General features: G+C 71.4%; 107 protein-coding genes and 1 tRNA gene (2 of these 108 running past the window's edge). 55 read left to right on the forward strand and 53 right to left on the reverse strand.

Annotation, left to right across the window (positions count from 1 at the left end; translation table 11 throughout):
* From OG381_RS11955 to OG381_RS11965, 3 genes are all read left to right on the forward strand, one after another.
* On the forward strand, nucleotides 1-349 hold the 3' portion of the coding sequence (locus OG381_RS11955; protein WP_327716084.1) for an amidohydrolase. 947 nt of this gene lie to the left of the window's left edge; 349 of the gene's 1,296 nt are visible here — the last part of the coding sequence; the start codon falls outside the window, past its left edge; the stop codon is at nucleotides 347-349.
* A 98-nt stretch (nucleotides 350-447) separates the two neighbouring features.
* Complete coding sequence (locus OG381_RS11960) at nucleotides 448-1,119, forward strand: FadR/GntR family transcriptional regulator (protein ID WP_307032937.1); 672 nt, start codon at nucleotides 448-450, stop codon at nucleotides 1,117-1,119.
* A gap of 230 nt (nucleotides 1,120-1,349) precedes the next feature.
* Nucleotides 1,350-2,333, forward strand: a complete 984-nt coding sequence (locus OG381_RS11965; RefSeq protein WP_327716085.1) for a PAC2 family protein — start codon at nucleotides 1,350-1,352, stop codon at nucleotides 2,331-2,333.
* 36 nt (nucleotides 2,334-2,369) lie between these two features.
* Here OG381_RS11965 and OG381_RS11970 read toward each other — a convergent pair whose 3' ends face one another.
* Nucleotides 2,370-3,326, reverse strand: a complete 957-nt coding sequence (locus OG381_RS11970) for a superoxide dismutase (RefSeq protein WP_327716086.1) — start codon at nucleotides 3,324-3,326, stop codon at nucleotides 2,370-2,372.
* Between the two features lie 274 nt (nucleotides 3,327-3,600).
* Here OG381_RS11970 and OG381_RS11975 point away from each other — a divergent pair, with 274 nt between their 5' ends.
* Nucleotides 3,601-5,331, forward strand: a complete 1,731-nt coding sequence (locus OG381_RS11975) for a S8 family peptidase (RefSeq protein WP_327716087.1) — start codon at nucleotides 3,601-3,603, stop codon at nucleotides 5,329-5,331.
* Here OG381_RS11975 and OG381_RS11980 read toward each other — a convergent pair.
* The gene (locus tag OG381_RS11980; protein WP_327716088.1) at nucleotides 5,321-5,797 is read right to left on the reverse strand and encodes a hypothetical protein; all 477 of its coding nucleotides are present in this window, start codon (nucleotides 5,795-5,797) and stop codon (nucleotides 5,321-5,323) included. The genes OG381_RS11975 and OG381_RS11980 overlap by 11 nt on opposite strands.
* Between OG381_RS11980 and OG381_RS11985 the strand changes: the two genes are divergently transcribed.
* Nucleotides 5,798-6,064, forward strand: coding sequence for a hypothetical protein (locus OG381_RS11985; protein WP_234441497.1), 267 nt, complete (start codon nucleotides 5,798-5,800; stop codon nucleotides 6,062-6,064). It abuts the gene before it with no gap.
* 82 nt (nucleotides 6,065-6,146) lie between these two features.
* Here OG381_RS11985 and mshC read toward each other — a convergent pair whose 3' ends face one another.
* From mshC to OG381_RS12005, 4 genes are all read right to left on the reverse strand, one after another.
* Nucleotides 6,147-7,376, reverse strand: coding sequence for a cysteine--1-D-myo-inosityl 2-amino-2-deoxy-alpha-D-glucopyranoside ligase (gene mshC, locus OG381_RS11990; RefSeq protein WP_327716089.1), 1,230 nt, complete (start codon nucleotides 7,374-7,376; stop codon nucleotides 6,147-6,149).
* Between the two features lie 145 nt (nucleotides 7,377-7,521).
* Nucleotides 7,522-8,331, reverse strand: coding sequence for an SCO1664 family protein (locus OG381_RS11995; RefSeq protein WP_327716090.1), 810 nt, complete (start codon nucleotides 8,329-8,331; stop codon nucleotides 7,522-7,524).
* Nucleotides 8,295-8,885, reverse strand: a complete 591-nt coding sequence (locus OG381_RS12000; RefSeq protein ID WP_327716091.1) for a DUF3090 domain-containing protein — start codon at nucleotides 8,883-8,885, stop codon at nucleotides 8,295-8,297. The genes OG381_RS11995 and OG381_RS12000 overlap by 37 nt, the downstream gene beginning before the upstream one ends.
* A gap of 67 nt (nucleotides 8,886-8,952) precedes the next feature.
* Nucleotides 8,953-9,639 (reverse strand): histidine phosphatase family protein, encoded by a 687-nt coding sequence (locus OG381_RS12005; protein WP_327716092.1) that lies wholly within the window; start codon nucleotides 9,637-9,639, stop codon nucleotides 8,953-8,955.
* A gap of 149 nt (nucleotides 9,640-9,788) precedes the next feature.
* Between OG381_RS12005 and corA the strand changes: the two genes are divergently transcribed.
* On the forward strand, nucleotides 9,789-10,784 hold the full coding sequence (gene corA, locus OG381_RS12010; RefSeq protein ID WP_327716093.1) for a magnesium/cobalt transporter CorA: 996 nt from the start codon (nucleotides 9,789-9,791) through the stop codon (nucleotides 10,782-10,784).
* Nucleotides 10,785-10,793: 9 nt separating this feature from the next.
* Here the strand turns inward: corA and OG381_RS12015 are convergent, their stop codons facing one another.
* Nucleotides 10,794-11,582 carry a ferritin-like domain-containing protein gene (locus tag OG381_RS12015; protein WP_327716094.1) on the reverse strand — a complete coding sequence of 263 codons (789 nt, stop codon included), beginning with the start codon at nucleotides 11,580-11,582 and terminating at the stop codon, nucleotides 10,794-10,796.
* A gap of 226 nt (nucleotides 11,583-11,808) precedes the next feature.
* On the reverse strand, nucleotides 11,809-12,864 hold the full coding sequence (locus tag OG381_RS12020) for an LLM class F420-dependent oxidoreductase (RefSeq protein WP_327716095.1): 1,056 nt from the start codon (nucleotides 12,862-12,864) through the stop codon (nucleotides 11,809-11,811).
* 178 nt (nucleotides 12,865-13,042) lie between these two features.
* Between OG381_RS12020 and OG381_RS12025 the strand changes: the two genes are divergently transcribed.
* Both OG381_RS12025 and OG381_RS12030 read left to right on the forward strand, forming a co-directional pair.
* Entirely contained in the window at nucleotides 13,043-14,026 is a 984-nt protein-coding gene (locus OG381_RS12025; RefSeq protein ID WP_327716096.1) for an aldo/keto reductase, read from the forward strand.
* Nucleotides 14,023-16,194, forward strand: coding sequence for a helix-hairpin-helix domain-containing protein (locus OG381_RS12030; RefSeq protein WP_327716097.1), 2,172 nt, complete (start codon nucleotides 14,023-14,025; stop codon nucleotides 16,192-16,194). Before OG381_RS12025 ends, OG381_RS12030 begins: the two co-directional genes overlap by 4 nt.
* A 204-nt stretch (nucleotides 16,195-16,398) precedes the next feature.
* Here OG381_RS12030 and OG381_RS12035 read toward each other — a convergent pair whose 3' ends face one another.
* Nucleotides 16,399-17,103, reverse strand: a complete 705-nt coding sequence (locus tag OG381_RS12035; protein WP_327716098.1) for a hypothetical protein — start codon at nucleotides 17,101-17,103, stop codon at nucleotides 16,399-16,401.
* A 47-nt stretch (nucleotides 17,104-17,150) separates the two neighbouring features.
* Here OG381_RS12035 and OG381_RS12040 point away from each other — a divergent pair, with 47 nt between their 5' ends.
* The gene (locus tag OG381_RS12040) at nucleotides 17,151-17,339 is read left to right on the forward strand and encodes a DUF5703 family protein (protein ID WP_005485166.1); all 189 of its coding nucleotides are present in this window, start codon (nucleotides 17,151-17,153) and stop codon (nucleotides 17,337-17,339) included.
* 66 nt (nucleotides 17,340-17,405) lie between these two features.
* Here the strand turns inward: OG381_RS12040 and OG381_RS12045 are convergent, their stop codons facing one another.
* The 3 genes from OG381_RS12045 to OG381_RS12055 all read right to left on the reverse strand — a co-directional run bounded on the left by OG381_RS12045 (nucleotide 17,406) and on the right by OG381_RS12055 (nucleotide 20,042).
* Nucleotides 17,406-18,200, reverse strand: a complete 795-nt coding sequence (locus OG381_RS12045; RefSeq protein WP_327716099.1) for a chaplin — start codon at nucleotides 18,198-18,200, stop codon at nucleotides 17,406-17,408.
* 124 nt (nucleotides 18,201-18,324) lie between these two features.
* On the reverse strand, nucleotides 18,325-18,558 hold the full coding sequence (gene chpH / locus OG381_RS12050; protein WP_093774589.1) for a chaplin ChpH: 234 nt from the start codon (nucleotides 18,556-18,558) through the stop codon (nucleotides 18,325-18,327).
* 158 nt (nucleotides 18,559-18,716) lie between these two features.
* Nucleotides 18,717-20,042: a M20/M25/M40 family metallo-hydrolase gene (locus OG381_RS12055; RefSeq protein ID WP_327716100.1), complete on the reverse strand. Its 1,326-nt coding sequence runs from the start codon at nucleotides 20,040-20,042 to the stop codon at nucleotides 18,717-18,719.
* A 187-nt stretch (nucleotides 20,043-20,229) separates the two neighbouring features.
* On the opposite strand from OG381_RS12055, the gene OG381_RS12060 reads away from it, so the two are divergent.
* The 4 genes from OG381_RS12060 to OG381_RS12075 all read left to right on the forward strand — a co-directional run bounded on the left by OG381_RS12060 (nucleotide 20,230) and on the right by OG381_RS12075 (nucleotide 26,388).
* Nucleotides 20,230-20,317 (forward strand) — tRNA-Leu (locus OG381_RS12060).
* Between the two features lie 407 nt (nucleotides 20,318-20,724).
* The gene (locus OG381_RS12065; protein ID WP_327716101.1) at nucleotides 20,725-24,576 is read left to right on the forward strand and encodes a Pls/PosA family non-ribosomal peptide synthetase; all 3,852 of its coding nucleotides are present in this window, start codon (nucleotides 20,725-20,727) and stop codon (nucleotides 24,574-24,576) included.
* A gap of 74 nt (nucleotides 24,577-24,650) precedes the next feature.
* Nucleotides 24,651-25,994, forward strand: coding sequence for a M1 family metallopeptidase (locus OG381_RS12070; protein ID WP_327722444.1), 1,344 nt, complete (start codon nucleotides 24,651-24,653; stop codon nucleotides 25,992-25,994).
* A 19-nt stretch (nucleotides 25,995-26,013) separates the two neighbouring features.
* Complete coding sequence (locus OG381_RS12075) at nucleotides 26,014-26,388, forward strand: YchJ family protein (protein ID WP_327716102.1); 375 nt, start codon at nucleotides 26,014-26,016, stop codon at nucleotides 26,386-26,388.
* 12 nt (nucleotides 26,389-26,400) lie between these two features.
* Here the strand turns inward: OG381_RS12075 and OG381_RS12080 are convergent, their stop codons facing one another.
* Nucleotides 26,401-27,102: a FadR/GntR family transcriptional regulator gene (locus tag OG381_RS12080; RefSeq protein WP_307032898.1), complete on the reverse strand. Its 702-nt coding sequence runs from the start codon at nucleotides 27,100-27,102 to the stop codon at nucleotides 26,401-26,403.
* A gap of 148 nt (nucleotides 27,103-27,250) precedes the next feature.
* Between OG381_RS12080 and OG381_RS12085 the strand changes: the two genes are divergently transcribed.
* The 4 genes from OG381_RS12085 to OG381_RS12100 are packed head-to-tail and all read left to right on the forward strand — an operon-like array spanning nucleotide 27,251 to nucleotide 31,015.
* Entirely contained in the window at nucleotides 27,251-27,757 is a 507-nt protein-coding gene (locus tag OG381_RS12085) for a gluconokinase (protein WP_327716103.1), read from the forward strand.
* Between the two features lie 51 nt (nucleotides 27,758-27,808).
* A complete protein-coding gene (locus tag OG381_RS12090; protein WP_327716104.1) occupies nucleotides 27,809-29,206 on the forward strand; it encodes a GntP family permease in 1,398 nt (465 codons plus the stop codon).
* Between the two features lie 19 nt (nucleotides 29,207-29,225).
* Nucleotides 29,226-29,987 carry a glucose 1-dehydrogenase gene (locus tag OG381_RS12095; protein WP_327716105.1) on the forward strand — a complete coding sequence of 254 codons (762 nt, stop codon included), beginning with the start codon at nucleotides 29,226-29,228 and terminating at the stop codon, nucleotides 29,985-29,987.
* On the forward strand, nucleotides 29,987-31,015 hold the full coding sequence (locus OG381_RS12100; RefSeq protein ID WP_327716106.1) for an L-idonate 5-dehydrogenase: 1,029 nt from the start codon (nucleotides 29,987-29,989) through the stop codon (nucleotides 31,013-31,015). Before OG381_RS12095 ends, OG381_RS12100 begins: the two co-directional genes overlap by 1 nt.
* Nucleotides 31,016-31,873: 858 nt before the next feature.
* Here the strand turns inward: OG381_RS12100 and OG381_RS12105 are convergent.
* The 5 genes from OG381_RS12105 to OG381_RS12125 form a co-directional block, all read right to left on the reverse strand.
* A complete protein-coding gene (locus OG381_RS12105; protein ID WP_327716107.1) occupies nucleotides 31,874-32,170 on the reverse strand; it encodes a hypothetical protein in 297 nt (98 codons plus the stop codon).
* 1 nt (nucleotide 32,171) lies between these two features.
* On the reverse strand, nucleotides 32,172-32,792 hold the full coding sequence (locus OG381_RS12110) for a cytochrome b/b6 domain-containing protein (protein WP_327716108.1): 621 nt from the start codon (nucleotides 32,790-32,792) through the stop codon (nucleotides 32,172-32,174).
* Nucleotides 32,776-33,501 (reverse strand): molybdopterin-dependent oxidoreductase, encoded by a 726-nt coding sequence (locus tag OG381_RS12115; protein ID WP_327716109.1) that lies wholly within the window; start codon nucleotides 33,499-33,501, stop codon nucleotides 32,776-32,778. The genes OG381_RS12110 and OG381_RS12115 overlap by 17 nt, the downstream gene beginning before the upstream one ends.
* 73 nt (nucleotides 33,502-33,574) lie before the next feature.
* Nucleotides 33,575-35,104, reverse strand: a complete 1,530-nt coding sequence (locus tag OG381_RS12120) for an APC family permease (RefSeq protein WP_327716110.1) — start codon at nucleotides 35,102-35,104, stop codon at nucleotides 33,575-33,577.
* A gap of 33 nt (nucleotides 35,105-35,137) precedes the next feature.
* Nucleotides 35,138-36,088 (reverse strand): hypothetical protein, encoded by a 951-nt coding sequence (locus tag OG381_RS12125; RefSeq protein ID WP_327716111.1) that lies wholly within the window; start codon nucleotides 36,086-36,088, stop codon nucleotides 35,138-35,140.
* A 357-nt stretch (nucleotides 36,089-36,445) separates the two neighbouring features.
* Between OG381_RS12125 and OG381_RS12130 the strand changes: the two genes are divergently transcribed.
* From OG381_RS12130 to OG381_RS12145, 4 genes are all read left to right on the forward strand, one after another.
* On the forward strand, nucleotides 36,446-37,342 hold the full coding sequence (locus OG381_RS12130; protein WP_327716112.1) for a DMT family transporter: 897 nt from the start codon (nucleotides 36,446-36,448) through the stop codon (nucleotides 37,340-37,342).
* 84 nt (nucleotides 37,343-37,426) lie between these two features.
* Nucleotides 37,427-37,942, forward strand: a complete 516-nt coding sequence (locus OG381_RS12135) for an NUDIX hydrolase (protein ID WP_327716114.1) — start codon at nucleotides 37,427-37,429, stop codon at nucleotides 37,940-37,942.
* A 32-nt stretch (nucleotides 37,943-37,974) separates the two neighbouring features.
* Nucleotides 37,975-38,367 (forward strand): YidH family protein, encoded by a 393-nt coding sequence (locus tag OG381_RS12140; protein WP_046256647.1) that lies wholly within the window; start codon nucleotides 37,975-37,977, stop codon nucleotides 38,365-38,367.
* On the forward strand, nucleotides 38,364-38,687 hold the full coding sequence (locus OG381_RS12145) for a DUF202 domain-containing protein (protein WP_327716115.1): 324 nt from the start codon (nucleotides 38,364-38,366) through the stop codon (nucleotides 38,685-38,687). The genes OG381_RS12140 and OG381_RS12145 overlap by 4 nt, the downstream gene beginning before the upstream one ends.
* Nucleotides 38,688-38,709: 22 nt before the next feature.
* Here OG381_RS12145 and OG381_RS12150 read toward each other — a convergent pair whose 3' ends face one another.
* A complete protein-coding gene (locus OG381_RS12150; RefSeq protein WP_327716116.1) occupies nucleotides 38,710-39,657 on the reverse strand; it encodes an NADP-dependent oxidoreductase in 948 nt (315 codons plus the stop codon).
* Nucleotides 39,658-39,769: 112 nt separating this feature from the next.
* Between OG381_RS12150 and OG381_RS12155 the strand changes: the two genes are divergently transcribed.
* The 4 genes from OG381_RS12155 to OG381_RS12170 all read left to right on the forward strand — a co-directional run bounded on the left by OG381_RS12155 (nucleotide 39,770) and on the right by OG381_RS12170 (nucleotide 43,108).
* Nucleotides 39,770-40,066 (forward strand): hypothetical protein, encoded by a 297-nt coding sequence (locus tag OG381_RS12155; RefSeq protein WP_327716117.1) that lies wholly within the window; start codon nucleotides 39,770-39,772, stop codon nucleotides 40,064-40,066.
* Between the two features lie 188 nt (nucleotides 40,067-40,254).
* Entirely contained in the window at nucleotides 40,255-41,286 is a 1,032-nt protein-coding gene (locus OG381_RS12160; protein ID WP_327716118.1) for a phosphotransferase family protein, read from the forward strand.
* 6 nt (nucleotides 41,287-41,292) lie between these two features.
* Nucleotides 41,293-42,507 carry an acyl-CoA dehydrogenase family protein gene (locus tag OG381_RS12165; protein ID WP_327716119.1) on the forward strand — a complete coding sequence of 405 codons (1,215 nt, stop codon included), beginning with the start codon at nucleotides 41,293-41,295 and terminating at the stop codon, nucleotides 42,505-42,507.
* Nucleotides 42,508-42,865: 358 nt separating this feature from the next.
* A complete protein-coding gene (locus tag OG381_RS12170; RefSeq protein ID WP_327722445.1) occupies nucleotides 42,866-43,108 on the forward strand; it encodes a hypothetical protein in 243 nt (80 codons plus the stop codon).
* Here OG381_RS12170 and OG381_RS12175 read toward each other — a convergent pair.
* Genes OG381_RS12175 through OG381_RS12185 form a run of 3 tightly spaced genes read right to left on the reverse strand, consistent with a single transcriptional unit; the run spans nucleotide 42,994 to nucleotide 46,051 of the window.
* Nucleotides 42,994-43,587 (reverse strand): TetR/AcrR family transcriptional regulator, encoded by a 594-nt coding sequence (locus OG381_RS12175; RefSeq protein WP_327716120.1) that lies wholly within the window; start codon nucleotides 43,585-43,587, stop codon nucleotides 42,994-42,996. The two genes, OG381_RS12170 and OG381_RS12175, sit on opposite strands and share 115 nt — an antisense overlap.
* Nucleotides 43,588-43,613: 26 nt before the next feature.
* The gene (locus tag OG381_RS12180) at nucleotides 43,614-45,281 is read right to left on the reverse strand and encodes a class I adenylate-forming enzyme family protein (protein ID WP_327716121.1); all 1,668 of its coding nucleotides are present in this window, start codon (nucleotides 45,279-45,281) and stop codon (nucleotides 43,614-43,616) included.
* Nucleotides 45,278-46,051 carry an SDR family oxidoreductase gene (locus tag OG381_RS12185; protein WP_327716122.1) on the reverse strand — a complete coding sequence of 258 codons (774 nt, stop codon included), beginning with the start codon at nucleotides 46,049-46,051 and terminating at the stop codon, nucleotides 45,278-45,280. Before OG381_RS12185 ends, OG381_RS12180 begins: the two co-directional genes overlap by 4 nt.
* 161 nt (nucleotides 46,052-46,212) lie before the next feature.
* Between OG381_RS12185 and OG381_RS12190 the strand changes: the two genes are divergently transcribed.
* On the forward strand, nucleotides 46,213-47,451 hold the full coding sequence (locus OG381_RS12190) for an exo-beta-N-acetylmuramidase NamZ family protein (RefSeq protein WP_327716123.1): 1,239 nt from the start codon (nucleotides 46,213-46,215) through the stop codon (nucleotides 47,449-47,451).
* A gap of 96 nt (nucleotides 47,452-47,547) precedes the next feature.
* A complete protein-coding gene (locus tag OG381_RS12195; RefSeq protein ID WP_327716124.1) occupies nucleotides 47,548-48,864 on the forward strand; it encodes a serine-threonine protein kinase in 1,317 nt (438 codons plus the stop codon).
* A gap of 18 nt (nucleotides 48,865-48,882) precedes the next feature.
* On the opposite strand, the gene OG381_RS12200 is transcribed toward OG381_RS12195, so the two are convergent.
* Entirely contained in the window at nucleotides 48,883-51,666 is a 2,784-nt protein-coding gene (locus tag OG381_RS12200) for a penicillin acylase family protein (RefSeq protein ID WP_327716125.1), read from the reverse strand.
* 223 nt (nucleotides 51,667-51,889) lie between these two features.
* On the opposite strand from OG381_RS12200, the gene OG381_RS12205 reads away from it, so the two are divergent.
* Nucleotides 51,890-52,492, forward strand: coding sequence for a hypothetical protein (locus OG381_RS12205; RefSeq protein ID WP_327716126.1), 603 nt, complete (start codon nucleotides 51,890-51,892; stop codon nucleotides 52,490-52,492).
* 131 nt (nucleotides 52,493-52,623) lie between these two features.
* The gene (locus OG381_RS12210; RefSeq protein ID WP_327716127.1) at nucleotides 52,624-53,352 is read left to right on the forward strand and encodes a 3-keto-5-aminohexanoate cleavage protein; all 729 of its coding nucleotides are present in this window, start codon (nucleotides 52,624-52,626) and stop codon (nucleotides 53,350-53,352) included.
* Here OG381_RS12210 and OG381_RS12215 read toward each other — a convergent pair.
* Complete coding sequence (locus OG381_RS12215; protein WP_327716128.1) at nucleotides 53,298-54,032, reverse strand: hypothetical protein; 735 nt, start codon at nucleotides 54,030-54,032, stop codon at nucleotides 53,298-53,300. The two genes, OG381_RS12210 and OG381_RS12215, sit on opposite strands and share 55 nt — an antisense overlap.
* 129 nt (nucleotides 54,033-54,161) lie before the next feature.
* Nucleotides 54,162-54,653: a redox-sensitive transcriptional activator SoxR gene (gene soxR / locus OG381_RS12220; RefSeq protein WP_327716129.1), complete on the reverse strand. Its 492-nt coding sequence runs from the start codon at nucleotides 54,651-54,653 to the stop codon at nucleotides 54,162-54,164.
* Between the two features lie 91 nt (nucleotides 54,654-54,744).
* Between soxR and OG381_RS12225 the strand changes: the two genes are divergently transcribed.
* The gene (locus OG381_RS12225; protein ID WP_327716130.1) at nucleotides 54,745-55,206 is read left to right on the forward strand and encodes a MaoC family dehydratase; all 462 of its coding nucleotides are present in this window, start codon (nucleotides 54,745-54,747) and stop codon (nucleotides 55,204-55,206) included.
* A gap of 4 nt (nucleotides 55,207-55,210) precedes the next feature.
* Here the strand turns inward: OG381_RS12225 and OG381_RS12230 are convergent, their stop codons facing one another.
* The 3 genes from OG381_RS12230 to OG381_RS12240 all read right to left on the reverse strand — a co-directional run bounded on the left by OG381_RS12230 (nucleotide 55,211) and on the right by OG381_RS12240 (nucleotide 57,365).
* Nucleotides 55,211-55,837, reverse strand: a complete 627-nt coding sequence (locus tag OG381_RS12230) for a TetR/AcrR family transcriptional regulator (RefSeq protein ID WP_327716131.1) — start codon at nucleotides 55,835-55,837, stop codon at nucleotides 55,211-55,213.
* 70 nt (nucleotides 55,838-55,907) lie between these two features.
* Nucleotides 55,908-56,153 (reverse strand): YiaA/YiaB family inner membrane protein, encoded by a 246-nt coding sequence (locus OG381_RS12235; RefSeq protein ID WP_327716132.1) that lies wholly within the window; start codon nucleotides 56,151-56,153, stop codon nucleotides 55,908-55,910.
* Nucleotides 56,154-56,213: 60 nt separating this feature from the next.
* Complete coding sequence (locus OG381_RS12240) at nucleotides 56,214-57,365, reverse strand: acyl-CoA dehydrogenase family protein (RefSeq protein WP_327722446.1); 1,152 nt, start codon at nucleotides 57,363-57,365, stop codon at nucleotides 56,214-56,216.
* Nucleotides 57,366-57,443: 78 nt separating this feature from the next.
* Between OG381_RS12240 and OG381_RS12245 the strand changes: the two genes are divergently transcribed.
* From OG381_RS12245 to OG381_RS12255, 3 genes are all read left to right on the forward strand, one after another.
* Nucleotides 57,444-58,085: a TetR/AcrR family transcriptional regulator gene (locus tag OG381_RS12245; protein WP_327716133.1), complete on the forward strand. Its 642-nt coding sequence runs from the start codon at nucleotides 57,444-57,446 to the stop codon at nucleotides 58,083-58,085.
* A 34-nt stretch (nucleotides 58,086-58,119) separates the two neighbouring features.
* A complete protein-coding gene (locus OG381_RS12250; RefSeq protein WP_327716134.1) occupies nucleotides 58,120-58,842 on the forward strand; it encodes an ArsR/SmtB family transcription factor in 723 nt (240 codons plus the stop codon).
* A 115-nt stretch (nucleotides 58,843-58,957) separates the two neighbouring features.
* Entirely contained in the window at nucleotides 58,958-59,878 is a 921-nt protein-coding gene (locus OG381_RS12255; RefSeq protein WP_327722447.1) for a DMT family transporter, read from the forward strand.
* Here the strand turns inward: OG381_RS12255 and OG381_RS12260 are convergent.
* From OG381_RS12260 to OG381_RS12315, 12 genes are all read right to left on the reverse strand, one after another.
* Nucleotides 59,870-61,192 carry an MFS transporter gene (locus OG381_RS12260; protein ID WP_327716135.1) on the reverse strand — a complete coding sequence of 441 codons (1,323 nt, stop codon included), beginning with the start codon at nucleotides 61,190-61,192 and terminating at the stop codon, nucleotides 59,870-59,872. The genes OG381_RS12255 and OG381_RS12260 overlap by 9 nt on opposite strands.
* A 166-nt stretch (nucleotides 61,193-61,358) precedes the next feature.
* Nucleotides 61,359-62,438, reverse strand: a complete 1,080-nt coding sequence (locus OG381_RS12265) for a Zn-dependent alcohol dehydrogenase (RefSeq protein WP_327716136.1) — start codon at nucleotides 62,436-62,438, stop codon at nucleotides 61,359-61,361.
* An 11-nt stretch (nucleotides 62,439-62,449) separates the two neighbouring features.
* Nucleotides 62,450-63,838: an aldehyde dehydrogenase family protein gene (locus OG381_RS12270; RefSeq protein WP_327716137.1), complete on the reverse strand. Its 1,389-nt coding sequence runs from the start codon at nucleotides 63,836-63,838 to the stop codon at nucleotides 62,450-62,452.
* Between the two features lie 107 nt (nucleotides 63,839-63,945).
* Entirely contained in the window at nucleotides 63,946-64,389 is a 444-nt protein-coding gene (locus tag OG381_RS12275) for a DUF3574 domain-containing protein (RefSeq protein WP_327716138.1), read from the reverse strand.
* 110 nt (nucleotides 64,390-64,499) lie between these two features.
* Entirely contained in the window at nucleotides 64,500-65,840 is a 1,341-nt protein-coding gene (locus OG381_RS12280) for an ABC transporter ATP-binding protein (protein ID WP_327716139.1), read from the reverse strand.
* A gap of 172 nt (nucleotides 65,841-66,012) precedes the next feature.
* Nucleotides 66,013-66,894, reverse strand: a complete 882-nt coding sequence (locus OG381_RS12285) for a class F sortase (RefSeq protein WP_327716140.1) — start codon at nucleotides 66,892-66,894, stop codon at nucleotides 66,013-66,015.
* Complete coding sequence (locus OG381_RS12290; protein ID WP_327716141.1) at nucleotides 66,884-67,495, reverse strand: hypothetical protein; 612 nt, start codon at nucleotides 67,493-67,495, stop codon at nucleotides 66,884-66,886. The genes OG381_RS12285 and OG381_RS12290 overlap by 11 nt, the downstream gene beginning before the upstream one ends.
* A gap of 101 nt (nucleotides 67,496-67,596) precedes the next feature.
* Nucleotides 67,597-68,829, reverse strand: a complete 1,233-nt coding sequence (locus OG381_RS12295; RefSeq protein WP_327716142.1) for an MFS transporter — start codon at nucleotides 68,827-68,829, stop codon at nucleotides 67,597-67,599.
* A gap of 79 nt (nucleotides 68,830-68,908) precedes the next feature.
* A complete protein-coding gene (locus OG381_RS12300) occupies nucleotides 68,909-70,327 on the reverse strand; it encodes a CitMHS family transporter (RefSeq protein WP_327716143.1) in 1,419 nt (472 codons plus the stop codon).
* Between the two features lie 138 nt (nucleotides 70,328-70,465).
* The gene (locus tag OG381_RS12305) at nucleotides 70,466-72,703 is read right to left on the reverse strand and encodes a molybdopterin oxidoreductase family protein (protein ID WP_327716144.1); all 2,238 of its coding nucleotides are present in this window, start codon (nucleotides 72,701-72,703) and stop codon (nucleotides 70,466-70,468) included.
* 148 nt (nucleotides 72,704-72,851) lie between these two features.
* Nucleotides 72,852-73,469, reverse strand: coding sequence for a TetR/AcrR family transcriptional regulator (locus OG381_RS12310; protein WP_307032811.1), 618 nt, complete (start codon nucleotides 73,467-73,469; stop codon nucleotides 72,852-72,854).
* On the reverse strand, nucleotides 73,466-74,062 hold the full coding sequence (locus tag OG381_RS12315; protein WP_327716145.1) for a hypothetical protein: 597 nt from the start codon (nucleotides 74,060-74,062) through the stop codon (nucleotides 73,466-73,468). Before OG381_RS12315 ends, OG381_RS12310 begins: the two co-directional genes overlap by 4 nt.
* Nucleotides 74,063-74,231: 169 nt before the next feature.
* Here OG381_RS12315 and hmgA point away from each other — a divergent pair, with 169 nt between their 5' ends.
* The 3 genes from hmgA (at nucleotide 74,232) to OG381_RS12330 (ending at nucleotide 77,543) form a co-directional block, all read left to right on the forward strand.
* On the forward strand, nucleotides 74,232-75,548 hold the full coding sequence (gene hmgA / locus OG381_RS12320) for a homogentisate 1,2-dioxygenase (RefSeq protein WP_327716146.1): 1,317 nt from the start codon (nucleotides 74,232-74,234) through the stop codon (nucleotides 75,546-75,548).
* Nucleotides 75,549-75,609: 61 nt separating this feature from the next.
* The gene (locus OG381_RS12325) at nucleotides 75,610-76,359 is read left to right on the forward strand and encodes a GntR family transcriptional regulator (protein WP_327716147.1); all 750 of its coding nucleotides are present in this window, start codon (nucleotides 75,610-75,612) and stop codon (nucleotides 76,357-76,359) included.
* A gap of 26 nt (nucleotides 76,360-76,385) precedes the next feature.
* Nucleotides 76,386-77,543, forward strand: coding sequence for a type ISP restriction/modification enzyme (locus OG381_RS12330; protein WP_327716148.1), 1,158 nt, complete (start codon nucleotides 76,386-76,388; stop codon nucleotides 77,541-77,543).
* Nucleotides 77,544-77,755: 212 nt separating this feature from the next.
* Here the strand turns inward: OG381_RS12330 and OG381_RS12335 are convergent, their stop codons facing one another.
* From OG381_RS12335 to OG381_RS12345, 3 genes are all read right to left on the reverse strand, one after another.
* Nucleotides 77,756-78,025, reverse strand: coding sequence for a hypothetical protein (locus OG381_RS12335; RefSeq protein ID WP_307032799.1), 270 nt, complete (start codon nucleotides 78,023-78,025; stop codon nucleotides 77,756-77,758).
* A 126-nt stretch (nucleotides 78,026-78,151) separates the two neighbouring features.
* A complete protein-coding gene (locus OG381_RS12340) occupies nucleotides 78,152-78,976 on the reverse strand; it encodes an anti-sigma factor (protein WP_327716149.1) in 825 nt (274 codons plus the stop codon).
* Nucleotides 78,973-79,515 carry a sigma-70 family RNA polymerase sigma factor gene (locus OG381_RS12345; protein WP_307032795.1) on the reverse strand — a complete coding sequence of 181 codons (543 nt, stop codon included), beginning with the start codon at nucleotides 79,513-79,515 and terminating at the stop codon, nucleotides 78,973-78,975. Before OG381_RS12345 ends, OG381_RS12340 begins: the two co-directional genes overlap by 4 nt.
* Before the next feature lie 231 nt (nucleotides 79,516-79,746).
* On the opposite strand from OG381_RS12345, the gene OG381_RS12350 reads away from it, so the two are divergent.
* The 4 genes from OG381_RS12350 to OG381_RS12365 all read left to right on the forward strand — a co-directional run bounded on the left by OG381_RS12350 (nucleotide 79,747) and on the right by OG381_RS12365 (nucleotide 86,163).
* Complete coding sequence (locus tag OG381_RS12350; RefSeq protein WP_327716150.1) at nucleotides 79,747-81,282, forward strand: DUF4331 domain-containing protein; 1,536 nt, start codon at nucleotides 79,747-79,749, stop codon at nucleotides 81,280-81,282.
* A gap of 172 nt (nucleotides 81,283-81,454) precedes the next feature.
* Nucleotides 81,455-82,822 carry a tetratricopeptide repeat protein gene (locus OG381_RS12355; protein WP_327716151.1) on the forward strand — a complete coding sequence of 456 codons (1,368 nt, stop codon included), beginning with the start codon at nucleotides 81,455-81,457 and terminating at the stop codon, nucleotides 82,820-82,822.
* Nucleotides 82,819-84,510 (forward strand): nickel/cobalt transporter, encoded by a 1,692-nt coding sequence (locus tag OG381_RS12360; protein ID WP_327716152.1) that lies wholly within the window; start codon nucleotides 82,819-82,821, stop codon nucleotides 84,508-84,510. Before OG381_RS12355 ends, OG381_RS12360 begins: the two co-directional genes overlap by 4 nt.
* Before the next feature lie 57 nt (nucleotides 84,511-84,567).
* A complete protein-coding gene (locus OG381_RS12365; RefSeq protein WP_327716153.1) occupies nucleotides 84,568-86,163 on the forward strand; it encodes a serine/threonine-protein kinase in 1,596 nt (531 codons plus the stop codon).
* Nucleotides 86,164-86,167: 4 nt separating this feature from the next.
* Here the strand turns inward: OG381_RS12365 and OG381_RS12370 are convergent, their stop codons facing one another.
* Nucleotides 86,168-86,962, reverse strand: a complete 795-nt coding sequence (locus tag OG381_RS12370; RefSeq protein ID WP_327716154.1) for an SGNH/GDSL hydrolase family protein — start codon at nucleotides 86,960-86,962, stop codon at nucleotides 86,168-86,170.
* A gap of 318 nt (nucleotides 86,963-87,280) precedes the next feature.
* Here OG381_RS12370 and OG381_RS12375 point away from each other — a divergent pair, with 318 nt between their 5' ends.
* The 7 genes from OG381_RS12375 to OG381_RS12405 all read left to right on the forward strand — a co-directional run bounded on the left by OG381_RS12375 (nucleotide 87,281) and on the right by OG381_RS12405 (nucleotide 96,992).
* Nucleotides 87,281-88,483, forward strand: a complete 1,203-nt coding sequence (locus tag OG381_RS12375) for a S8 family peptidase (protein ID WP_327716155.1) — start codon at nucleotides 87,281-87,283, stop codon at nucleotides 88,481-88,483.
* Between the two features lie 178 nt (nucleotides 88,484-88,661).
* Entirely contained in the window at nucleotides 88,662-89,084 is a 423-nt protein-coding gene (locus OG381_RS12380; RefSeq protein ID WP_327716156.1) for a hypothetical protein, read from the forward strand.
* A gap of 1 nt (nucleotide 89,085) precedes the next feature.
* Nucleotides 89,086-90,183 (forward strand): GNAT family N-acetyltransferase, encoded by a 1,098-nt coding sequence (locus OG381_RS12385; protein ID WP_327716157.1) that lies wholly within the window; start codon nucleotides 89,086-89,088, stop codon nucleotides 90,181-90,183.
* A gap of 376 nt (nucleotides 90,184-90,559) precedes the next feature.
* Entirely contained in the window at nucleotides 90,560-91,381 is an 822-nt protein-coding gene (locus tag OG381_RS12390; RefSeq protein WP_327716158.1) for a glycosyltransferase family 2 protein, read from the forward strand.
* Nucleotides 91,378-92,367, forward strand: a complete 990-nt coding sequence (locus OG381_RS12395; protein WP_327716159.1) for a glycosyltransferase — start codon at nucleotides 91,378-91,380, stop codon at nucleotides 92,365-92,367. The genes OG381_RS12390 and OG381_RS12395 overlap by 4 nt, the downstream gene beginning before the upstream one ends.
* Nucleotides 92,360-93,160 carry a polysaccharide deacetylase family protein gene (locus OG381_RS12400; RefSeq protein WP_327716160.1) on the forward strand — a complete coding sequence of 267 codons (801 nt, stop codon included), beginning with the start codon at nucleotides 92,360-92,362 and terminating at the stop codon, nucleotides 93,158-93,160. Before OG381_RS12395 ends, OG381_RS12400 begins: the two co-directional genes overlap by 8 nt.
* Nucleotides 93,153-96,992 (forward strand): lipopolysaccharide biosynthesis protein, encoded by a 3,840-nt coding sequence (locus OG381_RS12405; RefSeq protein ID WP_327716161.1) that lies wholly within the window; start codon nucleotides 93,153-93,155, stop codon nucleotides 96,990-96,992. Before OG381_RS12400 ends, OG381_RS12405 begins: the two co-directional genes overlap by 8 nt.
* 30 nt (nucleotides 96,993-97,022) lie before the next feature.
* On the opposite strand, the gene OG381_RS12410 is transcribed toward OG381_RS12405, so the two are convergent.
* Nucleotides 97,023-98,444, reverse strand: coding sequence for a GH39 family glycosyl hydrolase (locus tag OG381_RS12410; protein WP_327716162.1), 1,422 nt, complete (start codon nucleotides 98,442-98,444; stop codon nucleotides 97,023-97,025).
* 158 nt (nucleotides 98,445-98,602) lie between these two features.
* On the opposite strand from OG381_RS12410, the gene OG381_RS12415 reads away from it, so the two are divergent.
* Together OG381_RS12415 and OG381_RS12420 are read left to right on the forward strand one after the other, a co-directional pair.
* The gene (locus OG381_RS12415) at nucleotides 98,603-99,697 is read left to right on the forward strand and encodes a DUF5925 domain-containing protein (protein WP_327716163.1); all 1,095 of its coding nucleotides are present in this window, start codon (nucleotides 98,603-98,605) and stop codon (nucleotides 99,695-99,697) included.
* Nucleotides 99,698-99,712: 15 nt separating this feature from the next.
* Entirely contained in the window at nucleotides 99,713-100,435 is a 723-nt protein-coding gene (locus tag OG381_RS12420) for a DUF72 domain-containing protein (RefSeq protein WP_327716164.1), read from the forward strand.
* A gap of 38 nt (nucleotides 100,436-100,473) precedes the next feature.
* Here OG381_RS12420 and OG381_RS12425 read toward each other — a convergent pair whose 3' ends face one another.
* Complete coding sequence (locus tag OG381_RS12425; RefSeq protein WP_327716165.1) at nucleotides 100,474-100,842, reverse strand: GntR family transcriptional regulator; 369 nt, start codon at nucleotides 100,840-100,842, stop codon at nucleotides 100,474-100,476.
* A gap of 72 nt (nucleotides 100,843-100,914) precedes the next feature.
* Here OG381_RS12425 and OG381_RS12430 point away from each other — a divergent pair, with 72 nt between their 5' ends.
* Nucleotides 100,915-101,844, forward strand: a complete 930-nt coding sequence (locus tag OG381_RS12430) for a GNAT family N-acetyltransferase (protein WP_327716166.1) — start codon at nucleotides 100,915-100,917, stop codon at nucleotides 101,842-101,844.
* Nucleotides 101,825-102,328 carry a DUF402 domain-containing protein gene (locus tag OG381_RS12435; RefSeq protein WP_327716167.1) on the forward strand — a complete coding sequence of 168 codons (504 nt, stop codon included), beginning with the start codon at nucleotides 101,825-101,827 and terminating at the stop codon, nucleotides 102,326-102,328. The genes OG381_RS12430 and OG381_RS12435 overlap by 20 nt, the downstream gene beginning before the upstream one ends.
* Here the strand turns inward: OG381_RS12435 and OG381_RS12440 are convergent.
* Nucleotides 102,325-102,939, reverse strand: a complete 615-nt coding sequence (locus OG381_RS12440; protein ID WP_327716168.1) for a class I SAM-dependent methyltransferase — start codon at nucleotides 102,937-102,939, stop codon at nucleotides 102,325-102,327. The two genes, OG381_RS12435 and OG381_RS12440, sit on opposite strands and share 4 nt — an antisense overlap.
* Nucleotides 102,940-103,112: 173 nt before the next feature.
* Here OG381_RS12440 and OG381_RS12445 point away from each other — a divergent pair, with 173 nt between their 5' ends.
* The gene (locus OG381_RS12445; protein ID WP_327716169.1) at nucleotides 103,113-103,247 is read left to right on the forward strand and encodes a hypothetical protein; all 135 of its coding nucleotides are present in this window, start codon (nucleotides 103,113-103,115) and stop codon (nucleotides 103,245-103,247) included.
* 29 nt (nucleotides 103,248-103,276) lie between these two features.
* Here the strand turns inward: OG381_RS12445 and OG381_RS12450 are convergent, their stop codons facing one another.
* Entirely contained in the window at nucleotides 103,277-103,726 is a 450-nt protein-coding gene (locus OG381_RS12450; RefSeq protein ID WP_327716170.1) for a GNAT family N-acetyltransferase, read from the reverse strand.
* Nucleotides 103,727-103,885: 159 nt separating this feature from the next.
* On the opposite strand from OG381_RS12450, the gene OG381_RS12455 reads away from it, so the two are divergent.
* Nucleotides 103,886-104,881, forward strand: a complete 996-nt coding sequence (locus OG381_RS12455; RefSeq protein ID WP_327716171.1) for a lytic polysaccharide monooxygenase auxiliary activity family 9 protein — start codon at nucleotides 103,886-103,888, stop codon at nucleotides 104,879-104,881.
* Nucleotides 104,882-104,941: 60 nt separating this feature from the next.
* On the opposite strand, the gene OG381_RS12460 is transcribed toward OG381_RS12455, so the two are convergent.
* Nucleotides 104,942-105,805, reverse strand: coding sequence for an esterase/lipase family protein (locus OG381_RS12460; protein WP_327716172.1), 864 nt, complete (start codon nucleotides 105,803-105,805; stop codon nucleotides 104,942-104,944).
* Between the two features lie 183 nt (nucleotides 105,806-105,988).
* The gene (locus tag OG381_RS12465) at nucleotides 105,989-106,432 is read right to left on the reverse strand and encodes a MarR family winged helix-turn-helix transcriptional regulator (protein ID WP_327716173.1); all 444 of its coding nucleotides are present in this window, start codon (nucleotides 106,430-106,432) and stop codon (nucleotides 105,989-105,991) included.
* A 106-nt stretch (nucleotides 106,433-106,538) separates the two neighbouring features.
* On the opposite strand from OG381_RS12465, the gene OG381_RS12470 reads away from it, so the two are divergent.
* Nucleotides 106,539-106,913, forward strand: a complete 375-nt coding sequence (locus tag OG381_RS12470; protein ID WP_307032746.1) for a cupin domain-containing protein — start codon at nucleotides 106,539-106,541, stop codon at nucleotides 106,911-106,913.
* Here OG381_RS12470 and OG381_RS12475 read toward each other — a convergent pair.
* From OG381_RS12475 to OG381_RS12485, 3 genes are read right to left on the reverse strand one after another with little or no spacing between them, the layout of a single operon-like run.
* Complete coding sequence (locus OG381_RS12475) at nucleotides 106,891-107,940, reverse strand: NADAR family protein (protein ID WP_327716174.1); 1,050 nt, start codon at nucleotides 107,938-107,940, stop codon at nucleotides 106,891-106,893. The genes OG381_RS12470 and OG381_RS12475 overlap by 23 nt on opposite strands.
* 14 nt (nucleotides 107,941-107,954) lie before the next feature.
* Nucleotides 107,955-108,923: a DNA polymerase Y family protein gene (locus OG381_RS12480; protein WP_327716175.1), complete on the reverse strand. Its 969-nt coding sequence runs from the start codon at nucleotides 108,921-108,923 to the stop codon at nucleotides 107,955-107,957.
* On the reverse strand, nucleotides 108,920-112,375 hold the full coding sequence (locus tag OG381_RS12485; RefSeq protein ID WP_327716176.1) for a DNA polymerase III subunit alpha: 3,456 nt from the start codon (nucleotides 112,373-112,375) through the stop codon (nucleotides 108,920-108,922). The genes OG381_RS12480 and OG381_RS12485 overlap by 4 nt, the downstream gene beginning before the upstream one ends.
* A gap of 133 nt (nucleotides 112,376-112,508) precedes the next feature.
* On the opposite strand from OG381_RS12485, the gene OG381_RS12490 reads away from it, so the two are divergent.
* On the forward strand, nucleotides 112,509-112,723 hold the beginning of the coding sequence (locus OG381_RS12490; RefSeq protein ID WP_327716177.1) for a DUF3533 domain-containing protein. The gene runs 820 nt beyond the window's last position; 215 of the gene's 1,035 nt are visible here — the first part of the coding sequence; it begins with the start codon at nucleotides 112,509-112,511; the stop codon falls past the right edge of the window.

Raw genomic sequence — 112,723 nt, forward strand, 5'->3', positions numbered from 1 at the left:
GCTGGGGGCGGTGCGGCAGGCGGCGCTGGTGCACAAGGCGGGCGGTGACCCCACGGCGGTCGGCGCCGAGCAGGCCGTACGCATGGCGACGATCGAGGGTGCGCGGGCGTTGGGGCTCGGGGAGCGGCTGGGCTCGCTGGAGGCCGGGAAGCGGGCCGACCTCGTGGTGCTGGACCTGGACGCGCCGCATCTGCGGCCGGTGCACGATCCGTGGTCGACGCTGGCGTACGCGGCGCACTCGGCGGACGTGCGGGACACCGTCGTCGACGGACGGGTGCTTCTGCGGGACCGGGTGCTGACGACGCTGGACGAGCGTACGGTGATCGCCGACCTGGAAGACCTTGTCTGAGCGGGGCGTTTGGCACTCCGAACGGCAGGTCCGCCCTCATAATGGCGTAAGACATCGGATGTCTTGACGGGCATGCGGGAACCACTGGGAGGCCGGCCATGGCAGTCACCGACGAGGCGATCGAGAAGATCAAGGGCATGATCGTCTCGGGCGCCCTGCGCCCCGGCGACCGGCTCCCCAAGGAGAGCGAGCTCGCCTCCGAGCTCGGGCTGTCCCGCAACTCCCTGCGGGAGGCCGTGCGGGCCCTGTCGCTGATCCGGATCCTGGACGTGCGACAGGGCGACGGCACGTATGTGACGAGCCTGGACCCCCAACTCCTGCTGGAGGCGCTGAGTTTCGTCGTCGACTTCCACCGCGACGACACGGTCCTGGAGTTCCTGGCCGTCCGCCGCATCCTGGAGCCGGCCGCGACCTCGATGGCGGCCCTGCGGATCAGCGAACAGCAACTGGACGCCCTGTCGGCCCAGTTGGACAAACTGGGCTCCGCCCCCTCGGTGGAGGAACTGGTCGCCTGCGACCTCGACTTCCACCGCGGCATCGTGCAGAGCTCCGGCAACTCCGTCCTGTGCTCCCTCCTCGACGGCCTGTCGGGCCCCACGACCCGGGCGAGGATCTGGCGAGGCCTGACACAGGAGGACGCGGTCAGCCGCACGCTGCACGAGCACCGCATGATCCTCGCCGCCCTACGGGATCGCGACGCGGAGGCGGCCCGGTCGTGGGCGACGGTGCACATCGCGAGCGTGGAGCAGTGGCTGCGGGCCTCGCTCTGAACTGCCGTTCCCTGCCTCGCCGGGTCATCCGACGTCTACCCGGGTCACCGAGCCCATGCAGGGACAGGCGTGCACGGTGATCCGGCACAGCTCCGAGGAATGGAGGGTGTTCCGGGGTGGCTAATGGGGCAGTGATGCGTTCACTCCCCCGTGCAAGGGGGCTGCGGACGCCCCCGTTGGACGCCGTAAGGTTGGGGCGTACGTGAGGGCACGTCGGAAGGAGGCACTGGGTGATCGAGCTCGAGGGGGTTCCCGAGCTGATCGACCCGGTCATGGTGGCCGCGTTCGAGGGCTGGAACGATGCCGGCGACGCCGCCTCGGCCGCGGTCGCGCATCTGGACAAGGAGTGGAAGGGCGAGGTGTTCGCGGCGCTGGACGCCGAGGACTACTACGACTTCCAGGTGAACCGCCCCACGGTGTGGCTGGACGGCGGCGTACGGAAGATCACCTGGCCGACGACCCGCCTCTCGGTGGTCCGCGTCGGCGGCGACAAGCCGCGTGATCTCGTACTGGTCCGAGGTATCGAACCGTCCATGCGCTGGCGCTCGTTCTGCAACGAGCTCCTCGGCTTCGCCCACGAGCTGGGCGTGGAGCTGGTCGTGGTCCTGGGCGCCCTGCTCGGCGACACCCCGCACACGCGTCCGGTCCCGATCAGCGGGACCACGTCCGACCCGGACCTGGCTCAGCGCATGGACCTGGAGGAGACCAAGTACGAGGGCCCCACGGGCATCGTCGGTGTCCTCCAGGAAGCGTGCACGCACGCGGGTGTACCGGCGGTCAGCCTCTGGGCGGCCGTACCGCACTACGTGTCACAGCCGCCGAACCCGAAGGCGACGCTGGCGCTGCTGAACCGGCTCGAGGACCTGATCGACGTACGCATCCCGCTGGGCGAGCTGCCCGAGGACGCGCGCGCCTGGCAGGTGGGGGTGGACCAGCTGGCCGCCGAGGACACCGAGGTCGCCGAGTACGTGCAGACGCTGGAGGAGGCCCGGGACACCGCGGAGCTGCCGGAGGCGACGGGCGAGGCGATCGCCCGCGAGTTCGAGCGGTATCTGCGCAGACGGGACGGCGGCGGCCCGACCCCGCCGGGCGGGCACGCGACCGAGGGCGGCGACGGTACGTATCTGCGGGAGAACCCCGGCGGTCGTCCGCGGCCGCCGAAGCCGCCGAAGCCGGGCAGTGGCACGGACGACGAGGAGTCGTCGGAGGAGTGAGACGGAGGTGGGCGGTTCGCACCGCCCACCTCACGGTCACACCTGCGGTACCGCCACGACGTCGTACTCGGTGTCGGGCGTCGGTTCCACGTCGAAGCGGGCGTTGGGCAGATACAGCCTCTCGCCCCAGGCCGCGACGGTCGTCGGGATGCGGAAGCGTGGATCGGTGATCCGGACGATCGCCGTGCCCTTCGTGCCGGCGGCGTTCAGCCGGAACACATCGATCGCGTTCTGCCGCTGCTGGACGACGTAGAGGATCCTGCCGAGCAGCAACAGGCCGTCCCCGTTGGGGATCTTGGAGCCGCCGAGGTCGACGGCGCGGGCGACTCCGGTGCGCGGGTCGACCCGTTCCAGGGTGCCGCCGTCGGCGAAGCCGTTCACCACGAGCAGGGCGCGGCCGTCGGGGGTGCGCTCGATGCCGTTGGCGGTGAAGTCGTCGCCCTGGACCCAGTCACCGGTCAGCGGGACGGTCTCGAGGCCCTGGGGCTCGCCGTGCCTGCCGAGGCTCAGCCTGTAGAGCTGCGGCTTGAACGAGTCGGTGAACCAGGCGGCGCCCGGGGTGAGGATCACGTCGTTCACGAAGGTGCCGCCGGTGGCGTACACCTTCTCGATCTCGCCGGAGCGGACGTGCACCGTGCGGATCTCGCCGCTGTCGCCGCCGGCGAGAAACAGCCGACGGCCGTGCCCGTCGATCTTCAGGCCGACGGTCGGGTGGCCCGCGCCGAGGCCCTCGCTGATCACGGAGCCCCGGCCGGTGGCGAGGCTCGCCCCGTAGATGTCGCCGTCGGCGAGGGAACCGAAGTACGCGAAGGGTTTCGTGCCGATGGCTATGCCCTCGGGCTGGAAGCCGTCGGGCAGCGGGAACTGGTCGGGCCAGGCGCCCTTCGGCTTCTCGGCCGCGTGGGCCGGGCCGCCGAGCAGCGCTGCTCCCGTCAGCGCCGCGGTCGTGGTGAGGAGTCTTCGACGTGCGAAGGAACGGTCTGTGGGTGCCACTGTGCGTCCTTCTGCCAAGGGCCGACGGATGGGTCGGCCGAACGGTCAACAGGCGCTCTCACCCCATCACATGACCGTCGCCTCCGCAGTCTTTGGCCGGATTGCCACGTGACATCTGTTTCAGGACGGATTGCACACGTTACCCAATTCAACTTGTTTTCAAACCGAGTTGGCGAACACGGGCTGGACGGGGCGCCGTTGGAGTGCTTGGTTGTCCCACGGAGGCTCACCACCGCAACCAGGCACCCGCAAGGACCGAAGGGAGCGGAACCCGATGACCGACCAGGTACAGCCGGAGCAGGGCCCGGGAACGTCCGGGCCGGGGCCCGACGGAGCGGGATTCACGTATCGAGGAGCCGAACAGGAACTGATCGTCGTCGCCCGTCCCGAGGCCCGGCTGCGCGCCCGGGCCGACGGCGTCCGGTCGGCGGCGGGCGCCGACGTCTCGGCCCTCAACATGTTCCTCAGCGACGAACAGCTCGCTCTTGAACCGCTGTTCGGAAGCGAGGAGAGGTTGCAGCAGTCGGCCGCCCCGGACTCCGAGAACGTGCCCGACCTCGCGCTGTTCTACCGGGTGCGCGGCGACCGCAGCCGCGCCGAGGAACTGCGCTCCCGGATCGCCGCGCTGCCGGGCGTCGACACCGCGTACGTGAAGCCGGGCGCCGTGCCCGCCGCCCTCCAGCAGGTCGGCGAGGAGAGCGGCCGGCTGAAGGAAGGCGCCCCGGCCACACCGGACTTCAGCAGCCGACAGGGCTATCTGCGGCCGACGCCCGAGGGGATCGACGCGCACTGGGCCTGGCAGCGGCCCGGGGGTGCCGGTCAGGGCGTGACCGTGATCGACGTCGAGGGCTCCTGGCAGCTGGGCCATGAGGACCTCGCCGCCAAGCTGGCCGGTGTCGTGGTCGGCACCCCGCTTTCCGACATCGCCTGGCGCAACCACGGCACCGCCGTGATCGGGGTGATCGGCGGCGACCAGGGCGAGCACGGTGTCACCGGCATCGTGCCGGAGGCGACCACCGCGGCCGCGTCCTTCCAGGGCATCGGCACCGCGGCCGCGATCCACGCGGCGGCGGACCGGCTCGGCCCCGGCGACATCGTCCTCGTCGAACTCCACCGGCCCGGACCGCGCTCGGAGTTCGCCGAACGCGAGGACCAGCGCGGCTACATCGCCCTGGAGTGGTGGCCGGACGACTTCGCGGCCGTCCGCCACGCCACCGCCAAGGGCGTCCTCGTCGTGGCGGCCGCCGGCAACGGCGGCGAGTCCCTCGACGACGCGGTCTACGAGCGCCGCCCCGACGCGTTCCCCGAGTGGTGGCGCAACCCGTTCAACCCGTCCAACCAGTCCTCCGGTGCCGTCCTGGTCGGCGCGGGCGCCCCGCCGCCCGGCACACACGGCCGCGACCACGGACCGGACCGGTCACGGCTCGCGTTCTCCAACTACGGTGCCCGCGTGGACGCCCAGGGCTGGGGACGCGAGGTCACGACCACCGGCGGCTTCTGGGACAAGCCCGGCGACCTGCAGGGCGGGCCCGAGGAGATCGCCTGGTACACGGACACGTTCTCCGGAACCTCCTCGGCCTCCCCGATGGTGGTCGGCGCCCTGGCCGCGCTGCAGGGCATGCTCAGGGCGGCCGCCCAGGCGCCGATGTCCCCGGAGCGTGCCCGCGCGGTGCTGCGGTCGACCGGGGCCTCGCAGCAGGACGCGCCGGGCCGGCCCGCCTCCCAGCGGATCGGCAACCGGCCCGACATCAAGGCGGCGGTGACCCATCTGCTGCCGCACGCGGTCGGCTCCGGCCAGGCCGAGCGGTACTGGGACGAGCTGCTGCCGTATCCGCGCGAACTCCCGCCCAGGCTCCGGCTGTTCGTGGCCGGCGGCTGGCGGAACCTGAACCACCCGTCCCCCGAGATCCGCCAGGCGGTGCACGCCGCGTTCGCGGGGGGACGCCCCGACGTCCGCGTGTGGTTCGCGGACGACGAGATCGTCGGCCTGGTCGTCACGGGCTGACGGCCGACACATCCCCACCATCACCAGGGAAGGTGGCACCCGCATGAACACCACCCCGCAGATGAGCCAACTGGGACAACAGCAGGGACAGCAGTTCCCGAGCACCTCGCCGTACCAGCAGCAACAGCAGCAGCCGTTCGGCCAGCAGGGCTACGGCCAGCAGCAACAGCCGTACGGGCAGCAGGGCTTCGGGCAGCAAGGCCAGCAGGGACAGCAGGGCCAACAAGGGCAGCAGGGCTACGGCCAACAGGGCCAGCAGCAGCAGCCGTTCGGCATGGGTGGCGGCTCGCTGGAGCAGCTCCAGCAGCTCGGCCAGCAGCAGCCGTTCCAGCAGCTGCTCCAGCAGCTCGGTCAGCAGCAGAGCCAACAGGGGCAGCAGCAGGGGCAGCAGAGCCAGCAGCAGGACCAGCAGGCGCAGCAGATCGAGCAGCAGGTGCAGCAGCATCTCCAGCAGATCGTGCAGCAAGTGGTCCAGCAGGTCGCTCAGCAGGTCCAGGCGCAGCCTCTGGCGGCCGGTGTGGCCAACGGCTTCATCGACATCATCCAGCCGCTCCAGGGCCAGCCGCGGCAGATCTTCCTGCGCATCAACAACCAGTTCCGGGTCCTCAACAACCCGATCCCGCAGATCCAGCAGCAGATCCAGGAGGCCTTCGCCTTCGGCCACCAGGTGATCGGCGTCTGGGACACCCAGTCCCCGAACGTGCTGCGCAGCGTCAGGATCCAGCGGCTCTGACCCGCGTCTGACGGCCTGACATCACCGAGGGCGCTTCCTCCACGTGGCCACGTGGAGGAAGCGCCCTCGCCTTCTGCTCCGTCTAGAGCGCTACACCCAGCAGCGCGTCCACGGCCCGTGACACGAGGCCGGGTGCACCCTCGTCCGTACCGCCCTGCTCCTGCTGCCGCGCCGCCCAGCGGTCCACGGCGGCCAGCGCGGTGGGGGCGTCGAGGTCGTTCGCCAGGGCCTCGCGGATCTCCTCCACGAGGGTGTCGGCGGACGGACCGTCGGGCCGGGAGACGGCGGCACGCCACCGTCCGAGCCGGGCGACGGCGTCCTCGAGCACCTGGTCGGTCCACTCCCAGTCGGCCCGGTAGTGGTGGGCCAGCAGGGCGAGCCGGATCGCGACCGGGTCGACGCCGTCGTAGCGCAGCTTCGAGACGAAGACCAGGTTGCCCTTGGACTTGGACATCTTCTCGCCGTGCAGGGCGACCATGCCGGCGTGGACGTACGCCTTGGCCATGGGGAACTCGCCGGTCAGCACCTGGGCGTGCGAGGCGCCCATCTCGTGGTGCGGGAAGGCGAGGTCGGAGCCGCCGCCCTGAACGTCGAAGCCCATGCCCAGGTGGTCCAGGGCGATGGCGACGCACTCGATGTGCCAGCCGGGCCGGCCGCGGCCCAGCGAGCCGCCGTCCCAGCTCGGCTCGCCCTCGCGGGCGGCCAGCCACAGCATCGGGTCGAGCGGGTTCTTCTTGCCCGGACGGTCCGGGTCACCGCCGCGCTCGGCGGACAGCAGCCGCATGGCGGCGGCGTCGAGGTTCGAGACCTTGCCGAAGTTCGGGTCGGACTCGACGGAGAAGTAGACGTCCCCTTCGAGCTCGTACGCGGCGCCCGCGTCCCGCAGCCGTTCGACGAGCGGGACGATCCCGGGTATCGCCTCGACCGCGCCGATGTAGTGCTTCGGAGGCAGCATCCGCAGGGCGGTCATGTCCTCGCGGAAGAGGGTCGTCTCCTTCTCGGCGAGGGCGGCCCAGTCGACGCTGTCCCGCGCGGCGCGCTCCAGGAGCGGGTCGTCGATGTCGGTGACGTTCTGGACGTAGTGAACCTGCCGCTTGGTGTCGAGCCACACGCGCTGGACGAGGTCGAACGCGTTGTACGTCGCCGCGTGTCCCATGTGGGTCGCGTCGTACGGCGTGATGCCGCAGACGTAGAGACGGGCGACAGGACCGGGGGCAAGGGAGACCAAGCCACCGGTCGCGGTGTCGTGGATCCTCAGGTCGCGGCCCTGACCAGGCAGGGCGGGGACCTCGGAAGCGGGCCAGGCATGCATGTCATGAGCCTAACCGGACGGATGTTCCGTATACGAACCGGACCGGGCCGGATGGCCGGTAAGGCGGTCTTGCGCGAAACGCTCCGCAGGAGTAACCGTGACAAAAGTGCCGGCCGGTGGGGGCTGGCCGCGCAGTTTTCTGCTCCTAGACCGGCGGCCAGGGAATGGCCGGCCACTCGCCGCTCGGCTCCGGGTGCGTCCCGGTGGCCAGCAGGGCGTCGACACGCGCGCGCGTGGCATCGAGTTCGGCCGGGGTGATCAGTGCGGCCAGCCGGGTGCCCAGCTCCCCCGTCAGGGCTTCCCTGAGGCCTTTGAGTACGTCCACGGCCTCGCCGGGCAGCGGCTCGCCCGCCCAGCCCCACAGCAGGGTGCGCAGTTTGTTCTCGGTGTTGAAGGTCACGCCGTGGTCGATGCCGTAGAGACGGTCCCCGGCCGGCAGCAGATGGCCGCCCTTGCGGTCCGCGTTGTTGATCACGGCGTCCAGCACGGCCAGCCGGCGCAGCCGCTCGTCGTCGGCGTGCACCAGCAGCGCGGTCTTCCCGTCGCCGACCTCGGCGAACCCGATCGCCTTCCAGCCCGGCCCGGGCTCCTCCGTGTCGACGAGCGCCAGCAGTTCGGGGCCCGGTTCGGCCTCGACCCACAGCTGGACCATGCCCTCGCCGTAGGGTCCGTCGCGCAGCACGGTGGGCGGTACGAGCCCCCAGCCGGTCGCCTCGCAGACCTCGTACGCGGCGACCTCGCGCTGGGCGAGGGTGCCGTCGGGGAAGTCCCACAGCGGGCGCTCACCGCGTACGGGCTTGTAGACGCACGCGACTTCCTGCCCCTCGTACGAGACGGCGCAGTACAGCACCGCGTTGGAGGCCTCGCGGATCTGTCCGCGCACCGTCAGCTCACCTCGGGCGAGCAGCTCTGCCGTGGTCACGCTCCGCGGCGGTATCCGTTCTGGCGCGGACATACGTGTCCTTCCGGGTCGAGCGGGAGACTGCACAGCGGGCACGGCGGCCGCCCGGCGTTGACGACGTCCAGGGCGCGCTTGGCGAAGGCTCTGGCCTGCGCGCCGGTGAGCCGGACCCGCAGCATCGGGGGGCCGTTCTCCTCGTCCTGGAGGAGGCGCTCCTCGGCCTCGGCGAGGTCCTCCTCGGTGTCGGCGTCGAGCTCCACGAGAGCCTGCGCCTCGACGATCATGCGCTGCTCCTCGCCGTCCCAGGCCAGCGCCATGGTGCCGACGCGGAACTCCTCCTCGACGGGGGTGTCCAGCGGGGCGGCGTCGGACACCTCGGTGGGTGCCACGGCCGGGACGGCGGCGCTGCCGCCGCTGCGGCGCACGACCTCGTCCAGCAGCTCGTCCATCCGCTCGGCGAGCGCGGCGACCTGGGTCTTCTCCAGGGCCACGCTGGTCACCCGGGGGCCGGCGGAGGCCTGAAGGAAGAACGTACGGCGCCCGGGCAGTCCGACCGTGCCGGCCACGAAACGCTCCGGTGGGTCATAGAGGAACACCTGACGGGACACGTCCTGTCTCCATTGGAATCGTGGGTACGGCGCTGCTTCGACCGCTTCACCCTACTGCGCCCGACGATCACGGTGCGCCCGCACCACCACCGACCGTGGCATCGCCGGCGGGAGGCTCCTCGCGCGGGGCGAGCGAGGCGAAATCGCCGGTGTCGCCGAGGCGCACGAGAAACGGCCGCAGACGGGTGTAACGGATCGCCGTGATGGAACACGGTTCTACGGAGATCCGCTGGAAGAGGTCGAGATGAAGTCCGAGCGCGTCCGCGACGAGCGACTTGATGATGTCGCCGTGCGAGCACATGAGATAGACGGCGTCGTCGCCGTGGTCGCGCTCCACGCGCGCGTTCCACTCGCGTACGGCCTCGGCGGCGCGGGTCTGCATGGCCCGCATCGACTCGCCGCCGGGGAACGCGGCCGCCGACGGGTGGGACTGGACGACCTGCATGAGCGGCTCGTCCATGAGTTCGGCGAGCTTGCGGCCGGACCAGTCGCCGTAGTGGCACTCGCCGATCCGATCGTCGGTGTGCGGGTTCAGCTCGGGACGGGCGTCGAGGAGCGGCCGGATCGTTTCCTGGCAGCGCTGGAGCGGGCTGGTGACGACCTCGGAGATCGGCAGCCCGGCGAGCCGCCCGGGCAGTGCGGCGGCCTGCGCGGCCCCGCGTTCGTCCAGGGCGACCCCGGGCGTCCAGCCGGCGAGCAGTCCCTCGGTGTTGGCGGTGGATCGTCCGTGGCGGACGAGGATCAACGTGGGCATGCGGCCCAGCGTAGGCGCACGCGCCCAGCCGAAGGGGCGCGCCGCTGTCGAGAGGTCGAGCACGGTCGGGCTCGCAACACCGGCTGGAACACCCCGGAGGCGAAGATGTCACCGTGCGGCGGATCGCGAGCGACGGGAGAATACGCAGCGTGATCGTCGACTGTGCCATCTACCGGGACGGGCACCGCAGCGAGGGCCCCGAGGACCTGTCCGACGCCCTGGCCGAGGCGCGGGCCGCGGGCGGGTTCGTCTGGATCGGGCTGCACGAGCCCTCGGAGCGGGAGTTCGACCTCGTCACCCAGGAGTTCGGGCTGCACCCGCTGGCGGTCGAGGACGCCCTGAAGGCCCACCAGCGGCCCAAGCTGGAGGTCTACGACGACTCGCTCTTCCTCGTCCTCAAGCCCGTCGTGTACGAGCCGGAGAGCGACCGGGTCTCCACCGGCGAGGTGATGCTCTTCGTCGGCGAGGGCTTTGTGGTGACCGTCCGGCACGGCGAGGGCTCGCCGCTCAAGGCGGTTCGGCAGCGACTGGAGCAGGAGCCGGAGCTGCTCGGCAAGGGCTCCACGGCGGTGCTGTACGCGGTCGCGGACGCCGTCGTCGACCATTACCTGGACGTGGCGACGGAGCTCCAGACCGACCTGGAGGAGCTGGAGACGGAGGTCTTCTCGCCGGACGGCGGGGGTTCGCGCCACACGGCGTCGCGGATCTACACCTTCAAGCGGCAGATCCTGGAGTTCCGCCGGGCGACGGGCCCGCTGGCGCTGCCGCTGACCCGGCTGGCCGCCGTCGGCCAGTTCGGTTCGGGGGTGCCGTTCGTCAACGAGAGGGCGCGGCCCTTCTTCCGGGACGTCAACGACCACCTCACGCGCGTGAACGAGTCCGTGGAGGGCCTGGACCGGCTGGTGTCGGACATCCTCTCCGCGCATCTGGCGCAGATGAGCGTCCGTCAGAACGACGACATGCGGAAGATCTCCGCGTGGGCGGCCATGGCCGCGATCCCCACGATGATCGCGGGGATCTACGGCATGAACTTCGAGCACATGCCGGAGCTCCACTGGGTGTGGGCGTATCCGGCGGTGATCGCGCTCATGGCCGCCCTGGAGGTGCTGCTGTACCGGCTGTTCAAGAGGAGGGGCTGGCTGTAGCGGCGCGGCTCAGGCGAACTCGGGGGCCGCGGCCGCCGGTCCGCCGAGGGCGTCGCGCCGCTCCGGCATCCGCAGGGAGACCATCCGGCGCCATCCCGCGGCGCGTTCGTACGCGTACACGGCATGGATGCCCGCGGCCAGGACGCCCGACTTCGCGGTCGGCCAGCCCAGGATGCGGCCCATGTGGGCCATGACGGCGAGGCTGACGTCCCGGTAGACGCGGATCTCGGCGAGCGCGCACTGCCGGAGCGTGCGCTGGATGGCCCGGCCGTGCCCCGCGGAGGCGAGGCGCAGCAACTCCTCGTGGCAGTAGGCGAGGTGGTTGTCCTCGTCGTGGGAGATCATCTTCACGGCGCGGCCGAGGTCGGGATGGTCGGCGAAGTGCTTGCGCAGCAGTTTCATCTGCTCGGAGGCGCGCTGCTCGGTGACGCGGCTGTGGGCGAGGTAGGTCACGATGTCCTGCGCGGTCAGTGCCTGGTCGGCCTTGAGCCTGTCGTGGGAGAGACCGATGCCGCCGCGCTCCAGGAGCATGGTGTAGTCGGTGTCGGGCGGTACGGGGACCGGCTCGAGGCCGCGCTTCTTCATCAGGGCGTTGAAGATCCGCCCGTGCTTGTCCTCGTCCGCGCCGTGCCGGGTGATCTTGGGGGCGAGGGCGCGCTCGCCGTCCGGGACGAGCGCGGCGATGCGGGCGTTCTCCCAGCCGCCCTGTGTCTCCCCGCCGGCCGCGATGGAGCAGAACAGCCGGAAGGACTCGTCGTTGTCGATGATCTCCTGGAACAGACTCTTGGCCGAAAGCATCGTGGGCACCTCTCTGCGGGATTCCGCGGCATTCCGCAAAGAACGAGTCAAATGCGGCGCGAGGGGTGCTGCAACAGCTGTGTCGGACAACTCCGCCAAAAGGAGGACCCCGCGCGTCACGACAGGGGCGTAACCACATGGGCGCGGGCGCGTTGTTCTGCGTGACGGCCGTGGCGGGGAAGACCCCCGAGCCCCCACCACGGCCGCAGAAACCTCCGGCGCCGGGTTACGCGAGTCCGGCCCGCTCCAGGGCCTCGGACCCGGCCCGCAGCGCGGTGATCCGCTCGTCGAGCGTGAAGCCGGCGGGGGCGAGGCTCAGCGTGGTGACGCCCGCCGCCGCGTACTCCTTCATCCGGTCCGCGATGCGGTCCACGGAGCCGAGCAGCGCCGTCTTGTCGATCAGGTCGTGCGGGATGGCCGCCGCGGCGCCCTGCTTGTCGCCGGACAGGTACTTCTCCTGGACCTCGGCGGCGGCCGCCTCGTATCCCATGCGCTGGGCGAGCTGGTTGTAGAAGTTCTGCTTGGCACTGCCCATGCCGCCGACGTACAGCGCGGTGTAGGGGCGGAAGGTGTCGGCGAGGGTGGCCACGTCCTTGTCCTCGCCGAGGGCGAGCGGGAGCGTCGGGTGGACGTCGAACCCGTCGAGGGTCTTGCCCGCCTTCGCGCGTCCCGCGCGCAGGTGCTTGAGCGTCGTCTCCTCGAGGTGCTCGGCGGACGGGAAGATGAGGAGCGCGCCGTCTGCGATCTCGCCGGTCTGCTCCAGGTTCTTGGGTCCGATCGCGGCGATGTACAGCGGGATGTGCTCGCGCTCCGGGTGCACGGTCAGCTTGAGCGGCTTGCCGGGGCCGCCGGGCAGCGGCAGCGTCCAGTGCTCCCCTTCGAAGGACAGACGCTCGCGCGTCATCGCCTTGCGGACGATCTCGACGTACTCACGCGTGCGTGCCAGCGGCTTGTCGAACTTGACGCCGTACCAGCCCTCGGAGACCTGCGGTCCGGAGACGCCGAGGCCGAGGCGGAAGCGGCCGCCGGAGAGCGAGTCGAGGGTGGCGGCGGTCATCGCGGTCATCGCCGGCTGGCGGGCCGGGATCTGGAAGATGGCCGAGCCGACGTCGATGCGCTCGGTCTGCGCCGCGACCCAGCTGAGCACGGTGGCCGCGTCGGAGCCGTAGGCCTCGGCGGCCCAGCACACGGCGTACCCGAGTCGGTCGGCCTCCTGGGCGACGGCGAGATTGTCCGCGTCCATTCCGGCGCCCCAGTAGCCGAGGTTGATGCCGAGCTGCATGGCCGATTCCCCTTACCCATCAGTAACGTCCCTGGTTTCCCGACCTTAGCGCGGGGCGCGCGGATCGGGGCAGGCGGCGGTCGTGTTCTTCCGCCCACATGAACGCGCGTGTCGCTGACGGAAACTGGTTGTCCACAGGCCCCCACGCCGCTGGTTCAGGCCAGTAATGTCGGCGTTCATGGAGCAGAGGCATCTCGGCCGCACCGGCCTGCGTGTGTCCCGCATCGGGCTCGGAACCCTCACGTGGGGCAGGGACACCGACGAGCACGACGCCGCGGACCTCTTGAAGACGTTCTGGGAAGCGGGCGGGAGCCTCGTCGACACCGCGGACGTGTACGGCGACGGGGAGTCCGAGTATCTGCTCGGACGCCTCATAGAAGGGCTGATCCCGCGCCGGGATCTGGTCATCTCCACCAAGGCGGGCAGCGTGCCCGACCCGGACCGGCGCTTCGACGGCTCGCGCGGCCATCTGCTCTCCGCGCTGGACGCCTCGCTGTCCCGGCTCGGCACGGACTACGTCGACGTGTGGCAGGTCCACGCCTACGACCCGGACACCCCGCTGGAGGAGACCCTCCAGGCGCTCGACCTCGCGGTCAGCAGCGGCCGCGCGCGGTACGCCGGGGTCTCCAACTTCTGCGGCTGGCAGCTCGCCAAGGCCGCGACCTGGCAGCTGGCGGCCCCGGGCACCCGGACCCGGCTGGCCGCGACACAACTGGAGTACTCGCTGCTCCAGCGGGGCATCGAGCGCGAGGTGCTGCCCGCCGCGCTGGACCTGGGCATCGGACTGCTCCCGTCGTCCCCGCTGGGCCGCGGGGTGCTGACGGGCAAGTACCGCAACGCCACGCCGGCCGACTCGCGGGGCGCCTCGGACCACTTCGCCCCCTTCGTCGCGCCGTACCTCGACGACACGGCCCGGCACATCGTGGACGCCGTGCAGACCGCCGCCGACGGGCTCGCGGTGACCCCGCTCCAGGTGGCCCTCGCCTGGGTCCGCGACCGGCCCGGCGTGACCGCGCCGATCGTCGGCGCGCGCAACGCGCAGCAGCTCACGGCGGCATTGTCAGTGGAGGCCCTTAGTCTTCCTGACGAGATCTGCCGGGCGCTCGACGATGTGTCGGCGCCCGTGCACCGCTATCCCGATCACGACTGGAGCACGCTGTGAGCACGGAGCCGGAGCCCACCGAGGAGACCGAGCCGCAATCGCCGGGCACCGCGAAGGACGCGGTCGCCGACGACGCCGAGGCGGTCCCCGGCGACGAGGCCGAGACGCCCGAGGGCGCCGAGGGCGACTCGGACGAGGCGGCCGGTGAGGCTTCGGCGTCCGACGGTGAGCAGGGCGAGGCCGCGGCGAAGCTGTCCGAGGCCGAGGCCGAACTCGCGGCGCAGAAGCTCGAGCGGGAGCGGATCGCCCGGCGCAAGGCCGAGAAGCAGGGTCCCGTCGAGGCCGGGACCAAGCTCAGCGGGAAGGCCGCCGATCTGCTGGCCGCCGTACGGGCCGTCGAGAGCGGGGACAGGCCCGCGGCGACCGTCTTCGCCGAGCCCGAGCCGCCGCGCCGGCCCGCGGCGGAGCCGGTACAGCGCCCTCGGCCGGTGACGGCCGACGCGCCCCCGGCTCCCGCGGCGCAGACCGTCGAGTCCGTACGCCGGGTGCTGGCCGACGGCGGTGCGCCCGAGGCCCTCGTCCCGCAGGTCGCCGCCGCGCTCGGCGAGGGCGCCGCCGACCAACTGCGCGAGGACCCCTGGCAGTTGCTGCGGGTCGCCGGGGTGCGGCCCGAGCAGGCCGACGGGTTCGCGCGAGCGCTGCTCGGCGCGGAGTGCGGCCCGGACGACGAGCGGCGGGGCCGGGCGGTGACCGTCTGGCTGCTGGAGCAGGCGGCCGTGGCCGGTCACACGGCTCTCGAACTGCCCACGCTCACGACGGCGTTGGGCAAGCAGGGCGTGCCGGATGCCGACGCGGCCGTCCAGAGCACCCTCACGGAGGCCGAGGCGCTGGTCTTCCAGGACGCCCTCGACCCGCGGGCCCCGGAGCCGGAGGAGGGCGAGGAGCGCCCGGTCCGCGTCCTGGTCGGCCTGGAGCGGTACGCGATGGCGGAGGAGAGCCTCGCCGACGGACTGGCCCGGCTGATCAACTCCGTACCGAAGCAGGACGGTTCCGCCGAGGACTGGGAGCGCGCCGCCGACGCGGCCCAGGGCTCCGCCGGCGAACTGATCCGCGCGGTCGCGGGCCACGGACTGGTCCTCCACACCGGCGGCGAGGCGTCCCTTGCCGAACCCGCCGCTCTGCTCCACGCGGCCCGTGAACTCGGCCTGCGCGCCTGGGCGACAGGCCACGGCCCGCTGGGACGGAACCGCTTCGCGGCTTTGGCCTCCGACGACACCGCCACCACCGTCACCGGCCTCCTCTCCGGGACCGAAGGCCCCGGCCGCGATGCCGACGGCGCACTCGATCTCGACCTCCTCGTGGTGCTCGACGCGCCGCAGCTCGACGTGGAGAGCGCGGCGCTGCTGACGGAGTCGCTGCCGGACGGGGCGCGGCTGGTGCTGGCCGGGGACCCGGCGGTGCTGTGGTCGGCGGGTCCGGGGCGGGTGTTCGGCGATCTGCTGGCCGCGCGCGTCTGCCCCCAGATCGCCTCCCGGCGGCCCGACCCCGGCCCGCTCGGCGAGCTGGTCTCCGGTATCGGCATCGGCGAGCTGAACCAGGTCGAGGCCCCCGGCAAGGAGGTCGTGATCGTGCCGGCGCGGGACGCGGGCGAGGCCGTGCACCGCACCGTGCAGCTGGTCGCCGACTCGGTGCCGCGGGCGATCGGCGTTCCGCCCGAGGCGACCCAGGTGATCACGCCGGGCCATGGCGGCGCGGCCGGCACCCGCGTCCTCAACGCGGCCCTCAAGGAGCGGCTCAACCCCGGCCCCGGCCGCTTCGGCGGCTTCGACCCCGGCGATCGCATCGCCTACTCCCCCACGCCGGGCCGCACCGTGCCGGGCCACGTGGTGAAGGCCGACGCGGAGGGACTCCACCTCACCTGCGCCGGCGAGCCCGTCGTCGTACCGAAGGAGCGCGTCGAGGACTCCGTACGCCACGGCTGGGCCCTCACCGCCCACCAGGCGGCCGGCGGCCGCTGGCCTGCGGTCGTCGTGGTCCTCCCGGGAGACGCGACCCAGGCCCTGACCCGACCATGGGTCTACACAGCGTTCGGCCGAGCCGAGCGCCACCTCTCCGTCGTCCAGGGCGCGGACCAGGCCCTCCCCAGGGCAGTCGCGGAAATCCCGTCCAAGCCCCGCACCACCCGCCTCCCCGTGCTGCTCGCCCCGCAGGTGCCGATCTCCGGCTGATTCGCCGGCTCTTCGGAACCTGCGGCGAGATCACCCACCCAGGGGCGCGGGGAACTGCGCGACCAGCCCCCACCGACCCGCAGTCGCCCACCGGCCGCAAGACACACGGCGCGACCGCACCGACCACACCCCGCACACGCGAGACGGCGGCGGCCACGGAATCCCTCCGTGCCCGCCGCCGCCCAAGCCCAGCGCAGCTCAGCGCTACGCGTGGCGCTCCAGATCCTCGTCCTCGTCCAGCTCCGCGTCGAGATCGTCCAGCTCGTCCTCGCCGTCATCGATGGCGTCATCGATCTCGCCGTCATCGATCTCGTCGTCGAACACCGCGCTGACGTCGAACCGGCACACCACCCGCTGCGCGTCGATCTGCTCGAACGGCCCCGCCAGCCACTCACCGGGATCCGCCTGCTCGTCCGCCGCGGTCACCCACAGCGTGGAGTCGCCCTCCTCCAGGCCGAACTCCTTGTGCCGGGAGGCGATCTCGTCCGGTTCGAACTCCCCGAACAGGATGCCCAACGCTCCGTGCACCGTGCCGGAGGTCTCCGCACCGTCCTCGTAGTCCGCCGCCTCGATCCGCTGCGCCTGCGCGAGCAACCGCTGCGGCTCGGCCACCGCGTAGTCACGGCGGATCAGCACACTCACCGCATGCGGCTCCTCGGGACCGATGTACGGCGGAAGCGCGTCCTCGGTGCCGGGGATCTCGAAGGGGGTGACCTCGTCGTAGCGGTCGTAGAGCAGCTCGTCGTACGTCTCGGCGGCCGCGGCGAGCTCGTTGAACGCCTCGTACACGGCCGGGTCGTCCTCCCCCGACCGGCGTTCGACCGCGGCCAGGTGGCGGTCGAGCGCGGTCTTGACCGCCTCGGCGGCGGCACGTACCTCGGCAGCGGTGGGCTGCACAGCATCAGACATAGTGCAGACGCTATCCGTACCGGGCCCCAGACCGCACAATAGATGCGATGCCGGAATACGAATTTGTCGACGTGTACGTACCGCGCGGGGTTTCCCGCAAGGACGCCACCCGACTGCTGACGGACCATGCCGAGTACGGACACTGGGAGTTGGACCGCCTGAGCCTGCTGCGTGACGGAAGCCGCAGGGTGCGGCTGCGCCGCAGGATCATCCGCCAGGTTCGTGCCACCTGGTGAGATGACGCGACGAAAACGGAGCGGGCCCCGCCGATGCGGGGCCCGCTCCGTCGTGCGCCGTGTCCGTTATGCGGCTGCCCGTGCCTTGCGGTAGAGCACCGCGCCCGCCAGCAGCGCGCCCGCCCCGACCGGGAGGGTGAGCCCCAGCGGGAGGTCGCTGCCCGTGTGGGCGAGCTGGGCCTCGCCGTGCGGCTGGGCGACCGTCTGCGTACCGGGGTGGTTGCCGCCCGGCGAGCCCGGCGTCTGCCCGCCCGAGGACGGCGGGGTGCCGGGGGATCCGGGGGTGCCCGGCTCCACGGGGTTGCCCGGGTTGTTCGGCTGCCCGGGGTTGCCGGGCTGGTCCGGGCCGCCGGGGGGCGTCTGGCCGCCGCCCGGAGGTGTGCCGGGGTGCCCACCGCCGGAGCCGTCGTTCGCGCAGTCGTTGCCCGTGGCGGGGTTGCCGATCCCGATGATGTCGACGCTGTTGCCGCAGACGTTCACCGGGACGTCCACCGGGGCCTCGACGTGGTTGCCGGAGCCGACGCCCGGCGAGCCGCTCGCGTGACCGTCGGACGACGAACCGCCGCCGCCGGAGCCACCGCCGTACCCACCGTCGTCGCCGTACCCGCCGGACGATCCGCTGGTGTTGGCGCACTTGTTGCCCATGGCCGGGTTGAGCACCCCGACCACGTCGACGGTGTTGCCGCAGACGTTCACCGGCGCGTGCACCGGCGCCTGCACCGTGTTGCCCGACAGTACGCCGGGCGAGTTCGAGCTCGATCCGTTCGCGGCCGAGTCGGCGTGGGCGGCACCGCCCGCGGCGGCGATCACGCCGGTCGCGGCCGCCACGGTCATCAGGCCTTTGCGGGTGACCTGTCGCATTCCTGAATTCCCCCTGCCTTTTCGATTCCGACCTGCAATCCTCGTGAAAAGACCGGTCGGCCCCGGAGCGCATGGCGCGCGCTCCGAGGCCGGCGGGTGTCAAACGACCCTCAGCGGATCGATGTCACTTGTTGATGCAGGTGTTGCCGAAGGCAGGGTTCAGCAGACCGATCACGGAGATCGTGTTGCCGCACACGTTCACCGGGACGTGGACGGGCACCTGAACAACGTTGCCGGACAGGACACCCGGGGAGTGCACCGCGGCACCCTGGGCACCCGCGTCGGCGACGGCCAGGCCCGCACCCGCGAGAACCAGGCCACCAGTGGCAGCCGCAGCGGCGACGACCTTCTTGATCATTATTCCTCCTTGTTGGCAAAAGCGACCTCGTGTTGCCGATCGCATCACCTGTAACGAGGAGGGAGTAATGAAGCTACGAGCCTATGAGTGCATTCACCCTTCTCATTCGTTTCCGTACGGGCTGTCGAATTGCGGCGTCAATTCTCGGCCTGCCGCCGTCAGGACGCGTCGATGAACCGGTCGAGCACCCGCACACCGAACTTGAGTCCCTCCACGGGCACGCGCTCGTCGATGCCGTGGAACATTCCGGCGAAGTCGAGCTCCGGCGGCAGCTGGAGCGGCGCGAAGCCGAAGCAGCGGATGCCGAGGTCGTCGAAGGACTTGGCGTCGGTGCCGCCGGAGAGCATGTAGGGCACGGCGCGGGCGATCGGGTCCTCGGCGCTCAGGGCGACCTGCATGGCGTCGACGAGCCTGCCGTCGAAGTCGGTCTCCAGGGCCTTGTCGCCGTGCACGTCCTCGCGGCGCACGCGCGGACCGAGGATGCGGTCGAGGTCGGCGAGGAACTCCTCCTCGTAGCCGGGCAAAAAGCGCCCGTCGACGTGGGCGGTGGCCTGGCCGGGGATGACGTTGACCTTGTAGCCGGCGCCGAGCATGGTGGGCGCCGCCGAGTTCCGCAGCGTGGCGCCGACCATCTTGGCGATGCCGCCGAGCTTGGCGAGGGTCTCGTCCATGTTCTCGGGGTCGAGCTCGGTGCCGAGCGCGTCGGAGAGCTCGTCGAGGAAGGACCGCACGGTCTTGGTTACCCGCACCGGCCACGTGTGCCGCCCGAGCCGGCCGACGGCCTCGCACAGCTCGGTGATCGCGTTGTCGTTGTTCGTCATCGAACCGTGTCCGGCCGTGCCGTCCACGGTGAGCCGCATCCAGTGCATGCCCTTCTGGGCGGTCTCGACCAGGTAGAGCCGCAGGTTCTCGTTGACGGTGAAGGAGAACCCGCCGACCTCGCCGATCGCCTCGGTGACGCCCTCGAAGAGATCGGGGTGCTTGTCGACGAGGTACCGGGCGCCGTAGGTGCCGCCCGCCTCCTCGTCGGCGAGGAAGGCGAGGACGATGTCGCGCGGGGGCTTGCGGCCGCTGCGCAGCCGGTCGCGGACGACCGCGAGGGTCATCGCGTCCATGTCCTTCATGTCGACGGCGCCCCGTCCCCACACGCATCCGTCGGCGATCTCGCCGGAGAAGGGGTGGTGGGTCCAGTCCGCCGCGTTGGCCGGTACGACGTCGGTGTGCCCGTGGATGAGCAGGGCCGGCTTGGAGGGGTCCTCGCCCTCGATGCGGGCGACCGTGGAGGCGCGTCCCTGGTGCGACTCGAAGATCTGCGGGTCGAGGCCCACCTCCGCGAGCTTCTCGGCGACGTACTCGGCCGCCTTGCGCTCGCCCGGGCCCGAGTGGTCGCCGTAGTTGCTGGTGTCGATCCGGATCAGCTCACGGCAGAGGTCCACGACCTCGTCCTCGCCGGTGACGTGCCTGGTCGTGTCCGTCCCGCTCACGCTGCTTCCTCCCGCTGTCACTGCTGGTGGTTCCCCTCATCCTCCCTCTCCGACCGGCCGCGCCCAAGGGCGGACCCGGCCCGTCACACACCGTTCACGACGGGACGAGGGGGTGATCGGGGCACCTCGAAAGCCTGGTAATGTTTCCTCTGTCGCCGCGAGGGGAACCCCGCGCGACAGACACCTTGTCCGGGTGGCGGAATGGCAGACGCGCTAGCTTGAGGTGCTAGTGCCCTTTATCGGGCGTGGGGGTTCAAGTCCCCCCTCGGACACCAGCTGAAACCCCTGTTGATCAGGGGTTTTTTGCTTTTCCGGCGACGGCATGACATCCCGCGCGGCCCGCAGCGGACCACCCGCGCGATCACCGGCGTGAACGGCACCCCAAGAACCAATGAATTCGAGGCGTACGCCAGGCAAACAAAAGCACCAACTCGGCCTGTTCTCGGAGCTCTTGGGCGATGTGGGGCATGTCTCGTCCGAAGCGCGGACCCGCAGGTCAGAGAGGGTGCGGCCCGATCAAGCGCCCACCCGGACGGGCCCTCTGCGGTGGCCGCTCCCCCGGCTCGGACCTAGCGTCGTACTAAAATTTCCGGCTTGTTACGGAGCTGGACCCGGACAACCCCAGGCAGACCTGCGGGCCCGCCAGCGCCCCGGGGCTTCCGGGTTCGAGACGCGAGGACCGATGGCAGCCACACACGAGAGCAGTGCTCTCGGCCTGCTCGAGGACGAGATCCGCGAGCGGTTCGGCGATACGGCACGTTTCTCCGGGGGCCCCGCGGCCTCTCCGCGCACCCTCGTCGACGTCTTCGACGCAGCCGTGCGGTCCTACCCGGACGAGCCCGCGCTGGACGACGGTACGACCTGTCTGACCTACCGTGCGCTCGCCGTGGAGGTCGAGCGGCTGCGCCGCGGGCTCGCGGACGCCGGGGTCGGGCTCGGCGACCGGGTGGGCGTCCGCGTTCCGTCCGGGACCAACGACCTCTACATCGCGATTCTCGCCGTGCTCGCCGCCGGTGCCGCCTACGTCCCCGTGGACGCCGAGGACCCGGACGAGCGGGCCGAGTTGGTGTTCGGGGAGGCGGGTGTACGGGCCGTCGTCGGGGCCGGTCACGAACTGACCGTCACCGGACGCAGCGAGGTCTCCGCCGCGCGGCCCGGCGTCGAGCACGACGCGTGGATCATCTTCACCTCCGGATCGACGGGGAAGCCCAAGGGCGTCGCCGTGAGTCACCGCAGTGCCGCCGCGTTCGTGGACGCCGAGGCCGCGCTGTTCCTCACGGACGATCCCATCGGTCCGGCTGACAGGGTCATGGCGGGGCTGTCGGTCGCCTTCGACGCGTCCTGCGAGGAGATGTGGCTGGCATGGCGGTACGGGGCCTGTCTGGTGCCGGTGCCGCGTGCGCAGGTCAGGAGCGGTGCCGATCTGGGGCCCTGGCTGGTGGAGCAGGAGATCACCGTCGTGTCGACGGTGCCGACGCTGGCCGCGCTCTGGGAGCCGGAGACCCTCAACGACGTGCGGCTGCTCATCTTCGGCGGTGAGGCCTGCCCGCCCGAGCTGGTGCAGCGGCTGGTGACCGAGGGGCGCGAGGTCTGGAACACGTACGGGCCGACCGAGGCGACCGTCGTGGCCTGTGCCTCGCTGATGAGCGGCGAGGAGCCCATCCGGATCGGGCTGCCGCTGGACGGCTGGGAGCTGGCCGTCGTCGACGAGGCCGGGGCGCCGGTACCGATGGGCGCCACCGGTCAGTTGGTGATCGGCGGCGTCGGGCTCGCCCGGTACCTGGACGCCGAGAAGGACGCGGAGAAGTACGCGCCGCTGGAGTCGCTGGGCTGGGAACGGGCGTACCGCAGCGGTGACCTCGTCAAGGCGGAGCCGGAGGGGCTGGTCTTCCTCGGGCGGGCCGACGAGCAGATCAAGCTCGGTGGGCGTCGTATCGAGCTCGGCGAGGTCGACGCCGCTCTCCAGGCGTTGCCGGGAGTCGCGGGAGCGGCCGCCGCCGTGCGCACCGCCCGCAGCGGCAACCAGCTCCTCGTCGGCTACGTCGTCACGCAGGACGGCTGGGACCAGGCGACGGCCGTCGAGAAGTTGCGGGCCGAACTGCCCGCGGCCCTGGTGCCGTTGCTGGCGCCGGTCGACGAGCTGCCGACCCGGACCTCGGGCAAGGTGGACCGTGCCGCCCTGCCGTGGCCGCTGGAGAACCTCCAGACCAGCGGTCCCGCCGAGCAGCTCTACGGCACCGAGGCATGGCTCGCCGAGCAGTGGAGCGAGGTGCTCGGCATCCCCGTGTCGAGTGCGCGGGACGACTTCTTCGCGATCGGCGGCAGCAGCCTCGCCGCCGCCCAGCTCACCACCCGGCTGCGCGCCCGCTATCCGAGCGCGGCCGTCCTGGACATCTACCAGCAGCCCGTGCTGCGGAAGTTGGCGCGGCACCTGGAGAAGTCGGCGCAGGACGACGGGGCCGCGCGAATCGTCGCCCCGGTCCCGGTGCGCGCCCAGGTGATCCAACTCCTCGCCATGATCCCTCTGTTCACCCTGCTAGGGCTGCGCTGGACCGTGGTCCTGGCCGCGCTGGGCAACGTACTGCCCTACGCGTGGCTGCCGACCGCCTCCTGGTGGCTGGTCGGGGCGGCGGCGCTGGTGCTGTTCAGCCCGCCCGGCCGGCTCGCGATCGCGGCGGGCGGGGCGCGGCTGCTGCTGCGGGGTGTGCGGCCGGGACGGTACGCACGCGGTGGCGGTGTGCATCTGCGGCTGTGGGCGGCCGAGCGGCTGGCGGAGTTCAGCGGGGCGACCTCGCTGACCGGGTCGTGGCTGGAGCGGTACGCGCGGGCGCTGGGCGCCAGGATCGGCCCTGATGCCGACCTGCACTCGCTGCCGCCGGTGACCGGCATGCTCAAGCTGGGCCGGGGTGCGGCCGTCGAGTCCGAGGTGGACCTGTCCGGGTGGTGGCTGGACGGCGACCGGCTGGAGATCGGCCCGGTCAGGGTGGGCGCGCACGCGGTCGTCGGGACGCGCAGCATCCTCTTCCCGGGTGCGCGGGTCGGCAAGCGGGCCGAGGTGGCACCGGGTTCGGCGGTCACCGGGCAGGTCCCCACCGGTCAGCGCTGGGCGGGCGCGCCCGCGGTCAAGCTGGGCAAGGCCAAGCGGAACTGGCCCAAGGAGCGGCCGCGCAAGGGCACGTACTGGCGGGTGATGTACGGCGTGGCGGGCTTCGCGCTCACCGCGCTGCCGGTGCTGGCCGGGGTGGTGGCGTTCCTGCTCGGTCGCGTGGTCTTCACGCCGGACGCGCCCCTGACGGGCGCCGCCGCGGCCCTCGTACCGGCGACGCTCGCCTTCGGGCTGGCGTACGCGCTGCTGATCCTGGTCGCCGTACGACTGCTCAGCCTGCGGCTGCGGGAGGGGACGCATCCGACCCACAGCCGGATCGGGTGGCAGGCGTGGACGGTCACGCAGCTGATGGACCGCTCGCGCGAGACCCTCTTCCCGCTGTACGCCGGGCTGGTCACGCCGGTGTGGCTGCGGCTGCTCGGGATGCGGATCGGGCGGGGTGCCGAGGTGTCGACCGTGCTCGCCCTGCCGAGTCTGACCACGGTCGGCGAGGGCGCGTTCCTCGCCGACGACACGCTGACCGCCCCGTACGAGCTCGGTGGCGGCTGGATGCGGATCGGGCGGGCGGAGATCGGGCGGCGGGCGTTCCTCGGGAACTCGGGGATGACCGCGCCGGGGCGGTCCGTGCCGGACGGCGGGCTCGTCGGGGTGCTGTCGGCGACGCCGAAGAAGGCGAAGAAGGGCAGCTCGTATCTGGGACTGCCGCCGGTGAAGCTGCCGCGGGCCGCCGCCGGAGGGGACCAGAGCCGGACGTACGACCCGCCCGCGCGGCTGCTGTGGGCGCGCGGTCTGGTCGAGCTGTGCCGGATCGTGCCGGTGTTCTGCTCGGCGGCGATCGGGGTGCTGACGGTGGCGGCGCTGTGTGCGCTGGGTGTGTGGGCGTGGGCGCTGGCGGGCCTGGTGCTGCTCGCGGCGGGTGCCGCGGCCGGGCTGGTGTCCGTGGTCGCGAAGTGGCTGCTCGTGGGGCGGCACCGCAGTGGGGAGCATCCGCTGTGGAGCGGCTTCGTGTGGCGCAACGAGCTCGCGGACACGTTCGTCGAGGTCGTGGCGGTGCCGTGGCTGGCCGGTTCCGTGCCCGGTACGCCGCTGATGACGGCGTGGCTGCGAGGGCTCGGTGCGCGCATCGGCAAGGGCGTCTGGGTGGAGAGCTACTGGCTGCCGGAGACGGATCTGGTGACCCTGGAGGACGGGGCGACGGTGAACCGGGGCTGTGTGCTCCAGACGCACCTCTTCCACGACCGGATCTTGCGGACGGATACTGTGGTCCTCCGTGAGGGCGCGACGCTGGGTCCTGGCGGGATCGTGCTGCCCGGCAGCACGATCGGGGCCCGGACGACCTTGGGTCCCGCGTCGCTCGTCATGGCAGCGGAGTCCGTCCCCGACGACACCCGTTGGCTCGGCAACCCGATCGAGGCATGGCGTCCCTGAACGCCGGCCACTCGGCACGGGAGGGCGGTGCACCCGAGCGGAGTGGCGGCATGGCACAGGGAGCAGACACAGCGGTGGCGGTTCAGCAGGCGGCGGGTACGGACCCGTATTTCCCGGAGAACGGTGACGCGCGGTACCGGGTGCACCGGTACGAGCTCGCGCTGGACTACCGCCCGGGCCCGAACCGGCTGTCGGGCACGGCCCGGATCAACGCCATAGCGGGACGGTCGCCGCTGGGCGAGTTCTTCCTGAACCTGGCCGACTTCAAGGTCGGCCGGGTGCGGGTGGACGGCCGGCAGCCGCAGTACACGCACCGCGGCGGCAAGCTGCGGATCCGGCCCGCGAAGCCGGTCCGGCCGGGGGCCGCGTTCACGGTCGAGGTGCACTGGGCGGGCAATCCCAAGCCGGTGAACAGCCCGTGGGGCGGCCTGGGCTGGGAGGAGCTGGAGGACGGAGCGCTGGTGGCGAGCCAGCCGGTCGGGGCGCCGTCCTGGTACCCGTGCAACGACCGGCCCGCGGACAAGGCGTCGTACCAGATCTCCATCACGACGCCGTCGGCGTACTCGGTGGTGGCGGGCGGGCGGCTGCTGACCCGTACCACGAAGGCCTCCACGACGACCTGGGTGTACGAGCAGTCGGCGCCGACGTCCAGCTATCTGGTGGGGCTGTCGATCGGCAAGTACCAGACGGTGCTGCTGGGCGACCCGGGGCTTGGCGGGGTGCCGCAGCACGGGCACATCCCGTCGCATCTGCTCCCGCGGTTCTCCAGGGACTTCGCGCGGCAGCCGCAGATGATGGACCTGTTCCAGGAGCTGTTCGGCCCGTACCCCTTCGACGAGTACGCGGTCGTGGTGACGGAGGAGGAGCTCGATGTCCCCGTCGAGGCACAGGGGTTGTCGCTGTTCGGCGCCAACCATGTGGACGGGGCGCGGGGTTCGGAGCGGCTGGTCGCGCACGAGCTGGCCCACCAGTGGTTCGGCAACAGCGTGTCCATCGCGGACTGGCGGCACATCTGGCTGAACGAGGGGTTCGCGAAGTACGCCGAGTGGCTGTGGTCGGAGCGGTCGGGCGGGCGGACGGCCCAGCAACTCGCCGCCGCCGCGCATCGGTTGCTGTCGGGGCTCCCGCAGGATCTGAAGCTGGCCGATCCGGGCCGCAAGTCGATGTTCGACGACCGGCTCTACGAACGGGGCGGGCTGACCGTGCACGCGGTGCGGTGCGCGATGGGCGACGTGGCCTTCTTCCGCATGCTGCGGGGGTGGGCGGGGCTGCACCGGAGCGGGGCCGTGACCACGCCGACGTTCACCGCGCACGCCTCGCGCTTCTCGGCCGAGCCGCTGGACGAGGTGTTCCAGGCGTGGGTGTACGGGGCGGCGCTGCCACCGGTGCCTGTGCCGGAGACACGGGCGGCCGGCTAGTTCCGGGAGAATGACGGCCATGAGTACGCGTTCCTGCCCCTGCGGCCTGCCCGAGCCCTACGCCAAGTGCTGCGGCCGCTATCACTCCGGTGCCGCCGCGGCGCCGACCGCCGAGGCGCTGATGCGGTCCCGCTACTGCGCCTTCGTCCAGCAGGACGCCGCCTATCTGCTGCGGACCTGGCATCCGCGGACCCGGCCCGCGAGTGTCGACTTCGACGCGGGCCTGCGGTGGACCGGTCTGGAGATCCTCGGCACGGGTGACGGGTCGGCGTTCCACTCGGTCGGGACGGTGACCTTCCGGGCCTCGTTCAGGGGCGGGTCGCTGCATGAGCGGAGCCGGTTCGAGTGGGTGGACGGGGCGTGGGTGTATGTGGACGGGGAGTTCCTGGACTGAGCCGCCGGCGGCTCACGGCGCCAGGATGTCCAGCTCCTGCAGTGCCCCCACCGTGATCTCCCGGGTCAGGGTCTCCGCACGGACCGCGTCGCCCGCGCGGACGGCCTCGGCGACCTGGACGTGCAGCGTGACGGCGGCCGGGTCGGGGTCCTCGAACATGACCTCGTGATGGGTGCGGCCGGCGAGGACCTCGGCGACGACGTCCCCGAGGCGGGCGAACATCTCGTTGCCGGAGGCGTTGAGGATCACGCGGTGGAAGGCGACGTCGTGGATCAGATAGCCCTCCAGCTGGTGGCCCCGTGAGTGGGCGACCATGCCGAGCGCGCACTCGGTGAGTTCGGCGCACTGCTCCGCCGTGGCGTTCTTGGCCGCCAGGCCCGCCGCGACCGGTTCGAGCGCGGAGCGCAGGACCGTCAGTGACCGCAGCTGCCCGGGTCGGTCGGCGCCGGCCAGGCGCCAGCGGATGACCTGCGGGTCGTAGACGTTCCACTGCGCCTTCGGACGGACCGTGACGCCCACGCGGCGGCGGGACTCGACCAGGTGCATGGACTCCAGGACGCGGACCGCCTCCCGCATCACCGAGCGGGACACATCGAACTGCTGGGCCAGTTCGTCCGTGCGCAGAACGCTGCCCGGCGGGTACTCGCCCGCGGTGATCGCGGGGCCGAGGGATTCCAGTACTTGGCCGTGCAGCCCCCGGCCCGATGTGCTCATGCACTCAGCGTACGCGTCAGGTCACGGACTCAAAAAGTCAGACTTATGCATCACAGACTCTTGAATTTGTCGTACCTAATAGGTTTCAGTTGCGTCGACGCCCGAGGGCGTCCACGTGTCGATGAAGACAGCAGACAGTGAGGCAGCGATGAACACCCCCCATGTCGTCGTGGTGATGGGCGTCGCGGGCACCGGCAAGACCACCATCGGTCCACTGCTCGCCGCCCGTCTCGGCGTCCCCTACGCCGAGGGCGACGACTTCCACCCCCCGGCCAACATCGCCAAGATGTCGGCCGGCACCCCGCTCACCGACGAGGACCGGTGGCCCTGGCTGGACGCCATCGGCGAATGGGCGGACCGACGGGCGGGACTCGGCGGGGTGGTCAGCTGCTCGGCGCTGAAGCGCTCGTACCGCGACCGGCTGCGCGCCGCCGCTCCCGGGCTCGTCTTCGTGCACCTCGCGGGCGATCGCGCCCTCATCGAGGACCGCATGTCCCATCGGCAGGGGCACTTCATGCCGACCGCGCTGCTCGACTCCCAGTTCGCGACCCTCCAGCCGCTCCAGGAGGACGAGGCGGGAGTCGTGGTGGACGTCACCGGCAGCCCCGAGGAGATCACCGGCCGGGCCGCGCAGGCCCTGACCGACCTCCCGTAACCCCCCGCGCAAGACCCCCTCCCCCATCCCCGTACCTGCAAGGGAACCCCCGTGACCAGACTCAGCGTCGAGTTGCTGGCAGCGGATCCGGTCGAGCCCATCACCTCGGCCGGTCACGCTCAGCTGGGCATCGCAGTCCTGGCGGGCATCGCCGTCATCGTCCTGCTCATCACCAAGTTCAAGCTCCACGCGTTCCTGGCACTGACCATCGGGTCGCTGGCGCTGGGCGCGTTCGCCGGAGCGCCGCTCGACAAGGTCATCGCCAGCTTCACCGGCGGTCTCGGCACCACCGTCGCCGGCGTGGGCGTGCTGATCGCGCTCGGCGCGATCCTCGGCAAGATGCTCGCCGACTCCGGCGGCGCCGACCAGATCGTCGACACCATCCTCGCCAAGGCGGGCGGCCGCTCGATGCCGTGGGCGATGGTTCTCATAGCCTCCGTGATCGGTCTGCCGCTGTTCTTCGAGGTCGGCGTCGTGCTGCTGATCCCGGTCGTGCTGATGGTCGCCAAGCGTGGCAACTACTCGCTGATGCGCATCGGCATCCCGGCCCTCGCGGGGCTGTCCGTGATGCACGGCCTGGTCCCGCCGCACCCCGGCCCGCTGGTCGCGATCGACGCGATCGGGGCCGACCTGGGTGTCACGCTGGCGCTCGGTGTGCTCGTCGCGATCCCGACGGTGATCATCGCCGGGCCGCTGTTCTCCCGGTACGCGGCCCGCTGGGTGGACGTCCCGGCGCCGGACAAGATGATCCCGCAGCGCCCGTCCGAGGACCTGGAGAAGCGTCCCGGCTTCGGCGCCACGCTGATCACCATCCTGTTGCCGGTCATCCTGATGCTCTCCAAGGCACTCGTCGACATCGTCATCGACGACCCCGAGAACACCACGCAGCGGGTCTTCGACGTCATCGGTTCGCCGCTGATCGCCCTGCTCGCCTCCGTGCTCCTCGGCATCTTCACGCTGCTGCGGCCCGCCGGGTTCGGCAAGGAGCGCCTCACGCCGCTGGTCGAGAAGGGCCTCGCGCCCATCGCCGGCATCCTCCTGATCGTCGGCGCGGGCGGCGGCTTCAAGCAGACGCTGATCGACACCGGCGTGGGCGCCATGATCCTGGAGATCTCCGAGGACTGGTCGATCCCGGCGCTGCTGCTGGCCTGGCTGATCGCGGTGGCCATCCGGCTCGCGACGGGTTCGGCGACGGTGGCGACCGTGTCGGCCGCGGGGCTCGTGGCTCCGCTGGCCGCCGACATGTCGACGACCCACGCGGCCCTGCTGGTCCTCGCCATCGGCGCCGGCTCGCTCTTCTTCAGCCATGTCAACGACGCCGGGTTCTGGCTGGTCAAGGAGTACTTCGGCCTGACCGTCGGCCAGACCATCAAGACCTGGTCCGTCATGGAGACGATCATCTCGGTGGTCGCAGGGGGTCTCGTCCTGCTGCTCTCGCTGATCATCTAGGGATTCGGGGAGTACGACGATGAGTCACCCTCTGTTCGACATCAGCGGCCGGACCGCCCTGGTCACGGGCTCCAGCCGGGGCATCGGACTCGCCCTGGCCCGGGGTCTCGCGGAGGCCGGCTGCACGGTCGTCCTCAACGGGCGGGACGGCGAGCGGCTCACCAAGGCCGCCGCCGAACTGCCCGGCGACCGCGTCCACACGGCCGTGTTCGACGTGACCGACGGCGCCTCGGTGGCCGCGGGGATCTCGGAGGTGGAGGAACGGGTCGGCCCGCTCGACATCCTGGTCAACAACGCGGGCATGCAACTGCGCGCCCCGCTCCTGGAGTTCACCGACTCCGACTGGCACCGCATCCTGGACACCAACCTGACCAGCGCGTTCCTGGTCGGCCGGGAAGCGGCCCGGCGGATGACGGCTCGCGGCCACGGCAAGATCGTCAACATCTGCTCGCTGCAGAGCGAGGTGGCCCGCCCCGGCATCGCGCCGTACGCGGCCACCAAGGGCGCGCTGAAGATGCTCACCAAGGGCATGTGCGCCGACTGGGGCCCGCAGGGCGTCCAGGTCAACGGTCTCGGCCCCGGCTACATCGAGACCGAGCTGACCCAGGCCCTCGTCGAGGACGAGGAGTTCAGCTCCTGGGTGCGTCGCCGTACCCCGGCCGGCCGCTGGGGCCGCACGGAGGACCTGGTGGGCGGGGTGCTGTTCCTCGCCTCGCCCGCCGCGGACTTCGTCAGCGGGCAGATCCTGTACGTCGACGGCGGAATGACGAGCGTGCTGTGATGACTCTCGGTTGTGTGATCCACGGTCAGGGCGACCTGCGGGTCGAGGAGTTGGCGTCGCCGTCGCCCGGTCCGGGGCGGGCCCTGGTCGCGGTCCGCTACGGCGGGGTCTGCGGCTCCGATCTGCACTACTGGCGGCACGGCGGGGTCGGGGACTTCCGGCTGCGGGAGCCGATGCTGCTCGGGCACGAGGTGGTCGGCACGGTCCTCTCGTACGGTGCCGGAGCGTCAGGTCCGGTTCCGGGTACGGCTGTCGCGGTGCACCCGGCCACTCCGTGCGGGGTGTGCCCGGAGTGCGCCGGCGGTCGGCGCAATGTCTGCCGGGACACCCGCTACCTCGGCAGCGCGGCCCGCTTCCCGCATGTCCAGGGCGGGTTCGCGGCCCAAGTGGTGGTGCCCGCGGAGCAGTTGAGGCCGCTCCCGGACGGGCTGGACCTTCGCCGGGCGGCTCTCGCCGAGCCCCTGTCCGTCGCGTTGCACGCGGTGCGGCGGGCCGGGGAGGTCGCGGGCAAGCATGTGCTCGTCACCGGGGCCGGACCCATCGGCTGTCTGGTGGTCGCGGCGGCGAAGGCGGCCGGTGCGGCCCGGGTGACGGTGACGGACCTGCTGCCCGTGGCTCTGCGGTACGCGGAGACCGCCGGCGCCGACACCGTCGTACGGGCCGATGATCCGGATGATGCCGGGTGGCCGTCCGAGGTGGACGTGGCCGTCGAGGCGTCCGGGGTCGCGGCCGGGCTGGACACCTGTCTGCGGCTGGTGCGGCGCGGGGGTGTGGTCGTCCAACTCGGGATGCTGCCGCCGGGGCAGTCGCCCTTCGCCGGGAATCTGGTCGTGAGCCGGGAGATCGAGCTGCGGGGGGCGTTCCGTTTCGACGGGGAGTTCGACGCGGCGCTGGAACTGCTCGCGGCCGAGCCGTCGTTCGACGGGCTGGTCAGCGCGGTGGTCCCGGTCCGGGAGGCGGAGTCGGCGTTCGCGCTGGCCGCGGACCGGACCGTGTCCTGCAAGGTCCTGCTGGACTTCGCGGACTGACCCGGTCGCGCCTCGGCGCCCCGCGAGATCCTGCGCTCGGCTTCGGCCTGATACGGCTTCCCTGTCGGCGCGGTCGGCCCGATGATGGAAGGCCCCTGGGAACGGCATCCCAGGGGCGACCGTGTCGGGGGGCGTCATGGCGGTTTCCCTCGGGGTGCGTATCTCGGGGCTGCTCGTCGTCGGAACGGTGGCGGTGGCCGCCGCGGCCTTCACCGGTGACGGGAGTGACACGCCAGGCAGAGGCGACGGCGGGGGCACGATCGTCACGGCCGGTCCCTCGGGCCGTGCGCCGGCGGGGCGTACCGGCTTCCCCTCCCCCGTCGTCCCGGCGCGGCCCAGGCCCGACGGGCACGTGAACAGCCCCACCGCGACGCCCGGGCCGCTGCGAAGCCCGGCCGCCTCGCCCGCCCCCGCCCCCTCGCCTTCTCCCTCCGCGAGCAAGAGCCCCCTCGACATCCCCGTCTGGCTGCCGCCGGGTCCGGGTTCACCGAACGCCGACGGCGTACCGGATCCGTCCAGCGTCTACGACGGGCTCCGCGCCCCCACCGAGTGCCGGACCGCCCTCGATGTCGTCTCCGGGAAACCGGCGGGCGACGAGTGGCGGTTGCTGCGCGGGCTCGCCTCCGCCTGTCTCGCCGTGCAGGGCAAGGGCGGCAACTGGGAGACGGCCTCGCGGGACTTCGCCGCGCTCGCGGGGAGGTCCGGCACCTGCAAGGGGCGGGCCGGGTACGCCGTGCTGGGCGGGCTGCTCGACTTCCACCGGCGGCATCCCGCCACCACCGTGCGGCTCGCGGCCACCTCCGGTGGCAAGCCCGCGTGCGCGTACGCGATCACCGGGGTCGATGCGGGCGGCGACGGTCAGGCGCGGCCCGGGGAGACCGTCGGCGTCGAGCTGGCCGGAACGTACTTCGACCATGCCGAACTGCTGCGGGACGGGCGGGTGTTCGTCGACGGCCGGGAGCTGGACGGGCCGCCGGTCCTCGCCTCCGAGGCGGGTGACCGTCTGGTGCTGAACGTGGTGGTGCCGGTGGTGGAGGGCATGCCGAGGGCCGTCGACGTGGCCGTCCGGTTCGGGGGTGTCGAGGTGCGGGCGCGGGACGCGTTCACCGTCGTGGCGCCCGCGCCCACGGTGTCCGAGCCGGCGACGCCCACCACGTCAGTGGCGCCACAGGGAGTGTTCCCGCTCGGCCCACTCCCGGCTCACCTTCCCCGTCCGCAGGCCGCGCCGGGCTTCCGGGTCCCCCAGGGCCATGCCGATGTGGCCGGCGAGGACGATACCGACGGTCAGGGCCAGCCAGTCGTGGACGAAGGTCGCGCTGGTACGCCACTGGATCGGGGTGAGGTGGGTGAACCACATCAGCAGACCGGTGCCGAGCATCACCAGCGTGGCGCCGGCGATCCAGGAGGCGTAGATCTTCTGCCCGGCGTTGAACTTGCCCGCCGGACGGGCCGAGGGCCGCTTGTCGCGGCGCAGGGCGGCACGCAGCCAGACCCGGTCGTGCGGGCCGAAGCGGTTCAGGAAGCGCAGGTCGGTGCGGAAGTGGCGGGAGACGAGGCCGGCCAGGACGGGGACCGGCAGGGCGAGGCCGGACCACTCGTGGACGCGGACGACCAGCTCACGGCGGCCGACGAGCTCGGCGAGCTGCGGGATGTAGAGACACGCGGCGGTGAGCACGCAGACGCCCATCAGGGCGGCGGTCGTGCGGTGCACCCAGCGCTGGGAACGCCCGAAGCGGCGTACGCGCGTCTGCGGCGGGGCTTCAGCTCGTAGGGTCATCGTCCCGTCCGTTCGACTTGCCGACCCAGGCGTCGACGTCGTAGCCGCGCTCCTCCCAGTAGCCGGGCTCCACGTCCTCGGTGACGGTGATGCCGGAGAGCCACTTGGCGGACTTGTAGAAGTACATGGGTGCGACGTAGAGGCGGACCGGGCCGCCGTGGCTGTGGCCGAGGTCCTTGTCCTGCATGCGCAGGGCGACCAGGACGTCCGCGCGGCGGGCCTGGTCGAGGGTGAGGCTCTCGGTGTAGGTGCCGTCGAAGCAGCTGAAGCGGATCGCGGTGGCCTTGGCCCGTACTCCGGCGGCGTCGAGCAGGTGGGAGAGGCGTACGCCCTCGAAGGGGGTGCCCGGGACCCGCCAGCCGGTGACGCACTGGACGTCCTTGACCATCCGGGTCTGGGGCATGGCCCGCAGGTCGGACAGGGTGTAGGTGGCCGGGCGGTCGACGAGGCCGTCGATCTTGAGACGGTAGGTCGAGGCGTTCTTGTGGGGGACGGAGGAGGTGACCGAGTAGTAGCGGAAGCCGCCGCCGTTGGGGAGCAGGCCCGTCAGGCCGGTGGGGTCCTTGTCGGCCGCGCTGCCGAGGAAGGACTCCAGGCCGCGTTGCAGGGTGGGCGCGGCGACCACGCCGAGGGCGCCCAGGCCGAGGGTGCCGAGGAAAACACGGCGGCCGATGGGCCTGCCCTGTTCCTCGGGTTGTCCGGAGTTCACCCACCCATTCGAACACCCGCGGCCCTGGTGGACCAGGGCTCGCGGGTGCCCGTCAGACTTCCGTAACCACTTCTTACGAGGACGCGGCCTTGTCCAGCTGGAACGCCTCGTTGCCGAGCCCGATGCGGGCGTGGGCCTCGGGTGAGCGGGCGCGCAGGAACAGTCCCTGGGCCAGGCCGACGATCAGGGCGAGGCCGATGATGCCGGGCAGGAGCCAGCTCAGGGAGGAGTCCGGTCCGGCGCCGACCAGGACGTCGAAGTCCTTGACGGTGTAGCCGGCGATGACGAGCAGGGCGATGCCGGCGACCGCGGAGGTGGCCAGGCGCCAGGCCTGGGTGCCGGCGGCGCCGCGGCGGACGAAGAAGACGACCACCGAGAAGGAGGCCGCCGCCATCAGCAGGATGACCCCGAGGGCGCCGATGTTGCCGCCCCAGGTGAACAGGTGCAGGACGGGTTCGGTGGGGTCGCCGGTGGGCTTGTCGTCGGCGAACGCGAAGGCGGCGACGATCACCACCGAGACGGCCGTCTGGAGCAGGGACCCGGTTCCGGGGGCACCGCTGGTGCCGGTGGTGCGGCCGAAGGCGGCGGGGAGCAGGCCCTCGCGGCCCATGGCGAAGGCGTAGCGGGCGACGACGTTGTGGAAGCTGAGCATGGCGGCGAACATGCCGGTCACGAACAGGATGTGCAGGACGTCGGTGAAGGTGCCGCCGAGGCGGGACTCGGTGAGGTTGAACAGCAGTCCGGCGCTCTGCTTCTGCGACTCGCCGACGATCGCGGAGGGCCCGGTGGCGACGGTGAGGGCCCAGCTGCTGACCGCGAAGAAGACGGCGACCCCGCCGACGGCCAGGAACATCACGCGGGGCACCAGGACGTGCGGGCGGCTGGTCTCCTCGGCGTACACGGGTGCCTGCTCGAAGCCGAGGAAGGCCGCGATGCAGAAGCACAGGGCGGTGCCGACGCCCGCGCCGGTGAGGGTGTCCGGGTTGAAGGCGTGCAGGGACAGGCCCTCCTTGCCGGGGTCGGCGACGGCGGCGATGTCGAAGATGACGACCAGGACCACCTCGATGACCAGCAGGACGCCGAGCACCTTCGCGTTGACGTCGATCTTCAGCCAGCCCAGCGCGCCGACGGCAAGTGCGGCCACCAGGGCCGGTATCCACCAGGCGACCTCCAGCTCGGCGTAGGTGGCGAAGAGGCCGGAGACCTCGAAGCCGAAGATGCCGTAGATGCCGACCTGGAGGGCGTTGTAGGCGACCAGGGCGACCAGGGCCGCGCTCGCGCCGGCCGTGCCGCCGAGGCCGCGGGAGATGTACGCGTAGAAGGCGCCGGCGTTGTGGACGTGGCGGCTCATCTCGGCGTAGCCGATGCCGAACAGGACGAGGATCACGCCGAGGAGGACGAAGAGCAGGGGCTGTCCGACGATGCCCATCACCGCGAATGTGGTGGGCATGACACCCGCGACCACCATGAGGGGCGCGGTCGCCGCGAGCACGGAGAGCAGCAGGCCCCCGGTGCCCAGGCGGTCGGCGCGCAGGGCCCGCTCCTGGCCCTTGAAGGTGCTGATGCCGTCGGTTCTCTTCGTACTCGAGCTGTCGGTTGTCACGGGGGGACCGTCCTTTTCGGGGAGGGGAGGGCGTCACACCGTGCCGAGCGCGCTGTCGCGTGCGGCACGGAAGGCTGAGGCGGGGTCGCGGTCGGGGTACGCCCAGGGGGCGGGGGTGGGGTGCTCGCCGATGCGGTGGAACAGGGCGGCGGCCTCGGCGCCCCGGCCCTCGCAGACCTTGGCGTGGGCGAGGAAGTTGAGGTCGACGAGGCGGCGGGGGTGGCCCTCGTGCTCCCACTCCAGCCACCAGTCGAAGGCGGCCTTCATCACCTGGCGGGCCCGGCGGCCGACCCAGTGGCCGGAGGCGGCCGGGTCGGGGGGCTCATGGCCGGCGCCGGCGAGGACGCGGTAGCGCTCGGCGTGGGCGATGACCGGGAGGATCGCGAGCGGGGAGTCGGCGGGGGCCTGTTCGGCGGCCCAGTTGGCGAAGTCGTAGACCTCGTGCAGCGGGTCCGGGCCGGCGTCGGCGCGGTGCTCGGCGAGCCGGGCGACCATCAGATGGTGGGCGTGGTGGTGGTCGGCGTAGCGGCGGCGGACCTCCTCGAAGATCCGGACGGCGCTTCCGGCGCCGGCCGTGCCCTGTTCCAGCATGAGCAGGCCCAGCCAGGGGGTGGGGTCGGCGGGGGCGCGCTCGGCGGCGGCCCGGCAGGCCTCGCGGGCGCGGTCCGGCTTCTCCTTGCCGCGCAGGGCGCGCTGGACCTGGGCGAGGGCGAGCAGGACGGAGGCGTCGGCGGACTCGGGTTCGGCGAGCAGCCAGTCGCGGGTCCAGGCGGCGCTGTACGGCTCCAGGGCGAGGACGGTCACCCGGTGGCCGCGCAGGTCCCACTCGTCGCCGGACTGGGCGATCAGGGAGCGGGCGGCCTGCCAGCGGCCCTGGGCCAGCGCGGCGCGGGCGGAGACGAGTTCGGCGTCGTCGAGGGCGGCGTCGAAGGCCTGGGACGCCCGTCTTCGGCTGCGGCCCAGTGGGGGTGGGGGTGGAGACACCGCGGAGACTTCCTCACGCGACGTTGCTCGACGTCGTGGTTCGTTGCGTGGGCAGATGGTCACGGACAGCAAACCCGCAGCCAAGGCTTCTCGTCAAGGCTGGGACGGGTGTTACACGGTTCAACTGTCGTGACAGGAGAGGCAGTTGTGATCATGATCGGCAGGTCGCCGGGCCTCTGTGTGGCGTACGCCATGGCGTCCTGGGCCCCGCCCCCGCACCATGGCGAGAAGGTCGTACGGGGTGACCGAGTCAACTGCCCGGTTCCGGGTACTCCGGGGAGCAAGCCGGGCCCAAGGGCGCTAAAGTCGGCCCCTGACCCGTCCCCGTAACCCGGCCCATTGATCGAGGTACGCAGCGTGTCGGTTCTTGTTCTGGTTCTCGCCGTGAGCGCCGCCTGCTGCCTGGGCTTCGGTTTCGTCCTCCAGCAGAACGCGGCTCAGCGGGCACCCCTGAACGACTTCCTCTCGCCCCGGCTGCTCCTGGACCTCGTCAAGATCCCTCGCTGGCTCGGCGGTATCGCCCTGATGGTGGCCGGCATGGTCCTCGGCGCCATCGCGCTGGGCCAGGGCGAGATCTCCCTGGTGGAGCCGCTGCTGGCGACGAACCTGCTGTTCGCGATGGCCCTCTCGCGCCACCAGACCAAGCAGTCACTGGGCCGCCAGGGCTGGGCGGGCCTGCTGCTCCTCGCCGGCGGCGTGACGGCGTTCATCGTGGCGGGCGAACCCCGCGGCGGTACGGCGGTCACGGACCCGTTCCGGCACTGGCTGATCATCGGCGTGATGATCGGTCTCGCGCTGCTGCTGACGACGTACGCGAAGCGGTCCCGGCTGGTCGCGGGGCCGGCGCTGCTCGCGGTGGCGGCCGGGCTGCTGTACGGCGTGCAGGACGCGCTGACGCGGGTGAGCGGCGAGCGGTTCTCCGAGGGCGGCCTCGTGCACGTCCTCACCGGCTGGCAGCCGTACGCGGTGCTGGCGCTCGGCGTGACCGGCCTGGTGCTGGTCCAGAGCGCCTTCGAGACGGCCTCCCTGCGGATGTCGCTCCCCGCCCTCACCGCCGCCCAGCCCCTCGCCGGGATCATCTGCGGCGTGGGCTTCCTGGGCGACCGGCTGCGCACCGACACGGGGGCGCTCGCGTGGGAGGCGGCGGGGCTGGCCGCGGTCGTGGCCGGGATCGTGCTGCTCGGCCTGCATCCGGCGATGCCGTGCGGCACGACGGAGCGACCGGTACGGGCGCGGGATCTCCAGCCGAACTGACGGCACCGGGAAGGTCGGGGTGTCGCGGTCGGCCTGCCGAGACCGGCCCCGAGCCCCACTGACAGGCCTGCTTGGATGGACCCCATGAGCTCCGCTGACGAGATCCTCGACATCGTCGACGAGAACGACCAGGTCGTCGGGCAGTCCCCCCGCGGTGCGGCGTACGCCCGGGGCCTGCGCCACCGCTGCGCCTTCATCCAGGTCCGGGACACCGCCGGCCGTCTCTTCGTGCACCGCCGCACCGCGACCAAGCTGGTCTTCCCCTCCCTGTACGACATGTGGGTCGGCGGAGTGGTCGGCGCGGGCGAGACCTACGACGAGGCCGCGCTGCGGGAGGCGGAGGAGGAGCTGGGCGTCTCCGGGCTCCCCTCCCCCGAGTTCCTCTTCAAGTTCCTGTACGACGACGGCGCCGGGCGGACCTGGTGGTCGGCGGTGTACGAGGTGCGCTGCGATCTGCCGGTGAATCCCCAGGTCGAGGAGGTCGCCTGGCACGACTTCCTGCCGGAGGAGGAGGTGGAGCGGCGGCTGTCGCGGTGGGAGTGGGTACCGGACGGCCTGGACGCGTACGAGCGGCTGCGGGCCTTCCGGGCGGGCGGCTGATCGGGGCCGGACGGCCCGGTAGGGTCCAGGGCGTGATCGATTTTGCACGGAACGTCCGGCTCTGGTTCGCGCCCGAGGCGATCCGGGAGGACGGCAGGACGCCCGACTACCGGTTCTCGCTCGCCAATGAGCGCACCTTTCTGGCCTGGCTGCGGACCGCGCTCGCGCTCATCGGCGGCGGGTTCGCGGTGGACCAGTTCCTGCCGGATCTGCGCTGGGGCTGGCGGGTCGGGCTGGCGCTCGCGCTGCTCGGGGCCGGGGTGCTGTGCTCGTTGCGCGCGGTCAATCACTGGATGCGGTGCGAACGGGCGATGCGACGGGGCGAGGATCTGCCCGTGTCGCGGTTCCCGGCGGTACTGAGCGTCGTCGTGGCGGTCGTCGCCGTCGCCATGGTCTTCGTCGTGCTCGTCGGGTGGGAGGGGTGAGCACCCCGGCCGCCGAGGAACGGGACCCCGGACTCCAGCCCGAGCGCACCCGGCTCGCATGGCGCCGTACGACCCTCTCCGGCACCGTCTGCGCCGTACTCGCCGTCAAGACCGCGCTGCACGGCGGTCCGTCCGCCTCCGGCGTCGTCGCCTGCGCCCTGGCCTGCGTGCTCTGGCTGGGCTTCCTGCTGCTCGCGCACCGCCGCATCCGCGCCCTCGCCGCCGCCGACGCCCCCTCCGCGATCGCCCCGCTCCACGCCACGGCGGCGGTCCTGTGCACCGTGGCGATGGCCGCGTGCGGGGCCGCCCTGGTGTTCTAGCTCCCGCCGGCCCTTCTCGCCCTCACCCCTCCCCCTCGGTCTCCCAGTCCACCGTCACCACGATCTTCCCGCGGGTCCGCCCCTCCTGATTCAGCCGTTGCGCCTCCGCCGCCCGCTCCAGCGGGAACGTCCGCGACACATGCACCGACACCACGCCCTGATCGGCGAGTTCGGACAGCCGCCGCAGGTCCTCGGCGTCCGGGCGCACCCAGAAGTAGCGGCCGCCGTAGCCGACGACCTCCCCGTCCGCGATGGACACCAGGCGGCCCTCGGGAGCCAGCAGGTTCGCCGAGACCGTCAGGGTCTCGCCGCCGATCGTGTCGAACACCGCGTCCACGCCCTCGGGGGCCAGTCCGCGCACCCGCTCGGCCAGGCCCTCGCCGTACTCGACGGGCTCGCCGCCGAGGCCGCGGACGAAGTCGTGGTTGCGCGGGCTCGCCGTACCGATGACCCGGGCACCGAAGTGGCGGGCCAGCTGTACGGCGACGGAGCCCACACCCCCCGCCGCCGCGTGCACCAGGACCGTCTCGCCGCGCTTGACCTGGAGCGCCTTCACCAGCACCTGGTAGGCGGTGAGCCCCACCAGCGGCAGGCCGGCCGCCTCCTCGAAGGAGAGGGTGCGGGGCTTGCGGGCGAGGGTGCGGACGGGGGCGGCCACGTACTCGGCGAAGGTGCCCCGGGAGAGGAAGTCCTCGCGGACGTATCCGATGACCTCGTCGCCGACCGCGAACTCCGTGACGGACACGCCGAGTCCGACCACGACCCCGGACACGTCCCAGCCGGGGACCACCGGGAAGACGGGGTCGAGGATCGGGTCGAGGTGCCCCTCGCGGGCGTGCCAGTCGACCGGGTTGACCGCCGCCGCCCGGACCTTGACCAGCACCGCGTCGACCCCGACCTTGGGGTCGCGCACCTCCCCGTATGCGAGGACCTCGGGCCCGCCGTAGCGTGAGTAGCTGATGCCTTTCATGGCACCGACCCTCCGGGGTACTCGGACGCCACGCAAGCGGGATGCCCGGATATGCGGCGTTCGCGTGGCAGCCTTTCCGACGGCATCGGCAACATCTCCGAAGGTGAGCAGCATGACCACCCTCCACCAGGAACACGCCTCCCACTCCCACGCGCACGGCCCCGACTGCGGGCACACCGAGGTGCCGCACGGGGACCACGTCGACTACGCGCACGGCGGCCATCTGCACCGCGAGCACGGCGGCCACTGGGACGAGTGCGAGCCGGGCGGGCATGTCACCCATGACGGTCACGAGCACACGCACGGGGACGACTGCGGCCACGAGAGCGTGCTGCACGGCGACCACGTCGACTATGTGCACGACGGTCACCGCCACGCCCGCCACGAGGGCCACTGGGACGACCACTGACCCGGCACTGACCGGTCCGCGACCTGACATCGCCCGACCGAGAAGCATCCCCGACAGCTCCCCGGCGCACCGCGCGGGGAGCTGTCGGCCTAGGGTGGCTCAGATCACGTTCGCTCTACACACTGGACGGCATACCGACCGGTCGGCATCATGAGTCGGGAAGTGTTCGTCTGCCGTAGGAGCGATGCATGAGCCCCGACCATCCGCCCGGACTCGACCTCGACCGGCTGCGCGGCCTGCTCGACCGCGTGCGGCCCGGACTGGTCCACGGCCCCCTGACCGGCCGACTGATCGAGGGCGGACGGTCCAACCTCACCTACGCGGTCTCCGACGGCACGTCGAAGTGGGTCGTACGACGGCCTCCGCTCGGTCATGTCCTGGCCACCGCGCACGACATGAAGCGCGAGCACCGGGTGATCAGCGCGCTGCATCCGACGAACGTTCCGGTGCCGCGGCCGGTGCTGCTGTGCGAGTCCGAAGAGGACACAGCGGTGTTCGGGTCGCCGTTCTACGTCATGGAGTTCGTCGAGGGCACTCCCTACCGCACCGCCGACCAGCTGGTCCCGCTCGGCCCGGAGCGCACCCGGGGCGCGGTGCTGTCCCTGGTGGACACGCTCGTCGAACTGCACGCGGTGGACCCCGCCGGGGTGGGTCTCGCGGACTTCGGACGCCCCGAGGGCTTCCTGGACCGCCAGCTGCGCCGTTGGGGCAAGCAGCTGGACGCCTCCCGCAACCGTGAGCTGGCCGGCATCGACGAACTGCACGCGGCGCTCGGCCGGCAGCTGCCGACGTCCCCCGAGGCGACCGTGATCCACGGCGACTACCGGCTCGACAACGTGCTGATCGGTGACGACGACAGCATCAAGGCGATCCTCGACTGGGAGATGTCGACCCTCGGTGACCCGCTCACCGACCTCGGGCTGCTGGTCATGTACAGCATGCCGCTCGACATGCCCGACTCCCCCGTCGCCACCACCGCCACAGCCCCCGGGCACCCGGAGCCGGCCGAGCTGATCGAGCGGTACGCGGCCCGGTCGGGGCGCGATGTCTCCCAGGTGTCCTGGTACACGGCGTTCGCCTGGTTCAAGCTCGCCGTGATCCTCGAGGGCATCCACTACCGCTACACCCTGGGCCAGACGGTCGGCGACGGCTTCGACCGCATCGGCGACCTCGTCCCCGTCTTCATCTCGCACGGCCTGACCACCCTCCAGGAAGGCTGACCCGCCATGGACTTCGCGTTCGACGCACGCACCGAGGAACTGCGTGCCAAGCTGCTCGCCTTCATGGACGAGCACGTCTACCCCGCCGAGGCCGTCGCCGAGGAGCAGCGCGCCCGGCTGGCCTCGCCGTGGGACACCCCGGCCGTGGTGGAGGAGTTGAAGGCCGAGGCACGCAGGCAGGGCCTGTGGAACCTCTTCCTGCCCGACGCCGAGTACGGGGCCGGGCTGACCAACCTGCAGTACGCGCCGCTCGCCGAGATCACCGGCCGCTCCCCGCAGCTCGCGCCGACCGCGCTGAACTGCGCGGCGCCGGACACCGGCAACATGGAGGTGCTCACCCAGTTCGGTGACGAGCAGCAGAAGAAGCAGTGGCTGGAGCCGCTGCTTGCCGGTGAGATCCGCTCGGCGTTCGCGATGACCGAGCCGGAGGTGGCCTCCTCGGACGCCACCAACATCACCACGTACATCGAGCGGGAGGGCGACGAGTACGTCGTCACGGGCCGCAAGTGGTACATCTCCGGGGCGATGAACCCGGACTGCAAGATCTTCATCGTGATGGGCAAGACGGACCCGGACGGCGACGACATCCGCCGCCAGCAGTCGATGATCCTGGTCCCCCGCGACACCCCGGGCGTCACGGTCAAGAGGGCGATGCAGGTCTTCGGCTACGAGGACCACTCCCACGGCGGTCACGCCGAGGTGGTCTTCGACCACGCGCGCGTGCCGGTGTCGAACCTGATCGGCGAGGAGGGCGGCGGCTTCGCCATCGCCCAGGCCCGCCTCGGTCCGGGGCGGATCCACCACTGCATGCGGCTGATCGGCATGGCGGAGCGGGCGATCGAGCTGATGTGCCGCCGGGCGGTGTCCCGTGCGGCCTTCGGCAAGGCGCTGGCCCAGCAGGGCGTGGTGCACAACTGGATCGCCGACGCGCGGGTGACCGTCGAGCAGCTGCGGCTCCTCGTGCTGAAGACGGCCTGGCTGATGGACACCGTCGGCAACCGGGGCGCCCACACGGAGATCCAGTCCATCAAGATCGCCACGCCGCGTGCGGTGGTCGACATCATCGACCGGGCGATCCAGCTGCACGGCGCGGGTGGCGTCAGCCAGGACTTCCCGCTGGCCGAGCTGTACGCCGGTGCCCGCACGCTGATGATCGCCGACGGGCCGGACGAGGTGCACCAGCGGTCGCTGGCGCGGCGCGAGCTGAAGAAGTACGTGTGAACCCCTGGGGCCGGCGGGGCATGCACGCCCCGCCGGCCCCCCTCCCCCGAGGTGATGGTCAGCCGGGCTGTGTGGTCGCGCTCAGCGTCCAGAGGGGTGGCTCGGTCACCGGGATCGAACACGCGGCCTGCGCCTGCGACGGCACCAGATCGGCCTGCGCCGCGGCGGGTACGGCCGCCGTGCCGCCGAGTGCGAGCAGCGAGCCCGGGGGCGCCCCGGCGGTGGCGGGGCCATCCGGGCCGTGGCCGCCCGCGAGGCGATCTTCGGGCCCGGGGTGGCCCGGCGGGTCCTCGGGCAGCTCGGGCGGCCGCTGCCGCAGCCCGATCCGTGCCCGGCGCTCACCCCGCGGGAGCGGGACGTGCTGACACTGATCGCCGACGGACAGCCCAACGGGGTGGTGGCCAACCGCCTCGGGCTCTCCCCAAGACGGTCAGCAACCACATGTCGGCGGTCCCGGCGAAACTGGGCGTCGCCGGTCGCGCGGTGTCAGGGGCGCAGGGCTCTCAGCAGCAGGTCGGCCAGATGGTCGGCGACCTCCTGTGAGCTCATCTGGCCGTCGGGGCGGTACCAGGTCGACAGGTGGTGGACCGAACCGAAGTGATAGTCCACCACCAGGTCGGCCGGGGTCGCCTTCGAGAAGACGCCCGCCTCCTGGCCCTCCTCGACGAGCGCGCGGAACCGCTCGTGGTAGCGCCGGCGCTCGGCGCGCACCTGCTTGTTCTTCTCCGGGCTCAGATGGTGCATGGAGCGGAAGAAGATCATCGCGTCGTCGAGGTTCTCGATCGTCGTGACGACGACGTCCGCGGCGGCACCGCGCAGCCGCTTCTCGATCGGCTCGTCGGAGCTCGCGAAGGCGTCGAGGCGCTCCTGCTGGACGCGCAGCACGCGCGCGTACACCTCGTGCAGGAGGTCGTCCTTCGAGCCGAAGTAGTGGTAGAGCGCCCCCTTGGTGACGCCTGCCGCCTCGACGATCTCCTGCACGGAGGTGCGGTCGTAGCCCCGCTCGGCGAAGAGCCGGGTGGCGGCGGCCAGCAGCCGCTGCGGGACGGGCGTACCGTCTCCGTCGGTCGTCCTTGGCACTGTGCCGCCTCCTGCTTTTCCGTTCGCTACTGCTCGTTGTGCCTGCGGGAACGCAGTTCCCGCCGGAGGATCTTCCCACTCGCCGTCTTCGGCAGGTCGGGCAGGATCTCCACCTGCCTCGGGTATTTGTAGGCGGCCAGTCTCTCCTTGCAGTACACCGCGAGTTCATCCGGGTCCGTGTCGGCGCCCGGACGCAGGCTGATGTACGCCTTGACGGTCTCCCCGCGATACCCGTCCGGCACGCCGACGACGGCCGCCTCGCGCACCGCCGGGTGGGTGTAGAGCACGTCCTCGACCTCGCGCGGCCACACCTTGAAGCCGGACGCGTTGATCATGTCCTTCTTGCGGTCGACGACGTAGAGCCAGCCCTGCGCGTCCATGAAGCCGATGTCGCCGGTGCGCAGCTCGCCGTCCGGGAAGGTCTCGGCGGTGGCCTCGGGGCGCCGCCAGTAGCCGGGCACGACCTGCGGGCCGCGCACGAGGATCTCGCCCTGCTCGCCGAAGGGCACCTCGGCGCCCTTGTCGTCGACGATCCGTACGACCGTCTGGGGCCCCGGCAGGCCCACGGCCAGCGTCCCGGACACCGGATCGACGGGCGCCTCCAGCTGGGGCGGCACGGAGGCGCAGGGGGCGGTGCACTCGGTGAGCCCGTAGCCGTTGCGGATGTAGGGCCCGAAGCCCGCCCGGAACTTCTCCACCAGGGCGGGCGGCAGCGGGGCACCGCCGGAGGAGATGTTGACGAAGGAGGAGAAGTGCTCGCGGGTGACGTCCGGGTGGGCGGCGAGCGCCATGAAGGCCGTCGACGGGCCGACCGTGTAGTGCGGCCGGTGCTCGGCGAACGCCTCCAGCACGACCCCCGCCTCGAAGCGGTACGTCAGCACCAGCGTGCCCGCGCTGTTGAGACAGGCACCGAGCTGGCACACCATCCCGGTGATGTGGAACAGCGGCGCCAGCGCGTAGTACACGGGCGCGTCCGGCAGGGCCAGGCCCGTGCGCTGCCGCTCGGCGTTGCACATGATGTTGCCGTGCGTGTTGGTGGCGCCCTTGGGGGCGCCGCTGGTGCCCGAGGTGTAGCTGATGAGCGCGATGCCGGACGGGTCCGGGTCGCGGCCCTCGGGCGCCCGGTGGCCCGCGCGGGCCACGGCGGCCAGGTCGTCGGCGTCGGCGGCCTGCGGCAGCCTCTCGAAGGCCAGCACGCGCGCGTCGTCGCGGGTCTGGAAGTCCAGCTCGCAGCCGGTCAGCACGATCCGCACCGGAGAGTCCGCCGCCGTCTCGCGCAGATACGACTCCCAGGCCCGGTCGGAGCAGATCAGCGCGGCCACCTCGCCGTCCCGCAGGACGTGGGTGACCTCCCCCGACTTGTACATGGGGTTGACGGGTACGACGGTCGCGCCCGCCTTCCACGCGCCCAGCAGGGCGATGACGAAGTGCGGGGAGTTCTGGAGCAGGATCGCCACCCGGTCGCCGCGCTCCAGGCCGCGCTCTGCGAGGTGCCCGGCGACGGAGTCGCTGAGCTCGTCGATCTCGCGGTAGGTGAGGCGGCCGTCGAAGTAGGCGAGGAACGTGCGGTCCGGGGCCTCGGCGACGACCCTGCGCAGGGCGTGCACGAGGGAGTCGTCGGGCGCTATGGGAGCGCGCTGGGCCTCGTTGAGCAGGGCGACCCAGGGCTTGGCGGCGTACAGGGACTCGGTCACCGGGCCTCCTCCCACTTCTGCTGGAGGTGGTTCATGTTGCCCAGCCAGCGGTCGGGGTCGGCGGCTCGGAACCGGTAGTACTCGGCGACCTCGGGGTGCGGCAGGATCAGGAAGCGGTCCTCGGCGATGCCCTTGAAGAGAGCCTCCGCGACGTCCTCGGGCTCCACGGCCGTCGGCTTGAGGACCAGGTCGCCCGCGCTGCCGGTGGCCGAGAGCATGTCCGTGCGCACGCCCTGCGGACAAATGGCGTGGACCTTGATCCCGCGGTGGCGGTAGGTCAGCGACAGGTACTCGGCGAAGGCGTACGCCCCGTGCTTGGTGACGCTGTAGGGCGCCGCCCCGATCATGGTGAGCAGCCCGGCGGCGGACACGGTCGACACGAACCGCCCGCTGCCCCGCTCCAGCCAGTCCGGCAGCAGCTCGTGAGCGGCCCGCACGTGTGCCATGACGTTGACGTCCCAGGAGAGCTCCCAGGCCTTGGCGTCGCCGAGATCGTCCACATCGGGCCCGCCGAAGGCGACGCCGGCGTTGGCGCAGTACACGTCGACGGTGCCGCCGAGTGCGGCGCGGGCCTCGCCGACGACGGCGGAGGCATCGCCGGGCACAGCGACACCGCCGATCTCCTGGGCAACGGCCTCGGCGCGGGCGCCGTCCAGGTCGTTCACGACGACGCGGGCCCCCTCGGCGGCGAACCGGCGAGCGAGGGCGGCCCCGATACCCCCTCCGGCTCCCGTGACAACGACACCAGCACCCTGAACGGCTTCCACCATCGGTCTCCTTCGACGCGGCTCGACTGCATCGCCAGACTAACCAGTCGGTATGTGGTTAAGGAAGAGTGACCGCACCCACCCAGGGGCGCGCGGAACCGCGCGACAAGCCACGAAGCACCGGTACCTTCCACACAACCCGCGGGAGCAATACCGTGCCCCCCATGCGCCTATCCAGACGAGCTCTCCTCGCAGCGACAACGGCAGCAACGGCATTCTCCAGCGCACCGCCCGCCTCCGCGGCCGAGCGGCACCGCCGACTCCGTACCGGCTTCGAGCGGCTGGCGGCCGACGGCTACGCCCAGCTCGACGGCCAACGCGTCGGCATCGTCACCAACCCCACCGGCATCACCCGGGACGCCCGCCACATCGTCGACGTCATGCACGCCGACAACCGCGTGAACCTGATCGCCGTCTTCGGCCCCGAGCACGGCTTCCGGGGCACCGCGCAGGCGGGAGGATCCGAGGGCCGCTACGACGACCCGGCGACCGGACTGCCCGTTTACGACACCTACCTCAAGAGCGGCCGGCCGCTGGCCGACATCTTCACCGCCTCCGGCGTCGACACCGTCGTCTTCGACATCCAGGACGTGGGCGCGCGCTTCTACACGTACATCTGGACGCTGTACGACTGCATGGAGGCCGCCCAGCTGGCGGGCAAGCGGTTCGTGGTGCTGGACCGGCCGAACCCGGTGACCGGGCGCGCGGCCCAAGGGCCCGTCCTGCACAAGGAGTTCGCCACCTTCGTGGGGCGGCAGCCCATCTGCCAGGCGCACGGCATGACCGTCGCGGAGCTGGCGCGGCTGTTCAACGGGGAGTTCCTCACCGCGCCGGTGGCCCTGGAGACCGTCCTCATGACCGGGTGGAAGCGGTCGGAGTTCTACGACACGTCCGGGCTGCCCTGGGTGCCGCCGAGCCCCAACATGCCCACCCCGGACACCGCGTTGGTGTATTCGGGGACGTGTCTCTTCGAGGGGACGAACCTGTCGGAGGGACGCGGCACGACCCGACCCTTCGAACTGCTGGGCGCGGAGGGGGTCGACGGACGCTGGGCCGCGGCCGCGGGCGAACTCGCGCTGCCGGGCGTGCACTTCAGGGAGGCGTACTTCGCGCCGACGTTCTCCAAGTTCCAGGGCAGGACCGTCGGCGGCGTGCAGATCCATGTGCACGACCGGGCGGCCTACGACCCCGTGCGCACCGGAATCGCCCTGCTGGTGACCGCGAAACGGGTGTGGAGCGGCTTCGCGTGGCGGTCCGACAACTGGATCGACAAGCTGACGGGCTCCACCCAGGTGCGTACCGCGATCGACGCGGGGGCCGGCCCCGACGAGGTCGTGGCGGGCTGGCAGGAGGAGCTGGCGGCGTTCCGGGCGACCCGCAGGGAGTACCTCCTGTACAGATGATCCCCCGATGGTTGAGCCGTTGAGTATGGCCAACTTCGCCCCGTAGCAGGACGATGCGACCGCATCGCACCACTTCGGGGGACAAGGGGGCCTGTCATGGCGGATCCGGCGATGAGTGTGAGTCCGTACTGGGAGCTGACCTTCGACTCGGACGGCGATCCGGACGGCAGACGTCGGGATCGGCTCATCGCCGGTGTGGCGGAGCGAAAGGTCCGGGATCTGATCGTCTTCGCGCACGGCTGGAACAGCGACCGCTCCGGCGCGACCCGGCTCTGCAGCCGCTTCTTCGAGCCGGTCCCGGCGCTCGCTCCGACCGCCCGCCTCGGATTCGTGGGGGTGGTGTGGCCGTCGATGCGGTTCTGCGACGAGCCGATCCCGGACTTCCCGCGCTCCGTGGCGGCCGAGTCGGCCCGGCGTCCAGTGCTCGACAAGGACACGCGGCACGCTCTCCTGGAGGCGTTCCCCGGCCGGGCGACCATTGTCGAGCAGATCACGCGGCTGCTGGACCAGCAGCCGCGCGAGGAGGCCGAGTTGGAGGAGTTCGGCCGACTGGTGCGGATGCTGGTCGAGCTGGTGCCGCCGGGACCGCAGGTGCTGTTCGGGGCGGACACCCTGGCCGAGGGGGTGCCGCAGAGCGAGCCGGACATGTTCTCCGCGCCCGTGACAGCGGTCTGCGAGGACTTCGCGCGGGCGCTGGCGCACCTCGAATCGACGGACGGGACGGCCGGGTTCGCGATCCCCAATCCCTGGGACGGTGCCCACGAACTGCTGCGGCAGGCGACGTACTACGCCATGAAGCGGCGCGCGGGAACGGTCGGCGAGCGCGGCCTCGGACGGGTGATCGGGCAGCTCGCCGCGAAGGCGCCCGAGGTGCGGGTCCATCTGGTCGGGCACAGCTTCGGCGGGCGTCTCGTGTCGTTCGCACTGCGCGGGCTGCCCGAGGGGGTGCGCACGGTGAAGTCCGTGACGCTGCTCCAAGGGGCCTTCTCCCACTACGCGTTCGCGTCCCGGCTGCCGCACGACACCCGCGCGGGAGGCGTGCTGCAGGGTCAGCAGAACCGGATCGACGGTCCCCTGGTGTGCTGTTTCTCCCGCCACGACTCCGCGCTGAGCACGATGTATCCGCTGGCCTCACGGATGGCCGGGGACGCGCGGGGGGCCGTCGGGGCGGACGTCGGGCGGATGCTGGGCGCCAAGTGGGGCGCGATGGGCTTCGACGGGGTGCAGGCGGTGCCGGGCACGCGTGCGTGGAGGCTCGCCGACGCGCTGCGGGCCACGCTGCCCGCCTCGGGGTGCGTCAACATCGACGCGTCCGAGGTGGTCAGGCGTGGCGGGGCGCCGGCCGGGGCGCACAGCGACATCGTGCACCCGGAGCTGGCGCGGGTGGTGCTGGCGGCGGGCCGCGTCCGCTGACCCGCCGCCGCTGTCAGGTCACCTGTGTGAGGTGAACTCCACGACCTGCTGGTAGGTCGGCCGGTTCTGCCAGCTGATGTTGTAGTGCTTGATGCCGCCCAGGGTGCGCTGGACGATCGAGTCGGCGCACCACTGGTTGCCCGCCGCGCACAGGTCGTCGCCGGGGTAGACCTGGGCCGCGGTCTTGCCGGCCGCCGTCTTCAGGGTGCTGATCAGGGTGTCCCGGCAGGCGCTCAGGGTGCCGCCGCCGCAGTACTTCCGCTCCAGCGGCCCCTTCACCGTCTCACCGAGCACCGCGCGGATGTCCTTGTCGACGTAGGACCACCAGCCGTACTGGAAGGAGCTGCCCGCGTGCGCGCCGGTCGGGCCGTGCGCGGCGGACGGGGCCTCGTCGACGGGCAGGTTGGCGGTCATGGCCGTGTACAGGCCGGTGCCGAGGCCGGGTTCGAACTCGGCCTTCACCAGCAGCGGCCACCACGCGTCGAGGATGCGGATCGCCTCGGCGTTGGCGTACGCCTTCGAACCCGCCGACGTCTCCGTGCGTTTGCCGCCCGCCGTGAGCCAGGTCTGGAGCTTGCTCACCGCGGCGGCGGCCGTGGAGTCGGTGACCGTGCTGCTGTTGATCACCTTCAGCAGGTCCGGCAGCACGTCCTCCGCGCGCAGGTCGGCCAGGGCCGCGTCGGCCATCGCCTTCACCAGCGCGGCCCGGGTCACGCCGCCCGCGGCGACCAGCTTCTGCACCCGGTCCTCGAGCAGGTTGCCGCGGTGCACGGACCCGTCGCCCCAGGGCGCGGTCGAGTAGTCGGCGGCCTGTTTGTTGTTCCAGGAGATGTAGTAGTCCTGGTCGATGGAGTTGGGGTGGGCCGAGGCGGGGGTGTAGGCGGCCGCGTTCGTCGTCGGGTTCCAGCCCTGCCACTCGTACACCGACCGTGCCCACACCGGGAAGTCGGCGTCGACGCCGGTGGCACGCACCGGGTTGTCGCCGCTGTTGTAGTACGCGGTGTGCGTGGAGTCGGCGTAGAACCAGTTGAAGGTGTAGTTGACGTGCTGCACCGCGCTCTGGAAGGTCTCCGGGCTCTTCACGTAGTCCGGGTCGTTCAGCATCTGGAAGCCGATGATCGAGTCGGCCTCACGCATGAACGACGAGCGCAGGGTGGTGTAGGCGACCTTCTTGCCGCCGACCGTCGCCCGGTACTCGACGGGCCCGTACTTCGTGCGCCAGACCCGCATCGTGTAGGAGCCCGCGGCGGTGTCGTCGGCGGTGGTCGGGGCCCAGGAGTTCTTCCGCTCGATCTTCTCCATCGCCGTACAGGTGCCGTGGTACAGGTAGTGGTAGTCGTCCTGGCACAGCTCGACGGCGTAGGTGTCGATGATGTCCTGGCCGGAGGTCGTGGCGCTCCACGCGTAGTCCTGGCCGCGGCCGAGTTCGACGTACATGCTCAGGCCCGCGAAGGAGGCACCGCGGGCGCTGAGGCCCGGGCCCTGGATCTCCTGGAGCATGAGCAGCTGGGGTGCGAAGTAGCCGGTCTGCGGGCCGAACACGGCGACCGGGTGGCCGCTGGCGGTGTGCTTGCCGCTGACGACAAGGGCGTTGGACATACCGCGCTTGGCCGAGCTGAGTGCGGTCGCGGTCGCCGCGGCGGAGGCCGCGGTGGCGCTCTGCCCCGCTCCGGTGCCCGTGGGGTCGTAGACCAGCGGCTCGGTGGTCACCGAGCCGGCGTCGGGCAGGGCCCCGCCCTGCGGGTCGGCGGGCTTGGTGGCGTACGGGAAGCTCTTGTCGTGGACGGTGACGACGGCCTCGGGGTCGTTGCGCTCGCGGAAGGACTCCCAGACCTTGGTGCCCTCCGTCACGCCGTACTGCTGCTGCGCGGCGAGCAGCGAGAGCGCGTTGTTGACCTCGCCGCCACCTCCGGAACCGAACAGCGCGCCGATCACCGAGGCCAGCGCGACCAGGTCGGTGGTCTTGAAGTGCTCGATGGTGCCGGCGTTGGTGACGGAGTCCTTGTGGCCGGTCAGGACGTACTCGCCGGGGAAGTAGCGGCCGCTGTCGGAGGCGTCGATGTAGGCGTTGATGCCGGCGATGTAGGCGTTGACGTCGGCGAGGGCCTGCTGGCCGCGGGCCCCGGCGTTGGCGACCGCGTTGTCTATCTGGGCCTGCAGATCGGCCTCGGTGTACGGGGCGTTGCGCCAGAACTGCTGCTCGAGGCCCTGGTTGGAGGGGTCGCCGCCGGCGAAAGCGGTCAGCTGGCCGCGGCCGACGTGACGGAAGACGTCCATGAGCCACAGCCGGTCCTGAGCCGCCGCATAGCCCGCTCCGTATTCAGTGCCGTATCTGGTGGTACCGGTGATGTGCGGCACGCCCGTCTTCTTGTCGCGGACGATCGTCACGTCGCTGCGGCCGCCGGGACTGAGAGTGGAGGCGACTTGATCGGAGGGGACGCCGAAGGAGGCGTCGTTGAAGAAGGTGTTGATCGTGGCGTTGGTCAGCGACGGGTACCCCTTGGCCAGGTTGGCGTAGGGACCGAGCTGGTCCTCGGCGTGCTCGGGCTGGGTACCGAAGGCCTGGTTGAGGAGGATCTGGGAGAGGGTGGCGTTGCCGTTCTGGCCGGGCGGGAGGATGTCGGAGCACTGGCTGCCGCAGTAGTCGTTGGCGGCCGTCGCCTCGGCGGCCGCGGCCGCTTGACCGAGCGGCGACAAAAGACCTGCGATCAGGGCGCATACGGAAGCGGTCTTCAGGAACCCGGTGACCCTGCCGGGAGTTCTCAGTCTGTCGAGGGTGGTGCGCGAGGTACGCCGAAGCATGGCGGCTCCTACCGACGGGAGTTGAGTCAGGCGTTACCGCCGGTATCCCCGGGTTTGAAGATGAACATGCGTCAAGTTTTGGTAGCCGGTCCGGAGGCTGATGGGAGGCATCGGAAATCGGATGGAGCCGAATCGCGTGTCGATACGTCTATTCGGCGACGTCCGAAGCGACGACGCCGAAGTGACCGAAGTACAGGTGCAGGTGTGACGGAGGTGCAGGGCGATGGCCGGTTTCCGGAGTCTGGCGAGACAGGTGCGAGATCCGCGATGCGATCTGGCGCTGCGACGCTACTCGTTGCGTAAGTGCCTGGAGCGTTTTGCCCCCTACGGGCACAGGGCGACCTGGGACCATCTGTGCTCCCGGGCCGGATTCGGCCCGGAGGACCGGTCCCCCGACCCGGCGCGGCTCGTGGCCGCGTTGGACGAGCTGGAGGAGGCGCGTTCGGTCTGGCTGGCCTATGAGGTCGAGTTCGCCGAGCGACGCAAGAAGGAGAAGCACGACGGGCTGCGCAGGCCGGGCAGTGTCGACGACTGGCACCGGCTGACCTGGGGCGGTTTCGGCGTCGCGTGGTGCGACGACCCGCGGCTCCACCCCCGTGAACCGCTGGCCGAGGTGTTGCGCAGGCTGATCTCCGCGCTGGAGCGTGAACCGGGCTCGGTGTGCCCGGTGTGCAGCGGAGAGCGGCTGACCTGGATGTACGACCTGGCCCACGAACCCTCCTCGGGCCCGGTGTGCACGGACTGCGGGATCGTGGTGCCGCGTCCGGTGCTGACGTCCGAGGCCCTGGCGGCGTCCCGGCGTGGACGGCTGCTGGTGTCTGCCTGAGCGAGTGGAGCGACCGGGGGGTGCGCCGGGGATGCCGCACCCCTCTTCTAACGGTTCGCGCGGTACAGCCCTGATCGGGGGCAGTGGGCCCCTGTCGCGGTCCGGTGCCTTCCGAGTGGCACCATCGAGGCATGGTCCAGGTGTGTCTCAACGGGTCCCGAGGGGCCGCCGACGGAGCGGTCGTGCCGCTGTCACCGCAGGCTCTGGCCGATTCGGCGGCCGCGGCCGTCGCGGCCGGGGCCACGGACATCCATGTCCATCCCAAGTCCCCGTGCGGTGACGACACCTTGTCGCCGCGGGTGCTCGCGGCGACCCTCGACGCCATTCGGGCGCGGGTGTCGGTGCCGGTCGGGGTGACCACGGGCGCTTGGACGGAACCCGATCCCGCGCGGCGGTTGGAGCGGGTGCGGGACTGGACCGTGCTTCCCGATCACGCCTCCGTCAACTGGCACGAGCCGGGGGCGGAGGAGCTGGCGGCCGCGCTCATCGAGCGGGGTGTGGGTGTGGAGGCCGGTATCTGGTCCGGGACGGACGCGGCCTCCCGGTTCGCCGTGTCGCCGCTCGGGCCCCGGGTGCTGCGGGTGCTGGCCGAGGTGACCGACGGGTCGCCGCAGACCGCCGAGGACACGGCGCGTGCGCTGTTGGCCGAGGTGGGGGCCGCGCACGGCCGCCCGGTGCTGCTGCACGGTGAGGACGGCGGTGCGTGGCCGGTGCTGCGGCTGGCCGGGCGCCTGCGGCTCGCGACCCGGATCGGACTGGAGGACACGCTGGTCCTGCCGGACGGTGAACCCGCCTCCTCCAACGCTCAGTTGGTGGCTGCCGGGCTGGTCCAGTACGGGTGGGCCCAGCGGTCGTCGTAGGGCAGGGCGAGGAGTTCGGCCCGGGTCGCGAGGTCGTGCTCGCCCTGGGCACGGAGGCGGGCGGCGCCGGGGCCGGAGAGCCAGGTGCGCAGGTCCGCGATGCCGGTCTTCTCGCTGTCGTCGTACCACCAGGTGAACGGGGAGGCGTCGGACAGCAGGTCGTAGAGCCAGACGTCGGCGCAGTGGGCGAGGTGGGCGTCGGCGACCGGGGTGCGGGGCCAGGCGTCGAGGAACGGGGTCACCGTTCTCGCGATCGTGGCGCAGGTGTCGAAGATGTCGTCGATGCCGTAGGGCGGGTCGGGTGCGGTGAGGACGTCCTGCCACCAGGCGCGCAGGAACGTGTCGATCGCGGCGGCCTGCTCCGGGGGCCAGGAGCGCCAGTCCACCCGGGTCAGCCCGTGGGCGCCGTAGTTGATCGCGCCCAAGGTGCCGTCGGCCATCGCACGGGCCGCCTGCGGCAGGAGGCGGCGCATGACGGCGGCGTGGTCGTCGAAGTGGTCGGAGACCTCGAAGAGGTAGTACTGCACGACGTCGGGGGGCACGGGGATGTCCGGCGTACGCAGATACGCGGTCTCCTCGGGGGCGTGGCAGTAGCCGCAGCCGGTCTCGTCGGGGCTCGACGCGCCGCGGAACACCGTGGATATGCGCGCGAGGGCGGTGTCGAGGGTCGGTGAGGACATGGATCGTCCCGTCAGGACTCCGTGCGCGGCGGTCCCGCCGGCCGAAGATCGCGACGTTACCAGCGGCCGATCCGGTCGCCCACCGCATTTCCGCGTCCGAACGCCGGGTTGCGTCCCGTCCGGTGTGCGTCAGCCGCAGCGGGTCGCGTTCTCCTGGTGGTCCGGCTTGCGTTCCACCATCAGGCGGGAGCCTGCCTGGCGTTGGCCGAACGCGTCGTCCGGGTTGGACAGGACGCAGGTGTCCAGGGAGAGGCAACCGCAGCCGATGCAGTCGGTGAGGTGGTCCCGGAGGCGGTTGAGCTGCTTGATGCGTTCGTCCAGCTCGGAGCGCCAGGCCTCGGAGAGGCGGGCCCAGTCCTCTCGGGTGGGCGTGCGTTCCTCGGGGAGTTCGGCCAGGGCCTCGCGGATCGTGGCGAGGGGGATGCCCACGCGTTGGGCGGCTCGGACGAAGGCGACCCGGCGGAGGGCGTCGCGGTGGTAGCGGCGTTGGTTTCCGGTGGTGCGGCGGCTGGTGATCAAGCCCTTGGACTCGTAGAAGTGCAGGGCGGAGACGGCGGCGCCGCTGCGGGCGGCGAGCTGGCCGACCGTGAGTTCGTGGATCTTCTCGGGAATCTGGGGCACCCCTCGAAGCCTACCCATGCCTCCGTTGACACAGGCCCCGCGGCCGACCATGCTAAGCAGTCGCTTAGAGTTCGGGACGAGGAGGCGCGACATGGCAGAGCCGAGGGTGTTCGCAGGGGCCGACGAGCTGAAGGCCGCGGTGGGTGAGCAGCTGGGGTACACCGACTGGCTGGACGTCGACCAGAAGCGGATCGACCTGTTCGCCGAGGCCACCGGCGATCACCAGTGGATCCATGTCGACCCCGAGAAGGCGGCCGCCGGACCGTTCGGGACCACCATCGCGCACGGGTATCTGACCCTGTCGCTGCTGCCGTTGTTCGGGCCGCAGCTGATCAGGGTCGAGAACGTGAAGATGGGCGTCAACTACGGCACCAACAAGGTGCGTTTCCCCGCGCCCGTGCCGGTCGGCTCGCGACTGCGGGCCACCGCGGTGATCACCGGGGTGGACGACGTGGCCGGCGGCGTCCAGGTCACCGTCGCCTTCAGCGTCGAGCGCGAGGGCGGCGACAAGCCGGTCTGTGTCGCCGAGTCGGTGTCGCGCTACTACCTCTGAGCGGCTACTTGGTCACTCCCACCATCCGCAGCACGAGGTCGGCGTAGAGCGCGCCGACCTCGTCGGGCGTCATGGGACCGTCGACGGTGAACCAGCGGGCCACGTCGATGCAGAGGGACAGGACGGCGAGGGTGGTGCCCTTGACGTCCAGGACGTCGAACTCGCCGGAGGTCACGCCGTCCTCGATGATGCCGCGCACCTCGGCGTCGCACTGACGGCGCAGGGCGAGGATCTCGGCGCGGGCGTCCGGGCCGAGGGAGTCCAGTTCGTACTGGACGACCCGGGCCGTGGTGCGGCCGCCCGCGTGCCAGCGGACGAAGGAGCCGACCGCGTCCGCGAGACGTTCGGTCGCGGTGCCCTCGCGGCGGGCCGCGGTCCGCAGGATCTCCAGGGCCTTCGCGTGGCCGATCCTGCTGATGCGGTGGAGCAGCTCCTCCTTGGTCTTGTAGTGGATGTAGAGGGCTGCCGGGCTCATGCCCGCGCGGCCCGCGATGTCCCGGGTCGTCGTGGCGTGGTACCCGCGCTCGGCGAAGGCCTCCACCGCGGCGACCAGCAGCCTCCGTGCCGCGTCGGGCGTGACCTCGCCCCACGCCTGCGTCTCGCCGCCGGCCGTGTCCTCCGCCGTACCCATCGCTTGCCCCTCTCCACTGACAGAGGCACCACCATACCGCCGAAGCTGAGCGAGCGCTTAGCCTGGCCGCTCAGAGCTTTTCGAACGGGCTGTATACGCGGCTCTGGGCGTCCTGCCGGTCCCGGATGACCTTGGCCAGGGTGAAGGCGGAGGTGACCAGGTACAGGACGGCGATCGCGAGGAAGGCCCGCACCCAGGCGTCGGCGTTCAGCTTGAAGATGCCCATCGCCGTGGCGGCCATGGCGACGGCGAAGGACGCGACGGCCTGGCCGTAGAAGGCGGCGGTGTTCTGGGGCTTGCCCGATGTGTCACTCATGGGTCGAGTGTGGGCGGGCGGGAGGCGGATCACATCCGTCGGGATACTCAGGTCCCGTACTCAGAAGGCCGAGACTCCGGTCAGCGCGCGGCCGATGACCAGTTTCTGGATCTGGCTGGTGCCCTCGTAGAGGGTCATCACGCGGGCGTCGCGGAGCAGTTTGCCCGCCGGGTACTCGTCGATGTAGCCGTAGCCGCCGAAGACCTGGAGGGCGTTGTTGGCGGCCCGGACCGCGGCTTCCGAGGCGAACAGTTTGGCCTTGGAGGACTCGGTGGTGAAGGGCTCGCCCCGGTCGATCAGGTCGGCGACCCGCCAGGTCAGCAGGCGGGCCGCGTCGACGTCCACGGCGATGTCGCTGATCAGTTCCTGGACCAGCTGGTGGTGGGCGATCGTCTTGCCGAACTGTTCGCGTTCGCCGGCGTACTTCACCGCCGCGTCCAGGGCCGCCTGCGCCAGGCCCACGCAGCCCGCGGCGACCGACATCCGGCCCTTGGCGAGCGCCGACATGGCGACCGAGAACCCCTTGCCCTCAGGGGCGAGCATCGCGGTCGCGGGGACCCGTACGTCCTCCAGGACCAGTTCGGCCGTCGCCTGGCCGCGCAGCCCGAGCTTGCCGTGGATGGTGCGCCGGGTCAGTCCGGGGGTGTCGGTGGGGACCAGGAAGGCGGAGACGCCCTTGTGGCCGGGGGCGTCCGTGGAGCGGGCGAAGAGGAGGACGACGTCCGCCCAGGTGCCGTTGGTGATGAACATCTTCGTGCCGTTGATGACGTAGTCGTCGCCGTCGCGCACGGCGCGGGTGGCGAGGTTGCCCGCGTCCGAGCCCGTGCCCGGTTCGGTGAGACCGAAGCAGCCGACGTACGCCCCGGAGGTGAGGCCGGGGAGCCACTGGCGCTTCTGGTCCTCGCTCCCCCAGGCGGCGATCGTCTTGGCGACCAGACCGAGGGAGACCGACACGATGCCGCGGACCGACGAGTCGCCGCGCCCCAGCTCCTCCGTGACCAGGCAGTACGCGAGGTGGTCGCCGCCCGAGCCGCCGTACTCCTCGTCGATCGTCAGACCCAGGAAACCGACCTCGCCCAGCTTCTTCACGATCGACCGGTCCACCTCCTCGGCACGGTCCCAGGCGATGACGTGCGGGGCGATCTCACGGTCCACGAAGTCCCGGGCGAGCTGCCGTACGGCCTCCTGCTCCTCGCTGAGCCCCAGGTACACCACGAGATCACCTCACTTGAAAGCCGTACCTTTAAATTAGCACTGCTAGTTTCTTGTCGCAGCCCTACTATGTGCGCCATGGCCCGACCGCGCAAGCCCCTCCTCAGCACCGACCGGATCGTCGAGACGGCACGCGCGCTCGTGGACGCGGAGGGCCTCGCGGCCGTCTCCACACGCCGGCTCGCCGCGGAGCTGGGAGTCAGCGGGCCCTCGCTCTACAACCACTTCCGCACCAAGGACGAGATCCTCGAAGCGGTCGCCGACTCGGTCAGCTCACAGGTCGACCTGTCGATGTTCGAGGACGGACGGGAGTGGCGGACCGCCCTGCACGACTGGGCCGTGTCCTACCGAGCCGCCCTGCGGGACCACCCGAACATCGTCCCGGTACTGGCCCAGGGACCCGGGCGCCGGCCCGCCGGCCTGCGGCTCGCGGACGCGGTGTACGGCGCGATGGTCGACGCCGGATGGCCGCCCGCACAGGCCACGTCCATCGGCGCGCTGATGCGGTACTTCATCATGGGCTCCGCGCTGGGTTCGTTCGCCGGCGGTTTCGTCGACGACCAGAGCGCCTACGACCCCGCCGACTACCCGCATCTCGGGCAGGCCCATCTGCTGGCCGAGCAGCAGGAGAAGATCGACGAGCGGGCCTTCGAGACCGGGCTCACGGCACTGCTCGACGGGCTGGTCCAGCAGTACGAGCAGGTCAGGCGGGCCGGGTAACACGCTTCGGTGGGCGCCGAAGTGTCCGGGGCCCATGCTGGAAGACATGACCTCCAGAGATCCCCAGGCGGCGGAACTGGCCCGGCTCGCCTCACTCGTCGCCGACGAGACACGGGCCTCCTGTCTGCTGGCGCTGCTCGACGGCCGGGCCTGGACCGCGAGTGAGCTGGCGCGGCACGCGGGGGTCGCCGCGTCGACCCTGAGCGAGCACCTGGGCAAGATGGTGGCCGGCGGGCTGCTAACCGAGGAACGGCAAGGGCGGCACCGCTATGTGCGGCTCGCGGACGCGCGGGTGGCCCAGCTGGTCGAGGAGCTCGCCTCCCATGTGGCGCCGGGTTCCGTCGTACGGCCGCGGAACCTGCGGGAGTCGAGCGCCGGGTCGGCGATGGCGCGGGGGCGCACGTGCTACGACCACCTCGCGGGGCGGCTCGGGATCGCGGTGACGGACGCGATGACCTCCCGTGAACTGCTGCGCCAGGACATGGGGTTCGCGCTGACGGAGGCCGGGTTGAAGTGGTTCGGCGACGCCGGCATCGCCCTCGACCGCAAGGGCCGTCGGCCGCTGGCCCGGGCTTGCCTCGACTGGACGGAACGGCGGCCTCATCTGGCGGGGATCGCGGGCGCGGCGTTCTGCCGGCACGCGCTGGACGCGGGTTGGTGTGTCCGGATCGGCTCCGAGAGGGCGGTGAAGGTGACGGGGGCGGGTGAGAGGGCCCTGGGCGAGTTGCTGGGCATCGAGTCAAGGACGTTGCGCTGAGCGCCCTGAAGGGGCGCGGGGAACTGCGCGACCAGCCCCCACACACACCTGCGGATACACACCGTCCGAAAGCCGCGAGCTCTTGTTCGAAACCCTTCCTAACCTCAGGAGCATGATGAACCCCCGCCGTCCCGACCTCCTCGCAGCCGGCGCAGCGACCGTCACCGTCGTCCTGTGGGCCTCCGCCTTCGTCTCCATCCGGAGCGCCGGAGCCGAGTACTCGCCGGGCGCGCTGGCGCTGGGACGGCTCCTCGCGGGAGTCGTGACGCTGGGCGCCATCTGTCTCGTACGACGAGAAGGGCCGCCCCCGCGGGCCGCGTGGCCCGGCATCCTGGTCTCCGGCATCCTCTGGTTCGGCTTCTACATGGTCGCCCTGAACTGGGGCGAGCAGCAGGTGGACGCCGGGACCGCCGCTCTCGTCGTGAACATCGGCCCCATCCTCATCGCGCTGCTCGGCGCACGGATACTCGGCGACGCGCTGCCGCCGAGGCTGCTCGCGGGGATGGCCGTGTCGTTCGCGGGAGCGGTCGCGGTGGGGCTGTCCATGTCGGGTGAGGGAAAGTCGTCGGTGCTCGGCGTCGCACTGTGTCTACTCGCCGCGGTCACGTATGCCGGCGGGGTCGTGGCGCAGAATTCCGCTCTCGGTGCGGCGAGCGCGCTCCAGGTGACCACGTACGGCTGTCTCGTCGGGGCCGTGGTCTGTCTGCCGTTCGCGGGGCAGCTGGTCCACGAGGCGGCTGACGCGCCCGTGTCGGCGACCCTCAACATGGTCTATCTGGGCGTCTTCCCGACCGCCCTCGCGTTTACGACCTGGGCCTACGCGCTGGCCCGCACCACGGCCGGGCGTATGGGGGCCACCACCTACGCCGTGCCGGCGCTCGTCGTGCTGATGTCCTGGCTGGCGCTCGGCGAGGTGCCGGGGCTGCTCACCCTGGCGGGCGGGGTGCTGTGTCTCGCGGGTGTCGCGGTCTCCCGTTCGCGTTCGCGGGCCGCGGCCGCCGGGCCACGGCCCGCGAAGGCCACCGGATCAGCGTGAACGCGCCCGGTCCGCAAGGACCTTGATGGAGAGCAGGGCGATCACCGAGAGCGCGATGATGTAGGCGGCCACCGACATCGACGTGCCCGTCGTCTCCAGCAGCAGCACCATCAGGAACGGCGCGAGGCCGCCGCCGCAGACGGCCGCTATCTGGTAGCCGAGGGAGGCACCGGTGTAGCGCATCTCCGGCGTGAACAACTCGGCGAACAGGGCGGCCTGAGGGCCGTACATGATGCTGAGGAAGCAGCTGGCGACGAACGTGCCGACCGCCAGCCACAGCAGCGAGCCGGTGTCGATCAGGAGGAAGAGCGGTATCGCCCACAGGGCGATGCCCACGGCTCCGAGCGTGTAGATCCGGATGCGGCCGTACCGGTCGGAGAGCGCCGCGGCCGCCGGGATCAGGACGAGCTGGGTGAGGCTGACGCAGAGGGAGACGGTGAGGACCGCGCTCTTCTTCATGTCCAGTTCGCGGGTCGTGTAGTCGAGGACGCCGGTGATGAGGATGTAGAAGGTCGCGGTGTTCACGGCGAAGGAGCCGCCGGCCAGGAAGACCGTGCCGAGGTGGTCGCGCAGGATGGTGCGCAGCGGGGAGCCCTGCTGCGACTTCTCCTGCTCGGCCAACGCCTTCTCCGCGTCCCGGAATTCGGGGGTCTCCTCGACCTTGGCGTGGATGTACCAGGCGAGGCCGAGCACGAACAGGCCGATGAGGAAGGGCACGCGCCAGCCCCAGGCGGCGAACTGGGTGTCCGTGGTGAAGGCACCGGCCAGCAGGAAGACGGTGTTGGCGGTCACGACGCCGATGGGGACGCCGAGTTGGACGACGCTGCCGTAGATGCCGCGCTTGCCCTCGGGGGCGTACTCGGTGGCCAGCAGCATCGCGCCGCCCCACTGCGCGCCGACAGCGATGCCCTGGAGGACGCGGAGGGTCACGAGGAGGATTGGCGCGGCGACGCCGATCGTCTCGTACGTCGGCAGCAGGCCGATGCCGGTGGTCGCCAGGCCCATGAGGGTGAGCGCGAGGACCAGCATCGGCTTGCGGCCGCGCTTGTCGCCGAGGTGGCCGGCGACGATGCCGCCGATCGGGCGGGCGAGGAAGCCGACGGCGAAGGTCGCGAAGGAGGCGAGGACTCCGGCGGTGGAGCTGCCCGCCGGGAAGTACAGGTCGCCGAGGACGAGGGCGGCCGCGATGCCGAAGACGAAGTAGTCGTACCACTCGACGGCTGAGGCGAGCGCGGCGGCCGTGGCGACGCGGCGGCGGTTGACCGTGGGGAGGGCGGTCGGGGTGATGGGCTGAGCGGAGGGGGCCATGTCCATGCGGTGCACACTCCGATGGGTGCGGTGGGGACGTTGGCGGCGAACATACTAACCGGACGGTATGGAGGCAATGGTTGTGCCGGAAGGTTGCCCGGAGCACTCATGGGGCCCGTGGGCATGCCACCGGCCCCGGCCTCCCATGAGGTCGGGGCCGGTGCACGGCGCTCTAGAAGACGACCAGCGCCCTGCCGCCCTTGCCCGCGAGCATGTTCTCGAAGGCCGCCGGGATGCCGTCCAGGGCGATCCGCTCCGTCACCAGCGAGCCCAGGTCCAGACGGCCCGCGCGGACGTGCTCGGCGAGCACCGGGAGGTCCTCCGCCGGGTTCGAGTTGCCGTAGACGCAGCCGGAGAGGGTGCGGCCCCAGTGGAAGATCTCCAGGGCGTTGAAGGTGACCTGCTGGTCCTTGCCGCCGATGCCGACGACCGTCGTACGGCCGCCTCGGCGGGTGGAGTCCCAGGCGGTGCGGATCGTCGTCGCGCGGCCGACGCACTCGACGGCGACGTCGACGCCCTGCTTGCCGGTCAGGCCGCGGATCTCGCGGGCAGTGTTCTCGGAGGCGACGACGTAGTCGGTGGCGCCGGCCTCGCGGGCCAGTTCCTCCTTCGCCGGGGAGACGTCGACCGCGACGATCTTCGCGGCGCCCGCGATCCGGGCCGCCTGGAGAGCGGCGAGGCCCACTCCCCCGACGCCGTACACCGCGACCGTCTCGCCCTCGCGGACCCGTGCCGAGTGGTGGACGGCGCCGTAGCCGGTGAGGACCGCGCAGCCCAGGAGGGCGGCGTCGGTGAGGGGGATGCCCGCGGGGAGCGGCAGGACGCAGGAGGCCGGGACGACCGTCTCCTCGGCGAACGCGGCGACGTTCAGGCCGGGGTGGAGGTCGGTGCCGTCGGCGGTGCGGGCGTAGACGTCCGCCGCGCCGTTGAGGGCGTTGGCGCACAGCCAGACCTCGCCGAGCGAGCAGGCATGGCAACTGCCGCAGGAAGGGGCCCAGTTGAGGATGACGTCGGCGCCGGGAGCGACGCCCGTGACGCCCTCGCCGACGGAGACCACCGTGCCCGCGCCCTCGTGCCCGAGCACGGCCGGGACCGGTACCCGCATCGTGCCGTTGGACAGGGACAGGTCGGAGTGGCAGACGCCGGCGGCGGCGAGGCGGACGCGGACCTGGCCGGGGCCGGGGTCCGGGAGCTCGATGTCGGTGACCTCCAGGGGAGCGCCCACGGCGGGAAGGACTGCTGCGCGAACCACGTGAAGGCTCCTCAGAACTGCAGGGACTTGGTCTGGAGATACTCGGCGAGACCGTGCGAGCCGAGCTCGCGCCCGACGCCGGACTGCTTGTAACCGCCGAACGGGGCAAGGGGGTTGAAGCGGCCGCCGTTGATGTCGACCTGGCCGGTGTCCATCCGGCGCGCGAAGGCCACCGCCTCCGCCTCCTCACCGGCCCAGACGGCGCCCGCGAGGCCGTACACCGTGCCGTTGGCGATGCGCAGGGCGTCCTCCTCGTCCTCGTAGCGCAGGATCGACAGGACCGGGCCGAAGATCTCCTCCTGCGCGATCGTCATGTCGGGCGTGACGTCGGCGAAGACCGTGGGCGCCACGAAGCAGCCCTGCTCGCGCGGGGATTCGGGGCCACCCGCGACGAGGCGCGCGCCCTCGGCGACGCCCTTCTCGATGTAACCCCGCACGCGGGCCTGCTGCTTGGCGTTGACGACCGGGCCGATACGGTCGCCGTACTTGGCGGCGGCGGTGGCGGCGAGTTCGACCGCCTCCTCGTACTGCTCCCGGTGGACGAGCATCCGCGTCCAGGCGCTGCACGTCTGGCCGGAGTTGGACATCACGTTGGCGACGCCGACGTTGACCGCCTTGGCGAGGTCGGCGCTCGGCAGGATCACGTTGGCGGACTTGCCGCCGAGTTCCAGGGCGACCTTCTTGATCGCGGCACCGGCCGTCGCGCCGATCTGCCTGCCGACGGCCGTGGAGCCGGTGAAGGAGACCAGGTCGACGTCCGGGTGCTCGGCGAGGGCCTGTCCCGCGACCGGGCCGAGGCCGGTGACGAGGTTGAAGACGCCCGCCGGTACGCCGGCCTCGTGGACCGCCTCGGCGAAGAGCTGGGCGACGAGCGGGGTGTCCTCGGCGGGCTTCAGGACGACCGTGCAACCGGCCGCCAGAGCGGGGGCGACCTTGGCGACGATCTGGTGCAGCGGGTAGTTCCAGGGCGTGATCGCGCCCACCACGCCGATCGGCTCCTGGCGGACGATCGAGTTGCCGACCTGCTCCTCGAAGGCGTAGGTCGCCGCCAGCTCGGCGTACGAGGCCGCGACCGCGAGGGGAACGGCGGCGTGGACGTTCTCGGAGAACTTCAGGGGCGAGCCCAGCTCGGCGGTGACCGTCTCGGCGATCTCGTCCTTGCGGGCCACCAGGACGTCCCGGAGGGCGGCCAGCCGGGCGGCCCGCTCGGCCGGTGCCGTCGCGGCCCAGGCCGGGAGGGCGGCACGGGCGGCCCGTACGGCGGTGTCGACGTCCTCGGCGGTACCGGCCGGGACCCGGCCGATCACCTGCTCGTCGACCGGGTTCACGACCTCGATCGCGTCCCGGCCGGCGGCGGGCCGCCACTCGCCGTCGATGTACATGCCGTCGTGTGCCTTCATGGTGCTTTCCTCCCGGCGGGGCCGTGTCGTCGTCCGGCTCAGTCCGCCTCATAAACTAGCGGCGATAGTTTTCACGCGCCAGACGCCCCGGTACGTGACGCATGCCATCAGAAGTCGACCCGGGCCCTGTCGTCCACCCTCCCCACGGACTCCTGGCCGAAAGCCTTCTCGTACGCCCGCCGGATCTCCTCGATCTTCCGGTCGCTGGCCCCCGCCCGAGCGACCGGGTAGAGCAAGGTCAGCTCGTACGACCGCTCCCTCTCGATCGTCCCGCCGGCGTCCCGCCACTGCCCGCGGCCGGTCTGCACCGTGAGGCCGTCCGGGAAGTCGGGCGTGACCTCCTTGTCGACGAAGCCCATGAACTGCTTGTCGGTGACCGCCGGGCCGCCCTCGGGCCGCTCGGTGCCGAAGAGGAGCGAGGTCTCGATGTACGGCTCCCCGCGCCGCGGTGTCCCGTCGTCGAGGGTGGCGTACGCGGTGGGAGCGCCGACGGCGAGCAGCAGACCGACGGCGGTGAGGACGGCCCGGGGCCGGGTGAAGTGCGCGTTCATGTGCTCATGCCTAGCGGGCCTCGCTCCTCGGGACCTGGGAGCCGCGCCGGGTGGGGCGGGACTCGGGGCCTGTCCGGCGGAACGGACGACGGCACCGCGCTCTTTTCCGCTCACTCCTCCAGGTCCGGCAGCCGTGCCGGGGCCGGGCAGACGCGTTCGCCGTGCTGGTCGAAGACGAACAGGTGGGCGAGGTCGACGAGCAGGGGGACCTGCATGCCGTGGCGGAAGTCGATGTCGGGGGTGGTGCGGACGATCAGGTCGCCGGGGAGGCGGCCGTCCGGAGGTGTCACGGGGGCGCTGTCCCTCGGCTCGTCGAGGACGACCACCGGACCGGCCCGCAGGGCGCCCGTGCGTTCCCTGAGCCGGTCCAGGACGCGGGCGCCGCCCTCGCGGCGGCGGCGCCGGGTGGGGCGGGCGACGGGGCGCGGAGCCTCCAGGTCCGGCACGACGGCGGGGCTGGAGCCGGTGTTGAAGTGGACGAGGACCTCGTGCCCCTGGAACTCCACGTGCTCCACGAGACCGGTGAGCGCCACCTCGCCGGGCCGCGCGGCGGACGGCTTGGCGATCCGGACCGCCTCCGAGCGCAGGCCCACGATGACCTCCCGGCCCTGCTGCACCCGGAGCAACTGGTGGTCCAGGGAGAGCGGTTCGGGCAGCCGCAGGAACTGCTTGCCGAGGCTGATGGTCATCGCGCCGCCGAGCGGGGCGCGCACCAGGCCGCGCAGGAGGTTGATGCGCGGGGTGCCGATGAAGGCGGCGACGAAGACGTTGCGGGGCAGCGCGTACACCGAGCGCGGGGTGCCGACCTGTTGCAGGACGCCGCCGCGCATGACGGCGACCCGGTCGCCGAGGGACATGGCCTCGGACTGGTCGTGGGTGACGTAGATCGTGGTGACGCCCAACTGGCGGGTGAGCGCGGATATCTCGGCGCGCAGATGGTTGCGGAGTTTCGCGTCGAGGTTGGACAGCGGCTCGTCCATCAGGAACACGGAGGGATGGCGGGCGATGGCCCGGCCCATGGCGACGCGCTGGCGTTCACCGCCGGAGAGCTGGGCGGGGAAGCGGTCCAGGAGCTCCTCGATGCCCAGCATGCGGGCGGTGGCGTCCACGCGGGGACGCGGGTCGGCGCCGGGGGCTTCGAAACGCAGCGGGAAGCCGATGTTGTCGCGGCTGGTCATGCTCGGGTACAGGGCGAAGTTCTGGAAGACCATCGCCATGTTCCGGCCGGACGGCGGCAGGTCGTTGGCGAACTCGCCGTCCAGCAGCAGGTGGCCCTCGTCGATCTCCTCGAGGCCCGCGATCATCCTCAGCACGGTGGACTTGCCGCAGCCGGAGGGTCCGAGCAGGACGAGGAATTCGCCGGGCTCGATGTCCAGTGACATCCGGTCCACCACCCGGGCACCCCGGGTGTAGCTCTTGCTCACGTCGTGCAACGAGATGGCGCGTGTCATGGCAGGTGTCCCCGAGGGCCGGCTGAGCGCTGATGCTCGGTGGTCGGATGCCCCGCCCGGGTCGAACGGGGCTCGTGGGTCACGGAAGTTAACGGAATGTGCGCGCCGGGGGGAAGAGAACGGGCAGGATCGGACGGTGCCGTCCAGCAAGTGAGAAAACGGACGCTCGCATTCAGCGCCGGGCGGCGACCGCGGGCGGCTTGCGGACCTCGACGAGGTGGGCGAAGACGACCACGTTGCCCGAGTAGCCGGTCCTGCGGTCGTAGTTGCCGCCGCAGGTGATCAGCCGCAGTTCGGGGCGGCCCCGGTTGCCGTACACCTCGCGGTTGGGGAACCGGTCCTTCTCGTACGTCTTGATGGCGTCGACGGCGTACACGGCGACCCGTCCGTCGGCGCGCGTCACCTCGATCAGGCGGCCGCGCCGCAGTTCACCGAGGCCGGCGAAGACGGCCGGTCCGGTGTCGGTGTCGAGGTGGCCCACGGCGACGGCGGTGCCCTGCTGTCCGGGGGACGGGCCGGCCTCGTACCAGCCGACCCGGTTCGCGTCGTCGTCGGGAGGTGCGGGCAGCCGCCGTTCGCGGTCGAGCCGCAGGTTCATGACAGGGGCGTCGACATCGAGGAAGTCGATGGCGAGACGGGTCGCGCGGGAGCGCGGCAGGGCGGGCCGCGGTGCGGGTGCCGAGGGCGGTGCGGCCTTCGGCGGGGGCCGCCGCGGCACGGCGGGGCGGCGCGGGGCCGGCTCCGCGGTGCGCGGCGGTGCGTCCGGGCGACGCGAGGCCGGGTCCTGGGCTCGCCGCGGTACGTCCGGACTTCGCGGGACCGACACCCCGGTGCCGAGCGGACGCCGTTGCGCGGCCCCGCGGGCGTCGGTCCGGACCGTGGCGGGCGCTGCCGCCGGGGGGCCGGGCGGGGCGGCCTCGACCGCCCCGCCCGACTCCTCGCCCTGGGTCCACCAGACGCCGCCCGCCACCAGCGAGACGGTCATCACGACCGTTCTCGCCAGGCGGTAGGCGCGCGTCCGGTACCAGGGCCTGCGTCGACGACTACGCGCCATGCGGGCGACGGCGGAGCCGGAACCACACCACCCCGCCGGCCGCGGCCACACCTACGGCCGCGGCGCCGGCGACCGGGGCGAACGCCTGGTCGCGCGCGATGCCGCCGCCACCGGCGGGCGGGCCGCCGTGCGGACCGCCCGTGCCACCGGGCGGGGTGACGCAGTCGACCTTGAACACCTTGTGCTTGCCCGCACCCGACCCACCGGTGATGTTCCAGGTGAGCTTGTACTGCCCGTCGGGCAGCGTGTAGTCCAGCGTGTGCCCGGCGCCCGTCGGGAGCGCGAGCTCACCGGAGAGCGTGGCACCGTTGGTGACGGGGGGCTGGGTCACGATGTTCCAGGTGATCGCCTGGCCCGGGTCGAAGTTGGCGGCGTCGATGTAGAACTTGCAGACCTTCGGCTCGTCCCGCGGGTCGCCGTACGGCGTGCGCTGCACGCTGTCGTAGGGCGCCGTGTGGATCTTGACGGTGCCGTTGTCCCCGGGCGCCAGTGGCACGGCACCCGCCGTGGCCATCCCGGACAGCGGGCCGAGCGCGACGGTGAGTGCCGCGAGCGCGGCGGTGCGCGCTCCGGCTCGGCGGGCGAGAGACGTGGTGGGCATACGAAGTCCTCCGAGTCAGGTGATTGTCGTACAAATCACGCTTCACCTGACTCTCTTTCACATCCCGCTCGCCAGTGGGCGGAAGCTCGCCCTACGACTCGTCAGTCATCGCTCGTCCGGCCCAAGGCGACCCCCGGCCGGGAGGGCGCGACAGGCTCCGCGGCCGGCCTCGCCGGTGAGCGCAGCGCCACGCCCGAGGAGAGCAGCAGGAGCACGCCCAGCATCACGAACGGTGCCGCCACGCCCGCCACGCCCGCCACCAGGCCCGCCGTGGCGGGGGCGGCGACCTGGCCCAGGCGGTTGCCGGTCAGCCGGAGCGCGAGGGCCGTGGAGCGGGCGCCGTCGGGGGCCGCCTGGACGACCGTCGTCATGGACAGCGGCTGTCCGACACCGAGGCAGAAGCCGAGCGCGGCGAGCATCACGGCGAGCGCCCGCACCGGCACCGGCAGGGCGATCCCCGCGCACAGCAGGGCCGCCAGCAGGCAGGTGACGGTGAGCAGGAGCGCGCGGCCCAGCAGTCGCAGCAGCGGGGTCAGCACCAGCCGACAGGCGATCGTGGCCGCCGCGCGGAGGCTCAGCAGCAGACCGATGACGGAGGGCGCGATACCGCGGTGTTCGCCGACCACCGGGAGGTAGGCGGTGAGGATGTCGGTCGCGGACAGCACGGCGAGGCTGACGAAGATGCCGGCGGGCACGCCCCGGGCCCGGAGGATGCGCTGGACGGGGACGCGATCACCGTGTCCCGTACGGGACTTGGCCGCCGTGTCGCGTTGCTCTATGCGCCACAGCGAGGTGAGCGCGACCGCGCCACCGGCCCCCGCCACGATCAGCGCGAGCGCGCTCGTGCCCGCCATGTCCGGGCCGCCGATCAGCGCGCCCGCCGCGACGGGGCCGACGAGTTGGCCGAGGGAGGCGCCGATGGTGAAGTGGCCGAAGTTGCGGTCCTGTTCGTGCGGCGCGGACTGGCGGGCGACGAGGGACTGGGCGCCGATCACGAAGCAGAGGTGGCCGAGGCCCATCACTCCGCTCCAGACGGCCATCGCCCACAGGGAGTTCGCGATACCGCTCAGCGCACAGCCGCCGGATATCAGGACCACGCCGGCCGGCAGCAGGGGCGCGCACCGGCCGTGGTCGGTACGGCGCCCCAGGGGGACCGCGGCGAACAGCGGGAGCAGGGCGTAGACCCCCGCGATCACACCGATCGCCCGCTCGTCCGCGCCCAACGCCAGCGCCCGGTAGGAGACGGCGGGCCGGGCCATCGACACCGCCCCCTGCGCGAAGCTGAAGGCGATGACGAGGCGGAGCAGCCAGCCGCGGTTCCCACCGGGCGCCATGTTCACGTCCTCCGTTTCAAGCCCCCTGTGCCGGGGCCCCTGTTGCACGTCCTCGGGTCCAAGTCCCCCGTGAACCGGGTCAGATGATGCCGAACACGATCCCCGCCGCCAGGATGAGCAGGCAGGTCAGCGCGGCCCACTTCACCACGAACCTGGTGTGGTCGCCGAACTCGACCTTCGCCATGCCGACGAGGACGTAGACGGCCGGGACGAGCGGGCTCGACATGTGCAGCGGCTGGCCGACGAGGGAGGCGCGGGCCATCTCCAGCGGCGAGACCCCGTGCGCGGCGCCGGCCTCGGCGAGGACCGGAAGGACACCGAAGTAGAAGCCGTCGTTCGACATGAAGTAGGTGAGCGGGAGGCTCAGCAGACCGGTGACGAGGGCCATGTGCGGGCCCATGCCCTCGGGGATGACGTCGACCATCCAGCGGGCCATGTGGTCGACCATGCCGGTGCCCTGGAGGACGCCCGTGAAGACGGCGGCGGCGAAGACCATGCCGGAGACGTTCAGGACGTTGTCGGCGTGGGCGGCGAGCCGGGCCTTCTGGTCGGGGATGTGCGGGAAGTTCACGGTGAGCACGAGCGCGGCACCGAGGATGAACAGCACCGGGATCGGCAGCCACTCCATGATCATGGAGGTGAGCAGGGTGACGGTGACCAGCGCGTTGAACCAGTAGAGCTTGGGACGCAGGGTGGCGCGGTTCGGGTCGAGGACCGTGAAGCGCTCCTCGTCGTCGTCATCCTCGGCGTCGGTGCCGGAGCCGGAGCCGCCGGTGACCTTCTCGGTGCCGGACGCGCCGGAGCCGGAACCGGCGCCCACGAGAACCGTCTCGGCCTCCTTCTCCTCGACCTTCTCCTCCACCAGGATCTCGCCCAGCGTCAGCACGCCCAGCCGCTTGCGCTCCCGCAGACCCAGGAAGTACGAGAGGACGAAGACACCCAGCAGGCCGACGAGCAGGGCCGGGATCATCGGGACGAAGATGTCGCTGGCGTCGAGCTTGAGCGCGGTGGCGGCGCGGGCGGTCGGGCCGCCCCACGGCAGGGTGTTCATGACGCCGTTGGCCATGGCGGCCACACCGGTCATCACGACCAGGCTCATCTTCAGGCGCTTGTACAGCGGGTACATCGCCGAGACCGTGATCATGAAGGTGGTCGAGCCGTCGCCGTCGAGCGAGACGATCGCCGCGAGGATCGCCGTACCGACCACGATCCGCATCGGGTCGGCCTTGGCGAACTTCAGGATCCCCCGCACGATCGGGTCGAAGAGACCGACATCGATCATCACACCGAAGTAGACGATCGCGAACATGAGCATCGCCGCGGTGGGGGCGAGGCTGGTGACGCCGTCGATGACGTAGTCACCGAGGTGGGCGCCCTTCCCTACGAAGACACAGAACAGTGCCGGGATCAGCACGAGCGCCGCGATCGGCGACATCTTCTTCATCATGATCAGGACCAGGAAGGTCGCGATCATTCCGAAGCCGAGGATGGTCAGCATGAGTGGATACCTAACGTTCGCCCTTGAACTCCCACCGGAGTCGGCAGTGCGTTGACGTTAGGACCCGTCAAGCGGCGTTAACAAGACGTTGACATGCGAGCAATAAGCGCAAAACTGCTGGTCACAGCTTTGCGCTGCTCACAGGGCCGCGACGGTGGCCACATTTACGGGTACGCCGTTGAGGACGGCGTTGCCCGACAGGGGGTCGAGCAGGCTGCCGTCGAGGAGCTGGTTGACGTTGACGCCGGGCTCCTTCAGGGCGTGGGTGAGCCGGGTGCCGGGCCGGTCGTGCCCCCAGCCGTGCGGCAGGCTCACCACGCCCGGGCGCACGCTGTCGGTGACCTCGGCCGGGGCGATCACCTCTCCCCCGGCCCCCTTCACGCGTACGGCCGCCCCGTCCGCCACGCCGAGCCGCCCGGCGTCCTCGGGGTGGATGTGCAGGGTGCAGCGGTTGGTGCCGCCGGTGAGGGCGGGGACGTTGTGCATCCAGCTGTTGTTGGAGCGCAGATGCCGGCGCCCGACGAGGACGAGCCCCTCGGGACGCTCGGCGAGGGCCTGCCGCAGCCGCGGCAGATCGTCGACGATCGGCTGGGCCAGCAGCTCGACCTTGCCGCTGCGCGTCTTCAGCGGCTGCGGCAGCCGCGACGCGAGCGGTCCGAGGTCGATGCCGTGCGGATGCGCCAGCAGCCGCTCCAGGGTCAGCCCGTCCGGCCGTACGCCGAACCCGTCGCCGTACGGGCCGAGGCGCAGCATCATGTCGAGCCGTCGCTCGGGGCCGCTGACTCCGGTGAGCTGTGCGGCGAGTTCCTTCGGGTCGCGGCCGTGCACCGGGGACCACGACTCCTTGACCGCCTTGCCGAGGGTCTGCCCGATGACCAGGTCGTCGACGGCCGACGGGTCGGCGCCGTGCATACCGGTCGCGGCGAGGACCAGCCGGGCCAGGATCTCGGTCTCCGCCATCCGGCCGGGCTCCAGGGGGACCGCGGGGCGGTTGTAGCGGACCTGGTTGCGGACGGCGAGGGTGTTGAAGGCGAAGTCGTGGTGCGGGCTCTGGGAGGGCGGGGGCGGCGGCAGGACGACGTCGGCGTGGCGCGAGGTCTCGTTGAGATAGGGGTCGACGCTGACCATGAAGTCGAGCGAGTCGAGCGCCTTGTCGAGCCGGTCGCCGTCGGGCACGGACAGCACGGGGTTGGCGGCCACGGCGATGAGCGCCCGGATCGGCTCGCCCTCCTCGGTCGCGGTGTCGATCTCCTCGGCGAGCGCGGAGATCGGCAGCTCGCCCTTCGCCTCGGGGTGCCGGCTCACTCGGGAGTGCCAGCGGCCGAGCGCGAAGCCGTGGCTCGGTCCGGCGGGCCGGGGCGTCCGGTCGGTGGCGGCCTGCGGGAAGAGCGCGCCGCCGGGGCGGTCGAGGTTGCCGGTGAGGATGTTCAGTACGTCGACCAGCCAGCTGGCGAGGGTGCCGTGCGGGACGGTGCAGCTGCCGATGCGGGCGTAGACGGCGGCGGTGGGGGCGGCGGCGAGTTCGCGGGCCAGGGTGCGGATGGTGCCGGCGTCGATGTCACAGGCTCCGGCGACGGCCTCGGGGGTGAAGTCCTCCAGTTCCCGCGGGAGTTCGTCGAGGCCCAGGAGGTGCGGGGCCAGCTCCCCGGTGTCCACGAGGTCTTCCTCGAACAGCACGTACGCCATCGCCGCCAGCAGCAGCGCGTCCGTACCGGGGCGGATCGCGAGGTGACGGTCGGCGAGCTTGGCCGTGCGGGTACGGCGGGGGTCGATGACGGTGAGGGTGCCGCCGCGGGCCTTGAGCGCCTTGAGCTTGCCGGGGAAGTCGGGGGCGGTGCACAGACTGCCGTTGGACTCCAGGGGGTTGGCGCCGATCAGCAGCAGATGGTCGGTGTGGTCCAGGTCCGGCACGGGGATCGCGTTGGCGTCTCCGAAGAGCAGCCCGCTGGAGACGTGCTTGGGCATCTGGTCGACCGTGGAGGCGGTGAAGACGCTGCGGGTGCCGAGGCCGGCGAGCAGGACGGGCGGGTAGAGGGCGCCGGCCATGGTGTGGACGTTGGGGTTGCCGAGGACGGCGCCCACGGCGTTCGGCCCGTACCGCTCGACGATCGGCCGCAGCCCCGCGGCCACCGCGTCGAACGCCTCCTCCCAGCTGGCCTCGCGCAGCTCGCCGTCCTCGCGTACGAGCGGGGTGCGCAGCCGGTCGGGGTCACCGTCGACGGCACCGAAGGACGCGCCCTTGGGGCAGATGAACCCCTTGCTGAAGACATCGTCGCGGTCACCGCGGGCGCCGGTGACCCGGGTCCCCTCGATGGTGAGCGTCAGGCCGCAGGTGGCCTCGCACAGGGGGCAGATACGCAGGGCGGTGCGGGACACGGGTCCTCCTGGGGGCGACGGTGCCTGTTCCGGCGAGGATACCGACCGGTAGGCATGGAGGGGAGGGGGTGCGGGGGTGAGGTCGGAAAACGGCGAGCTGTCGTGCGGCGGCGGTCAGCCGAAGAGGATCACGCCGTTGCGGTGCCGTTCAGTCCAGCACCCGCGCCAAATACGCCCGCAGCATCTCCCGGGCCTCCGCGATGACCCGCTCGTCCCCCTCCGGAGCCACCCGGAAGGCCAGGTGGACGAGGGTGTCGGCCGTTTCCACGGCGATCAGGAAGGTGCGCCGCAGGTCCTCGTCCGGCTCGCGGTCGATGTATCCGGAGAGGAGGTCGGTGAGGCGGTCGGCGACGCGGTGGTTCGGTTCGGCGTGGCGGGCGCCGACCGGGATCTGGTTGCCGAAGTCGACGAGGGAGAAGCCGGGGGCGGTGCGTTTCATGGCGAGGTACTCGTCGAGGACCGCGTCCATCGCGGCTCGCCAGCCGCCGCCCGTGGCCTCCTTGAGGCGCTCGGTGACACGGGCGGTGAACCGTTCGAGGTTGCGCTGGGCGAGGGCGTCGGCCATCTGCCGCTTGTTGCCGAAGAAGCGGTAGACGGAGCCGATGGGGACGCCCGCGCGCTGGGCGACGGCCCGGGTGCTCAGGTCGTCGTAGCCGACCTCGTCGAGGAGGTCGGCGCAGGCGTCGAGGATCCTGGTCAGCCGTTCGGCACTGCGCCGCTGCACGGGCGCTCTGCGTAGCGATGTCGCGTCGGGCACGGACGTCATGATGCCTGTCCGCCGCGGTCCGGTGAACCTCGCCCCCCGGTACGAAGACGGTCGGCCGGTGCACTCAGTGCGGACGGTCCCGCGGTGGCCTCGGTGCCCGACGCCGTGATGTCGGCCGCGCTCTCGACGGGTTCGCCGTCGACGACCCACACGGTGCCGTCGTCGGCGTGCAGCCGTGCGGTGACGGTGTGCGTGCCGCGGGGGACGAGGTCGGCGGGGATGTGGCACTCGGGGGTGCGCAGCCGGGAGACGAGGGTGCCGTCCACGAAGAGGTACACCAGGCCGCGGCCCTTGACCGCCTTCGGCTTCGTGCCGGGCGGGGAGAAGCGGAAGTTCTCCACGCTCAGGTGCACGTCCCAGCTGTCGTCGTCGTCCGGCAGCACCTCGATGTCCACCTCGGGCGCGTTCTCGTCGTCCACCTCGCGGTAGTGACGCCCGTCCTCGTCGGTGTCGTCGAGGACCTTGCCCACCGGCGACGGCGACACCGCGCTGTTCTCCTGTTCCCGCGCATGATCGGAACCGCAGCTCGCGGTTCCGGCCCACAGAAGGACACAGACCGCGAGCGCGGCCGGCAGCGTCCGCGTCCACGACATGCCCGGGAGACTAGAACAACGCTCCGAAAGCCGAATCCCCCTTGAGTCTGGTTCTCCTCCTCCCTGATGAGGAGGCCCACCGCCGAAAGCACCCCCCACGGCCCTCTTGCGCCCACGAAACCGCAATCCTACGGTGATACATAGGAATCAGAGTCGCAAGGGAGCGATCATGAGCGGGGAAGCGCGGAAGACCGCGGAGGGGCTGACCTACCTCTCCGGTTTCGGCAACGAGCACAGCTCGGAGGCCGTCCCCGGGGCACTGCCGGAGGGTCGCAACGCACCACAGCGCGCACCCCTCGGTCTCTACGCGGAGCAGCTCAGCGGCACGGCGTTCACCGAGCCCCGGGCCCACAACCGCCGCTCCTGGCTGTACCGGATCCGCCCCTCGGCCGCCCACCCGGCGTTCGCCCACACCCACAACGGCTGGATCCGCTCGGCCCCCTTCACCGAGTCCGTGCCCGACCCGAACCGGCTGCGCTGGAACCCCCTGCCGGAGCCGAGGGAGGGGACCGACTTCCTGGCCGGCCTGTGGACCCTGGGCGGCAACGGCGACACCACCCAGCGCACCGGCATGGCCGTGCACCTCTATCACGCCACCGACTCCATGGACCGCGTCTTCAGCGACGCCGACGGCGAGCTGCTGATCGTCCCCGAACAGGGCGGCCTGCTGCTGCGCACCGAGTTCGGCCTGCTGCACGCCGAGCCCGGCCATGTGGCCCTGATCCCGCGCGGCGTCCGCTTCCGCGTGGAGCTCCTCGACGCCTCCGCCCGCGGCTACGTGTGCGAGAACTACGGCGCCCCCTTCCAGCTGCCCGACCTCGGCCCGATCGGCGCCAACGGCCTCGCCAACGCCCGTGACTTCAAAGCCCCCGTGGCCGCCTACGAGGATGTCGACGGCCCGGTCGAGGTGGTCAACAAGTTCTGCGGCAACCTCTGGACGGCCGTCTACGACCACTCCCCGCTCGACGTGGTCGCCTGGCACGGCAACCACGTGCCGTACGTCTACGACCTGCGCCGCTTCAATGTCATCGGGTCGATCTCCTACGACCACCCCGACCCGTCGATCTTCACGGTGCTGACGTCCCCGTCGGACACCCCGGGGCTGGCCGGCGTGGACTTCGTCGTCTTCGCGCCGCGCTGGCTGGTCGGCGAGGACACGTTCCGGCCGCCGTACTTCCACCGGAACGTGATGAGCGAGTACATGGGCCTGATCGAGGGCGCCTACGACGCGAAGGCCGAGGGCTTCGTGCCCGGTGGCGGCTCGCTGCACAACATGATGTCGGCGCACGGTCCGGACCGGGAGACCTTCGACCGGGCGAGTGCGGCGGATCTCCAGCCCCAGAAGGTCGACGACGGGCTCGCGTTCATGTTCGAGACGCGCTGGCCGGTGACGCTGACCGCGCACGCGGCCCAGGCGGATCATCTGCAACGGCACTACGACGACGTGTGGAAGGGGCTGGAACGCCACTTCCGCACGGTTTCATGACCTCGTTCGCCTACGGGGCGCGCCGTTGCACTGATCGTCGGCGACCGGTACGGATAGCCCCGTGACCTCCTTCGCGCCGGACTCGATCGTCCTGAACCGCAAGCTGCCGCTCTGGTACCAGGTCTCGCAGTCACTGCGTGCCTCGATACTCGGCCGCTCGCCCCAGGATCCGCTGCGGCTGCCCACCGAGGAGCAGCTGGCGGGCCATTACGGGGTGAGCGTGCTGACCATGCGGCAGGCGCTGAAGGAGCTGGAGGACGAGGGGCTGATCTCGCGCCATCGCAGGCGCGGCACGTTCATCGAGCCGGATGCGCTGCGCGGCGCCCCGGTCCGGCTGCTCGGCTCGGTGGACGCGATCGTGGCCCAGCAGTCGGGCATGGTCACAGAACTGCTCGACCACGGCCGGGGTCCCGTTCCACCCGAACTCGCCGAGTATTTCCCGGACCTGGGCGAGGTGGCGACGTACCACCGCCTGCGGGGCGACGAGAAGACGGGCGAGCCGACCAATCACGCCCGCAACTGGATCCGCCCCGAACTCGGCGCGCGCGTCGACCTGCACGACCTGGTCCGCTGGCCGATGACCAAGGTGCTGCGGGATGTCGTCGGGGCGGACATCAGCCGCATCACGGACACGGTGGAGGCGCGTCTCGCGGACCCGGAGACGGCTCGGCTGCTCCAAGTGCCGCTGCTGAGCCCGATCCTGCACTACACAGGCGTGACGTACGACGGGGAGGGACGGGTGCTGGACGTGGCGGTGATCCACTACCGCGGCGACCGCTTCTCCTTCACGGTGACCCTGGAAGCCAACTGACCCGTGTGTCATCGCCAAGTCGTACGATGCCCAGCGTGACGCACGACGACGCTCCGCTGCTCGCGGACCTCATGCCGTGGTCCGTCGCACCGCCGCGGCTCGGCCGGGGGTGGCCGACGGGCCCCGACCCGGCATCCCTGAAAGCCCGCTGGGACGCCCTGCTGAAGGCCGAGGGCCCGGACAGGGAGGCCCTGTTCGAGCCGACGCGCTCGCGCACCCTGCGCTCCGCGGTGGGGCAGCTGCCGGGGCGGACGGCCGGCACGGAGAAGCTTGCCCGCGCGGCCGGGCCCTGCGCCGAGCCGGTACGCGTCCTGCACGCCCCCTTCGACGAGCACTGGCTGATCCCCGACCACCGGCTGATCGACACGGCCCGGCCCGAGTTGTGGCGGGTGGCGGACGAGCACCAGGTCTTCGTCGCGGAGACCGCAGGCGGCCCCGGCCCCGTGCTGGTCGCCACGCCCCTGCTCCCACTGCTCCGCCCCGGCCGCGTCCGCCCCCTGTACCGGCGGCCTGGCGGGGTGGAGCCCAACCTGACACCGGGTCTGCCGGAGTACCTGGGCGAACGGCTGGGACGCTCCGTGACGCCGTCGGACGTCCTCGCCTGGACCCTGACGGCCGTACGTCCGGACCTCGCCGTCCCCCTCACCGACGACCCCGAGCTCTGGGCGCTCGGCACCGAACTGGGCCACCGTCTCCTGTGGCTCATGCGCCGCGACGGCGACCGTCCCAAGCTCCCCGGCGGCCGCCGCCCCTACGTCCGCGCCCCGCTGCCGTCCCGCCCGCTCGGCCTCCACTACGACCGCGACGAGGAGACCCTGCACCTCGACGAGGGCCGCATCTCCCCCGTGCCCCCGGAGGCCTGGGACTTCGAGGTCAACGGCGTACGTGTCCTGGAGGAGTGGTTCACGGCGAGGACGGCGGAGCCGGAGCCCGGCACCCTGTCGGCGATCCGCCCGGCGACCTGGCCCCAGACCTGGACGTCGGAGCTGCTGGAACTGATCACGATCCTGGCGCTGACCGCGGAAGTGACCCGGCGGCAGGCCGAGTTGACGGTGACGGCACGGATCACGGCGACGGACCTGCGCAAGGCGGGGGTGTTCCCGGTACCGGAGACAGCACGCAGACCGGCCTCGGTGCTGGACCATCACGAGGAGGGCCCGGAAGGCCAGTTGGGGCTGCTGTAGCCCACCCGGGGCGTGACGTGGGAGCGTTCGCGAGCCCGACTGACGGGCTCTGCCGGTGGGTTCGAGCGGGGTGGGGTGGAGGGTGTACCCGCGCCCGATGGACGTACCTGGCGCTGCCGCGTGCCGTGGGGATGACGGACGACGGGGTCGCGGCAGGGCGCCGGGGCGGTACGGCCGGCCGGGCGCGGGTCGAGAACGCCTGAGCGTGCGGGCTAGCGCCCGCCGAACAGCGACCGGCGCAGTCGACGCAGCGGAGCGAAGAGCGAGACGCGACGGACGCGCGCACCCCTGTCGCTGCGACCTTGCGCGGGCTCACGGGCGGTCAGCTCACGCATCAGTGACGTCGCCTCGGCCGCCTCGCGCTGCGGGACGACAGGGCCGCCCAGCACCGAGAGATGGCGGTCGAGCCGCGAACTGGTCGCGCTGCTCCCGCAGGTGATCGCAGGGACCCTCGCCCTGCTGCGCACTGTTATCTGTTCCATGTCACTCCCCACCCGTACGAGTCCACCCGGCCCGGGCAGGGTAACCCTATCGCCCCCTGGGGGCACTCGTGTATCGCGGTCACAGGATTCACCTTCCCCGTAAGGGCGTTGACGACCCCTCTGCGGTTACTCTCCGAATCCAACCGATTTCAGGGCGAGTTGGACAACCGGCTGGGTAGTGGGCTGCGCCGACCCCCCGTCAGGTTCGACGGTTACAGCCAGTGACGTGGCGGACTTGTCGAGACCGGACGTGACCAAGGGCGTGTCGGCAGCGAAGAGCCCGAGGGAGCGCGGTTGCGCGCCGGGGCGCATGAGCCACAACTGGTTCACGCTGTCGGCCGGGATGTCGTCGTATCCGCTGAGGGTGACCACCGCCTTCCCCTCCGATGCGGACGCCACCACTCCGATACTGCGGCCCCGCGCGTCCTTGCCGGTGCTCGCCCGGGCGTCGGGAGCTGCGAGAACGTGGGCGATCTCACTCGACCGAACCCGCTCGGCGTTCAGCTGGTCCCGGGTGTCGTTCGCCTGAACGGCGAACAGGGAGGCGACCACGAGGGCCGCGGCGGCCGTGGCGGTGGCGAACGGCACGAACAGGGGGCGGCGCTCCCGGGGCGCACGGGTGCGCGCGGGTGGTGCCTGTGTGCCCCAGACGTGCGGCGGCAGCTGTGGCTCGTGCACCCGCCGGGGTTGCGCCCGCACGGGTTCCTGCGCGGTGGTGCGGACGGCGGCCAGGACCCGGTCGCGCATCGCGGCCGGCGCCGGGACGGCCATCGACCAGGCGAGGCGTACGGCGTCCTCGGTCAGGGCGCGGACCTCGGCGGCGCAGACCGGACAGCCCCTCACGTGCTTCTCGAAGCGGACCCGCTCGGCGGGCTCCAGGGCGTCGAGCGCGTAGGGCGCGGCCAGGGAATGCGGGTCGTCGCGGCGGAGCAGTTTGTCGAGGAGGCTCACGCCACACCTCCCATGCACTCGCGCATCCGGGTGAGTCCGTCGCGCATACGGGTCTTGACCGTGCCCAGGGGCAGCGAGAGCCGCTCGGCCACTTCACGGTACGTGTAGCCGTCGTAGTAGGCGAGGGTGACGGACTGGCGCTGGAGCTCGGTGAGCCGTTCCAGACAGCGGCGCACCCACTCGCGCTCGAGTCCGGCCTCGACCTCCTCGGTGACGTGGTCGAAGGCGGGGCCGTTCGCCCGCCGGGCCACCCGCAGCTCGCGCTCGCCGGCGGCGCGGGCGCTGCGCACCCGGTCGACGGCGCGGCGGTGGGCGAGGGTGAGGACCCAGGACAGGGCGCTGCCCCGGCCGGGGTCGAACCGCGCGGCGGACCGCCAGATCTCGAGCAGCACCTCCTGGGCCACCTCCTCCGACTGCGCCGGATCCCGCACCACCCGGCGCACCAGCCCGAACACCGGCCCGGACACCAGTCCGTACAGCTCCTCGAATGCCTTCTGGTCCCCGCCCGCAACGAGCACCAGAAGCTCGTCCGCCTCCAAGTCGCCTCCCCCTCCCGCAAAACCGCATCTGGGCCGTCCGGCCCCCCGAGATATTCGCAACGAACCCACCTCCGGATGGGGTTACGGATCGGCGGGCCGAAAACGCGGGTCCCCGTTCGATGAAACATGATCCCGATTCCGCCGTAAGAACGTTTGGGATTCGACCAATCCGCACTGCCGACCGCTCCGAATCAGCGTTCGTCAGGCAAGTTGGGACTGAGGACGGACGGCATGACACCTATCTCCAGGAGCGGTGCGGGGCGCAGGAGCGTCGCGACCCTCATATGCGCTTCGCTGGCCGCCGGAGGGCTCACAGCCGCCGCTGTGGCCGCGCTGGAACCGGGGGCGGCCAACGCCTCCAGTCACCGGGAGGCCCCGCTCATCTCCGGGGACCCCCAGTACGACAACACGGACGTGTACGCCTTCGTCAGCCCGGACAAGCCGGACACGACGACGCTCATCGCGAACTGGATCCCCTTCGAGGACCCGGCCGGCGGACCGAACTTCTTCACGTTCGCCGAGGACGCCCAGTACGACATCCACATCGACAACAACGGCGACGCGCAGGGCGAGCTGCTCTTCCGCTACACGTTCAAGACGCATGTGAAGAACGACAAGACGTTCCTGTACAACACGGGCCCCGTCGAGTCCCTCGACGACCCCGACCTCAACGTCACGCAGACCTACGACATCGAACTCATCAAGCTGAAGAACCAGCACGAGGTGTCGAAGACCAAGGTCGCCGACGACGTGCCCGTGGCACCGTCGAACGTCGGCAAGGCGTCGATGCCGGACTACAACAAGCTGCGCAAGGAAGCGATCCACGAGCTGCCGGGCGGCTCGACGACCTTCGCCGGCCAGGCCGACGACCCGTTCTTCCTGGACCTGCGCGTCTTCGACCTGCTGTACGGCGGAAACCTCTCCGAGGTCGGCCGCGACACCCTCAAGGGCTACAACGTGAACTCGGTCGCCCTCCAGGTGCCGACCGACATGATCACGGAGTCCAAGGACCAGCCGATCGTCGGCATCTGGTCGACGACCCAGCGCAAGAACGCGCAGGGCTACTACTCGCAGGTCTCGCGCCTGGGCATGCCGCTGGTCAACGAGGTCGTCAACCCCATCAAGGACAAGGACAAGTTCAACGCGTCCGCGCCCTGGGAGGACGGCCAGTTCCTGCAGAACGTCACCAACCCGGAGCTGCCGAAGCTCATCGAGGCGATCTACAAGATCGACGCGCCCGACGAGCCGCGCAACGACCTCGTCGACGTCTTCCTGAAGGGCGTCGAGGGCCTCAACCAGCCGCCGCACGTGCGGGCGGCGGAGGAGCTGCGGCTCAACACGTCCATCAAGCCGACCCACGATCCCAAGCGGCTCGGTGTGCTGGACGGCGACAACGCGGGCTTCCCGAACGGGCGTCGGCTCTCCGACGACGTGCTCGATGCCGCGCTCCAGGTCGTCGAGGGTGAACTCCTCGGTGCCAAGAACGACTTGGGCGACGCGGTCGACAAGAACGACAAGAAGTTCGGCAAGTCCTTCCCGTACCTGGCCAACCCGACCGCGGGGTCCCGCGGGAAGCTGGCCAAGGGCACGAGCGGTGGGAACGACGTCCGTAACCAGCTGGGCGACGCGTTGCAGCCGGCCGGCTCCTCCACCGGGATGGACGACAACACTCTGGTCGCCGCGTCGGCCGGTGCCGGGGCTGCCGGTGTCGCTCTGATCGGTGCGGGTCTCATGTGGTGGCGTCGGATGCGGACTCGGGCGTACTAGGCCGTATCCGAGCCGCGGGCCGGTGGGGGTTGTTCGCGCAGTTCCCCGCGCCCCTCAAAGAGGGGCGCTGCTCCCACCGTCCGCTTCGAACTGGCGCGGCCCGCTCGTACTCATCCCCCACGGCGCGGGCCGCGCCTGCACATCCAGCCAGAGCGATCCCTAGGAGAGGGCAATGGTCCCGGGTACGAACGACGGTGGGACGACAGCCACCGGAGGGCGGCTGCGTGCCGTGCAACTCGGCGGTTCCGCCGTTCTGTTGGCCATTGCCCTGACCGCCGGTTCCCTCGCCGTCGGCGCCCTGCGCGAGGACGGCCGTACGACTGTCGCGGCCGCGCCGAGTGCCATGTCGCCGGCGTTGCTCTCCAGCGGGGACCTGGACGCGAGCATCTCCTCGCTCCAGGCCCATCTCCGTTCCCAGCCGAAGGACTTCGGCGGCTGGGCCACCCTCGGGCTCGCCTATGTCGAGCAGGCCCGCACCAAGGGCGACCCCTCCCGTTACCCGCAGGCCGACAAGGCCCTGAAGCGGTCGCTGGAGCTGAAGGCCGGCAACGAGCAGGCCCTCGCCGGCCGTGCCGCCCTCGCGGCGGCCCGGCACGACTTCGCGGACGCCCTGAAGTACGCCGACCGGACCCTGAAGCAGAACCCCTACAACGAACGCGCCCTGTCCTCCCGTATCGACGCCCTCGTCGAGCTCGGCCGTTACGCCGACGCCGCGAAGGCCGCCGACACGGCGGACTCCCGCAAGCCGGGCATCCCCGTCTTCACGCGGTACGCCTACGTCCATGAGCTGCGCGGCGACGTGACCACGGCGAAGCGGGTGCTGAAGCAGGCCTTCGCCTCGGCCTCCACCCCCGGCGATGTGGCGTACGTCGCCACACAGCTCGGCCAGCTCGCCTGGAACCAGGGCGAGTACAAAGAGGCCCTGGATCACTTCGCGCGGGCCCTCGCCGCCGACGAGGACTACCTCCCCGCCCTCGAGGGCCGCGCCCGCGCGCAGGCCGCGAGCGGCGACAAGAAGGAAGCGGTCCGCGGGCTCGAGAACGTCGTCGCCCGCTATCCGCTGCCCGGCCCGCTCGTCGAGCTCGGCGAGCTGTACGCCGAGCGCGGCGACCAGGACCGGGCCGACGACCAGTTCGCCCTGGTCGACGCCTGGACGGCGCTCGCCCGCGCCAACGGCGTCAACGCCGACCTGGACACCGCGCTCGCCGCCGCCGACCACGGCGACAAGAAGGCGGCGCTGCGCGCGGCCCGCGCCGAGTGGGACCGCCGGCACACCGTGCACACGGCGGACGCGCTGGCCTGGGCCCTGCACGTCAACGGCGAGGACGAGGAGGCCCTGCCGTACGCCCGCCGGGCCACCGCGACCGGCTACCGCAACGCCTCCTTCCTCTACCACCGGGGCGTCGTCGAACGCGCCACGGGCCACGAGAAGGACGCCCGCACCCATCTCGAGGCGGCCCTCAAACTGAACCCCGGGTTCTCGACCCTGGGGGCAGGCCAGGCTCGCAAGGCGCTCAAGGACCTGGAGGCCGCCAAGTGAGGTCCCGCAGTCTGTTCACCTCCGGCGCGGCCGTACTCACGGCCGCCTGCGCGCTGGTGCTCCTCCCCTCCGCGGCCGCGAGCGCGCACCCCCTCGGCAACTTCACCGTCAACCGCTACGACGGTCTCGTCGCCGCCCCGGGACAGCTGCGCGTCGACCACGTCGAGGACCTCGCCGAGATCCCGGCGACCCAGGCGAAGCCGGACATCGAGAAGCTGGGCATGACCGGCTGGGCCGCACAGCGGTGCGAGACGGCAGCGCGGGACAGCGAGGTCACCGTCGACGGCCGTACCGCCGCCCTGACGGTCCGGGAGAGCAAGGCTCGTGTGCGGCCCGGTCAGGCGGGGCTCGACACCCTGCGGGTGGAGTGCGAGCTGACGGCACCGCTCCCCGAGAGCTCCACCGTCGCCCTCGGCTTCCGCAGCGCGGGCACGGACTCCGGGCCCGGCTGGCGGGAGATCACCGCGCGCGGCGACCGGATGACGCTGACGGCGTCGGACGTACCGGCGAAGTCGCTCTCCCGCGAACTGACCGAGTACCCGCAGGAGCTGCTCTCCTCCCCCGCCGACACCACGACGGCGGACCTGCGCGTACGCCCCGGCGGCCCGGCACTGTCCGAGGAGCGGGCGGACGCCCCGGCGGCCTCCGTCCTGCCCCGCGGTGCCGACCGCTGGACCCGGGCGCTGGACTCCCTGGTGGCCCGCCACGACCTCACCTTCGGCTTCGCCGCGCTGGCCCTGTTCATCGCCGTAGCCCTGGGCGCGCTGCACGCGCTCGCCCCCGGCCACGGCAAGACCCTGATGGCGGCGGTGGCGACGGCCCGCGGCGGCAAGGCCCGCCTCAAGGACGTCATGCCGCTGGCCGCGTCGGTCACGGTGACCCACACGCTCGGCGTGGTCGCCCTGGGCCTGCTGGTCACGGCGGGCTCGGGGGCGGCGCCCTCGGTGATCACCTGGCTGGGCATCGCGAGCGGGGTGCTGGTGACGGGGGCGGGGCTGACGCTCGTACGACGGGCCTGGCACCACCGCAGGCACGAGCGGGGCCACGGGCACACGCACGGGCCCTCCCATGAGCACGACCACGGACATGACCACGGACACGGCGACGACGGCGGGCACGGGCACGACCCTGCGCACGAGTCCGCCGCGGTCCCCGCGCGTCAGCTGGCCCTGGCCGCCGCGCACAACCGTGCCGCCACCGACACGCACGGCCACCCGCATCACTCGCACGACCATGGCCACGACGACGACCACAGCCACCCGCACCCCCACTCCCACCCCCACGCCCCTTCGCACACCGTCGAGCACACCCACGGCGGCTTCACCCACACCCACTCCACCGCCCCCACCCTCCGCGGCACGATCCTCCTCGGCTTCGCCGGTGGTCTGGTCCCCAGCCCCTCCGCGGTCGTCGTCCTCGTCGGCGCCATGGCGCTCGGCCAGGCGTGGTTCGGCTTCCTCCTGGTCGTCGCGTACGGCGTCGGTCTCGCGCTCACTCTCACCGCGGCGGGGTTCGCCGTCGTGAAGCTGGGTACCGGGATGAATCGGCTGCTGGAGCGGCGTCCCCGCTGGACCACGCATCCGGTGACGGCTCTGGTGCGCAGGTCCGCACCCCTGATGTCGGCGCTCCTCGTCGTGACGCTCGGGGCCGGATTGGTGCTCAAGGGGGCGGCATCCGCACTCGGCTGAGCTACTTTTGGGGAGAAATGACGCGAAGTCACGCGGAATTGCGAATGGGGGACGCCCGTGTCCGAAGATCCGGGCAGTGAACGGCTGATCGCGGGCCGCTATCGCCTCCTGTCCCCGCTCGGTGAGGGCGGCATGGGGACCGTGTGGCGCGCCCGCGACGAGGTGCTGCACCGTGAGGTCGCGGTCAAGGAGGTGCGCGCGCCCTCGGGCCTCGCGGGCTCGGACATCGAGCGGTTGTACGCCCGGCTGGAGCGCGAGGCGTGGGCCGCGGCCCGGGTCTCCAACCGCAACGTCGTGACGGTGTACGACGTGGCCACGCAGGACGGCCGGCCGTGGATCGTCATGGAGCTGGTCCGCGGTGTCTCGCTGGCCGACGTGCTGGACGCGGAGGGCCCGTTGCCCCCGCAGCGGGCCGCGCACATCGGCGCCGAGGTCCTCTCCGCGCTGCGGGCCGCGCACGAGGCGGGGGTGCTGCACCGGGACGTGAAGCCGGCCAACGTGCTGCTGTCGAACGACGGCCGCGTCGTGCTCACCGACTTCGGCATCGCCCAGGTGGAGGGCAGCTCGGCGCTCACGATGACCGGCGAGGTCATCGGCTCGCCCGAATTCCTCGCCCCGGAACGGGCGTTGGGCCGCACCCCGGGCCCCGAGTCCGACCTGTGGTCGCTGGGCGTGCTGCTGTACGCGGCGGTCGAGGGCAACTCGCCGTTCCGCCAGAACACCCCGCTGAGCACCCTGCGCGCGATCGTCGACGAGGAGCTGCCGACCCCGTACCGGGCCGGTCCGCTCACCCCTGTCATCGAGGGTCTGCTGCGCAAGGACCCGGCGGAGCGGCTGGCCGCCGACCGTGCCGAGCAGGACCTGCGGCTCATCGCGGCGGGGGGCACAACGCGGGCCGAACCCGTCCCGCCGGTCCCGTACGCACCGACGGTCGGCGGCTACCGGGAGGAGCCGCCGACGTCACCCTTCCCGACGGCGCCCACCTCCCCCACGTCGGCCGCTGCGACGACCAGGGCGTCCTCCGGGCCTCCCGACCGCAACCGCCGTGCCGCGGTGGTTCTGATCGCGGGCCTCGCCGCTCTGGCGTTCGCGATCGCGGGGCTGACGTACGCCCTGCTGAACGGCGACGACAACGAGGGCGACCAGGGGAACAACGAGACGAGCCGGTCGACGGGTGAGAGCACGCCGACCGAGACGGACGAGGACAGCGAGGAGCCGCCGCCTCCTTCCACTCCGGACAGGACCACGACGAGCGCTCCAGCGCCGGTGACCGTCCGGGCCACGCTCACGGGGGCGAACACCGAGTACAAGGGGACCTGTCCGCCGCCGAACGCCGAGGCGCCCGCCTTCACGGCGACGATCACGGTGAGCCGGGTGCCGGCGGAGGTGCGCTACCGCTGGGTGTCGTCGGACGGCGATGTCATGGACAACGGCTGGAAGACCCTGTCGTTCCCGGCGGGCGGCGGCACCTCCAAGCAGGACAAGGTGGTCGCGACGACGAACAACGACAGCGGGACGTTCGAGAGCGACATCAGTGTCGAGGTCCAGGACCCGCAGCACGTGACGTCCAACTCGGTGCCGTTCTCGGTGACGTGCGAGACGGAGACCCCGACGGACGGGGCCTCCTCCCCTTCTCCTTCGCCTACCGAGTGACGGGTCAGGCCGCGCTGTTCAGTACGGGCAGATAGCCGCCGGACTGACCGGCCGCGGTGGGGTGGTACGACTCACCGATGTTGAGCCAGTTGAGGCTGTGCAGCCAGGCACTGCCGGAGCAGAGCTCGTGACCGGTGAAGGTGGGGCGGACGTCGCCCCAGGTGAAGCCGTGGTTCGCGGCGCGTTTCTGGATGGCGGTGTCGAGATGGTCGGCCGCGTCGTTGATCGCCTTCCGCTTGGTTTCGGAGAGGCCGACGCAGGTGGTGCCGAGCTTGTAGAAGCGGGGGTAGCCGAGGACGACGACGTGGGCGTTCGGGGCGCGGGTGCTGATGGCCGAGTAGACGTTGTCCAGTTGGCCGGGCAGCGTCGCGTCGACGTAGGCCCTCGCGGTGTTGATGCGGGACAGGCAGGAGCTGTCGGACTGGAGCACACAGGTGGTCATGACGTCGGAGAAGCCGGCGTCGTTGCCGCCGATGCTGATGGAGACCAGAGCGGTGGCGCTGTTCAGCGGGGCCAGCTGGTTCGCCAGAACATCACCCGTACGAGCGCCCGAGCAAGCCGTGAAGGCGAACGACGAGGGTGAGTTGGCGGCGGCCCAGAGGTAGGGGTGCGCCTTCGTGCTGCGCTTGCAGTCGCCGCTGGAGGAGATGTAGCTGCCGGCGCCCACTCCCGAGGAGTAGGAGTCGCCGAGGGCCACGTACGGGCCTGTGGCGGCCTGCGCGGGGGGTGCCCCCGCCAGTGCGGCGCCGACAGCGAGGAGGAGCGTGGTGACGTAAGCGGCAAATCGGGAACGTCTCATGGAACCTCCCTTTAGCAGGATCTCTGCCTCAACCGTCGTAGCAACTACGCGTGTTGACGGGAAGTGTCCATGCCAAGACTTTTCTGTCCTTACTCACCGCGTCCGCATATGTTCATGGCGTGTTTGATTGCGCGTACATGACAGATTTGTTGACAGCCCCTCAACTCCCTTGATCTACCCCCGTAGATCACCCAGTCTTTACTCCAGCCCGGGACGGGAACGCGACGTTCCGGGTCGTGTGCGCGATCACGCGCGCACCCCCCCACGGACGCGCGCCCCACACGAAACGCGCGTCGCCTAAGAGGAGGACTCCCTCGCATGGCACCACTGCGTAAGTTCCGGTTCGCCGCGATAACCAGCCTGGCGACCGCCGCCCTCGTGGGCGGACTCACCACCCTCCCCGCCGAGGCCGCTCCGGCCGAGGGCAAGGTCCTTGCCGCCGGCTCCCCCACGGCGATCAAGGACAGCTACATCGTCACCCTGAAGAAGGGCTCCACCGGCTTCAGGTCGACCTCGGCCGCCGGAAAGAACCTCGTCAAGGAGTACGGCGGCGCGGTCAAGAAGACCTTCGGCACCGCCCTGAACGGCTACTCCGTCACCCTCTCCGCTGCCGAGGCGAAGAGACTCGCGGCGGACCCGGCCGTCGCCTCCGTCGAGCAGAACCAGCGCGTCCACGTGGACGCCACCCAGTCCAGCGCCCCCTGGGGCCTCGACCGCATCGACCAGGCCGCGCTTCCGCTTTCGGGCACCTACACCTACCCGGACACCGCGGGCAGCGGCGTGACGGCGTACGTCATCGACACCGGTGTGCGCATCACCCACGCGCAGATCAGCGGCCGTGCCTCGTACGGCTACGACGCGGTCGACGGCGACACCACCGCCTCCGACGGCAACGGTCACGGCACCCATGTGGCCACCACGATCGCGGGTTCCACCTACGGTGTCGCCAAGAAGGCGAAGATCGTGGCGGTCCGGGTGCTCGACAACGCCGGCTCCGGCACCACGGCGGGCGTCGTCGCGGGCATCGACTGGGTGACCGCCAACCACTCGGGCCCCTCCGTCGCCAACCTGTCGCTCGGCGGCGGCGCCTCGACCGCCCTGGACACGGCGGTGCGCAACTCCATCGCCAGCGGCGTGACCTACGCCGTGGCGGCCGGCAACAGCAGCGCCAACGCCTCCTCGTACTCCCCGGCCCGGGTCACCGAGGCCATCACCGTCGGCGCCACCACCAGCACCGACGCCCGGGCCAGCTACTCGAACTACGGCTCGGTCCTGGACATCTTCGCGCCGGGCTCCTCGATCACGGCGGGCTGGTACACCAGCGACACCGCGACGAACACCATCTCCGGCACCTCGATGGCCACCCCGCACGTGGCGGGCGCGGCCGCCGTCTACCTGGCGGGCCACACCTCGTCCACCCCGGCCCAGGTCGCCACGGCCCTCACCGGTGGTGCCACCACCAACGTGGTCACCGGCCCGGGCACCGGTTCGCCGAACCGGCTCCTGAAGCTCGTCCCGTGACGCTCCCGCACCGCACCACCTGAACGGCCGTTCCCCGGAGGCGACTTCCGCCTCCGGGGAACACTTGTCCCATTGTCCGTACCAGCCGCGATACGCACCCTTTTCGGTCTTGACGGCCCCGGCGCCCCTGCGCGACATTGAAGCCTCGCATCCGGCGCTTCGGGGGGCAAAGTCGCCAATGCAGACGATACGTGCCAAAAGATCTTCAACGGACACCGAGCAGGCGCGGACAGGACCGGAGAGGGACCTCTCGCCACTGCTCGCGGGAGCCGCGACGGCGGTCGGCGGGTTCGGCGCGATCCTCGCGCTCGTGAACTCCGACTCACCGCTGCGCGGCCCGTTCACCCTGTTCTTCCTGCTGATGGCACCGACCGTGGCGATCGCCGCCGCGCTGCGCGGCCTCGAACCGCTCGGCCGGGTGCTCGCCTCGCTCGCGGGCTCGGTCGTCGTCAACATGCTGGTGGCGCAGGGCATGCTCGCCACGCACCGCTGGTCCTGGCGCGGCGGGATCGTGGCCGTGACCGCGATCAGCGTCCTTCTTCTCCTGCTGGTCTGCGTACGGCGGCGAGGCGGCCGTACGACGACGGGACGGACTCCCTGACGTGGACATCAGCGTGTACCGCCCCGGCGAGCTCAGCGCCGCCGACCGGGCGGCGTGGACGTCGTCGCAGTCCAAGGCCCATCTGCAAGGATCGCCGGAGCTGGCGAACCCGTTCCTGTCCCCCGAGTTCGCGCTCGCGGTGGGCCGGTACCGGCGGGGCGTGCGGATCGCGGTGGTGCGCGAGGGCGGGGAGCCCGCCGCGTTCTTCCCGTTCCAGCGAAGCGTCACCGGAGTGGGCCGGGCCGTCGGACTCGGCGTCTCGGACGCCCAGGGTCTGGTGCACCGGCCCGGGTTCGGGTGGGACGCGCAGGAGCTGCTGCGCGCCTGCGGGCTCGCCGTATGGGAGTTCGACCACCTGGTGGAGGGCCAGGAGGCGTTCGCGGTCGGGGCCACCGGCAGCTTCGCGTCGCCGGTCATGGACGTCGACCAGGGCTACGAGGCCTATCTGGCCCATCTGCGCTCCCACGCGCCGAAGTTCACCAGGACCACGCTCGCCAAGGAGCGCAGGCTCGGCCGGGACGCCGGCGAGGTGCGCTACGTGCACGACGAGCGGGATCCGGCGGCTCTGCGCACCCTGATGGGCTGGAAGTCCGCGCAGTACCGCAGGACCGGGCGCAGCGACCGCTTCGCGCACGAGTGGATCACCCATCTCGTGGAGCGGCTGTTCCACACCCGCTCCGATCCGTTCGCGGGGATCCTGTCGGTGCTGTACGCGGGCGGCAAGCCGATCGCGGCGCACTTCGGACTGCGTACCGAACGGGTGCTGTCCTGCTGGTTCCCGGCGTACGACCCGGCGTTCTCGAAGTACTCGCCGGGCCTGGTGCTGCATCTGCGGATGGCGGAGGCGGCCGCCGCGGACGGCATCGCGTACCTCGATCTGGGGCGGGGCCAGAAGGAGTACAAGGACTCCCTGAAGACACGGGAGATCACCGTGTCGGAGGGGTGGGTGACCCGGCGTCACCCGGTCGCACTCGGGCACAGGGCGCGCCGCGCCCCGGTCCGGGCGCTGCGCAACACCGTCCAGTCGCGGCCGGAGCTCTTCGAGCCGGCGGACCGGATCCTCAAGAGGATGGGAAGGATCCGCTCGCGGAGCCAATAGGTTCCGTAACGGTCAAACCATCAAAAACGTGAGGCCTGGTTCCAGGTCTTGCCATACGGGTTCAATCGTCAATACCGTCGTACATCTCACCCGCATCGGAACGTCACCCAGCGGTACTAGGGGAGGGCTCAAGGACCGCGACGGACCGGGGCGGGGCGCGGTAGGGGGGTGCCGTGCTCGGTGATCGCACTGGTGACCGAGTCGTGCCGCGCGACCGGCGGCCTTTTCCGTCGTCGGCCGGCTTTGCCAGCTCACCCGGGCGTGCTCGGAGATCCCTTTCGGCATGCCGCAGGTGAAACAACCCCCCTTTCGAACCGGACAACAGCCGGGCCGCCCAGGGGCGGGCGGTCCAGCCGGACGAGAGGGAACCAGACTCATGAGCTCTGTTCTGCGCTCGGCGACCACGGGCAAGGATCCGTCCACGGCCGCGAAGTACCGGCCCGTCTCCACTCACCTGGCCATCGCGCCACCGGTGAGTGTCGTCATTCCCGCCATGAACGAGGCGGAGAATCTTCCGTACGTCTTCAAGACCCTGCCCGACTGGATCCACGAAGTGATCCTGGTGGACGGGAACTCCACCGACGACACCGTCGAAGTGGCCCGTGGGCTGTGGCCCGAGGTCACAGTCGTCAAGCAGCGCGGCAAGGGCAAGGGCGACGCGCTGATCACCGGGTTCGAGGCGTGCACCGGCGACATCATCGTGATGGTCGACGCGGACGGCTCGGCCGACGGCAACGAGATCCTCAGCTATGTCTCCGCCCTGCTCTCGGGCGCGGACTTCGCGAAGGGGTCCCGGTTCGCCAACGGCGGCGGCACGGACGACATGACCTTCATCCGCAAGCTCGGCAACTGGGCGCTGTGCACGATCGTCAACCGCAAGTTCGGCGCCCGCTACACGGATCTCTGCTACGGATACAACGCGTTCTGGCGGCACTGCCTCGACAAGATCGACCTCGACTGCACAGGCTTCGAGATCGAGACCCTGATCAACATCCGGGTGGTCAAGGCGGGCCTGAAGGTCCAGGAGATACCCAGCCACGAGTACCTGCGCATCCACGGCACGAGCAATCTGCGTGCCGTGCGCGACGGGTTGCGGGTGCTCAAGGTGATCCTCCGCGAGCGCTCCAACCGGCGTGAGCTGCGCCGCCAGGCCCATCACTCCCCGATGCTCGACTCGGTCCGGGGAGAGGTGTCTTGAGCGGTCCCGACATCTCCGTCGTGATCTGCGTCTACACCGAGGACCGCTGGGAGGACATCCTCGCGGCGGTCTCCTCGGTCGCGGCGCAGTCGTACCCGGCGCGGGAGACGCTGCTGGTCGTCGACCACAACGCGGCGCTCCTGGACCGGCTGACCAAGGAGTACAAGGAAGCCGACGAGGTGCGGGTGCTCGCCAACGCGGGCCCCCGCGGCCTGTCCGCGGGCCGCAACACCGGGATCGCCGCCTCACGCGGCGAGGTGATCGCCTTCCTCGACGACGACGCCGTCGCCGAACGGGACTGGCTGCGCCACTTCGCCGCGGGGTACGCCGATCCGCGGGTGATGGCCGTGGGCGGCCGTACGGTGCCGATCTGGGCGTCGGGGCGCCGTCCCGCCTGGTTCCCCGAAGAGTTCGACTGGGTGGTGGGCTGCACGTACAAGGGGCTGCCGCCGGGCCTGGTCCGCGTGCGCAACGTGCTCGGCGGCAACGCCTCGTTCCGCCGCACGGCGTTCGACGCGGCCGGCGGTTTCGCCACCGGTATCGGGCGGGACGGCGACAAGCGGCCGCTGGGCTGCGAGGAGACCGAGCTGTGCATCCGGCTCACCCGGGCCAGACCGGACGCGGTCCTGCTGATCGACGACCGGGCGGTGATCCACCACCGGGTGCCCGAGGCGCGTGAGCACTTCGGGTACTTCCGCACGCGTTCCTACGCCGAGGGACTGTCGAAGGCGCTGGTGGCGCGCAGCGTCGGCGCCGACAAGGGCCTCGAGTCCGAACGCCGTTACACGACCCGGGTGCTGCCTGCCGGGGTGGTGCGCGCACTGCGCGACGCCGCGCTGGCCCGGCCGGGGGGCGCGGGCCGCGCGGGCGCGATCGTCGCGGGGGTGCTGACGGCCGCCGGTGGGTACGTGGTGGGCAGTGTCCGGGCCCGCAGGGGCGGCGCCACGTTCCAGGTGGCGCGGATCGAGGGGGACGCGCATGGGTGACGCACGTGTGCCGATTCTCATGTACCACGCGATCGCGGCCGACCCGAACGAGGCGACCCGCGAACTGTCCGTGACCCCCGAGGCGTTCGCCCGTCAGATGGAGATCGTCGGCGACCTGGGACACACCCCGATCACCACCGCGCAACTGGCGGCGAGCTGGCGCTCGGGCCGTCCGCTGCCCGAGCGGCCCGTCCTGGTCACCTTCGACGACGGCTACGAGGGTGTGCACCGGCACGCCCTGCCCGTGCTCGCCAAGCACGGCTTCGCGGCCACGCTGTTCGTGTCCACGGGATGGCTGCGCGGCCCGCACGACAACGGCCACGCCCTGGACACCATGCTGGACTGGCCGCAGGTCCGCGAACTCGCCGCGCAGGGCGTCGAGATCGGCGGGCACAGCCACACCCACCCGCAGCTGGACCAGCTCGACGACGACGCGCTGCGCCGTGAGCTGATCCTCTGCAAGGAGATCGTGACGGACCGACTCGGCACCGTCCCCTCCTCGTTCGCCTACCCGTACGGCTACTCCAGCCGCCGGGTGCGCGAGAAGGTCCGCGAGACGGGGTACGCCCAGGCCCTCGCCGTCGGCAACGGGCTCGCCCGGCGCCGCCAGGGGCCGTACGCGCTGCTGCGGGTCACCGTGCGCCGCGGCACGGACGCCGAGGAGTTCCGTCGGCTGATCGAAGGCCGGGCCATCGCCCGCAACTTCGCCCGGGACCGCGCGTTCACCAAGGGGTACGCCATGGTCCGCAGAGCACGACAGGTCCGCCGAAAGGCCATCCGTTCCCGTGTCTGACACGACGACCACCCCTGAGGCCACCGAGCCCGCGACCAAGGCTCCCGAGCAGCCGGGGCGCCGCTTCCGGCTGCCCGGGCTCGGCCGCTCGCCGGGCGGCAGCCAGCTGTTCCGCAACGCCTACGCCCTGATGCTGAACACGGGGATCTCCGCCGTGCTCGGCCTCGGCTTCTGGCTGGCCGCGGCCCGCTACTACTCCGAGTCCGCGGTCGGCCAGGGCTCCGCCGCCATCGCCGCGATGAAGCTCCTCGCGGGACTGACCGCGGTGACCCTGACCGGCGCCCTGGCCCGCTTCATCCCGGTCGCGGGCCGGGCCACCGGTCGGCTCATCTTCCGTACGTACGCGGGCAGTTCGGTGGTCGTGGCGCTGGCCGCGGGCGTCTTCCTGCTCACGCTGGGCCTGTGGGGGCCGTCGTACAGCTTCCTCAACGATCCCGCGCACGCCCTGTTCTTCGTGCTCGCGGTGGTCGCCTGGTCGGTGCTGACCCTCCAGGACGGGGTGCTGACCGGGCTGCGCAGCGCGCTGTGGGTGCCGGTCGGCAACACCGTGTTCTCCGCGGTGAAGCTGGTGCTGCTGGTCGCCTTCGCCACCGCGATCCCCACCATGGGGGTGTTCGTGTCGTGGGTCGCGGCCATCGCGGTGTCGGTGGTACCGCTGGGCTGGCTGGTGTTCCGGCGGCTGGTGGCCCGGCATGTGAAGGCGACCGAGAACCGCGCGCGACCGCCGTCGGTGAAGGAGATCGGGCACTTCCTCGCGGGCGACTACACCGGCTCCCTGTTCTCGCTCGCCGTGGTCTACCTCGTCCCGGTGATCGTCGCCTCGCAGGTCAGCTCCGAGGACAACGCGTACTTCTACATCACCACCACGATCGGCGGCACGGTCAACCTGCTCGCCATCAACATGGGCGCCTCCCTCACGGTCGAGAGCTCCCACGACCCGGGCCGGCTCGCCTCCAACACCCGCGCGGCGCTTCGGCGCATGGCCCGGATCATGCTGCCGGTGTGCGCGGTCCTGTTCTTCGGCGCGCCCTGGATCCTCGGTGTCTTCGGCTCGGGCTACGCCGACGCGGCGACCCCGCTGCTGCGCTGGTTCGCGATCGGCGCGGTGCTGCGGGTCGTCATGGAGACGTACTTCGCGGTGCTGCGCGCACAGAGCCGCACCGCCGGACTGGCGTGGCTCCAGGGCCTGTTGTGCGCCCTGGTGCTCGGACTGACCCTGGTGCTGCTCCCCCGTATGGGGCTGACCGGCGCGGGTGTCGCGGAGATCTCCTCGCTCGCGGTGATCGTGGCGATCGCCGCACCCAAGCTGTACAAGATCCTCAAGGCCTCCCCCGCCGGGGCCGTCCCCGAGGACGCGGCGCCCGACGGGGACCTCGCCGACCTGGGGACCCGCGAGGCCACCGTCCCGCTGGGCGTCCGCAGGCGCGGGCCCGCCTGGGCACTCGACCAGGACACGCTCGGCCTCGGCATCCACGTCGACTTCGACCACCTGGAACGCCGGCCGGATGTGCGTCCGGGCCCGGGCACCCCGCCCACGGGCACGCCCGCGGTGCGTCCCCGGCCGCATGCCGAGCCGCACCGGCCGACCTGGGCGAAGCTGCCCGAGGTGGGGCTGCCGGTGGAGGCGCGGGAACCGGGTTCCGAGGCGTCGCTGGGGCCGGTCCAGACATCGTCCGGGGTGCCGTCCGAGGCATCTTCCGAGGTGGAGGTGGACGCGCCGTTCGAGGCCGCCCGTCCGGACGTACGGGAGGAGCCGCCCGTACCCGAAGAGGTGCCGCTGTCCGAGGAGCCGCCGCTCCTGTCGTGGCGCGAGCGCCTTCAGCCCAGCCGGGTCGGGGTGGTGCTGGGCAGTCTGCTGACCGCCGCGCTGCTGCTGTACTGGGTGCCCGCGCTGCGCCTCGGCGAGACGGACCTCGACGAGATGGGCGGGCTCGGGCTGGTCTCCGTGCTGCCGCTGCCCACGCTGGTCGGCGCCGCGCTGCTGGCCGTGGCCTTCGCCTCGCTGCTGTGGCTGGCCCGCGAGCACAAGGCGCTGCTGCTGATCACGCTGCTGGCGACGGTCGTGTCGCTGCACGCGCTGCCCGCGGTGATCGAGACGGAACCCCGGTTCGCGACCGCCTGGCAGCATCTGGGCTTCCTCGACTACATCGACCGGACCGGCTCCGCCGTGCCCGACCTGGACGCGCGCTGGAGCTGGCCGGGCTTCTTCGCGGCGGCCGCGTTCGTCGCCGAGGCCTGCGGGGTCACGGACTTCACCGAGGTGATCCGCTGGTGGCCGCTGGCCATCCAACTCCTCTATCTGGCCCCGATGTTCCTGCTGGTCCGCTCGATGCGGGCGGGCTGGCGGGCCAAGTGGACCGGCCTGTGGGTGTTCGTGCTCAGCGGCTGGGTCGGCCAGGACTACTTCTCCCCGCAGGGCTTCACGTATCTCCTCTATCTGGTGTTCGCGGCGCTCCTGCTGGTCTACTTCCGCGCCCCGCGCGTGCTCTGGACCAAGAAGCGGCCCGGCGAGGCGGAGGTCGAGCCGACGAACCGGCGCCAGCGCGCCGTGCTGCTGATGGTCGTCATAGGGCTGTTCGCGGCGAGCGTCCCGGCCCACCAGCTCACCCCGTTCGTGATGCTGGGCCTGCTGGCGGCCCTCGTGATGATCGGCAAGTCCGAACTGCGCGGCCTGCCCATCCTGTTCGCCGTCATGGTGGCCGTGTGGGTGGGCTTCATGGCCGAGCCGTACTGGTCCGGGCACTTCGACGAACTGTTCGGCGGGGTCGGCGGCGTCGGCGGCAATGTGCAGTCGTCGGTGGGCGGCCGGATCGAGGGCGGCAGTTCGACGCACAAGCTCGTCCTCTACACCCGGGTGCTGCTGGCCGGCGGGGTGATGGCGTTCGCGTGCTGGGGCTGGTGGCGCCGGCGCGACCACCACTACCGGGAGCGCTCGCTGCTCGTCCTGACCTTCGTGCCGTTCCTGGGCTTCGGCATGCAGTCCTACGGCGGTGAGATGGCGCTGCGGGTCTTCATGTTCGCCCTGCCCGGCGCCGCCCTGCTGATGGGCCTCGCCCTGTTCCCGCGCACCGGGATCACGGCGAAGGAGCGCGACAAGGACCGGGTGAGCCTGGCTCCGCTGGCCGCCCTCATGGCGGGTCTGCTCCTCATGGGCGGCTTCCTGATCGCCCGTTGGGGCAACGAGCCGTTCGAGCGGATCCGGCCCGGCGAGGTCGCCGCCATGGACTACGTGTACGCCCACGACGATCCGACGGTACGGCTGCTGTGGCTGAGCAACGACACGGTCGACAACGTGACGCCGGCGATGCCGTGGGGCGCCCGGGACATGGAGAGGATCGAGTATGTCCCGACCCTCGCGCCGACCGACCCGGTGCTGGTGTCGAGCCTGGTCAAGGCGCTCAGTGACGCGGGGCCGAACTCGTATCTGATGATCAACCGCAGTCAGGTGACGTATCTGGAGCTGGACGTCGGCTACTCCGAGACGTGGGAGCCACGGCTGATCCGGAACCTGGACAAGCGGGCGGAGCTGAAGAAGGTCTTCGTCAACGCGGACGTGACCATGTACGCGCTGGCCAAGCAGCCCGCGGGCAAGGCGCCGAAGGCGGATCCGGGCGCGATCGGGCCGCAGGTGACCTGGACGCCCTGGTCGGTGGTCGGGGGTCTCGCGGCGCTGGCGCTGATCGTGCTGCTGACGGCACGCGAGGTGGTCCGGGTCGCGGTCCGGCCGAGCGTGCGGCAACTGCGGTGGCTGCAGAGCAGCTTCTGGTTCTCGCTGCCGCTGCTGGCGGTGCTGCTGGCCTCGCTGGTGCAGCGGTTCATGACGATGAAGTGAGGGCGGTCGCGGTGCCGGTGGTCGAGTGGCTCAGCGGCTGAGCCACTTGACCTCGTAGGCCGCCATGTCGAAGGTCTTGCCGTCCACCTTCGCGCTGATCTGCCGGTCGAGGGTGTTGACCACCAGGACCGTGTCGTCGGTGGCGAGGATCCGCACATGGGGCACGTCGTCGGCGGCGACGGACACCGTCCGGTACGACGTGCCCGGCGGGAACTCCTTGCTGAACCGGCTGACCAGATCGAAAATCGGCAGCTTCTGCCCGCCGTCCTTGCCGCTGGTCGGCGTCCAGAGACAGCCCGCGCAGTCCGTGCCGTTCTCGTTCTCCGGGTTCCAGTAGAAGGCGGAGGTGGTGCCGCCCTTGGCCAGCGCGATCATCCCGGCGGCCTGCACGGCGACGCGACGGTTCTCGGACCAGCCCTCGCGCTCGTCCCTGCTGTCGGCGGGTTCGACGTAGTACTCGGCCCACCACAGCGGCAGATCGCCGCTCTGCTCGCGCACCCACCGGCTGACCGCGGTGAACTTGTCGGTCGCCGCGAACTCGTCCGGCAGCAGCTCGTCGTCGTTGGTGTAGCTGGAGCCGTCCACGACCACGAAGTCGGCGCCGGCCTTGTTCTTGTTCCAGTAGTCGAAGGCGTCGAGGACCCGCTGGTCCATGGCGCCCCACGGGCCCTTGAAGGTCTTCGAGGCGTCCTCGGAGCGCGGGTCGAGACTGTCCATCACCAGATACGGCCCGCCGACCATGATCTGCGGGTTGACCTTCTTCAGCGCCCGGTGGACGAGGTTGTAGAGCCGGGTGTAGCCCTCGTAGTCCCAGCGGGCCTCGGCATCGTTCCAGAAGCCCTTGAACTCGTTCCAGACGATGAAGTGCCGGACGTCCGGGTAGCGCTTGGCGACCGTGGCGGCGAGCGCGGCGTAGTCCTCGAAGTGCGCGGGCTCCGGCGCGGTCTCCAGCGAGGACTGGCTCCAGTCGGTGTTGCCGACGCCGGACTCGCCGCCCTTCATCCAGTCCGGGGCGCAGCACAGGGTGACGACCGGGGTGGAGCCGGAGGCGCGGATGAAGTCGATCCGGCGGTCCATGTCCTCGAAGTCGTAACGCCCCTCGACCGGCTCGGGGTTGTCCGCGCCCCAGCCCATGACGTGCTGGTTCTGCGGCAGCCCGCCGAGGTCCGCGAGCCGCCCCTCGACCCGCTCGACCGCGGTGGCGGCGCCCTCGTCGGCGCTGAACTGGGTGTGGGTGAAGCCCCACCCCACCTCGGGGTTCTCCGCGTCCGGCGTGCTGGTGGGGGTGCCGTGCGCCTTGCTGCCGTTGCGTGTGGTGCCGTCGGTGTTCGCGCTGTTGCCGGGAAGCGTGTTGAGGAGGGTCACGACCAGGGCCAGCGCCGCCGCACCCACTCCGAGCAGTGCGGTGAGCCGCCACCGCCGTGCCCCCGAATTCCACCCATGACGTCCCATCGAGGGCAACAGTAATCGGGGGGCCACAGCTACGGCAGAGCTTTGAGATGTACAGCTCTGTAACAGGACGGAGGCCCCGTAAACGGTCTCACCCGACACACCGGACGCAACGCGGAAACCGGATGCATGCGACGCCTTCGTGCCGGATCATGGCGGGCATGTCTGCCAACCTTCACGACGCTCTGCCGATCCGGCTCAACGTCGACGACAGCGACTCGCCGTCCGACGTCGTCGACGCGCTGTTCCTCGGCCGCTTCGCGACGGGCGAGCAGCCGTACTCGCACGCGGCGAACATCGACCGGGTCCGGTCCGGGGCGACGTTGCTCCCGGACCACGCCCGGGTGCTGCGCATCGCCCGCGACGACGACCGCAGCGCGACCCTGGCGGAGGGCGACGGCTGGACCCTGCTGGTCTCCCGCTGGAACCGCGGCGCGGACGTCACCGTCACGGCGACCAGCGCCGAGCTCGCGCAGAAGGTCCTCGACCAGGCCACCGAGGGCGCCTCGGACGAGCCCGAACCGCAGCCCGAGAACGTGAACATGGGGTTCTGGTACTACTCACCGCGCCGCGGCCCGCACCGCACGACCCGGCAGATCGCGGCCGGCACCTGGGACGAGGTGCGGGAGAACTACACGGCGCCGGTGGCGGAGGCGATGCAGAGCCTGATGGGCACGACCCCGGAGGGCATCGCGGGCCGGCTGCTCCTGCTGCACGGCCCGCCCGGCACCGGCAAGACGTCGGCGCTGCGGACCCTGGCCCGGTCCTGGCGGGACTGGTGCCAGGTGGACTGCGTACTGGACCCCGAGCGGCTCTTCACCGACGTCGGCTATCTGATGGACATCGCGATCGGCGAGGACGACGCGACGGGCAAGGGCCGCTGGCGGCTGCTGCTCCTGGAGGACTGCGACGAACTGATCCGCGGCGAGGCCAAGCACACGGCGGGCCAGGCCCTGTCGCGGCTGCTGAACCTGACCGACGGCCTGCTGGGCCAGGGGCGCAATGTCCTGGTCGGGGTCACCACCAACGAGGACCTGGAGCGTCTGCACCCGGCCGTCGTCCGCCCCGGCCGCTGTCTGGCCCGCATCGAGGTGGGCCCGCTGACCCGCCGCGAGGCGATCGACTGGCTGGGCACGGAGGAGGGCGTGGGCCGCGAGGGGGCGACGCTGGCGGAGCTGTACGCGCTGCGCCGCGGCACGTCGCCGACGGCACTGCCGGAGCCCCGGGGCGACGCGGACGCGGGGCTGTATCTGTAGTGCTTTGATGGCTGTATGACCGTGTTCGTCGGTACATCGGGGTGGCAGTACAAGGACTGGCGGGGTGTCCTGTATCCCTCCGGGTGCCCGGTGCGCCTCTGGCTGGAGGAGTACGCGGGACAGTTCACCACGGTCGAGATCAACAACGCCTTCTACCGGCTGCCGTCGCGGGAGACCTTCGCGTCGTGGCGCGACCGGGTGCCGCGGGACTTCGTGGTCGCGGTCAAGGCGAGCCGCTTCCTCACCCACATCAAGCGTCTGCGGGACCCCGAGGAGCCGGTGCACCGGCTGCTGGCCCACGCCGAGGGCCTGGGGGCCCGCCTGGGCCCGGTCCTCCTCCAACTGCCCCCGACGCTCCGGGCGGACCCGGATCTGCTGGACGCCTGCCTGGCCTGCTTCCCCTCGTCGACGCGGGTGGCGGTGGAGCCCCGGCACGAGTCCTGGTGGACGCCGCGGACCCGCGGAGTTCTGGAGTCCCGGGGGGCGGCCCTGTGCTGGGCGGACGTCCGCGCCCGCCCGGTGACTCCGCTGTGGCGGACGGCGGACTGGGGGTACGTCCGCTTCCACGAGGGGCGCGCGAAGGAGTGGCCGCGGTACGGCAGGCGGTCGCTGGAGACATGGGCGGGGCGGGTGAGGGACACGTGGGCCGAAGGGGAGGACGTGTACGCGTACTTCAACAACGACCCGAACGGGGCCGCGGTGGAGGACGCGAGGACGTTCGAGAAGCTCCTCCGCTGATCCCTCTCCGTCCCTTCTCAGCCCTGCCGGTCCTGATCTCAGCCTTGGTGGACGGCCCGCAGAGCGTCCCGTACGGCGTCGAGTGCCGTCTGTTCGCCCGTCCCCAGGCGCCGGGCCCGCTCGGCGTAGGCCTGCGCGGCCGACGCCAGTTCGCGTTCCGCCGCGGAGCCCGCCGCGGCGACGAAGGTGCCGTTGCGCCCCCGCGTCTCGATCACTCCGTCCGTCTCCAGCGCCCGGTACGCCTTGGCGACGGTGTTCGCGGCGAGCCCCAGCGTGTCGGCCAGGCCGCGCACCGTCGGCAGCCGGTAGCCGACCGGCAGCACCCCCGACCGCGCCTGTCCGGAGATCTGCGCCCGCACCTGCTCGTACGGCGGCGCGCTGTCGTCGATGTGGATCTTCAAGGTCACGGGGTCGATTGTCCCGCACCCGCCGGAAAATGAGAGGCAGCGGAACACATCCGCCCCGTAGCGTCCGACCACATGACTGTGATCGTGCGCGACCTGCGTCCCGGCGTACGGGCCGACTTCGAGGACTTCGTCCGGGTCCGCGACCTCGCCATGCCCTTCGTCCTGTCGACCCCCGACGGCCTCGCCTACGACGTCGCCCGGATGCACCCCGACGCCCACTACCGGCCTCTCCTCGCGGAGGCGGACGGCGAGGTGATCGGCACGGCCCAGGTCGGCCTGGTGCACGACAGTCCGGAGCCCGGTCAGGGCTATGTGAATGTGTACGTCCACCCGGAGCGGACGCGCCGAGGCGCCGGCGCGCTGCTGGTCCGCGCGGCCGAGGAGCATCTGGCGGCCCACGGTGCTAGGAAGCTGTTCGCCTGGGTCCTGGACGAGCCGGGCAACCGCGCCTTCGCCGAACGGCACGGCTATCGCGCGAGCCGCTCCGCGCACTTCCTCCGCCTGGACCTGGCGAACGGCACCCTGCCTCCGCTCCAGGACCCGCCGCCGGGCGTCGAGCTGCGCACCGGCGCCGACTTCGCGGACGACCCGCGCCCGCTGTTCGAGCTGGACTCGGAGACGCTGGCGGACGAACCGAGCGATGTCGAGTACGAGTTCACGGACTACGAGGCGTGGCTCCGGGAGACCTGGCGGCAGCCGCTGATGAGCCCCGAGCTGACCTCGGTCGCCGTGGTCGACGGCCGCCCCGCCGCCTTCAGCCTGGCCCGCACCGACGGCGGCACCCGCTACGGCACCGCCATGACCGGCACGGCCCGCGCCCACCGCGGCAAGGGCCTGGCCAAGCTCGCCAAGAACGACTCCCTGCACCGCGCCCGCGCCGCGGGGTTCACCCAGGCGTTCACCGGCAACGACGCCGGGAACGGTCCGATGATCGCCATCAACACATGGTTCGGATACGAGATCTGCGCCACGGAGGTTCGCTATGTCCGCGAAATCGGCTGAGGCGACGGAGCAGTTGGACGTGGTGCTGGTCAAGGCTGGCCGCACGAAGATCCGTTACCCGGCCGAGCTGGTCGGCGACGACGGCAACCACGTCACGGTCCGCGCCGCCTGGGCGGGCGACGGCGTCCGTGACTTCGGCTTCGTCCGCTTCGAGCCCGGGGACGTCTTCACGGAGCACTACTGGCGGGACCGCTGGTACGCGGTGAAGGAGGTCCGCGCCGGCGACGGCACGCTCAAGGGCTGGTACTGCGACGTCACCCGCCCCGCCGTGCGCTCCGGCGCCGAGCTCGTCGTGGAGGATCTCGACCTGGACCTGTGGCGCTCCGCCGACGGGACGGACGTGCTGCGCCTGGACGAGGACGAGTTCGCCGAGAGCGGTCTGGCGGAGCGGGATCCCGAGGCGGCGGGCGCCGCGACGACGGCCCTGGACGAGCTGGAGGTGTTCGCCTCCGTCGACGGCGGTCTGGAGTCGCTGCTGGCCTAGACGGCCGCCACCACCGCGTACCGCTCGTCCGCCACGGCCCTGCCCCACAGCAGCGGATCGCCGGACAACTGCTCGACGCGCACATGGGCGGCGACGGAGTCCAGGAGGGCGGTCAGCCGCTCGGCCGGTATCCCGACCGGGCTCACCGCACCCCAGACGCCCTCGACCAGCACCAGCCGGCCGCCCGGCCGCAGCAGCTCGCGCCAGTGGCGCAGGGCGCGGCCGGGGTCCGGGAGGGCCCACAGCACATGCCGTACGAGAACGACGTCGAAGCGCTGCTCCCCCACCGGCGGTGTCGCGGCGTCACCGACCAGGAACGCCGCGTCACGTCCGGCGAGCTTGGCGCGGGCGAGGTCCACCATCGCCGGGGAGCTGTCCACGCCGGTGACGCGGTGTCCCTGTTCGGCCGCGAGGAGCGACAGGCTGCCGGTGCCGCAGCCGAGGTCGAGGATGTCGCAGGCGCGGCCGGGCAGCCAGGAGCGCAGCCGGTCGGCCCAGGCGGCGCGCACCTCGGGGTCACGCAGGCCGTGATCCGGTTCTTCGTCGAAAGAAGCGGCTTCCGCGTCCCAATCCATGCGGGCGTCGGTGTCGAATTCCCTGTGATTCGCCATGGTCCACAGCGTGCCACCCGGCACTGACAATCAGACGGCGGTGGAACACCGCTCGAAAGCCAGTCGAAATCGTGATGGTCACCACTGACAGATTCGCTCCGATGAGTAACTCTCCCCAAAAGGGTCTACCTCCGCGAGAACGCGGAACACGGTAGGCACCGAAGGAGGCAGCCATGCGCCGCGTAACCGTGCAGAAGCCCCTGAAGAAGTCGGACAGCCGTCGGATCCGCGAGGAGGCGGAAGACAGCTCCGCCGGACGCCCCGAGGTGCGAAAGGACATCGCGCGCACCTGGTGGCCGGACGGCTGACACCGACATGACCCGGCGCATGGGATGTGTCAGTCCAGTCGCTTGCGGTAGTGGACGCGGTCGTAGGGCCCGTCCACTCGCCGTTCCAGGACCTCGTATCCGTACTTCGGATAGATCTTCTGGTTCTCCCACATCATCGCGTTCGTGTAGAGCCTGACCTCGGACAGGCCCAGCGCACGCGCGTGTGCGTCCACGAACCGCAGCAGCCGTCCGCCGACGCCGGTGCCCTGGGCGTCGGGGTGGACGGCGATGTTGTCGAGGTACAGATGATCCGCACGCGCCTCGACGACCACCAGTCCGTGCACGGGCTCCCCCGTGACGAACACCTGCCCCGCGGCCACGTTCGCCGCGTGGTCCCGCTCCATGGGCTGCGGCACCACCCCGATGCGCTCGATGTAGTGGTGGTACGCCGCATCGGTCACGCTCTTCACGGCTGCCACGTCGGTGGCGACGGCCTGCCGGATCTCCTCGTCGGTCATGCCGTGACGGTACCTACCTGATCGCAGTCTGAGCACTCCCTTAACGGCACCATAAGGATCTCCGTCAGCCGCTCCCAGCAGGCGATTTCACGGTTTCTTGGGGCTAGCTTGCTGATCGCCCCCACGGGATTCCCAAGAACCGCTGCGAGGAGTTTCCCCATGCCTGCACGCCGTAAGGCCGCCGTCGTCGCCGCCCTCGGCCTGACCCCGCTCGCCCTCACCGCGCTGGTCGCCGCGCCCGCGTCGGCGCACGGCACGATGGGTGACCCGGTGAGCCGGGTCGCGCAGTGCTACGCGGAGGGTCCCGAGAGCCCGAAGTCCGCCGCGTGCAAGGCGGCGGTCGCGGCCGGCGGCACGCAGGCGCTCTACGACTGGAACGGCATCCGCATCGGGGACGCGAACGGGCGGCACCAGTCGCTGATCCCGGACGGCAAGCTGTGCAGCGCGAACAGCGACGAGTTCAAGGGCCTCGACCTGGCCCGCGCGGACTGGCCGACGACGAGCGTGAGCAGTGGCCCGTACACCTTCAAGTACCGCGTCACCGCCCCGCACAAGGGCACCTTCACGGTGTACCTGACCAAGGAGGGCTACGACCCGGCGCAGCCGCTGGCCTGGGACGACCTGGACCTGGACCATCCGGTGGCGACGGCCACCGACCCGACCGCGACCGGCGGCCACTACACGTTCTCCGGCACTCTCCCGGAGCGCTCCGGCGCGCAGGTCCTGTACGGGATCTGGCAGCGCTCGGACAGTCCGGAGGCGTTCTACTCCTGCTCGGACGTGACGTTCGGCGGCAGTGGCGGCTCCTCCGGGTCCGGCTCGGAGAGCAGCGCGTCCCCGGCGCCGAGCGCGTCCGCCCCTTCCGAGGAGCAGATCGAGGAGGGCGAGGACGAGTCGACGGTCGAGCACCACGGCCACGGCGACCAGGACGCCGACACCTCGGCGGAACCGGCCGCGACGGAGTCGGAGCCGGCCGCCGCCGTGCCCGCTAACGAGGTGAGGGCGGCCGGTGCCACGGAGGACCTCGCCGAGACCGGTGGCGACAGCAGCACGGCGTATGTCGCCATGGGCGGCGCGGCCGTCCTCGCGGCGGGTGCGGCGATCCTCTTCGGGTCGGTCCGCCGGCGCGCGACGAGCGGTGGCCGGGGCCGCTGAGGCCACCACGGGGGGCGGGGGCTGTCCGGCGGCTCAGGCCGGACAGCCCCCGGTCGGGTGTCATCCGAGGACGGACGCACAGGTGGTCGCAGTGGCGTGGGCGGGGTCGAGCGCGTTGGTGACCTCGTGGAAGGCGATCAGGTCGAACAGTCCGATCGCCGCGTGTTCGGAGAGGTCGAGCGGGCACAGGTCCTGGATGACCACGTTGTTGACGCCGGGTCCGCTGAGGAACTGGCTCCGGTACGGCGTGACCACCTCGTCGTACTTGGTGGCGAGGACCGTGTACGTCACGCCGGGGACGGTGTCGCCGCCTTCGTTGAGCTTGGTGAGGAAGGGCGATCCGGCGGTCTGGTCGGCGAGGGCCGGGGTGTTCTGCGAGAGCAGGTCGCCGGCTCCGGGGAAGTAGTCCAGCAGCTGGGTGAGGCCGTTCAGCGTGGTGCCGTGGTTGCTGGGGGCGATGCCGACGAGGGCGTCCACCTTCGCGGCTCCGCCGAGGAACTTGAGGTAGTAGCGGGGCATCATGCCGCCCTGCGAGTGACCGACGAGGTCGGTCTCGGTGGCGCCGGTGGAGCCGAGCACCCGGTCGACGAAGGCGGACAGCTGGCCGGCCGACTTGTCGATGGGGCCGAGTCCGTGGAAGACGGGGACGCCGGACAGTTGGCCGTAGTCGAAGGAGTAGACGCAGTACCCGCGGTTCTTCAGGTACGGCGCGAGGCCCAGCCAGTTGTCGACGGAGTTGCCGAAGGTGCCGTGCACGAGGACGACGGGGTGGGGGTGGGCGGCGGACGGCTTGCAGGAGAAGTCGTTCCAGCCTCGGCTGGGAGCGTCGGCGGCATGGGCGCTGGTGGCGGCGGGGACGAGGGCGACCGATGCGGTCAGCAGCAGCGCGGTCAGGGGTCTGAGCAGTCGTTTCCAGGGCAGCATCGAGCGATCTCCTTGCGGCTCAAGGGAGTTGCGATGGCCTTACGCCCTGTGATCCGGATCACGAGGATGCTGTTCACTCGTCAAGTTACGAACGGGTAGTGCACTTGTGAAGTTACGCGTCAGTAAAAACTTCCAGTGCTAACCGGAAGCGAGTGCGACTCAAGTGCGTTCCCTGATGAACCATCACCAGGCAGGCCTGATGGGACCATAGGGGGCGATGCGCGCCAATTGATCACGCAACGCCCGCACTTCACCCTCACCGATCAGTTCGACCCACGCCCGAACGGCCTCCGCTGCCGCCTCCTCCGCGGCCCGGGTGCAGGCCCACCCCCGCTCGGTCAGCACGACGAGCCTGGCCCGCGCGTCGTCGGGATGCGGCCGCCGCTCGACGTACCCCTTCCGCACGAGGTCCTCGACGAGCTGGCTGGCGGCCTGCTTCGTGACTCCCAGATGGACGGCGAGGTCGGTGACCGTGGCCCCGTCCGGGGCGAGCCGGGTGAAGGCGAACCCGTACATGGGCCGCGCCTCGAACCCCCGCGCGACGACACCGTCATTGATGCGATGCGTCAGTTCACCCGCGGCGGCGAGCAGGGCGGCGGACAGGGCGAGGGCTTCGGAGTTCTGCACGGATGCATTGAAACACCCTTGACAGTTTGGTCAAGCAGCTTGACCATAGAGTCACATAGTCAAGCTGCTTGACCAATTTACCGATGTTCCGATCCGGAGGCACTCCATGCCCGTCATCCGCTCATCCGAAGCCGTCACGCACGAGATCCACGGCGCCCGCTTCGTCTCCTACGCCACTCCCCTGACCGGCAGCAAAGAGCTGTGCGCCTGGCGCGGCGAGATCCCGGCGGGGACGAAAGCCCCCGCTCACACGGTCAACCGCGAGGAGATCTTCCACCTCCTCGACGGCGAACTCCTGATCACCCTCGACGACGAAACCCACCGCATCACGGCAGGTGACACCCTGATCATCAATCCCGGCGCGACCCTGAGCGTCGAGAACCCGACCGATCGGACCGCGATCTCCTGGGTGACCACGTCCATCGGCCTTCAGGCGACGCTGGCCGACGGCACGGTCATCACTCCCCCGTGGGCCAACTGAGCTCGGAGCGGACCAACTCCAGCAGCCGGCCGACCCAGTTGCGGCCGCCGCGGGAACCGGCCTCCCGCCAGTAGGGGGACTCCTTGTGGCCGGTGTAACCGATCGGCGCGTCGCCGGTGGCGAGGAGGATCTCGGCGAGGTCGGGGTGCTGGGTGAACTTCGCGCGCAGGAGGCCGGCCATGACGGCGAGGCGTACGTCGGGCCAGTCGTCGCCCCGGTGGCTCTCGGCCAGGGCCCAGTAAGCCTCGTGCACGGAGGGATGGGTGGTCCCGGCGAAGTGGATCTCTGAGGGGTAGTCGTTGCGCAGCACGAAGAGGTCGAGCTTCTCGGGCCGGCCCCGGGGGTGGATGACGTCGTGCAGCACGACGGGTGGCGGGACGGCCTCGGCCGGGTCGTCCTCGTACACCGGTCGCGGCCGCTCCGCGACTCCGTGGTCGTACTCGTCGAAGAACGCGAGAACGTCCCGGTGCATCTCCTCCGTCACCACCGGGCCGTCCCCGTCCACGGGCTCGCCCACGTCGGTGAGCAGGATCCGCAAGGGACGGTCCTGGCGCTCCATGTCGCCCAGGACGTAGACGCGAAGGTGCGCCGGAATCGCCAGGTACGCCTTACGGAGGGCCGCACGGCTGAGCTCGGTCGGCTCCCGCCGGTAGTGCCGGATCGCCTCGTGGCAGCGCTGGGCCGTCGTCGGCCTGCCGCTCAACTCGTCGATGCGGTCGGCGACTTCGAGGAGAAAGCTCTCCGGGGTGAGCGGCTCGGGGTACCGGGCGCCCCACCTGGACGGCGGCTCGGGAGGCGGCGGCGCCTCGGGATCCCGCACCGCGATGGTCCCCTTGGCCAGCCTGCGCTCCAGCCCGGCGAGGTCGACGAGGTCGCGCCTCTCGCACTCGATCGCGCCGTCCGCGTACACGACGAGATCGTGCACGTCGTACACGTCCGCCACCTGGTGCCTGCGCCACACATGGCACCAGACCCCGTCGACCTTCTCCCCGCCCACCGTCCGGTACGTCGGCCCCCGCCATGTCATGCGGGCACCCTATGTCAGGCCGCCAGCGACCCCGGCATCACCGCGTGCGGCCCGAACTTGGCCCGCACGCGGTCCGCGACCTCCTCGATGCGGCGGAGCTTCTCGTCGGCGGGGTCGAAGGTGAGCTGGTGGGAGGCCAGTTCGGCGGGGCCGAGGCTCTCGGCGCGCAGGGACAGCGAGCGGACCCGGGCACGCTGGAGGCCGAGCGCCTCGTACATCTCGTAGGCCGTCCTGGTCAGCGCGGCCGAGTGTGCGGTGGGTTCCTTCAAGGTGCGGGTGCGGGTGGTCGCGGAGCGGTCGGCGTAGCGGACGGTGAGGGTGAGGGCGCCGCAGATCTTGTCCAGGGCGCGCAGTCGGGCACCCAGTTCGTCGGCGGCGGAGAGCAGGCTGCGGCGGTGCCGGTCCGGGTCCAACTCGTCGCGGGTGAAGGGGCGTTCGGCGGCCAGGGAGCGGGAGACCGCGTTCGGGACGACCCGGCCGCGGTCGACCCCGCTCGCCTTCTCCCGCAGTTCGCGGCCGACCCGCGCGCCCACCAGACGCTGGAGCGTGGACAGCGGTGCGGCGGCGACCAGGCCGAGGGTGTCGAGGCCGTACTCGCACAGGGTGCGGGCGGTGGCCGCACCGACACCGGGGAGCGCGGCGACGGGCTTCCCGGCGAGGAAGTCCGCGCCCTCCTCCTCGGTCACCGCGCAGGTCAGTCCGGGCCGCGCGTCCTTCATCGCCATCCGGGCCAGCATCCGGCCCGGCCCCGCGCCGATCACGCAGTCGACGCCGTACAGCGCGAGGGCGCGGACCCGGATCACCGAGGCCAGTTCGACGGCGTCCCGCCCGAAGTACCGTTCGGCGCCCCGCAGATCGGCCAGGGCCGCGTCCGGTGGCAGCGCCTCGACGACCGGTGTGAACTCCTCCAGCAACCCGAGCAGACCCGGCAGGGCCGCCTCACCCGTCGGCGGCAACTGGAAACGTACGCAGAGGATGGTCATCCCGCACTCCCCGGACTCTGGTGCCACAACTTCCGTATCTGTGAAGGCTCTTGACCCGCAGGTCGCAGATCCGCCCACGGATGCAGTTCGTATCCCGTCGGCATCTGGATGCGCCGGCCGCCGGTCGAATCGCCGGTCTCTTCCGGCATGGGCTCCGCCAGCCGGGCGGAGACCGCGTCGAGGCCGTGCTCGGCGCGCAGTTCGACCAGTTCGGCGAGGTTCCAGGCGGCGGCGCCGACCACGCTGAGGCTGCGCGGGCCGCGGCGCTGCACCACCCCGCGCACCAGCAGCAGCCAGGAGTGGAAGACCGTGTGGGCGCAGGCGTCGTGCGAGTCGTCGAAGAAGGCGAGGTCGACCAGGCCGGTGCCGTCGTCGAGGGTGCTGAAGATGACCCGCTTGCCGGACCGGATCGGCGGGGTCTGGGTGGCCGCCTTGGCGCCCGCGACGAGGACCGTCTCACCGTGCCGCGCGTCCCGCAGCCGCCGTGCGTCGACCACACCCAACTCCTCCAGGAACTCCCGGTGGTCGTCCATCAGGTTGCGCGAGGCGTCCATCGACAGGACACCCAGCTCGGCGCTGAGCCTCTCGGCGGAGGACAGGTCCGGCAGCCCGGCGGACGCGGTCTTCCGCCCGCCGGCCAGGGGCAGTTGTCCACCGCCCGCACCTCGTGCTCCCCGGTGCAGCTCGGTCAGGTGCAGTTGCAGGTCACGCCGGTTGGCGCCGAAGGAGTCCAACGCGCCCACCTGGGCCAGCCTTTGGGCGAGCGGTCGGCTCGGGCGCGCCCGCTCCCAGAAGTCCAGCAGCGAGTCGTACGGCTGCCCGTCCGCGATCCGCGCCGCCTCGGTCTCGCTGATGCCGTACACGTCGGAGAGGGCGAGCCGGAGTCCCCATACCCCAGGGGATTCAGACACCAGTTCGATACGATGGGCGACCGCCGACCTGTTCACGTCCAACGGCAGGATCGGCACCCCCCGGCGCCGCGCGTCCGCCAGCAGCAGCCGCTTCGGATACATCCCGGGGTCGTGCGTGAGCAGCCCCGCGTAGAAGGCCGCCGGGTGGTGCGCCTTCAGCCACGCCGACTGGTACGTCGGTACGGCGAAGGCGACCGCGTGCGCCTTGCAGAAGCCGTACGAACCGAAGGCCTCGATGATCTCCCAGGTCCGCTGAATCGTTTCCGCGTCATATCCGTTCACCGCCGCGTGCTGCGCGAACCAGAACCGGATCCGCCCCTGCGACTCCGGGTCGGACAGCCCGCGCCGCACCCGGTCCGCCTCGCCGCGGCCGCATCCGGTCATGATGTCGACGATGTCGATGATCTGCTCGTGGAAGACGACGACCCCGTACGTCCCCTTCAGTGGCTCCTCCAGATCCGGGTGCGGATACCTGACGGGCGCCCGTCCGTGCCGCGCCTCGATGAACGGCCGCACCATGTCGGCGGCGACCGGACCCGGCCTGAAGAGCGAGATGTCGACGACGAGGTCGTGGAAGGTGGCCGGCTGGAGCCGCCCGACCAGGTCCCGCTGGCCCGGCGACTCGATCTGGAAGCACCCCAGCGTCTCGGTGGAACGGATGAGTTGATACGTCGCCGGGTCACCCGGCGGCACGGCGTCCAGGTCGATCCGGTCCCCCGTCGCCCGCTCCACCTCCGCGACCGCGTGCGCCATCGCCGACTGCATCCGCACGCCCAGCACATCGAGCTTGAGCAGCCCGAGGTCCTCGACGTCGTCCTTGTCGAACTGCGACATGGGCAGACCCTCGCCGCTGGTCGGCATGACCGGCGTACGGGCGAGGAGGGAGGCGTCGGAGAGGAGCACCCCGCACGGGTGCATGGCGACTCCGCGCGGGAGGGCGTCGAGGGCCTCGGTCAGCTCCCAGAGCCGTCCGTACCGCTCCTTCTCCCCTGCCAGCGCGCGCAGTTCGGGCAGCTCCTCCAGTGCCGCGCGGGCGTCGCGGGCGCGGATGTGCGGGAAGGACTTGGCGATCCGGTCGATGTCGGCGGGGTCCATGGACAGGGCCGCCCCCACGTCCCGGATCGCGTGCCGCACTCGGTACGTCTCCGGCATCGCGACCGTCGCCACCCGCTCGGTGCCGAACCGGCCGATGATCGCGCGGTAGACCTCCAGGCGACGGGCGGACTCCACGTCGATGTCGATGTCGGGCAGCACGAGCCGGCGCTTGGACAGGAACCGCTCCATCAGCAGCCCGTGTTCGACCGGGTCGGCGTGGGCGATGCCGAGGAGGTGGTTGACGAGGGAGCCGGCACCGGAGCCGCGTGCGGCCACCCGGATGCCCATGTCCCTCACGTCGTCCACCACTTGAGCGACCGTCAGGAAGTAGGAGGCGTAGCCGTGGTGGGCGATGATGTCCAGCTCCCGGTGCATCCGCTCCCAGTAGGCGCGCTGACCGGCGTACCCCTTCAGCACCATCCCCGCCGCCGCCCGTGAGGCGAGCGTCCGCTGGGCGGTGCGGTGGCCCGCGCCGACGAGGTGCGGTTCGGGGAAGTGGACCGTGCCGATGCCGAGGTCGTCCTCGGGGTCGACCAGACACTCGGCGGCCGTCGCCCGGGTCTGCTCCAGCAGCCGGTGGGCGGTGTCCCGCCTGAAGCCCGCGGCGTCCACGATCCGCTCGGCCGCGGCCAGCATGGCGGACGGGTCCTTGAGCCAGGCCTCGCCGGAGTCCAGCTCCTTCGTCGGGTCGACGGGGACCAGGCGACGAGCGGCGTCCAGGATGTCGGCGACCGGGCCCTGGCCGGGGTCGGCGTAGCGGACGGCGTTGCTGAGCACGGGACGCACCCGCTGTTCCGCGGCGAAGCCGACGGTGCGGGCGGCGAGGCGCAGGGAGCCGGGCCCGGTGCCCTCGCGGCCGTGCCAGACGGCCTCCAGCCTGAGGGCGTCGCCGTAGTTCTCGCGCCAGGGGGCCAGGAGCCGGGCCGCCCGGTCGGGGCGTCCGGCGGCGAGGGCGCGGCCGACGTCGGAGGCGGGGCCGAGCAGGACGGTCAGGCCGTCCCCTCGGTTCTCGGCCCAGGGCAGCAGGGGCGTGCCCTCCGCACCCTTGCCGCCTTTCTCGGAGTGTGCCGCCGTGACGAGCCGGCACAGGTCGGCCCAGCCGTGGGCGCCGTCCCGGGCGAGGAAGGTGACGCGGGGTGTCGACTCGTCGATGAAGGCACCTCCGCGCACGGGCGCGCGGCGCTTTTCGGGTCGTACGGAATCACCCTGCCGTACGGGCTCCGGCGCATGCTCCTCCACGGCCAGCTCCACGCCGAACACCGGCCGGACCCCTGCCTTCGCGCAGGCCTTGGCGAAGCGGACCGTGCCCGCGAGGGTGTCGCGGTCGGTGAGGGCGAGGGCGTCCATGCCCCGCTCGTAGGCGCGCTCGGCCAGCCGCTCCGGGTGGGAGGCGCCGTAGCGCAGGGAGAACCCGGAGACGGTGTGCAGATGCGTGAACCCGGGCACCCGCGCCTCCATTTTCGAACATCAGTTCCCAACTGCCTCACCCCCACCATACCCCCTATCTCGAACATGTGTACGACAACCGTTCGGCCGCCTCCCACCTGCAAAAACGCCCCTCACCTCGGACTGTGAGGACATGACACAGAACAGCTTTCTCGCCGAGGTGAAGGACGCGGTCACCCCGCGGGCCACGCTGCTGGTCATCGGAGTGATCGCCCTCCAGTTGCTGTTCATCACCTCCTATGTGGGAGCGCTGCACGATCCGAAACCGAGGGACGTGCCGTTCGGGGTGGCCGCACCGCGGGCCGCCGCCGAGCAGGCGGTGGACCGGATGGAGAAGCTGCCCGGCTC

Origin of the sequence: Streptomyces sp. NBC_00490, assembly GCF_036013645.1 — a bacterium.
GTDB lineage: Bacteria > Actinomycetota > Actinomycetes > Streptomycetales > Streptomycetaceae > Streptomyces > Streptomyces canus_F.

Coding starts and splice junctions, on each gene's coding strand:
- OG381_RS12080 (WP_307032898.1), bottom strand. CDS start 27,102: ATGAGCACATCGGGCCGGGGGCTGCACGGCCAAGTACTGGAATCCCTC.
- OG381_RS12290 (WP_327716141.1), bottom strand. CDS start 67,495: ATGCCCACCACGTCTCTCGCCCGCCGAGCCGGAGCGCGCACCGCCGCG.
- mshC (WP_327716089.1), bottom strand. CDS start 7,376: ATGCATGCCTGGCCCGCTTCCGAGGTCCCCGCCCTGCCTGGTCAGGGC.
- OG381_RS12100 (WP_327716106.1), top strand. CDS start 29,987: ATGACTCTCGGTTGTGTGATCCACGGTCAGGGCGACCTGCGGGTCGAG.
- OG381_RS12255 (WP_327722447.1), top strand. CDS start 58,958: ATGAACCCCCGCCGTCCCGACCTCCTCGCAGCCGGCGCAGCGACCGTC.
- OG381_RS12285 (WP_327716140.1), bottom strand. CDS start 66,894: ATGGCGCGTAGTCGTCGACGCAGGCCCTGGTACCGGACGCGCGCCTAC.
- chpH (WP_093774589.1), bottom strand. CDS start 18,558: ATGATCAAGAAGGTCGTCGCCGCTGCGGCTGCCACTGGTGGCCTGGTT.
- OG381_RS12370 (WP_327716154.1), bottom strand. CDS start 86,962: ATGAGACGTTCCCGATTTGCCGCTTACGTCACCACGCTCCTCCTCGCT.
- OG381_RS12225 (WP_327716130.1), top strand. CDS start 54,745: ATGGCAGAGCCGAGGGTGTTCGCAGGGGCCGACGAGCTGAAGGCCGCG.
- OG381_RS12355 (WP_327716151.1), top strand. CDS start 81,455: ATGGTCCCGGGTACGAACGACGGTGGGACGACAGCCACCGGAGGGCGG.
- OG381_RS12095 (WP_327716105.1), top strand. CDS start 29,226: ATGAGTCACCCTCTGTTCGACATCAGCGGCCGGACCGCCCTGGTCACG.
- OG381_RS12400 (WP_327716160.1), top strand. CDS start 92,360: ATGGGTGACGCACGTGTGCCGATTCTCATGTACCACGCGATCGCGGCC.
- OG381_RS12380 (WP_327716156.1), top strand. CDS start 88,662: ATGCAGACGATACGTGCCAAAAGATCTTCAACGGACACCGAGCAGGCG.
- OG381_RS12205 (WP_327716126.1), top strand. CDS start 51,890: ATGGCCGGTTTCCGGAGTCTGGCGAGACAGGTGCGAGATCCGCGATGC.
- OG381_RS12245 (WP_327716133.1), top strand. CDS start 57,444: ATGGCCCGACCGCGCAAGCCCCTCCTCAGCACCGACCGGATCGTCGAG.
- OG381_RS12475 (WP_327716174.1), bottom strand. CDS start 107,940: ATGACATGGCGGGGGCCGACGTACCGGACGGTGGGCGGGGAGAAGGTC.
- OG381_RS12235 (WP_327716132.1), bottom strand. CDS start 56,153: ATGAGTGACACATCGGGCAAGCCCCAGAACACCGCCGCCTTCTACGGC.
- OG381_RS12035 (WP_327716098.1), bottom strand. CDS start 17,103: ATGTCTGATGCTGTGCAGCCCACCGCTGCCGAGGTACGTGCCGCCGCC.
- OG381_RS12390 (WP_327716158.1), top strand. CDS start 90,560: ATGAGCTCTGTTCTGCGCTCGGCGACCACGGGCAAGGATCCGTCCACG.
- OG381_RS12085 (WP_327716103.1), top strand. CDS start 27,251: ATGAACACCCCCCATGTCGTCGTGGTGATGGGCGTCGCGGGCACCGGC.
- OG381_RS12135 (WP_327716114.1), top strand. CDS start 37,427: ATGAGCTCCGCTGACGAGATCCTCGACATCGTCGACGAGAACGACCAG.
- OG381_RS12435 (WP_327716167.1), top strand. CDS start 101,825: ATGTCCGCGAAATCGGCTGAGGCGACGGAGCAGTTGGACGTGGTGCTG.
- OG381_RS12470 (WP_307032746.1), top strand. CDS start 106,539: ATGCCCGTCATCCGCTCATCCGAAGCCGTCACGCACGAGATCCACGGC.
- OG381_RS12310 (WP_307032811.1), bottom strand. CDS start 73,469: ATGACGTCCGTGCCCGACGCGACATCGCTACGCAGAGCGCCCGTGCAG.
- OG381_RS12185 (WP_327716122.1), bottom strand. CDS start 46,051: ATGGTGGAAGCCGTTCAGGGTGCTGGTGTCGTTGTCACGGGAGCCGGA.
- OG381_RS12350 (WP_327716150.1), top strand. CDS start 79,747: ATGACACCTATCTCCAGGAGCGGTGCGGGGCGCAGGAGCGTCGCGACC.
- OG381_RS12075 (WP_327716102.1), top strand. CDS start 26,014: ATGAGTACGCGTTCCTGCCCCTGCGGCCTGCCCGAGCCCTACGCCAAG.
- OG381_RS11960 (WP_307032937.1), top strand. CDS start 448: ATGGCAGTCACCGACGAGGCGATCGAGAAGATCAAGGGCATGATCGTC.
- OG381_RS12420 (WP_327716164.1), top strand. CDS start 99,713: ATGACCGTGTTCGTCGGTACATCGGGGTGGCAGTACAAGGACTGGCGG.
- OG381_RS12190 (WP_327716123.1), top strand. CDS start 46,213: ATGCGCCTATCCAGACGAGCTCTCCTCGCAGCGACAACGGCAGCAACG.
- OG381_RS12330 (WP_327716148.1), top strand. CDS start 76,386: ATGCCCAGCGTGACGCACGACGACGCTCCGCTGCTCGCGGACCTCATG.
- OG381_RS12450 (WP_327716170.1), bottom strand. CDS start 103,726: ATGACCGACGAGGAGATCCGGCAGGCCGTCGCCACCGACGTGGCAGCC.
- OG381_RS12275 (WP_327716138.1), bottom strand. CDS start 64,389: ATGAACGCGCACTTCACCCGGCCCCGGGCCGTCCTCACCGCCGTCGGT.
- OG381_RS12210 (WP_327716127.1), top strand. CDS start 52,624: ATGGTCCAGGTGTGTCTCAACGGGTCCCGAGGGGCCGCCGACGGAGCG.
- OG381_RS12260 (WP_327716135.1), bottom strand. CDS start 61,192: ATGGACATGGCCCCCTCCGCTCAGCCCATCACCCCGACCGCCCTCCCC.
- OG381_RS12065 (WP_327716101.1), top strand. CDS start 20,725: ATGGCAGCCACACACGAGAGCAGTGCTCTCGGCCTGCTCGAGGACGAG.
- OG381_RS11995 (WP_327716090.1), bottom strand. CDS start 8,331: ATGTCCGCGCCAGAACGGATACCGCCGCGGAGCGTGACCACGGCAGAG.
- OG381_RS12280 (WP_327716139.1), bottom strand. CDS start 65,840: ATGACACGCGCCATCTCGTTGCACGACGTGAGCAAGAGCTACACCCGG.
- OG381_RS12015 (WP_327716094.1), bottom strand. CDS start 11,582: ATGCTTTCGGCCAAGAGTCTGTTCCAGGAGATCATCGACAACGACGAG.
- OG381_RS12430 (WP_327716166.1), top strand. CDS start 100,915: ATGACTGTGATCGTGCGCGACCTGCGTCCCGGCGTACGGGCCGACTTC.
- OG381_RS12200 (WP_327716125.1), bottom strand. CDS start 51,666: ATGCTTCGGCGTACCTCGCGCACCACCCTCGACAGACTGAGAACTCCC.
- OG381_RS12165 (WP_327716119.1), top strand. CDS start 41,293: ATGGACTTCGCGTTCGACGCACGCACCGAGGAACTGCGTGCCAAGCTG.
- OG381_RS12445 (WP_327716169.1), top strand. CDS start 103,113: ATGCGCCGCGTAACCGTGCAGAAGCCCCTGAAGAAGTCGGACAGCCGT.
- hmgA (WP_327716146.1), top strand. CDS start 74,232: ATGAGCGGGGAAGCGCGGAAGACCGCGGAGGGGCTGACCTACCTCTCC.
- OG381_RS12005 (WP_327716092.1), bottom strand. CDS start 9,639: ATGCCCACGTTGATCCTCGTCCGCCACGGACGATCCACCGCCAACACC.
- OG381_RS12300 (WP_327716143.1), bottom strand. CDS start 70,327: ATGCTGACCATCCTCGGCTTCGGAATGATCGCGACCTTCCTGGTCCTG.
- OG381_RS12195 (WP_327716124.1), top strand. CDS start 47,548: ATGGCGGATCCGGCGATGAGTGTGAGTCCGTACTGGGAGCTGACCTTC.
- OG381_RS12040 (WP_005485166.1), top strand. CDS start 17,151: ATGCCGGAATACGAATTTGTCGACGTGTACGTACCGCGCGGGGTTTCC.
- OG381_RS12020 (WP_327716095.1), bottom strand. CDS start 12,864: ATGCAGCTCGGCATCAACCTCGGCTACTGGGGCGCCGGAATGGACGCG.
- OG381_RS12160 (WP_327716118.1), top strand. CDS start 40,255: ATGAGCCCCGACCATCCGCCCGGACTCGACCTCGACCGGCTGCGCGGC.
- OG381_RS12215 (WP_327716128.1), bottom strand. CDS start 54,032: ATGTCCTCACCGACCCTCGACACCGCCCTCGCGCGCATATCCACGGTG.
- OG381_RS12410 (WP_327716162.1), bottom strand. CDS start 98,444: ATGGGACGTCATGGGTGGAATTCGGGGGCACGGCGGTGGCGGCTCACC.
- OG381_RS11975 (WP_327716087.1), top strand. CDS start 3,601: ATGACCGACCAGGTACAGCCGGAGCAGGGCCCGGGAACGTCCGGGCCG.
- OG381_RS12415 (WP_327716163.1), top strand. CDS start 98,603: ATGTCTGCCAACCTTCACGACGCTCTGCCGATCCGGCTCAACGTCGAC.
- OG381_RS12025 (WP_327716096.1), top strand. CDS start 13,043: ATGGAGCAGAGGCATCTCGGCCGCACCGGCCTGCGTGTGTCCCGCATC.
- OG381_RS12270 (WP_327716137.1), bottom strand. CDS start 63,838: ATGAAGGCACACGACGGCATGTACATCGACGGCGAGTGGCGGCCCGCC.
- OG381_RS12045 (WP_327716099.1), bottom strand. CDS start 18,200: ATGCGACAGGTCACCCGCAAAGGCCTGATGACCGTGGCGGCCGCGACC.
- OG381_RS12150 (WP_327716116.1), bottom strand. CDS start 39,657: ATGAAAGGCATCAGCTACTCACGCTACGGCGGGCCCGAGGTCCTCGCA.
- OG381_RS12110 (WP_327716108.1), bottom strand. CDS start 32,792: ATGACCCTACGAGCTGAAGCCCCGCCGCAGACGCGCGTACGCCGCTTC.
- OG381_RS12480 (WP_327716175.1), bottom strand. CDS start 108,923: ATGACCATCCTCTGCGTACGTTTCCAGTTGCCGCCGACGGGTGAGGCG.
- OG381_RS12250 (WP_327716134.1), top strand. CDS start 58,120: ATGCTGGAAGACATGACCTCCAGAGATCCCCAGGCGGCGGAACTGGCC.
- OG381_RS12315 (WP_327716145.1), bottom strand. CDS start 74,062: ATGTCGTGGACGCGGACGCTGCCGGCCGCGCTCGCGGTCTGTGTCCTT.
- OG381_RS12335 (WP_307032799.1), bottom strand. CDS start 78,025: ATGGAACAGATAACAGTGCGCAGCAGGGCGAGGGTCCCTGCGATCACC.
- OG381_RS12440 (WP_327716168.1), bottom strand. CDS start 102,939: ATGGCGAATCACAGGGAATTCGACACCGACGCCCGCATGGATTGGGAC.
- OG381_RS12230 (WP_327716131.1), bottom strand. CDS start 55,837: ATGGGTACGGCGGAGGACACGGCCGGCGGCGAGACGCAGGCGTGGGGC.
- OG381_RS12460 (WP_327716172.1), bottom strand. CDS start 105,805: ATGCTGCCCTGGAAACGACTGCTCAGACCCCTGACCGCGCTGCTGCTG.
- OG381_RS12155 (WP_327716117.1), top strand. CDS start 39,770: ATGACCACCCTCCACCAGGAACACGCCTCCCACTCCCACGCGCACGGC.
- OG381_RS12295 (WP_327716142.1), bottom strand. CDS start 68,829: ATGGCGCCCGGTGGGAACCGCGGCTGGCTGCTCCGCCTCGTCATCGCC.
- OG381_RS12375 (WP_327716155.1), top strand. CDS start 87,281: ATGGCACCACTGCGTAAGTTCCGGTTCGCCGCGATAACCAGCCTGGCG.
- OG381_RS12455 (WP_327716171.1), top strand. CDS start 103,886: ATGCCTGCACGCCGTAAGGCCGCCGTCGTCGCCGCCCTCGGCCTGACC.